We start from the raw sequence: 110,267 nt of genomic DNA, 5'->3' as shown, positions 1-110,267 counted from the left end.
CCAGCGTCGCGGTCGAGGAATTGCCCTGCAGGTCGATCTGCAGCGTGGAGCCGATGAAGAGGTCGCAGGCGTAGTGGCCCGCGGCCTGGCAGAAGGCGCGGTTGCTGCGCAGGCTGCCGTCGGCGCCGGTGAAGAACACGTCGGAGCGGGCACGGATGTAGTCCTCCATGCCCAGCTCGGAGCCGAACGAGTGCACGGACTGCACCCAGCCCGCCTCGATGGCCGGGATGAGCGCCGGGTGCGGGTTCAACGCCCAGTGCTGGCAGATCTTGCCCTTGAGGCCAAGCTGCTCGCCGTAGGTCGGCAGCAGCAGCTCGATCGCGGCGGTGTCGAAACCGATGCCGTGGTTGAGCCGCTGCACGCCGTACTCGGCGTAGACGCCCTTGATCGCCATCATGGCCATCAGCACCTGGATCTCGCTGATCTGCGCCGGGTCGCGCGTGAACAGCGGCTCGATGAGGTTGGGCTTGGGCGCCTTGACGACGAAGTCCACCCAGTCGGCCGGGATGTCGATGCGGGGCAGGGCGGTGCCAGCCGGCACGATCTCGTTGACCTGCGCGATGACGAGGCCGCCTGAGAACGCCGTGGCCTCGACGATGGCCGGCGTGTCCTCGGTGTTGGGGCCGGTGTAGAGGTTGCCCTGCGCGTCCGCCGCGTGCGCGGCCACCAGCGCCACCTTCGGCGTCAGGTCGACGAAATAGCGGGCGAACAGTTCCAGGTAGGTGTGGATGGCGCCGATCTCGATGCCGCCGCTGCCCACCAGCTTGGCCAGCCGTGCGCCCTGCGGGCCGCTGAAGCTGAAGTCCAGCCGCTTGGCGATGCCGGTCTCGAACACGTCCAGGTGCTCGGGCAGCGCCAGCACGGACTGCACCATGTGCAGGTCGCGCACGCGCTGCGCGTCCACCTCGGTCAGCGACCGCGCGAGGAAGTCGGCCTGCTTCTGGTTGTTGCCTTCCAGGCAGACGCGGTCGCCGGGTTGCAGCACGGCTTCCAGCAGCGCGACGGTGGCGTCGGTGGCCACGTGCCGGCCGTTGAGCCGGCCGCCAAGGGCCTCGGCCGCGCGGGCCAGGCGCTCGCGGCGTTGGCGGTCGCGCAGGTTCCAGGCGGGAGCGTTCATCGTCGGCTCCTTCAATGTGCCGCGTTGACGGCGCCCATCACCACGTCGGGCAGGCCCGTCGCGATGCCGGGAAAGATGCAGATCAGCAGCACCGCCAGCAGCATCAGCACGACGAATGGCAGCACCCCCCAGATGATGTCGCTGAGCGGGATGTCGGGCGCGATGTTCTTGATGACGAAGATGTTCAGCCCCACCGGCGGGTGGATGAGGCCGGTCTCCATGACGATGGTCATCAGCACGCCGAACCAGATCAGGTCGAAGCCGGCGGCCTTCAGCGGCGGCAGGATGATGGGCGCGGTCATCAGGATGATGCTGACCGGCGGCAGGAAGAAGCCCAGACCGATGACCATCAGCAGCACCGAGGCCAGCAGCACCCATTTGGACAGCTGCATGCCGACGATCCACGCCGCCGCCGCCTGGCTGATGTGCAGATAGCTCATCACGTAGGAGAACAGCAGCGACATGCCGATGATGAACATCAGCATCGTCGACTCCTTCAGCGTCGACGTGAGGATGGGCGCCACGTCCTTCGGGCGCCACACGCCGTAGATCGTCGCGATCAGCAGCAGCGCCAGCAGCGCGCCCAGGCCGGCCGTCTCCGACGGCGTCGCGAAGCCGCCGTACAGCGCCACCATGACGCCGATCAGCAGCAGCACGAAGGGCACGACGCGCGGCAGCATCTCGAACTTCTGGCGGCTGGTGAAGGTCTCCTGCGCCAGCAGCGCGGAGGCCGCGCCGGTGCGCTTGAACTCGGCCTCGGCCAGCGCATGCTCCTTGCGGTAGCGCATGGCGGCGTAGACGGCAAACAGCACGACCAGCAGCACGCCGGGGAAGATGCCCGCCAGGAAGAGCCGCCCCAGCGACTGCTCGGCCGCCACCGCGTACAGGATCATCGTGATGGACGGCGGCAGCAGGATGCCCAGCGTGCCGCCGGCCGCGATGATGCCGGCCGCGAAGCCGGGCGAGTAGCCGCGTTTGCGCATTTCCGGGATGCCGGCGCTGCCGATGGCCGAGCAGGTGGCCGGGCTGGAGCCGGCCATGGCCGCGAACAGCGCGCAGGCGAACACGTTGGCGATGCCCAGACCGCCGGGGATGCGGCCCATCCACACGTGCATGGCCGCGTAGAGGTCCTGCCCGGCGCGGGACTTGCCGATGGCCGCGCCCTTCAGGATGAACAGCGGGATGGAGAGCAGCGTGATGCTGGCCATCTCCTCGTAGACGTTCTGCGTGACGGTGTCCAGCGCCGAGGCCGGCATGAAGATGGCCATGAACAGCACCGCGACGCTGCCCAGCGCGAACGCGATGGGCGCGCCCGAGAACATGAACAGCAGCGTGACGACGCCGAACAGCGAGCCCAGTAAAAGCATGCTCATGCTGCTGCTCCTTGCGTGGGTTTGAACAGGCCGTTGATGCGGGCCGTCAGCTGGATGAGCAACTGCAGGCTCAGCAGCGTCATGCCCGCGGCCATCAGGCCGTAGGGAATCCACAGCGGCGGCGCCCAGGAGGACGATGTCGTCTGGCCCTCGGCCCAGGCCTCGTGGAACAGCGTCCACGACTTCCACGCGAAGAACGCGCAGAAGGCCGTGCACATCAGGTCGACGAGCGCCAGGCGCAGCTTGTTGACCGAGCGCGGCAGCAGTCCGGCCATGGCTTCGATGCCGACGTGGCCGCGCAGCTGCTGCACGAACGCGCCGCACATGAACGTGGCGCCGACGAGGCAGAACACGGCGGCTTCGTCCTGCCAGTCCGTCGACGCCTTCATGACGTAGCGCGAGATGACGCTGTACGTCAGCACGCAGGAAGCGACCAGCAGCGCCAGCATGCCCAGGCCCACCATCGCCTGGTTGACGAGGTGCAGCAGCCGGGCGACGGGCTGCAGCAGCGCCGGCGTGTCGGGGTCGATGCCGGCCACCGCCGGCTTCAGCTCAAAACCGTGGCTCATGGCGGCCTCAGAGCAGCTTTTGCGCGGCCTTGAGGATGGCGGCGCAGGACTCGTTCTTCTCGCCGAAGTCCTTCCACGCGGTGTCGCGCGCGATGGCCTGCCACTTCTTCAGCGTGGGCTCGTCCATGTCGTACACCTTGGCGCCGGCCTTGGCGTAGATGGCAGCGGCGGCCTGGTCGTCGGCCTTGGCGGCATCGCGGGCGAAGACTTCCATCTCCGCGCCGACGGCCATGATGACGTCCTGCTGCGCCTTGGGCAGCTTGCTGAACACCTCCTTGGAGATCATCAGCGGCTCGAACATGAACCAGTAGGTGCGCTGGCGGCCCGAGGTGAGGTGCTTGGCGATCTCTTCGAGCTTGAACGAGATGAAGCTGGTGGAGGACGTCATCGCCGCGTCCATCGCGCCGGTCTGCATGGCGGCGTAGATCTCGTTGGACGGCAGCGTGATGACGGACGCGCCGGCGTTCTTCAGCATCATGTCCATCTCGCGGCTGCCGCCGCGCACCTTCAGGCCCTTGGCGTCGTCCGGCGTCACCAGCGGCCGTGCGCGGCTGGCCACGCCGCCGGCCTGCCAGACCCAGCTGACGATCATCACGCCCTTGTCGTCCAGCACCTTGCTCAGCAGCTTGCCGACCTCGGCCGTCTTCCACGCCGCACCCTGCTCGTAGCTGGGGACGAGGGCTGGCATCAGGCCGGCGTTCGTCTCGGCCACCTCGCCGCCGGCGTAGGACAGCGGCACCAGGCTCATGTCCAGCGCGCCCTTGCGCATGGCGGAGAACTGCGCGTTGGTCTTCATCAGCGACGAGCCCGGGTAGACCGAAGCCTTCAGCGCGCCGCCGGTGCGCTTCTCCACCTCGGCCGCGAACCTGCGGCACAGCCGGTCGCGGAAGTCGCCTTCGGTCAGCGAGCCGCTGGGGAACTGGTGCGAGATCTTCAGGCCGCCGGTCTGGGCGAAGGCGGTGGGCCAGGCGGTGGCGGCGGCGGTGGCGGCCAGCCAGTGGCGTCGGGTCAGGGTCATCGATGTCTCCAGAGTCCGCCATGAGTGGCGGTATGCGGCCGCAGTGTGTGAGCGGCCCTCCGGGCTATCAATCAACCTCGCGGGGCGATGTTTACGCCGGGCGCAACGGTCCGGGGTTAACCCTGTTCACGCGCGCGTCCAGGGTGGCAACCTGCGTGGGCCGCGTCCCACCCCAATCCGAGGAGAAATCACCTTGCACAGCAACACGCTCCAGCCGGCCTTCCTGAGCTCGCTGATGACCGCCGGCGCCAACCTCGAACTCTCGTACAACGACCTGGCCTCCCATGCCAACGACCGCATGACCGCCGCGCTGGCGCTGGCGAAGCACGCGAGGGAGACGCAGCGCCAGCTGCGCTTCATCGCGATCAGCGCCAGCACGTCGGGCATCAAGCACCTGGCCGAAGAGGGCGCTGGTTTCGTCACCTTCTCGCTCGTCTACTGACCGCGCGGGGCGCGGCCTCCAGGCCCTGCTGGCCCGCCGCTCAACGGCTCAGGCGTGGGGCTGGCCCAGGCGCCGCCGGCGTGATGTCCAGGCCAGCCCCGCCAGCCCTGCCAGCATCAGGGCCCAGTGGGCGGGCTCAGGCACGGCCGTCACGCTCAAGCTGCCGTCGATGCCCAGCCTTGAGAGATCCAGCTTGCCCCTGTCGTAGCCACTGACCGTGATTTGCGCGGCCGACAGCGAGCCGGAGAAGGACGCAAAGTCGAACAGCGTCAGCAGGCTGCCTGGCGCCGGCACATAGCCATTGCCGAAAATGAGGTTCAGCGTGCCGTTGAACGTCAGCTTGTTGATGTGCAGCAGCTGGTCGTACTGCGTGCCGGGCGTGGCGCCGAACACCTCGATGTCCAGCACCGAACCGCTGCCGAAGCCGACGTCACCGCCGCCAAAGTCGATGGCCGCCGGGCTGTTGCCCGGGCTGTACCCGGCCTTGAACAACACGTTGCCGGCGTAGCTGCCTGCGCCGCTCACGTCGTTCAGGAAGCTCAGCGTCCCCGCACTGCCGAGCACACGGCCGTTGTTCGTGAAGTGGCCGGCGATGCTGCTGTCACCATTGAAATTGACCGTGTTGCCGTTGGTCGTGCCGTCGCTCGTGCCGAGCCAGGCACCCTGGCCCAGGTTGAGCGTGCCCAGGGCGCCGACGTTCAAGGCCTGCGTGGTCACGCGGCCGGAATCCAGCACGCTCAGGCTGGCGCTGCCGTTCAGGCCCAGATAGAGCACCGCATCGTTGTTCCACTGCGAGCCCGCCCCGGTGACCGTGACGGCGCCCGCCCGCCCCGCGTAGGCGCCCACGACGGCCGACCGACTGCTGGCCACACCACCTTCGCGAACGACCAGCGACCCATTGTTGACATAGAGAACCGAACGGGTGGTCCATCTGGCGCCGGCGCCGGACACCGTGGCCATGCTGCCCGGTCCACCCTCGCGGCCGATGTAGCCGTCCCCATTGCTGACCTCGGCACCCGCCAGCACATTCAGGGTGCCGGTGCCGGCATAGCCCACGCTCAGGTCACCCGCATTGCGCCAGCTCGAACCGGCGCCAGTGAGCGTCACCGTGCCGCTGCTGCCAGTCAGTTGGCCGATGACGCCATAGGTGTTGCTGACCACGCCGCCGCTTCCGACACTCAGCGTGCCGGTGCCCGTTTGGCCGACAAGCAGATCGGACGAATTGCGCCATTGCGAGCCGATGCCGGTAACCGTCACGCGGCCGTTGCTGCCGAGGTTGGCGCCAACAACGCCAGCGGTATTGCTGACCACGCTACCGGCTTCGATGGTCAGGCTGCCGGTGCCCAGCTGGCCAACGGCCAGAGCACCGGTGCTGTTCCACTGCGAGTTGGCGCCCGTGACCTTGACGGTGCCCATGCCGTTGGCGCTCGTGCCGAGCCCACCGCCTTTGCTGGTGACGACCCCGCCGTTGTCGAGGGTCATGGTGCCGACGCCGGCAGCACCGACCACGAGGTTGGCGAGGGCGTTCAACTGCGAGCCGGTGCCGGTGACCTTGACCGTCCCATTGCTGCCGGAGTTCAAGCCAAGCCAGGCGTTGCTGTAGCCCACGACGCTGGCGCCTTCGATGGCCAGGCTGCCCGTGCCCGCGTTGCCGACCGTGACGTCCTTCAAACGGTTGTCGATCGTGACGCGGCCCGCCAGCCGCAGGTCGGCGTCGGCCACGGTCACCAGGCCATTGAACATGAGGCCGGCGCTGCCACCCTGCCACACGCTGGTGCCGGCCACGGTGATGCCCAGGTTGAGCGTCTGGCGGTTGCTGCTGCTGTTGGTGATGGTTGAACCCGCCGCATTCTTCAGGGTGAGGGTGTTGCCGCCCAGCGTGAAGGCGCCTGCCCCGTCGGAAAAGCTGAGGTTGCTGACCGACAGGCCGGCGTAGTCGTTGGTGTTGCTGAGGAACAGGGGAGCGACCGAGAAGACCAGCGAGGCGCCCTCCAGACTGGGCGCCTTGGCACCCCTGGTGCCCCAGTTGGACACGAGAAACGGCGAGTCGGTGTCGGTGCCGATCGAGCCCACCGCGCTCCAGTTGCCGCTGCTGGCAGCACCGGTCCAGGTTCTGGTGACGGCCCTGGCCTGGGGGGCATACGCGGTGGCCAGCGCCGCGGCGATGACCATGCACAGGGGCAGGCGGCGGGTGGCAGACCGGACGGGGGGACGGGTGCGTTTCATGGCGAGGCTCACAACAGGGTTTCCGGCGCTGGGCCGGGCTGTTGACGATGTTCGGTGTGGACGCGAGCCGGCGCATCCGACCATGGACCCGAGACCGGGTCCCGAGACCCGCAAGCAGGGGAGGGGCAGGGCTGTCAGCCGGCATGTCGCCGAGCCGTCTGGGACGGTTCCGTACCCCTTCGGCGTTGTCTTCCGGAGGCCAGCTGAACGAGCGCGGAGCGGCTGCGGGCGCCTCAACCCCGATCCGCGCCGGCCTCCAACTCCGCCGCATGGCTCCGGCATGCCGCCAGCAGCGACAGCAGATTCGGATCACGCTCCCGCGTGCGCAGGAAGCACACGCTGATCTTCTGGCGCATCTGGTAGCGCGGCAGCAGCGGCACGAGGGCCACGTTGCGCGGCAGCACGCTGCGGATGCGGCCCGGCAGCAGCGTGCAGCCGATGCCGCCGCCCACCAGGTTCATCAGCGAGAAGATGTCGTTGGTCTTCATGACGACGTTGGGCTCGAAGCCGGCGACGCGGAAGGCATCGAGGAAGCGGTCGTGCGTCACATAGCCTTCGTTCAGCGACACGAAGCGCTCGTCGGCGCAGGCGCCCAGGTCGACCGCTGCCTGCTGCGCATAGGGCGACCCGGCGGGCGCGGCGAAGAAGATGTCGTCCTCGAACAGCAGCTGCGTCTCGACGTCGCCCGCGCCCTCGGGAATGCCCATCACCGTCGCGTCTACGGCGCCTTCGCGCAGCTTGCGCAGCAGCTCCTGGTTGGAGCCCAGCACCATCTCCGTCTGGATGTCGGGCTTGCGCAGGCGCAGGCCCATGATGATGGCCGGCACGGTCACGCTGGTCAGCGAGTACAGCGAGCCGATGCGGATGCGGTCGGCCGCGTAGCCGGCGATCTCGCGCGTGGCACGGATGCCGTTGGACATCGTCTGCAGCACCTCGCGCGCCACGTCGGCCAGCGCATGCGCCGCGTCGGTGGGCTGCAGGTTGCGGCCCTCCAGCCGGAACAGGCTGCAGCGCGTGCCGGTCTCCAGCGAATGCAGTGCGCGGTGCACGCTGACGGCGCTGATGCCCAGCCGCTCGGCGGCGCGCGCGAGGTTGCCGCTCTCCATGAAGGCCAGCAGGATCTCGAGCTTGCGGAAGGTGATCTCTTCGTCGATGCGGTTGAGCATGGGCGCGCATCGTAGCGAGCGGCCGGGGTGCTCAGGATGCTGTATGAAATTACAGTATCATCCGCCGCTGCAGTTGCCCGGTGGTGCACACCACGGCATTCCAGCCCAGCGGCCTTTCCCGGCCGCTGGGCTTTTTTTATGCCGACGCGCCGCGCAGCGCAGCCAGTTCTTGCCGCAGCGCCGCGTTCTCGGCCTCCAGCTCGGCGACGCGCTGTTGCAGCGACGCCAGCGTGGGCAGCGGCGTGGCAGGCGCGTCGGCATCCGGCGCGTCGCCGTCGGCCTCGGCGCTGGGCTCCGGGCTGGGGGCGGGCTGGCGCCGCTTGGCCTCGCGCACGCGCTTGGCGGCCTGCTTGAGTTCGTCGGCGCCGGCGGCCGCGGCGGCGGCCTGTTCCTCGGCCGGCAGGCTGGCCACGGCGGCGGCCGCGTTGATGGACACGACGCCGGCCTTCACGGCGGCCACCAGCTCGGGCGCGCCCTGCTTCTGGATCTTCTCGATCAGCACGACCTGGCTGCTGGACAGCCGCGCCGCCCGGGCCAGCGCCTCGCGCGTGGCCAGCGCATCCTGCTCGCTCATGGGTGCCGCCGGTGCGGGCGCGGCCTCCACTGCCGCCGGCGCTTCGGCGCTGGGCGGCGGCGCCGAGCGGGCGCGCCGCTCGGCCACGATCTCGCGCTTGCGCAACGCGAGCACGCCGCGCTGGAAGTCCGAGATGCTGCGCCGGCCCAGGTGCTGGTCGATCATCCACAGGTGCACGTCTTCCATGGACGTGAAGCGCGTGTTCTGCACCGTCTGGAACGGCAAGCCGTGCTTGGTGCAGATGCCGTAGCGGTTGTGCCCGTCCACCAGCACGTTGCCCCACAGCACCAGCGCGTCGCGGCAGCCCTCGGCCAGGATGCTGCGCTCCAGCGCGTCGTGCTCCTCGGCCGTCAACGGGTCGATGTAAGCCTTGAGTTCTTCGTTGACGACGATGTCCATGGAGCCACGACCGCAAAAGAAAAAGCCGTTGAGGGCTCAACGGCTTTTTGGGTATCGGTGGTGGAGAGGAGGAGGATCGAACTCCCGACCTCCGCATTGCGAACGCGGCGCTCTCCCAGCTGAGCTACCCCCCCACGCGAGGCGCGCAGTATAGCCCGGGCCGGGGCTGCTATCGTGCATCGCCATGACGCGCCGCAAGACAGAGGCCTGGTTCGAGGCCCAGTACAACAACCGGCAACGGGTGGCCGACAGCGCCGACATCCTCGGGCGCTGGGCCGAGGCGTCGGCTCTCGTGCGCAGCAGTGCGAACTGCCGGCTGGACCTGCGCTACGGCAGCGACCCCGGGCAGACGCTGGATGTCTTCACGCCCGACCCGGCCTTCGCGGGCGGCTTCGCGCCGGTGCTGGTGGTCGTGCACGGCGGCTGGTGGCGGTCGCTGGACAAGTCGGACTACAGCTTCCTGGCCGCCAGCTTCACGGACGAGGGCGCGCTGGTGGTGGTGCCCAACTACGACCTGTGCCCGGCGGTGAGCATCGAGCACATCGCGATGCAGCTGACCGAGGCGGTGGCCTGGGCCTGGCGGCATGCGGCCGAGCATGGCGGCGACCCGAGCCGCATCGTGCTGCTGGGGCACTCGGCCGGCGGGCATCTGGCGACGATGCTGAGCTGCTGCGACTGGAAGCGCGTGGCTCGGGACCTGCCGCGGCGGCTGGTGCAGGGGGCGATGTCGGTGTCGGGCGTGCATGACCTGGCACCGCTGCTGCACGTGCCCTTCCTGCAAGGCGACCTGCGGCTGGACGCGGCCGCCGTGCGCCGCCTGAGCCCGGTCAATTTCCCGGCGCCGGCGACGCCGCAGACGTTGATCGCGCTGGCCGGCGGGCAGGAGAGCGAGGAGTTCCGCCGCCAGAACCGGCTCATTCGCCAGGCCTGGGGCGCCCGCGCGGTGCCGGTGTGCGAGGAGCTGCCGGGCTGCAACCACTTCACGGTGCTGCACGACCTGGCGGACCCGCAGGGGCGGTCCCACCAGCTGCTGCGGCAGCTGTTGGGGCTGCGCTGGTACAGCGGCCTTCTCTGAGCCGCGGTTTACGCGGGCAGCGACACCGCGTCCAGCAGCTCGCTCTCGATCTGCAGCTGCGCCTTGTTGTGCTGCAGCGCCGGGCCGTCGACGAGGAAGGTGTCTTCCACGCGCTCGCCCAGCGTCGAGATCTTGGCCAGCTGCAGGTTGATGCCGTGCCGCGCCAGCACGCGCGCGATGGCGTAGAGCAGGCCGGCGCGGTCGCTGGTGCTGATGGTGAGCAGCCACGCGGTGGCGCGCTCGTCGGGCCGCAGCGAGATGCGCGGCGAGTACGGGAAGCTCTTCACGCGGCGCGACAGCCGGCCGCGCCGCGGCTCGGGCAGCGGGCCGCCGGCCTGCAGCACGGCGGCGAGCTTCTGCTCGACCATGGGCACGAGGTCGCGGTGGTGCACGTCGGCCTCGGGGCGGATGGCCTGGAAGGTGTCCAGCGCGTAGCCCTTGCGCGTGGTGTGCACCTTGGCGTCGAGGATGCTGAAGCCGGCGGTGTCGAAGTAGCCGCAGATGCGGGCGAACAGGTCGGGCTGGTCGGGTGCGTAGACCAGCACCTGCAGGCCTTCGCCGATGGGTGAGGGGCGGGCGCGCACGACGGGCACGGTGGTCTCGACGTGGCGCCACAGCGAGCGTGCATGCCAGGCCAGTTCGGCGCCGTCATGCCGCGCGAAATAGCTGACGGCCAGTGTCTTCCACAGCGGCTCCTCGGTGCCGGGCAGCTGGGAGTGCAGGGCAAGCGCCTGCCGGGCCTCCTGCTTGCGGGTCTCGATCTCGGCGTCGAGGTTGATGGGCGCGCCACCCAAGGCGCGCAGCGTGATGCGGTACAGGTCCTCCAGCAGCTTGCCCTTCCACGCGTTCCACACCTTCGGGCTGGTGCCGCGGATGTCGGCGACGGTCAGCAGGTACAGCGCCGTGAGGTGGCGCGCGTCGCCCACCTTGGCGGCGAAGGCGGCGATGACGTCGGGGTCGGCCAGGTCTTCCTTCTGCGCGACGCGCGACATCGTCAGGTGGTGCTCGACGAGGAACACGCACATCGCCGTGTCCTCGGGGCTCAGGCCGTGCTGGCGGCAGAAGCGCTTCACCTCGACGGCGCCCAGCTCGGAGTGGTCGCCGCCGCGGCCCTTGGCCACGTCGTGGAAGAGGGCGGCGATGTAGAGCAGCTCCGGCGCGTCGAACTGCGCCGCGAGCTGCGAGCAGAACGGGTACTCGTGGACGTGCTCGGGCACGAAGAAGCGCCGCACATTGCGCAGCACCATCAGGATGTGCTGGTCCACCGTGTAGACGTGGAACAGGTCGTGCTGCATCTGGCCCACGATGGCGCGGAACACCCACAGGTAGCGGCCCAGCACCGAGGTCTGGTTCATCAGCCGGAAGGCGTGCGTCTGGCCCTCGTGGTGGCGCAGCATGGCCATGAAGGTGGCACGGTTGACCGGGTCGCGGCGCCAGGCGGCGTCCATCAGGCCGCGTGCGTTGTACAGCGCCCGCAAGGTGCTGGCCGACAGGCCCTTGATGCCGGGCGTCTGCTGGTAGACCAGGAAGGTGCGCAGGATGGCGTGCGGGTCCTGCAGGTAGAGGTCGTCGGTCGCGACCTCCAGCATGCGGCCGCGGTCCAGGAAGTCGATCTGCCCCTCGATGGGGTGCAGCACGCCCGGCTGCGAGTCGTTGATCTGCTCCTCGAGGTTCAGCAGCAGGATCTGGTGCAGCTGCGTGACGGCCTTGGCCGCCCAGTAGTAGCGCCGCATCAGCACCTCGGAGGCGCGCTGCGACGGCGTGCTCTCGAAGCCGAAGCTCTGCGCCACGGCGGTCTGCAGGTCGAACACGAGGCGGTCCTCGCGCCGGCCGGCCACCGCGTGCAGCCGTGCGCGGATCAGGCGCAGCTGGTTCTCGTTGCGCTGCAGCTGGCGGCTCTCGAACGGCGTGATGAGGCCGTGTTGCGCCAGCGCCTTCCACGTCGTGCCGAAGCCGGCGGCACGCGCCACCCAGATCAGCATCTGCAGGTCGCGCAGGCCGCCGGGGCTTTCCTTGCAGTTGGGCTCCAGCGCGTAGGGCGTGTCGTCGAACTTGGTGTGGCGCTGCAGGCTCTCCAGCGTCTTGGCGCGGAAGAAGGCCTTGGGGTCCAGCGCCTGCATGAAGCGCGCGGACATGGCGCGGAACAGGCTGGCGTCGCCGGCCAGCGGGCGGGCCTCCAGCAGCGCGGTCTGGATGGTCACGTCGCCGGCCGACTCCGACAGGCATTCGCCCAGCGTACGCACCGAGGAGCCGATCTCCAGCCCCACGTCCCAGCACGATGTGATGAAGGCCTCGATGGCGGTCTTGGCCGGGCCGGGCTGGTAGGCCTCGACGCCGTCGGGCAGCAGCACCAGCACGTCCACGTCGGAGTGCGGGAACAGCTCGCCGCGGCCGTAGCCGCCGACGGCCGCGAGGCAGGCACCGTCGGGCATGCCGGCCTGCGTCCACAGCGCGCGCAGCGTGTCGTCCACATGCCGGGCCAGGCGGCGCAGCAGCCGCTCCGCGCCGGCCTGGGTGGGACGCTCGGCGAGGAAGCCGTCGATCAGTGCCTGCTTGCCAGACTTGAACTGCTGGCGGAGTTCGGCGAGCGTCGTCACCGGTCAGGCCGTGGCGGCGGCGGCCTGCGTGATGAAGGCCGGCGGCGGCGGGCTGCCGGCCGACAGCGTCATGACCTCGTAGCCGGTCTCGGTGACGAGCAGCGTGTGCTCCCACTGCGCCGACAGCGAGCGGTCCTTGGTGACGATGGTCCAGCCGTCGCCCAGTTCCTTGATTTCGCGGCGGCCCGCGTTGATCATGGGTTCGATCGTGAACATCATGCCCGGCACCAGCTCGTCCAGCGTGCCGGGGCGGCCGTAGTGCAGCACCTGCGGTTCCTCGTGGAAGACGCGGCCGATGCCGTGGCCGCAGAACTCGCGCACGATGGAGAAGCCGGCGTTCTCGGCAAAGGTCTGGATGGCGTGGCCGATGTCGCCCAGCCGCGCGCCGGGCTTGACCTTGGCGATGCCCTTCCACATGGCCTCATAGGTGAAGGCGCACAGCCGCTTGGCCGCGATGGAGCCGTCGCCGACGACGAACATGCGGCTGGTGTCGCCATGCCAGCCGTCCTTGATGACGGTGACGTCGATGTTGACGATGTCGCCGTTCTTCAGCGGCTTGTCGTTCGGGATGCCGTGGCAGACCTGGTGGTTCACCGACGTGCAGATGGACTTGGGGTAGGGGATGTAGCCGGGCGGGCAGTAGTTCAGCGGCGCCGGGATGCCCTGCTGCACGTTGACGATGTAGTCATGCGCGAGCTTGTCCAGCTCGTTGGTCGTGACGCCGGGCTGGACGTGCGCGGTGAGCATGTCCAGGACTTCGGACGCCAGGCGCCCGGCGATGCGCATGCCCTCGACATCGGCAGCGGTCTTGATCGTGATGGCCATGGGGGGATTATCAACAAGCGGGCCGAGCGCCGGGCCGCTCCCAAGCCGGCCCGCACCTGGCGATGCGCTCGCGGCTCGATGCCGCGAGCGTCGCCGTCCCCTCGGGGGACCGATCAGGCTTGCCGGCGTTCAGCCGGCGCAAGACTGGGCGAGGGGCTGTCCGTATGTCAGTCTTTCCAGATGTCCATGCCCATGTAGGCTGTGGCCAGCACGACGATGCCGAACGCGATGCGGTACCAGGCGAACACGGCGAAGCTGTGGCTGGACACGTAGCGGATCAGCCAGCGGATGCACAGCAGCGCGCTGATGAACGCGAACACCAGGCCCACGGCGAACATCGGCAGGTCGGCCCACGCCAGCGCGTCGCGCTGCTTCAGCACCGAGTAGGCGCCGGCGCCCATCAGCGTCGGGATGCCCAGGTAGAAGCTGAACTCGGTGGCCGCCTTGCGCGACAGGCCCAGCACCAGGCCGCCGATGATGGTGGCGCCCGAGCGGCTGGTGCCCGGGATCATCGCCAGGCACTGCAGCAGGCCCACCTTCAGCGCGTCCAGCGGCGTCATGTCGTCCACGGTCTCGACGCGGGCGCGGCGGCTGCCTTGCAGGTCCATGTCGCCGTACAGGCGCTTGTGGCGGGCCTCCACCCACAGGATGATGACGCCGCCGACGATGAAGGCCAGCGCCACTGGCACCGGGTGGAACAGGTGGGCCTTGATGACCTTGCCGAACGCCAGGCCCAGCACGACGGCGGGCAGGAAGGCGATCAGCACGTTGAGCGCGAAACGCTGCGCCTGCGGCTCGCCGGTGATGCCGCGCACCGTGCGGGCCAGCCGCTCGCGATACTCCCACACGACAGCGAACATCGCACCCGTCTGCACGGCGATCTCGAAGACCTTGGCCTTCTCGCCGACGAAGTTCAGCAGCGAGCCGGCGAGGATCAGGTGCCCCGTGGACGAGATCGGCAGGAACTCGGTCAGCCCTTCGACGATGCCCATGATGGCGGCTTTGATCAGCAGGATGACGTCCACGTGGGGCTCCGGAAATACAAGGATTGAAAAAGGCGGCGCAGTGTAGCCAGCCCCTGTTGCAGAACTCGTGCCCGGAACTTGCCGCACGCTGACCCCAGGGCTACATTACTGACCGTCCGGTCATTAACTCAGCTCACTTGGCCACCGTCACCCCCCGCCAACGCCGCAAGGACGCCCGCCCGCAGGAGCTGCTGGACGCGGCGTTGGCCCTGTTCGTCGAGAAGGGCTTCGCCGCCACGCGCAGCGAGGAGATCGCCGCGCGCGCCGGCGTGGCCAAGGGCACGCTGTACCGCTACTACCCGAGCAAGGACGAGCTGTTCAAGGCCATGGTGCGCGACAACCTGTCCGTGCACATCGCCGAGTCGGCCGCGCAGGCGGCGTTGCACACCGGCTCCATCGCCGAGCTGCTGCACCAGATGATGCGGGCCTGGTGGGCCAAGGTGGGCCATGGCAACGCCGGCGTGGTGTGCAAGGTCATGATGGTGGAGGCCCGCCATTTCCCCGAGCTGGCGCGCTTCTATGTGGACGAGGTCATCAAGCCCTCGCAGAACCTCATCGGCGGCCTCATCGAGCGCGGCATCCGCAGCGGCGAGTTCCGCGCCGTGCCGGTGGAGGCGACCGTGCACCTGCTGATCGCGCCCATGCTGCACATGCTGCTGCACGAGCACTCGTTCGGCGAGCACGACATCTGCCACCAGACCATGCGCGCCGAGGAGTTGCTGGACGCGCAGATGGCCTTGCTGCTGCACGGTCTGCTGGCCAGGCCGTCGGGCACCTAGAATTTTGGTTTTTGTCCCGCCGACCCGCGCCCCGGAGAACCAGATGAACCTCGAACAAGCCCGCTTCAACATGATCGAGCAGCAGATCCGCCCCTGGGACGTGCTCGACCCCAGCGTGCTGGAGCTGCTGCATGTCGTGCATCGCGAGGATTACGTGCCCGAGGCCCACCGGGCCCAGGCCTTCGTCGACGTCGAGCTGCCGCTGACCGCCACGCGCCGCATGCTGGCGCCCAAGGTCGAGGCCCGCCTGCTCCAGGAGCTGAAGGTGCAGCGCCACGAGAAGGTGCTGGAGATCGGCGCCGCCACGGGCCACCTGGCCGCGCTGCTGGGCCACAAGGCGCAGCGCGTCGTCTCCGTCGAGGCCGATGCCGGCCTGGCCGCGCAGGCCACCGCCAACCTCAAGCGCACCGGCGTGCTGAACGTCAGCGTGCTGAACCAGGACGGCGCCGCCGGCGTGGCCGCCGAGGAGCCGTTCGACGCCATCCTGCTGTCCGGCTCCGTCGCGGCCGTGCCGCAGGCGCTGCTGAACCAGCTCAAGGTCGGCGGCCGCCTGGCAGCCATCGTCGGCGCCGAGCCCGTCATGCGTGCCGTGCTCATCACGCGCAAGGGCGCCAGCGAATTCAGCACCGTCGAGATGTTCGACACGGTTGCCGGCCGCCTGCCGGGCTTCGCCGAAGCGTCCGCTTTCAGCTTCTGAAGCGCTGAACTTGGATGCCGCCCGTCGCTGCCAGACGCCGCCTGACGCCTTTTCGGGGCAACTCGTCACATGGCTTCAGTCATCGGCGGGCTTTGCGTCTATAACCCCGGCCGCTGCTTAAATCACTGCTCCAGCCAAGGAATCCCATGCCCTTCGTTCCCGCCCAACGCCCGATCCTGCAACCGCTGGCCTTTGCCGTCGGCCTTCTGCTCGCGGGCGCGGCCCAGGCCCAGAGCCTGCAGGAGCTCTATGACGCGGCCCGGGGCTACGACGCGACCTACCTGGCCAGCAAGGCGACCGCCGACGCCGCTGCTGCCCGCGCCGCGCAGGCCGAGGCGCTGACCAGGCCCACGCTGGGCCTGTCGGCCTCGGGCACCGAGGCGCGCACCGAGCCGCCCAGCGGCAACGGCGTCACGGCCCGCACGCTGACGGCCGGTCTGCAGGGCAAGTACGCGGTCTACAACGCCGCCAACGCGCCCACCATCGACAAGGCCCGCCGCGGCTTCGCGGTCGCGCAGGCCGACCTGGAGTCCGCCGAGCAGGACCTCATCGTGCGCCTGGCCACGGCTTACTTCGACGTGCTGGCCGCGAAGGACGCGCTGTCCACCACGCAGGCCAACAAGGCGGCCATCTCGGAGCAACTGGCGTCGGCCAAGCGCAACTTCGAGGTCGGCACGGCCACCATCACCGACACCCGCGAGGCGCAGGCCAAGTACGACCTGGCCGTCGCCCAGGAGCTGGCCGCCGACAACGACCTGCGCGTCAAGCGCGTCACGCTGGACCAGTTCGTCGGCCGCGTGGGCGTGGAGCCCAAGGCCCTGGCCCAGCCGGTGGCGCTGCCGGCGCTGCCCAGCAACGTCGTCGACACCTGGGTGTCCACCGCCGACGACCAGCACCCCGCCGTGCGCAAGGCCCGCCTGGGCCTGGAAGTGGCGCAGCTGGACACGCAGATCGCCCGCGCCGGCGAGCGCCCCACGCTGGACGCCAGCGCCACGCTGGGCGGCCAGAACCTGCACAACAGCCTGAGCGGCCTCGCCGCGCAGTCGTCGGGCGTGGGCACCACGAAGAACGCCAGCATCGGCCTGACGCTGACCTACCCGCTCTACACCGGCGGCCTGACGCAGAACCGCATCAAGGAAACGCTGGTGTTGGAGGACAAGGCCCGCAACGACCTGGACTTCGCGCGCCGCAGCGTCGCCGAGGCCACGCGCCGCGCCTTCTTCGGCGTGCAGTCGCTGAAGGCGCAGGTGGCCGCCTACGAGGCCGCCGAGTCGTCCACCAAGCTGGCGCTGGAAGCCACGCAGCTGGGCTACAAGGTCGGCGTGCGTGTGAACCTGGACGTGCTGAACGCGCAGACGCAGCTTTACTCCACGCAGCGCGACCTGGCCAAGGCGCGCTACGACGTCGTCGTCAACAGCCTCAAGCTGCGCCAGGCCTCGGGCCAGCTGCGCGCCGAGGACCTGAGCGCCGTCAACACGCTGCTGGCCAAGTAAGCCGCCGCGACGCTCACCGGCCACCCCGCTCCGGCGGGGTTTTTCACGCCCGGCCGGCGCCGATCACGTTGAGCGGGATCTTCAGGTAGCTGACGCCGTCGTCCTCGGGCGGCGGCAGCTGGCCGGCGCGGATGTTGACCTGGATGGACGGCAGGATCAGCGTGGGCACGTCCAGCGTCGCGTCGCGCGCCTGGCGCATCTGCACGAACTGCGCCTCGGTGATGCCGTCGCGCACGTGGATGTTGGCCGCGCGCTGCTGCGCCACGGTGCTCTCCCAGGCCGGCGCGCGGCCGGCGGGTGGGTAGTCGTGGCAGACGAACACGCGCGTCTCGGGCGGCAGCGCGAGGATGCGCTGCATGGACGCGTACAGCGCGTGCGCATCGCCGCCGGGGAAGTCGGCGCGGGCCGTGCCGACGTCGGGCATGAACAGCGTGTCGCCGACGAACACCGCGCCGTCCACGACGTAGGCCATGTCGGCCGGCGTGTGACCCGGCACCAGCAGCGCCTGCGCCGGTGTCTCGCCGATGTGGAACACCTCGCCGTCCTGGAACAGGTGATCGAACTGCGTGCCGTCGGGCAGGAAGCCGCGCTCCAGGTTGAACAGCTTCTTGAACGTGGCCTGCACCTGCGTGATGTGCTCGCCGATCGCGATGCGGCCGCCGAGCTGCTGCTGCAGGTAGCGGGCGCTGGACAGGTGGTCGGCGTGAGCGTGGGTCTCCAGGATCCACTGCACGGTGAGGCCGTGCTCCCGCACGTGGGCGATGAGCCGGTCTGCCTGCTGCGTGTTGGTGCGGCCGGACTTGAAGTCGAAGTCCAGCACCGGGTCCACGATGGCGGCGCAGCGGCTGGCGTTGTCGGCGATGACGTAGGAGACGGTCCAGGTCTTGTCGTCGAAGAAGGCCTGGACGGTGGTGCTGGCGGCCATGCGGGCTCCCGGTTGGTTCAATATGTTGACGAATAATATATTTGTTTGCATAATGAAGTCAACCTCACGGAGCCCGCCATGTCCGATCCCGTCATCGACCCTGCCACGTTGCGCCGCGCCGCCGGCCAGGCCGTCGCCGCGCTGAAGGTGCTGGCCAACGAAGACCGCCTGCTGCTGCTGTGCCAGCTGTCGCAGGGCGAGATGGCCGTCGGCGAGCTGGAGGAGGTGCTGGGCATCCGCCAGCCGACGCTGTCGCAGCAACTGGGCGTGCTGCGCGGCGAGGGCGTGGTGGACACGCGCCGCGACGGCAAGCGCATCTTCTACAGCGTGGCCGACCCGCGCCTGCTGCAGGTGCTGGCCGTGCTGTACGACCTCTATTGCCCCAAGGAGTGAGCGATGAACATCGCCTGGCATGACTTCACGCCCGTGGCCTCGCTGGCCGGCGGAGCGCTCATCGGCCTCGCGGCCGCGCTGTTCGTGCTGCTGAACGGCCGCATCGCCGGCATCAGCGGCGTGCTGGGCGGGCTGTTGCGGCCCGTGCGCGGCGACGTGGGCTGGCGGCTCGCGTTCGTGCTGGGGCTGGTGGGCGCGCCGCTCGCGTATGCGCTGTTCACCGCGGTGCCGCTGCCGCGCATTGACGCCGGCTGGCCCGCGCTCGCGGCGGCCGGGCTGCTGGTGGGCGTGGGCACGCGCTACGGCGCCGGCTGCACCAGCGGGCACGGGGTGTGCGGGCTGTCTCGGCTGTCGCCGCGCTCGCTGGCCGCCACGGCCGCCTTCATGGGCGCGGGCTTCGTGACCGTGTTCCTGCTGCGCCACGTCATCGGTTTCTAGAGGAGCCGCCATGTCCATCTTCACGTCGTTGCTGGCCGGCCTGGTGTTCGGCCTGGGCCTGATCCTGTCTGGCATGGCCAGCCCGGCCAAGGTGCTGGGTTTCCTGGACCTCGCCGGCGCCTGGGACCCGTCGCTGGCGCTGGTCATGGCGGGCGCCATCGCGGTGGGGCTGCCGACCTTCGCGCTGGCGCGGCGGCGCGAGGCCACGCTGCTGGGCCTGCCGCTGCGGCTGCCGACGGCCAGCGCCATCGACCGCCGGCTGCTGGGCGGCAGCCTGCTGTTCGGCGCCGGCTGGGGGCTGGCGGGTTTCTGCCCGGGGCCGGCGCTGGTGGCGCTGGGCATGGGCGAGCTGAAGGCGGCGGTGTTCGTCGCCGCGATGCTGGCCGGCATGGGGGTGTTCGAGCTGCTCGAGCGGCGCGGCAAGGCCTGAGCCATGGGCATGGACGGCGGCTGGGCCGGCGTGGCGCTGACGCTGGCGGTGCTGGGCCTGTACGAGGCGGTGCTGGTGCTGCCGCGGCAGCGGCTCGCGCCGGCCCCGGCCCGTCATGCCGGGCTGCGGGAGGACTGGCTGGGCGTCGTCTCGGCGCAGCCGGGCTCGGAGCTGCTGGCCGTGCAGACGCTGCGCAATTCGCTGATGTCGGCGACGCTGCTGGCGTCCACGGCCGCGCTGGCGCTGATGGGCACGGCCACGCTGACGGCGCCGTCGCTGCACGACAGCCTGGGCCGCCCCGGCCCGCGGCTGGTGCTGGAGCTGGTGCTGCTGGCGCTGCTGTCGGCGTCGCTGGTGGCCACGCTGATGGCGGTGCGCTTCTACAACCATGCCGGCTTCGTCGTCGGCATGCCGGTGGCGTCGCCGGCGCGGGTGCGCTGGGCGGACGTCGGCGTGCGCTACGTGCGCCGCGCCGGGGTGCTGTACGGCGTGGGCCTGCGCCAGCTGGTGCTGGTGGTGCCGGTCGTCGCCGCGTTGCTGGCGCCCGCCGCCGGCCCGGTGGCGGCAGCGCTGGTGGTGGCCGTGCTGGTCGCGCTGGACCGCTTCGGCGACGACGCCGCGCCGGGCTGACCGGCGGGTGCCAAACAGGCGCCAAAATCCGCGCCCATGCTGTTCCTGCTTTCGCCCGCCAAATCCCTCGACTACGACACGCCGACGCCGCCCGAACTGGCCGACGTGTTGACCCGCCCGCAGTTCCTGGACGACACCGCGGCACTCATCGACATGCTGCGCACCAAATCCGTGGCCGAGGTGCGCGAGCTGATGGGCCTGTCCGAGCCGCTGGCGCAGCTCAACGTCGATCGCTATGCCGCCTGGCGGCCGCGCTTCACCGACAAGAACAGCAAGCCGGCCGTGCTGGCCTTCAACGGCGACGTCTACGACGGGCTGGACGCGAAGACGCTGTCCGCCGACGACATCGCGTGGGCGCAGCAGCATGTGCGCATGCTGTCGGGCCTGTACGGCATCTTGCGGCCGCTGGACCGCATGCAGCCCTACCGGCTGGAGATGGGCACGCGGCTGGCCACGCCGGCCGGCGCCAGCCTGTACGACTGGTGGGGCGACCGCCTGGCGCTGCACCTGAACAAGCTGGTGGCGGGCGAGAAGGCGCCGGTCATCGTGAACCTGGCCTCGCAGGAGTACTTCCGCGCCGCCGACCGCAAGGTGCTGAAGCCGCGCGTCGTGGACTGCCAGTTCGAGGACTGGAAGAACGGCGACTACAAGATCATCAGCTTCTTTGCCAAGCGGGCCCGCGGCCTGATGGCGCGGTTCGCCATCCAGCAGCGTCTGGAGACGCCCGAGGGTCTCAAGGATTTCAATCTGGACGGCTATCGTTGGGCCCCCGAAGCGTCCACCCCCGAAAGTCTGGTTTTCCGTCGCAAGCCATGAGCCAACAAGTCATCACCCCCGAACTGTGCGAATGGATCGCCGAGCAGTCGCGCGCCGGCCATGCGTCCGAGAGCATCCTGGCCGCCATGCTGGGCAGCGGCTGGGACGAGTCCGTCGCCCGCGACGCGCTGGCGCGCACGCTGGGCCAGCCCGCCGCGCCGGCCGCTGACGGCGCCACGCCGGGCATGCCGGAGCCGGACCTTTCGCGCTTCGCGCCCGTGGTGAACGCCGGCGACCGGCCCGTCAAGATCCTGATGGCGCTGCGCCAGCCGCGCGTCGTCGTGTTCGGCGACCTGCTGTCCGAGGCCGAGTGCGACGGCGTCATCGAGCTGGCGACGAAGCGCCTGGCGCGCTCCGAGACGGTGGCCACCGCGTCCGACGGCAGCGAGGTGAATGCCGCCCGCACCAGCGACGGCATGTTCTTCGAGCGTTGCGAGAGCGACCTGATCCGCCGCATCGAGTCGCGCATCGCGACGCTGCTGCGCTGGCCGCTGGACCACGGCGAAGGCCTGCAGGTGCTGCGCTACCGCCCCGGCGCCGAGTACCAGCCGCACTACGACTATTTCGACCCCGGCCACGTCAGCACGCCCAACATCCTCAAGCGCGGCGGGCAGCGCGTGGGCACGCTGGTCATCTACCTGAACACGCCGGTGGCCGGCGGCTCGACGATCTTCCCGGACATCGGCCTGGACGTCGCGCCCGTGAAGGGCAACGCGGTGTTCTTCAGCTACGACCGGCCGCATCCGTCCACGCAGACGCTGCACGGCGGCTCGCCCGTCATCGAGGGCGAGAAGTGGGTGGCGACCAAGTGGCTGCGCCAGGGCGTCTTCAACTGACGCCCCGGGCGGCCCGGGGCTCAGGCGGTGGCCGCGATCAGCGCCACCAGCCCCGCGGCCACCGCGCCCAGCCCGACGAAGTAGAAGCCGCTGAGCGCCAGGCCGCGCAGCAGCGCGCCCCACCAGCCCAGCCGGTAGACGCGACGCATGGCCACCAGGCCATGGCCGAACACGGCGAACACCATCACGCCTTCCAGCCCGGTGGCCACGGCCAGCAGCAGGGCCAGGAACCACAGGCTGTGGGTGTGCAGCGAGAACACGAAATGTTCGGCGTAGCGCCGGCCGCTGCCGATGAAGGTCAGCAGCAGCAGGGCGGCGAAGACGGGCTGCATCGCCAGCATCGCGTAGGGCGCCAGCGCGCGGGTGCGGGCCTTCCACTGCTCCAGCGTCATGGACTGCGCCTTCTTCACGAGCCGGGTGAACCAGCCGGACGCCCCGGTGCAGTCGTCCGCCTCGGCCACGTCGCAGTCGGTCAGCTTGGTCGTCACCTTCCAGCGTTCGGCGGCACTCGCGCCCTTGGCCATGGCATCTGCCGCGGCTGCCGTTTCCGCTGGCGTGGCGCCGGGCTTCACGCGCAGCGTGACCGGCTTGCCGGGCTCGGCGCTGCCGACGGCGGCCGCGTCGGGCTCGACGACCTGCGTCGGCCCCTGCGGCAGCAGCGCCCAGCCGACGAAGAAGATGAAGCTGGCGCTCAGGTACACGCGCAGCGGCAGCACGTAGCGGCGCCGGGCGCCGTGGAAGTAGGCGTTGGTCAGGTGGCCGGGCAGCGCGATCAGCGCCCACAGCGTGCGCCACAGCGGGCCGTCGAACGCGACGTAGTGGCCCAGGTACTCGGTGAGCATCTCGCGCACCGACGGCGGGTGCAGGTCGGTCTCCTGCCCGCAGTGGCCGCAGTAGACGGGGCGCGGCCTGGCCAGCGTGTAGTGGCAGTTGCGGCAGTAGGGCAGCTCGGGGGCGTGGGCGTGTTTGCTCATGCGGACAGCAGTTTGTGGATCAGGTCGGGCGTGCTGGCGGCCTGGTATTTCTTCATCAGGCGGGCACGGTAGACGTCCACCGTGCGGTGGCTGATGCCCAGGCGCCGGCCGATGAGCTTGCTGGTCAGCCCGTCGATGAGCAGCGCGGCGATCTCGCGCTCGCGCGGCGTCAGCTCGGCGGTCAGGCCGCGGCGGGCGGACAGGTCCTCGAAGCTCCAGATGCCGCGGGCGTGCGGGTCGCGCGGGTCCAGCGCCCGGCCGATGACGTGGCACCAGAACAGGCTGCCGTCGAAGCGCTTCATGACGCGGTCGTCGCCGTAGCGGCCCTGCCGGTCCAGGCTGGCGACGATGCGCTCGCCGGTGCGCTGGTACTCGTCGGGCGAGGGGTAGAGCTGCTCGAAGCTGTGGCCGACCAACTGCTCGCGGCGGGCGCCGAAGATGGCCAGCACGTGCTGGTTGCAGTCGCGCACGATGCGCTGCTCGGACAGGATGAGCCCGATGGGCGCCAGCTCGAAGGCCAGGCGGTAGTCGGGCAGGGCGGCGGCGGGCGGCAAGGGCGGCAAGGGCGGCAAGGGCGGCAAGGGCGTGTCGGGCAGGCGCGGCCGGGAGGGCGGCCCGTGCGTGGGCCGGAAGGATTAGGCGATTCTACGTAACGCCATACGTAGCTCGGCCCGGCTACGCTGTGCGCCTTCTGTGACCCCAGATGGAGACAGCGGCATGAACAAGGTGTACCCGAGCGCTGAAGAAGCGCTTCGCGGCGTCGTGAAGGACGGGCAGTTGCTGGCCGTCGGTGGCTTCGGCCTGTGCGGCATCCCCGAGGCGCTGATTGCGGCGCTGCGCGACAGCGGCGTGAAGGGCCTGACGGTCATCTCCAACAACGCCGGCGTGGACGGCTTCGGCCTGGGCCAGCTGCTGGAGACGCGCCAGATCACCAAGATGATCTCCAGCTACGTCGGCGAGAACAAGGAATTCGAGCGCCAGTACCTGGCCGGAGAACTGGCGCTGGAGTTCACGCCCCAGGGCACGCTGGCCGAGAAGCTGCGTGCCGGTGGCGCCGGCATCCCGGCCTTCTTCACGAAGACGGGCGTGGGCACGGTCGTCGCCGACGGCAAGGAGCTGCGCGAGTTCGATGGCGAGACCTACGTCATGGAGCGGGCGCTGGTGCCCGAGGTGTCGCTGGTGAAGGCCTACAAGGCGGACAAGAGCGGCAACCTCGTGTTCCGCCGCACCGCGCGCAACTTCAACCCAGCCGTGGCGATGGCGGGCAAGCTGACCATCGTCGAGGTGGAACAGCTCGTCGAGACGGGCGAGCTGGACCCGGACGCGGTCCACCTGCCGGGCATCTACGTGCACCGCATCGTCGTGAACGCCAATCCGGAAAAGCGGATTGAAAAGGTGACCCTTTCCCCCAAGAAGGAGGCCTGAGCCATGGCCTGGACGCAAGATCAGATGGCCGCCCGCGCGGCCCAGGAGCTGGAAGACGGCTTCTACGTGAACCTCGGCATCGGCATCCCGACGCTGGTGGCCAACCATGTGCCGGCGCACAAGGAAGTCTGGCTGCAGAGCGAGAACGGCATGCTGGGCATCGGCCCGTTCCCGACCGAAGACCAGGTCGACGCCGACCTCATCAACGCCGGCAAGCAGACCGTCACGACGCTGCCGGGCAGCAGCATCTTCGGCAGCCACGACAGCTTCGCGATGATCCGCGGCGGCAAGATCAACCTGAGCATCCTGGGCGCCATGCAGGTCAGCGGCCAGGGCGACCTGGCCAACTGGATGATCCCCGGCAAGATGGTCAAGGGCATGGGCGGCGCCATGGACCTGGTGGCGGGCGTGAAGCGCGTCATCGTGCTGATGGAGCATGTGGCGCGCAAGAAAGACGGCACCGAGGACCTGAAGATCATCCCGAACTGCACGTTGCCGCTGACCGGCGTGGCCGTGGTGGACCGCATCATCACGGACCTGGGCGTGTTCGACGTCGCGCCCGAGGGGCTCAAGCTCGTCGAGCTGGCCGAAGGCGTGACACGCGAGTTCGCGCAAAGCAAGACGGGCGTACCCCTGATTTGAATTGTGTGATGTGTTTCCGGCGGTAAGACTCACGACGTTTGTCACAAGCGGTGTGTGACAGGCGCGTGGAAGGGGGCGGCGTTGGCGATCATGCGCGCCGTCTTCTTTTGCGCCCGCCATGCCTGACCTGCTTGCCGCCCCGCTCACCGAGCCGCCCACCCCCGGCGACCTGCCGACATCGCTGACCCCCGCGGCCGCCCTGGCCGCGGCCGCGCTGCAGAGCGCCTGCGGCGGCGGAGGCGGCAGTGGCAGTGACGGCAGCCCCGCCACCCCGGCCACCGGCGCGACCGCCGCGCCGCCGCCGCCGCCGCTGCCCACCGATGCCGAGGCGGCCCGTTTCCTCGCGCAGGCCGGCTTTGCCGCCACCAGCGCCGACATCGCCACCGTCAAGGCCAGTGGCTATGCCGCCTGGCTGGATGCGCAGTTCGCGCAGCCGGTGAGTGCGGGGCACTTCGACTGGATGGTGGAGAAGGGCTACGCGGTGGAGGCCAACCGCAACAGCTTCGCGGGGCTGGACAACACGCTGTGGCGCAAGCTGATGTCGGCCCCCGACACGCTGCGCCAGCGCGTCGTGCTGGCGCTGTCGGAGATCTTCGTCGTCTCCATGAACGGCCTGCCGGTGCAGTGGCGCGGCCTGATGGGCGCAGCCTACCTGGACCTGCTGGAGCAGCACGCGTTCGGCAACTACCGCACGCTGCTGGAAGCGGTGACGCTGTCGCCGGCGATGGGCGTGTACCTGAACCTGCGTGGCAACCAGAAGGAAGACACCCGCACCGGCCGCGTGCCCGACGAGAACTACGCCCGCGAGGTGATGCAGCTGTTCAGCATCGGCCTGGTGCAGCTCAACGCCGACGGCACGGCCAAGCCCGGCAACGACGGCAGGCCGCAGGAGACCTACTCGCAGGCGCAGATCACCGAGCTGGCGCGCGTCTTCACCGGCTGGGACTACGACGGCGCCAGCGCCACCGACCCTGCCTACGTGAGGAAGCCGCTGGTCAACACGGCGTCGCGCTTCGCGACGGGCGCCAAGAAGGTGCTGGGCGTGGACATCCCGTCCACCGCCGACGGCCCCACGGCCATGAAGACCGCCATGGACACGCTGGCCAACCACGCCAACGTGGGTCCGTTCATCGGCCGCCAGCTCATCCAGCGGCTGGTGGCCTCGCACCCCAGCCCGGCCTATGTGGGCCGCGTGGCGGCGGTGTGGGCCAACAACGGCGCCGGCGTGCGCGGCGACCTGAAGGCCGTCGTGCGCGCCATCCTGCTGGACCCCGAGGCCCGCAGCGTGCCCACCGGCAATGACGGCGGCAAGCTGCGCGAGCCGGTGTTGCGGCTGCTGCAGTGGGCGCGCAGCTTCGGCGCCGCGTCGCCCACGGGCCTCTGGAACATCGGCGACACCACCAACCCCGCCACGCGGCTGGGCCAGAGCCCGCTGCGCAGCGGCTCGGTGTTCAATTTCTTCCGCCCCGGCTACGTGCCGCCGGGCTCCACGCTGGGCAGCAACGGCGTCACGGCACCCGAGTTCCAGCTCTGCAACGAGAGCACGGCCGCGGGTTATCTCAACTTCCTGCAGACCGCCATCGCCAGCGGCGTGGGCGAGGTCAAGGCCAGCTACACCGCCGAGGTGGCGCTGGCCACCGACCCGCCCGCGCTGGTCGCGAGCCTGGCGCTGCGGCTGGGCGGCGGCGGCATCTCGTCGGCCACGGAGGCCGCCGTCGCGACCGCCATCGCCACCATCGCCGCCACCACCGATGCCGGCAAGCTCAACCGCGTGTACGCAGCCATCCTGATGCTGATGGCCTGCCCCGAGTACCTGGTGCAGAAATGAAACTCAACCGTCTCCCCGAACTGCAGCGCCGCGAGTTCCTGCGCCGCGCCTCCGCCGTCGGCATTGCCGGCACCGCCGCGCCGTGGGCGCTGTCGCTGGCCGGCATCGGCGAGGCCGCCGCGGCCACCGTGCCGGGCGACTACAAGGCGCTGGTGTGCCTGTTCCTGTACGGCGGCAACGACTACGGCAACACGCTGGTGCCCTACGACCAGCCCAGCTATGACGCCTACGCGGCCATCCGCCAGACGCTGGCCACGCCGCGCGACAGCCTGGCCGCCACCGCGCTGCCCGCCGTGGGCGGCCGCCAGATGGCGCTGGCGCCGCAGCTGGGCAAGCTCAAGGGCCTGTGGGACGCCGGCAAGCTGGCCGTGCAGCTCAACGTCGGCACGCTGGTGCAGCCCACCACGCTGGCGCAGTACAAGGCCAAGAGCGTGCCGCTGCCGCCCAAGCTGTTCTCGCACAACGACCAGCAGTCCGTCTGGCAGGCCAGCTCGCCCGAGGGGGCCACGTCCGGCTGGGGCGGCCGGCTGGGCGACCTGTTCATGGGCGGCAACGGCACGTCCACGTTCACCTGCATGAACGTGTCCGGCAACGCCGTCTTCATGGCCGGCCGGCAGGCCGTGCAGTACCAGGTCTCCACGTCGGGCGCGGTGCCCATCAACGGCGTGACGAAATCGCTGTTCGGCTCGGCCGCCTGTTCCACGGCGCTGCGCGCGCTGATCACGGCCGACCGCACGCACTGGATGGAGGCCGAGCTCAACCGCGTCGTCAAGCGCTCGGTGGACGCGCAGGCCACGCTGTCCACCGCGCTGGCCGGCGCGCCGGCGTTCACGACGCCGTTCGACACGAGCAGCCTGTCCACGCAGCTGCAGATGGTGGCCAAGCTCATCGCCGCGCGGCAGGCGCTGGGCGCGACACGGCAGGTGTACTTCGTGTCCATCGGCGGCTTCGACCTGCACGACCTGCTCGTCGCGCAGCACCCGGGGCTGCTGACGCAGATCAGCGACGCGATGGCCAGCTTCTACGCCGCCACCGCCGAGCTGGGCGTGGCCGACAAGGTCACCACCTTCACCGCCAGCGACTTCGGCCGCACGCTGACCAGCAACGGCGACGGCAGCGACCACGGCTGGGGCAGCCACCACTTCGTCATGGGTGGCGCCGTCAAGGGCGGGCGCTTCTACGGCACGCTGCCGTCGGTCAGCGTCAACGGGCCGGACGACGTGGGCCAGGGTCGGCTGCTGCCCACCACGTCGGTGGATCAACTCGCCGCGACGCTGGCGACCTGGATGGGCGTGTCCGCCACCGACCTGCCGCTGGTGCAGCCGCAGATCGGCAACTACAGCCAGCGCGACCTGGGCTACTTCTGACACGGCGCGGGCCGGCTGCCTAAGATGGCCGCATGCCCCCCTTGAAGATCCTCTGCATCGCCGCGCTGCTGGCCGCGGCCGGCGCGACGGCGCAGCCCGTCGAGCAGCCCGAGGCTGCCACCACGCGCACGGCCCCGCCTGCCGGGTTGACCGCACCGGCCCAGCGCTTCGCCGTCACGGCCGCCAACCCGCTGGCCGCGCAGGCAGGCCTGCAGATGCTGCGCGCCGGCGGCTCGGCCGTCGACGCGGCGATTGCCGTGCAGGCTGTGCTGGGGCTGGTCGAGCCGCAGTCCAGCGGCATCGCCGGCGGCGCCTTCCTGCTGCACTGGGATGGCCGCGAGGTGCAGACCTTCGATGGCCGCGAGACGGCGCCGGCCGCAGCCACGCCCGAGCTGTTCCTCAAGCCCGACGGCAAGCCGCTGGCGATGCGCGACGCGATCATGAGCGGCCTGTCCACCGGCGTGCCCGGCGTGCTGGCCATGTTGGCCGACGCGCACAAGTTGCACGGCAAGCTGCCGTGGGCGCGGCTGTTCGAGCCCGCCATCGCGCTGGCCGAGCAGGGCTTCGCGATCAGCCCGCGGCTGTTCGAGCTGGCCTCCAGCGAGGCCGCGCTGCGGCTGGACCCGCAGGCCGGGCCGTATCTGTTCGACGCCGCCGGCAACGCCCGCCCCGTGGGCACCGTGCTGAAGAACCCGGCCTACGCGGCCGTGCTGCGCGGCGTGGCGAAGCAGGGCGCCCGCGGCTTCTACGAGGGCGCCGTGGCGGAGGACATCGTGCGCCGCGTGAAACACCATGCGCGGCCGGGCCTGCTGAGTGCGGCCGACCTGGCCGGCTACCGGCCGCTGCAGCGCCCGCCGCTGTGCAATGACTGGCGGGGTTATCGCGTCTGCGGCTTCGGCCCGCCGACGTCGGGCCACCTGACCCTGATGCAGATCCTGGGCCTGCTCGACACCCAGCCGCAGGCGCGTGCGGCCCGGCGCGTCACGGTGGACTGGATGCACGCCTACGCCGAGTCCGCCAAGCTCGCGTTCGCCGACCGCGCGCAGTTCATCGGCGACCCGGCCTTCGTGCCCGCGCCCGGCGGCGACTGGCAGAACCTGCTCGCGCCGGCCTATCTGAAGGAGCGCGGCGCGTTGATCGGTGAGCGCGCGATGCCGCCGGCCGTGGCCGGGCAGCCCGGCGTCAGGTTGGCGTTCGCGCCGCAGGCCGAGCAGCTGGAGGCCGGCACCAGCCACATCAGCGTCGTCGACGCGCAAGGCCATGCGGTGGCGATGACCACCAGCGTCGAGTCCGCGTTCGGCAACCGCGTCATGAGCGACGGCGGCACGGGGCTGGCCGGCGGCTTCATGCTGAACAACCAGCTGACCGACTTCTCGTTGAACCCGTCGGGCGCCGATGGCAAGCCGGTCGCCAACCGCGTGGAGGCCGGCAAGCGCCCGCGCTCCAGCATGGCGCCCACGCTGGTGTTCGACCGCACGGGCCGGCTCATCATGGTGGCCGGCTCGCCGGGCGGGCCGGTCATCATCCACTACGTCGCCAAGGTGCTGACGGGCGCGCTGGCCTGGGGCCTGCCGGTGCAGCAGGCGGTGGACCTGCCCAACTTCGGCCACTTCAACGGCAGCTCGCTCATCGTGGAGCGCGGCGCGTTGACGGCCGCGCAGCTGGCCGAGCTGCGTGGCCGCGGCCATGCCGTCATCGAGACCGACCTGACCAGCGGCCTGCAGGTGCTGATGCGCGTCAAGGAGGGCTGGGTGGGCGGCGCCGACCCGCGCCGCGAGGGCGTGGTGCTGGGAGACTGATCAGCGCTTGCCCAGCACGACGACGCCCAGCGCCGCCAGGCCGGCGAACAGCAGCCCGCTCCAGACCTCGTAGGGCAGGCCCAGCAGCCGGTAGGCGGCCGCCTCGGCGCAGTTGGCCGTGATCATGAACACCGACGGCCACAGCTCCTCGAGGTTCAGCGCCGTGACGATCTTGTCGGCCAGTCCCAGCGCGCAGCTGGCGCTCTGCGACGCCACCTCGTGCTGGAACACGGCCGCCGTCAGGCCGGCCGCGCACAGCACCAGCACGACAACCAGCGCCGCCTGGCGCAGCCCGCGCCGGGCCTGCACCAACCAGCCCAGCAGCGAGAACGTGCCGATCAGCAGGAAGATGCCGCGCTGCAGCACGCACCAGGGGCAGGGCTTGACGCCGAACTGGTGCTGCGCGACGAGCGCGATACCCACGGCGGCAAAGCTCGCCGCAGCCATGCCCGCCAGCGCGCGCGCCGGCAGCTTGGAAGGCTGGATGAACATCAGTCGGCGATCTCGGCGATCAGCTCGATCTCGACGCAGGCTCCCATCGGGATCTGCGCGACGCCGAACGCGCTGCGCGCGTGCTTGCCGGCGTCGCCCATGACGGCGGCCAGCAGCTCGGAGCAGCCGTTGGTGACGAGGTGCTGCTCGGTGAAATCGGGCGTGCTGTTCACGAGGCTCATGACCTTGACGATGCGCACCACCTTGCCCAGGTCGCCGGTGGCGGCCTGCAGCGTGCCCAGCAGGTCGATGGCGACGGCGCGGGCGGCCCGCTGGCCGGTGGCGGTGTCGACATCCTTGCCCAGCTGGCCCACCCAGGGCTTGCCGTCCTTCTTGGCGATGTGGCCGGACAGGAAGACGAGGTTGCCGGTGCGGACGAACGGAACGTAGGCAGCGGCCGGCACGGCCACGGGCGGCAGCGTGATGCCCAGCTCGGCGAGCTTGGCCTGGATGGCGGCAGAAGAGGTCATGCGGGGAAGCGCGGTGGCGCGGCAGAAAAACGGCGGCATGCTACACCCCGGCTCCTATCCGCAGGGGGCGGGGGCGGGCATTGGCAGCGCAGCGGTGGGGTGTTCGGCAGCTCCTGGTGGCGGGCCTGGCGTGGCTGGCCGGGCTGGCGCTGCTGCATCGCGTCGAGCACCTGCCCGGCGGCCTCGTCATCGCCGCGCTGGGCGGGGCCGGCCTCGTGCTGCTGGCGCTGCACCGCCGGCACGGGCTGCTGCTGGCCGGCGGCGTGGCCGCGCTGGCGTTCGCGCAGGGCGCGTGGCGTGCCGAGGCGCGATTGACGCCCGAGCTTCACCCGGCCTGGGAGGGCCGCGACCTGATGCTGACCGGCCGCGTCGACTCGCTGCCGGTGGCCGTCACGGGCCAGGGCGGCGTGCCGGGCTGGCGTTTCGAGTTCGCCGTCGACGCCGTGGGGCCCACCGGCACGGCGCTGCCGCCCGAGGTGCCGCGGCGGCTCATGCTGCTGGCCTATGACGGCCCGGCGATCACCGCCGGCGAGCGCTGGCGCTTCATGGCGCGGCTCAAGCGGGCGCACGGGCTGGCCAACCCGGGCGGTTTCGACGCCGAGCTGTGGCTGTTCGAGCAGGGGCTGCGCGCCAGCGGGGTAGTGCGCAGCGCCGAGCGCCTGCAAGCCGCGCCGTGGTGGGAAATCGACGTGGCCCGCCAGCGCCTGCGCACCGCCATCCATGCGCACGTGGCCGACCCCGGCCTGGCCGGCGTGCTGGCCGCGCTGAGCCTGGGCGACCAGAACGCCATTGCCCACGCCGACTGGGCGCTGCTGCGCGACACCGGCGTGGCGCACGCGTTCAGCATCAGCGGCCTGCACGTGACGATGTTCGCGTGGCTGGCCGTCGCCGTGGCCGGCGCGCTGTGGCGGCGCAGCGGCCGGCTGTGCCTGCGCGTGGCCGCGCCCACGGCCGCCCGCTGGGCCGGCGTGGCGGCGGCGCTGGGCTATGCGCTGTTCTCCGGCTGGGGCGTGCCGGCGCAGCGCACGGTGCTGATGCTCGCCGCCGTGGCCGCGATGCAGACGCTGGGGCTGCGCTGGCCCTGGCCGGTGGTGCTGCTGGGCGCGGCCGTCGTCGTCACGGCGGTGGACCCGTGGGCCCTGCTGCAGCCCGGCTTCTGGCTGTCCTTCGGCGCCGTGGGGCTGCTGATGGCGGCGGGCGGCGAGCCGGGCCGTGGCTGGCGCGCGCGGTTGAAGGCAGCGCTGCGTACGCAGGCCGTTGCGACGGCCGGCCTGGCGCCGCTGAGCCTGATCTGCTTTGCGCAGCTGTCTGTCGTGGGCCTGCTGGCCAACCTGCTGGCCATTCCCGTCATCAGCTTCCTCATCGCGCCGCTGGCGTTGCTGGGCGGGCTGGCGCCGCCGCTGTGGGCCGTGGCCGCGCTGCTGACGCAGGCGCTGATGGACGGGCTGCGGTGGCTGACGGCGTGGCCCGGTGCCGTGTGGTGGCTGCCGGCCGCGCCGGTGTGGGCGCAAGGGCTGGCGCTGCTGGGTGCGGCGCTCATCGTCATGCGGCTGCCGTGGCGGCTGCGGCTGGCTGGGGTGGCGATGACAGTGCCGCTGCTGTGGCCGGCCGTGCCGCGGCCGGCGGCGGGCGAGTTCGAGCTGCTGGCGTCGGACATCGGCCAGGGCAACGCGGTGCTGGTGCGCACCCGTGGGCACGCGCTGCTGTTCGACGCCGGCCCGGTCTACGCGCCCGGCGCCGACGCCGGCGAGCGCGTGCTGCTGCCGCTGCTGCGCCGCCTGGGCCTGCGCGAGCTGGACGTGCTGATGCTGAGCCACCGCGACATCGACCATGTCGGCGGCGCCGCCGCGCTGTTGCGGGCGCTGCCGGTGCGCGAGCTGCGCAGCTCGCTGGAACCCGGCCACGCGCTGCTGCGCGAGGGCGCTGCCGACGTGCGTTGCGAGGCCGGCCAGGGCTGGGCGTGGGACGGCGTGCGCTTCGATGTGCTGCACCCGCTGCCGTCGCACTACGACGCCGGGCTGAAGCCCAACGACCTGTCCTGCGTGCTGCGCATCAGGTCGGCTGCGGGCCGGCGCGTGCTGCTGCTGGGCGACCTGGAGGCCGACCAGGAGCGCGCGCTCGTGCGCCGTGAACCGGACCTGCGCGCCGAGGTGCTGCTGGTGCCGCACCATGGCAGCAAGACCTCGTCCAGCGCTGAGTTGCTGGCCGCGGTGCGGCCGCAGGTGGCGCTGGTGCAGGCCGGCTACCGCAGCCGCTTCGGCCACCCTGCGCCGGCGGTGCTGGCGCGTTACCAGGCGGCGGGCGTCGCGGTGGTCGACAGCCCGTCGTGCGGCGCCTGGCAGTGGTTCAGCGACGGCGCCGCCGCACGCTGCGAACGGGCGCAGGCGCCGCGCTACTGGCAGGACCGCGTGGCACCGGCCGTGGCCCCGGAGGTGCCGACGGGGCCCGAACCACCCGGGCCGCCGCCGGGCGATGGCGAGTGGAGCCTGCCGCCCGGCTGACGGCGCTCAGCGGGGCGAAGACTCAGGGCGTCGGCGGCCGCGCCGCCTTCACGGCCCGGCCCAGCTCGATGACGGCCAGCGCGTAGTAGGCCGACCAGTTGTAGCGCGTGACCACCCAGAAGTTCTCGGTGCCGAGCACGAGCGTCGGCGTGCTGCCGCCGTTGTGCAGCTCGATGACGGCCAGCGGCCCGGCGTGGCTGCGCGCCGCGTCGGGCAGGCCCGCGCCGGCGGCGGCCAGCTCCGCGGCCGTGAACGTGGGCTTGATGTCCGGCGCCAGCAGGCGGGCGCGTTCCGCCGGGTCGGCAGGCAGTGTGACGTCGGCGTAGTGCGTGGGCTGGCCCGGCTTCCAGCCGAACTCGGCCAGGTAGTGGGCCACGCTGCCGATGGCGTCCACCGGGCTGGCCATCAGGTTGATGTGGCCGTCGCCGTCGAAGTCCACCGCGTACTTGCGCCAGCTGCCGGGCATGAACTGCGGCCAGCCCAACGCGCCGGCGTAGCTGCCTCGCACGTCCTCGGGGGGCAGGCCTTGCTCGCGTGTGAGCCGCAGGAACTCGGCCAGCTCGCTGCGGAAGAAGGCCTGGCGCTCGGCCGCGCGCGGGTGGGCGGCAGGGAAGTCGAACGCCAGCGTGGCCAGCGCGTCCAGCACCTTGAAGCCGCCCATGATGCGGCCGTAGTAGGTCTCCACGCCGAGGATGCCCATGACGACCTCGGCCGGCACGCCGTAGGTGGCCTCGGCGCGGGCCAGCGCGGCTTCGTGCTGGGCCCAGAACGCCAGGCCGGCGTCGATGCGCCGGGGCTCGACGAAGCGGTCGCGGTAGGCCGTCCAGTTCTTGGCCGTCGGCGCCGCGGCGGGCAGGATGAGCTGGCGCACCTTGGGCAGGTTGCTGGCGGCGGCCAGCTGGCGTCGCAGCGCGGCGGCATCCCAGCCCTCGGCGGCGGCGAGTTCGTTGGCGAAGGCGACAAGCGCCGGCCGCGTGCCCAGCGGCTTCGGCGGCGGCTCGCGGCGTGGCTTGGCGGTGGCGGCGGTGGCCAGCAGCAGCGCGGCGGCCAGGCAGGTCAGGGAGCGGAGGCGGTTCACGCGTGCAGCATACGGGGCGGCGCGGTGGCCCGAGGTCAGCTGACCTTGAACTGGAACTCCTGCTCGAAGATCACGTTGCCTTCGCACTCATAGCCTGCCAGCGCCTGCAGCACCAGGCCGCGGAAGTACTCGCCGGCCGCCTCGGGCTTGTCACCCTTGACGGAGATCACGTCGATGTCGGCCGCCTCCACGATGCCGGCATTTGTCGACACGGTGGCGCGCAGCAGGATCTCGCCGGTCCAGACTATGCGCGACAGCTCCGGCTTGCGCATGCGGCTGCAGAACATCTGGGGCAGGCCCAGCGCGCCGCGAGCCGGCCGGGCGTCGTGCTCGCGGTCGGTCGAGATGAACCGCATGTCCTTGGGCGGTCGCATGGGCAGGCTGCGCACGGACTGCTGGGCGGTCTGGTTGAACTCGGACTGCTTGGCGATGGCATGGGCCACCAGCGTCTGCATCAGCGGGCCGGCTTCCAGTTCGGCGCGCAGTTCCAGCGACGTGTTGGGGCAGCGGGTCAGCCAGGCGCGCTTCGCCGCCTCGGGCTGGCGCTCCGCGCCCGCGGCCTCCAGCGACTGCACGATGGCGCCGAGCCCGGCGGCCTGCGTCTTCAGCAGGTGGACCATGCGCAGCAGATAGGGCGGCAGCAGCACGTAACGCTCGCGCGTCAGCGCGCCGGGCTGGCAGGCGGCCAGCGTCAGCGTCGGTGCGAAGTTGGCGATCATCCACGCGGTCTGGCCGGCCTTGTCGGCGGCATTGACCGCCAGCCTGACGCTGGCGTCGGCCAGCAGCGCGTCGACGACGAGCGGGTAGCCGCCGTTGGCCGCCAGCATCAGCGCGGTCTGGCCGCGCGCATCGGGTTCGGTCAGCGACAGGTGGCCGGGTTCGCGCTGGATCAGCGCCGTGATCTGCGCGGCGGCGGCGCGCTCGGCGTCTTCGGGCGTCCTGTCCGGCGTGGCGGCAGCCAGGATCTGGCGGATCTCGACGCCCAGCCGTTCGACGATGTGCCGGGGCGCGCGCGGCGCGTCGTCGGCGTGGGCGGCGGGCGCGAAGGTGGCGAGCGCGGCCAGGGCGGCGATGGCGCCGCGGCGCAGGGCGGCATGTGCGTGGGTTGGCAAGGCAGGCATGGTGATGGCGGTGTCAGCGGACGGCGAAATGAAACTCCCGCTCGAAAACGAAGTCGCCTTCGCACTCGTAGCCGGCCAGCGCGTTCAGCACGACATGGCGGAAGTAGTGGGTCACGGCTTCTTGCCGATCGCCGGTGATGGACAGCCGCTCGACATCGACCGCCTCCACCACGCCGCCGCGCGTGGAGACGATGGCGCGCAGCACGATCTGCCCGTCCCAGTCCAGCTCGTCCTGAAGCTGCGGCTTGGGCAACACCCGGCACAACCCCGGCTCGCGGGCCAGTTGCGACACCAGCTGGAATGTGTCGCGGGTCTGACCCTCCGGAATGAAGCGCATGTCCTTCGGCGGGCGTTGAGCCACCTTCGGCCGTGCCGCGCGGGTGGCCCGGGCGTACTCGTTCTGCCGCGTCACGGCGGCCTTGATGAGCGTCAGGGTCAGCTCGCCCTCGGCGAGCGCGCCGCGAAGGTCGGTGTCGGTGTTGGGGCAGCGCGCCAGCCAGGCCCGCTTCGCTTCACCGGGCCGACGTTGGGCGCCGGCCGCTTCCAGCGCGGCAACGGTGGCGTAGACGGCGGTGAACCCGGTCTTCGCGACGTGGGTCATGCGGCGCAGGTAGGGCGCCATCAGGTTCTGGCGTTCCACCGTCAGGTTGCCGGGCTGGCAGGCGGGCAGCGTGATCGGCAGCGCGAAGCTGGCCAGCATCCAAGCGGTCTCGCCGTCGGCGTCGGCGACGTCCACCGTCAGCCTGACGCTGGGGTCGGACAGCAAGGCCTCGACGATGAGCGCGTAGCCGTGGCCGGCCGCCAGCATCAGCGGCGTGCGCCCGCGCGAGTCGATGGCCGTGAGCGACGGGTGGCCGGGCGTGGTGCGGATGAGCGCCTTGATCTGCTCCGCCGCGTCGCGTTCCGCGGCCTCCGGCGTGCGCTTGAGGTCGGGCGCCTGCAGCAGGTGCCTCACGTCCAGCCCGAGGTTGTCGATGAGTTGGCGCGGCGTGGCGGCGGGCTGGGCCTGGGCGGCGCCCAGCATCAGCGCCAGGCACAGCAGCGTGGCGGTTTGAAGGCGGGGATGAAAGCGCATGGGGAGGATTGGGGGCATGGAACGCATCAGCGGATCTCGAACTGGAATTCCTGCTCGAACACGAAATCGCCTTCGCATTCGTAGCCGGCCAGCGCTCTCAGGGTGACGTCCCGGAAGAAGTTGGTGATGTCGTCGTCCTGCCGCCCATTGATGGCGACTTGATCCACGTCGACGGCTTCTACGACGCCGCCGCGCGTCCAGATGACCGCCTTGAGCCGCAGCATGCCTTTCCAGGCCAGTGGGTTGTCCAGCCGCGGCCTGACCACGCGGGGGCATCCGGGCACCTCGGCGGCGAACTGCGGCACCAGGCGGACCGCGGTGCGGCGTTGTTCGTCCGGCACGAAACGCATGCCGGCGGGCGGGCGCAGCGGCACCTTGCGTGGCGCGTCCCGCGTGGCCCTCACGTACTCGGCCAGGCGCGTCGTGGCGGTGTTGACCAGCGTCGGCATCAGCTCGCCCTCGGCCAGCGCACGGCGCAGGTCGGGCGCGGCATTGGGGCAGCGCGCCAGCCAGGCGCGCTTGGCGTCGTCGGGCCGGGGCTGGACGCCCGCGGCTTCCAGGGTGTCGATGGTGGCCGTGACGGAGGCCGCCTTGGTCTTGGCCAGGTGGGCCAGGCGGCGCAGGTAGGGCAGCATCTGCAGCTGGCGCTCCACCGTCAGGCTGCCCGGCTGGCAGGCCGGCAGCGTCATCGGCAGCGCGAAGCTGGCCAGCATCCATGCGGTCTCGCCGTCGGCGTCGGCGACGTCCATCGACAGCCTGACGCCGGGGTCGCTCAGCAAGGCCTCGACGATGAGCGCGTAGCTCTGGCCGGCCGCGAGCATCAGCGGCGTGCGGCCGCGTGAGTCCGCCTCGGTGAGGGAGAGGTGGCCGGGCGACGTACCGATGAGCGCCTTGATCTGCGCTGCGGCGTCGCGCTCGGCGTCCTCCGGAGAGCGCTTGGCGTCGGGTTTGTGCAGCAGCTGCCGCTGCTCCAGCCCCAGCGCGTCGATGATCTGCCGCGGCGTGCCGGCAGGCTGGGCCTGCACGGCGGTGCCCAGCATCAGGGCCAGTGCCAGCAGCGGCGCGGGGCGCGCGGCGCGTCGGGGTGGCGTCATCGCAGACATCGCGGGCATTGAGGCATCACTGGACGCGGAACACGAACTCTTGCTCAAAGACATGCTCGCCCTCGCACTGGTAGGCCGCCAGCGTGCGGATGAGCAGGCTGCGGAAATGGTCGATGACGATGGCGGGCGTGCCGGCGTCCGCCTGCACGGCGAGATCGACGGCTTCCACGATGCCGCCACGGGTGGCGATGCGGGCCAGCAGGCGCAGGCTGCCGGTCCAGTCGAGCGAGCCCGCCAGCGTGGGCGGCGCCATGCGGGGGCAGGTCATGTCCCCCACCGCCAGCACGCGCCCGGGCGCGGTGATGAACCGCATGTCCGGCGGCGGCCGCTGCGGCAGTGTCGCGAGGCCGCTGCGGTAGGCCTTGTTGAACGCCATCTGGCGTTGCAGCGCGTCGTTGACGAGCGGGCTCAGCAGGTCGCCGCCGCCCAGCGCCTGCCGCAGTTCGGGCGACGCGTTGGGGCAGCGGGCGAGCCAGGCCTGTCGGGCCGCGTCGGGCGCGCGCTCGGCCCCGGCGTCTTCCAGCGCCTGCTGGATGCGGGCGATGGGCGACTTCCTGTCTGCGATCAGCTGGGACATGCGCCTCAGGTAGGGCGTCAGCAGCGCGTGCCGCTCCAGCGTCAGCAGGCCGGGCTGGCAGGCCATCAGCGTCATCGACGGGGCGGTGCTGGCGATCATCCAGGCGGTCTCGCCGGCCGCGTTGCGGGCGTTGATGCGCAGCCGCGCGACGGGGTCGGCCAGCAGCGCCTCGACGACCGCCGCATAGCCGCCGCTGACGGCCAGCATCAGCGGCGTGCGGCCCTGCGCGTCGGTGGCTACCAGTGCGTCGTCGCCGACCGAGCGGCGGGCGAGGGCTGTGATCTGCGCCGCCACCGCCGCCTCGGCGCCTTCGGGCGTCAGGCCGGTGCGGCGGTCTTCCAGTGCCTGGCGGACCTGCACGCCCAGCCGGTCGATGAGCTGCGTGGGCGTGGCGGGCGCCGTGGCCTGGCCCCAGGCCGGCGCAGCGCCCGCCGTGAACAGCAGGGCGAGGGCGGCGAGCGGGCGGGTCAGGCGACGGGACTGGGGCATCGTCAACGGTGGCAGCGGCGTGGCAGGCGCGCAGTGTCACCGAAGTCGTGCCGTTACCCGCCCCGGGTTCTCAGCATGCGCGCGGCGATGCGCAGCTCGGCCCAGTCCGGTGCCGAGGCGTCCGCCGCGTAGCGCGAGCGTTCCAGCTTCTCCAGCCATTGCGCCGCGGGTTCGCCGCGCTGGCCGTGCTGGTGGCGCAGCGCACGCGCCCAGGCGGCGGGGCTTTCGTGCGGCGGCAGCGCCACGCCGGCGCGGGCCAGCAGCGCGGTGATGCGCGCGCGCTGGCGGCTCCAGGCGTCGTGCGGACGGCTGCTCCAGCGCAGCCAGGCCATGGCCGCCAGCGTGAACGCGAGGATGACGCCGGCCAGCGCCTGGCCCAGCCCGGTCCAGTCGGGGCGCTCGAAGCCCAGCTTCTTCAGCAGGTCGAACTGGTTCTGGCGCGAGTAGTTCAGCACCAGTTGCTGCCAGCGGTTGTTCACCGTCTCCCAGCCGTTGCGCAGCGCGCGCCACAGGTCCGGGTTGAGCTGGCCCAGCACGTTGTAGGCGCCCGGCTGCGGCTGCAGGGCCAGGCCTTGCGTGACGCGGTTGGGCGCGACGGCGGCGGTGGGGTCGCTGCGCAGCCAGCCCCGGCCCTCCACCCAGAACTCGGCCCAGGCGTGCGCGTTGGCGTTGCGCACGACGAGGTAGCCGTCCTGCGGCTCGGCGTCCCAGCCCTGGAAGCCGGTGACGATGCGCGCCGGCACGCCCATCGCACGCATCAGCACGACGAAGGCGGATGCGAAGTGCTCGCAGAAGCCCAGCCGGCGGTCCAGCCAGAACTCGTCGATGACGTGCGGCGTTTCCTGGCCGTAGCGGCCGGGGGACAGCGTGTAGGTGAAGTCTTCCTGGCGGACGTGCGCCAGCAGCGCGGCGGCCAGCGCCTCGGCGCGCGGGCCGGGTTCCAGGCCGGCAAAGCGCGGCTGGGCGGCCAGCTCGCGCGCCCAGGCCAGGCTGCGCGGGTTGCCGGCGGGCAGGTCGGTCAACGTGGCCTGCTGCAGGCGGTTGAGCTTGAGGCCGGCGCGCCAGTCCAGCTGGGCCGTGGCGTTCAGCCGCAGCCGCTCGGTGATGGGGCGGGGCGCCACCCACTGCAGCTCGGGCCCGCGGGTCAGCGTCAGGTCGGGCAGCGGCAGCTCGGTGCCGGGGCCGCCGGGCGCCATCTCCAGCAGCGGCAGCACGGGGATGCGCAGCGGCTCCATCGTCACCTCGTAGCGCAGCAGCGGGCCGTCTGCGGCCAGGTCGTCGCGGCTGCGCAGCCAGCCCTGGCTCGCGCGTGCGTCGGGGGCGCGCCAGGTCTTGCCGTCGAAGCGGGTCAGCACCGGGCCGCGGAAGTAACGCTGGTCGGGCGGCGGCGCGGCGCCGTCGAACTTCAGCCGCATCGCGATGCCGTCGTCATTGGCGATCTCACTCATCGCGCCGAAGTCCAGCTGGTTGGACAGCCCGGTCTTGCCGATGCTCTCGGTGGGCACACCCCACAGCGGCGCGATGCGCGGGAACAGCACGAACAGCAGCACCATGACGGGCAGGCCCAGCGCCGTGGTGCCGGCCGCGCGGCGCGCCGCGATGGCGATGCTGGGCACGCCCGTGGGCATCTGCGCCAGCACGACGGCCGCCAGCAGCCCCCACAGCGACAGCAGCGCGCCCGCGGCCGTCAGCAGCGACTGGGAGTACAGGAACTGTGTCAGCACCAGGAAGAAGCCGAGGAAGAACACGACGAAGGCGTCGCGGCGCGCGCGCAGCTCCAGCGTCTTCAGCGCCATCAGCACGGTCAGCAGCGTGATGCCGGCCTCGCGGCCCACCAGCGTGCGGAAGGTCAGCCAGGTCAGCGCCGCATAGAGGGCGGCGATGCCCACCAGCCACCAGCGGCTGGGCAGCGGTCGCTGGCGCCACGCGATCTGTGCGCGCCACAGCAGCACCAGGCCGGTCAGCCCCGTGGCCCACGGGGGCAGGTGGCTGGCGTGCGGCGCCATGACGGCGGTGATGACGCCGAGCAGGAACAGGCTGTCGCGCGTGTCGCGGGGCAGGCGCCCCCACCAGGCCTGGAGGGCGCTCATGCGCCGAACCCCGCCAACAGCTGCAGGCAGGCCACGCGGTGCGTCGCGCCGAGCGACGGCGCCAGCTCGCGGCCGGCAATGCGCAGGCCGTAGGGCTGGTCCAGCCGCTCGGCGGCGAGTACCCAGGCGGCCAGGCGGGACAGCCGGGCTTCGATGTCGCGGCCGGCTGTGTCGCGCCAGTCCAGCCACAGGTCACGGGCCAGCGGCGCCTCGGTCTCGCGCACCCACAGCGGCAGGCCCTGGTCCAGCGCCAGCGCGGACTTGCGCCACAGGATCTGCTTCATCGAGTCGCCGCGGCGGTAGCTGCGCACGCCGGAGAAGTCGGTGCCGCTGGCCGACTGGTGCGTGGATGCCGCCTCGCCCGCGCCGGCCTCGGCCTGGGTGGGGAAGGGCGCCAGCACAGCCTCGGCACGCGGGTACACCCAGACCTGGCTGGCGGGCCGCCAGTAGCTCCAGGCGCGGAAGAACCCCAGCGGGAAGCGCGTGGCGATGACGAGACGCGGCAGCGCGCGCAGGCCGCGCTGCGGGGCCGGCAGGCGCAGCTTCAGCACCGCGTGGCCCAGCGCCGGCACGTCCACCCACGCGGGCTCGGTCAGGCCGGTGTCCAGCTGCGCGCTGACGGCGATGCCGAAGCGGGCCTTGGCCGGGTTGTGCAGCCGCAGCTCCAGCGCGTACTCGTCACCGGCGTGCACACCGTCGGGCGCGCGCAGGTCCATCTGCAGGCCGCGCAGGTTGGCGTGCGTCGTGTGCATGGACGCGAGGCCCGCGCCGGTCAGCGCGAACGTCAGCGCATAGCCCAGGCTCAGCTGCTCGTTGATGGACGCCAGCAGCAGCACGGCCAGCGTGCCGCAGAAGGCCAGGCCGGCCAGCGTCGGCACGATGTAGACATTGCGCTGGGTGGTGATGTGCGTGTCGGCCTGGGGCTGGCGGGCCTGCCACCAGGCTTGCCAGCGGTTGCGCATCGTGCGGGCGAGCATCGCGGGCCAGGAGGTCAGGGCAGGGGGATGGCTTCCACCATCGCCCGCACCTGTTCCCTCGCACCGCGCCCGGCTCCGGCGCGCGGCTGCAGCCGGTGCGCGATGGTCTGCGGCAGGATGGCCTGGATGTCGTCGGGCGACACGTAGTCGCGCCCCTGCAGCAGCGCCCGCGCACGGGAGGCGCGCAGCACGGCCAGGCCGGCGCGCGGCGACAGGCCCTCGACGAACCACTGGCCCGAGCGCGTCGCGGCGATCAGCGCCTGCAGGTAGTCGATCAGCGGTGGCGCCGCATGGATCTGCTGCACGGCGGCCTGCGCCTGGATCAGCTCCTGCGGCGTCATCAGTGCTTTCAGCGTCTTCAGCTGCTCGCGGCTGTCGCCGCCCATCAGCAGCTCGCGCTCGGCGCCGGCGTCGGGGTAGCCCAGCGAGATGCACATCAGGAAGCGGTCCAGCTGCGACTCCGGCAGCGGGAAGGTGCCCAGCTGCTCGCTGGGGTTCTGCGTTGCGATGACGAAGAACGGTTGCGGCAGCGGGTGGCTCACGCCCTCGATGCTGACCTGGTGCTCCTCCATCGCCTCCAGCAGCGCGCTCTGCGTCTTGGGGCCGGCGCGGTTGATCTCGTCGGCCAGCAGCACCTGCGCGAACACCGGGCCGGGGTGGAAGGCGAAGCCATTCTTCTCGCGCTCGTAGACGCTGACGCCCAGCAGATCGCTGGGCAGCAGGTCGGCCGTGAACTGCAGCCGCGAGAACTTCAGCCCCAGCGAGATGGCCAGCGCGTGGGCCAGCGTCGTCTTGCCGACGCCGGGCAGGTCTTCGATGAGCAGGTGGCCGCCGGCCATCAGGCAGGCCAGGGAATCGGCGATCTGCGCGGGTTTGCCCTTGATGACCGTGCTAATCTGGTTTTGCAGGGCCTGCAGTTGGCCTGCCAGTGTTCGTGATGGCGTCGTCATGGACCGGACCATATCAAGAGACAGACGGCCCTTCCATGCCCACCGCCTACTTCAATCCCCCCGAGTGCCGCCGTCACGACATGGGCGACGGCCACCCCGAATGCCCGGCGCGGCTGGCCGCCATCGACGACTGGCTGATCGCCTCGGGCGTGGACCAGGCGCTGGAGCACTTCGATGCTGGCCCCGTCGACCTGAAGGCCGTGGAGCGCGCCCACACGCATGGCTACGTGGCCGAGATCGGCGAGCTGCTGCGCGGCTGTGCCGAGCGCGGCGAGCGCTGCGCGGTGGACCCCGACACCTCCGCCAACGCCCACACCTGGGCGGCGGTGCAGATGGCCGCCGGCGCCGCCGTGCGGGCCACCGACCTCGTCATCGACGGCCGGGCCGACAACGCCTTCTGCGCCGTGCGCCCGCCGGGCCACCACGCCACGCGTGACCAGAGCATGGGCTTTTGCTTCTTCAACAACGTGGCCATCGCGGCGCGGCATGCGCTGGACGAGCGCGGCCTGCAGCGCGTGGCCATCGTGGACTTCGACGTCCACCACGGCAACGGCACCGAGGACATCATCGCGGGCGATGACCGCGTGCTGATGGTCAGCCTGTTCCAGCACCCGCTGTACCCGTACAGCGGCGCCGTGCCCAAGGGCACCAACATGGTCAACGTGCCGCTGCCAGCGTACACGCGCGGCGGCGAGGTGCGCGAGATCGTCGAGGCCATGTGGCTGCCGGCGCTGGAGCGCTTCAAGCCGCAGATGATCTTCATCTCCGCCGGCTTCGACGCACACCGCGAGGACGACCTCGGCCAGCTGGGCCTCGTGGAGGCGGACTACGAGTGGATCACGCTCAAGCTCAAGGACGTGGCTGCGCGCCACGCCAAGGGGCGCATCGTGTCGGTGCTGGAGGGCGGCTACCACCTCGGCGCGCTGGCGCGCAGCGTGGGCGTGCACCTGCGGGTGCTGGCCGATATCTGACCTTCTTTCCCGACCTTCGGGGCCGCGCCGTGCGGCCCGCGTCCTGACATGAATTCAATGCATCAACCGCTGAGCCTGAACGAACTGCAGGCCTTGCTGGGCCGTGTGTTCAGCGCCGACGCGCTGGCCGAATGGCTGCTGCTGCTGGGCTGCCTGGCGGTGGCCGGGCTGTTCAGCTGGGCCGCCTCGCGCGCCGCCACCCGGCGCGAGCACAGCGTGCTGTTCGGCGAGCGCGTCATCGACGGCGCGCTGTTCCCGCTACTGGCGCTGGCGCTGGCCTTCGGCTCGCGCCGGCTCCTGCCGCTGTGGGGGCTGGCGCCGGCGCTGTTCAAGCTGGCGCTGCCGGTGCTGGTGTCGCTGGCGGTCATCCGCGTCATCGCCCGCGTGCTGCGCGCGGCCTGGCCCGGCTCGGCGCCCATCCGTCTCGTGGAGCGCATCGGCTCCTGGCTGATGTGGCTGGGCGCGGTGCTGTGGATCACCGGCCTGCTGCCGGTCATCCTGGACGAGCTGGACGACATCGGCTGGAAGTTTGGCAGCGTCAAGCTGACGCTGCGCAACATGATCGAAGGCGGCCTGACGGCCGCGCTGGTGCTGGTGGCGGCGTTGTGGATCTCGGCGGCCATCGAGTCGCGGCTGCTGCAGCGCGAGTCCATGGACCTGTCCATGCGCAAGATCGCGGCGAACACCATCCGCGCGCTGCTGCTGTTCGTCGGCCTCCTGTTCGCGCTGTCGGCCGCCGGCATCGACCTGACGGCGCTGGGTGTGCTGGGCGGCGCCCTGGGCGTGGGCATCGGCTTCGGCCTGCAGAAGCTGGCGGCCAACTACGTCAGCGGCTTCGTCATCCTGGCCGAGCGGTCGCTGCGCATCGGCGACATGGTGAAGGTGGACGGCTTCGAGGGCCGCGTGACCGACATCAAGACGCGCTACACGGTGATCCGGTCGCTGGGCGGCAAGGAAGCCATCGTGCCCAACGAGATGCTGATCACGCAGCGCGTCGAGAACTCGTCGCTGGCCGACCCGCGGGTGCTGCTGTCCACGACGGTGCAGGTGGACTACGACTGCGACGTCGACGACGTGATGCGCACGCTGGCCGCCGCCATCACCGAGGTGCCGCGCGTGCTGAGCGACCCGGGGCCGTCGGTTCAGCTGAGCCGGTTTGCCGACAGCGGGCTGGAGCTCAGCGTCTTCTTCTGGATCATGGACCCCGAGAACGGCAGCGGCGGCGTGCGCTCGGAAGTGAACCTCGCCATCTGGCGCACGCTGAAGCAGCTGGGCGTGGACATTCCCTACCCGCAGCAGGTGCAGCGGCAGCCCAAGGGGGCTGCGGGTGTGGAGAATGCGCCGGCCAAGCAATAACGAAGACCAGGGAGGTCTGATGAAGCAATGGATCGTGAGTGCCGGGGCGGGTGTTGCCCTGGCGGCAGTGGGTGGCGCGCCGGCGCTGGCGGCCGAGCCGCCTCGCGAGGCGATGGACCTGGCGGCGCGCGTGGAGCTGCATACCGAGCAGCACGTGGTGGCGGAGGACGGCAGCGAGGTCGGCACCTACCGCAGCGTGACGCGCGTGCTGAAGGCGGAAGCGCTGGAGGGGCTGCGTCAGCGCACGATCAGCCATAGCGCGAGCGCGCAGAAGCTGGAGATCATCGACGCCTTCACACGCAAGGCCGACGGCCGCCGCATCAAGGTGCCCAAGAGCAACTACCAGCTCCGCACGGCCTCGGGCAAGCAGGGGGCGGCCGCACTGTTCTCGGACTGGAACCAGACGACGCTGGTGTTCCCCGACGTGCAGGCGGGCGACGCCGTGGAGCTGAGCTACCGCATCGTCACACGCCAGCCGCTGTTCCCCGGCAAGTTCTCGAGCGAGGAGAGCTACAGCCGGCAGTACGCGTTCGACCGCGTCAGCATCAGCTACGACGTGCCTGCCGCCATGGCCCTGAAGCATGAGAGCCGGCAGATGGAATTCAGCCACAAGGTCGTCGGCAAGCGGCAGTTGCTGAGCTGGACGCTGAGCAACCCGAAGCCGGTCATCAGCGACCGCACCGACTACACGGTCTACGACCCGAGTGCCGATCCGGGCTACGCGGTGTCGAGCTTCGACAGCCAGCGCGAGATTGCACAGCGCTACGTCGAGCGCGCGACGCCGAAGGCGGCCGTCACGCCGCGCATCCAGGCGCTGGCGGACCAGATCACGCAGGGCATCACCGAGCCGCGCGCGCAGACGCAGGCGCTGTACGACTGGGTGGCGCGCGAGATCAGCTATGCGGGCAACTGCGTCGGCATCGGCGCCGTCGTGCCGCGTGACCTGCCGGTCGTGCTCGACAACCGCATGGGCGATTGCAAGGACCACGCGACGCTGTTGCAGGCGCTGTTGCAGGCCAAGGGCATTGCCAGCGAGCAGGTGCTGGTCAACGCGGGCTCCATGTTCACGCTTCCTGCGGTGCCAGTCGTCAGCATGGTGAACCACGTCATCAACTACGTGCCGTTGCTGGGCCTTTTTCTCGACTCCACCGACCCCGAAGCGCTGTTCGGCGACCTGCCGCTGATGGTGCAGGACAAGCCGGTGCTGGCCGCCGTGGACGGTGTGCCGGCCCGCACGCCGAAGGAGAACGGCCGCTCCAGCCAGCAGGTGAAGGCGACGTACCGCATCGGCGCCGACGGCAGCTTCCAGGGCGATTTCGCAGTGCAGGCGCAGGGGCGTTTCGGCCAGCAGTTGCGCGTTGGGCTCAAGAGCCTGAGCAAGGACCAGCTGGAGACGGCTGTGAAGCAGCATTTCGAACGCTCCCGCATCCCCGCGGACGGCAAGCTGCTGAAGACGTCGGACCTGCAGCAGCGCACCGACGCGTTCAGCTATGAGGCCAGCTTCAAGACTCAGCCGCTGATCCGTCTCGGCGCCGCCGGCGCGTTTGGCATCGGCCCCATCCTGTTCAGCGCCGCGCCCGTGCCGGCCTTCGCCCAGTACGCCGTGAAGCGGGCCGAAGACCACCCGACGCTGTGCTTCTCGTCGCACAGCGAGGAGGAGTACGAGATCACACTGCCCGACAACATGCAGGTGCTGTCGGTGCCGGAGGGCATCGCCGTCAACAGCGCGCTGGTCAGCTACGAGAGCAGCTACAAGCTCGAAGGCCGCGTGCTGCGCGTGAAGCGCAGCGTCACGGACCGCATGCCGGGCAATGTCTGCACTGCCGAGGTCAACGCGGCCTACCGCGAGGCCATGCAGCCGCTGCTGAACGACCTGCGCCAGCAGGTGCTCTACAAGTAGGTCGCCGGTTCAGAAATCCGCGTCCAGCACGACGCGGTAGCGCGCCTTGCCGCTGCGCAGGTGATCCAGTGCGTCGTTGACGCGGCTCATCGGGAAGCGCTCCACCTGCGGCAGGATCTGGTGCCGCGCCGAGAACTCCAGCATCGTCGCCAGCACCGACGGTGGCGGCGTGGGCGAGGCCGACAGGCCCTTCTGCCAGCTCAGCAGGCCGCCGCTCTTGACGCTCAGCGCGTCGGTCACGACGCCCACCAGGTGCATGCGGCCCTTGGGCGCCAGCGTGCCGATCAGCGCGTCCCAGTTCAGCGCGGCGCCCACTGTGATGAGCAGGAAGTCCAGGCTGCCGGCCGCGGCCTTCAGCTCGGCCTTGTCGACGCTGGACACTGTCTTGTGCGCACCGAGCGCGAGCGCCTCGTCGCGCTTGGACGGCGACGACGTGAACGCCGTCACCTCGCAGCCCCAGGCGCGCGCGAACTTGACGGCCAGGTGGCCCAGCCCGCCGATGCCGACGACGCCGACGCGGTCGGTCGGCTTGATGGCGTGCAGCACGAACGGCAGGAACACCGTGCCGCCGCCGCACATCAACGGGCCGGCGGCGGCCGGGTCCAGCGCGTCGGGCAGCGGGATGGCCCAGGCCCAGTGCGCGCGCAGCCGGTCGGCAAAGCCGCCGTGCCGGCCGATCAGCGTCGGCTGGCGCTTGCCGCACAGGTGCTGCTCGCCGCCGATGCAGAAGCCGCAGTGCATGCAGCTGCCGGTGTGCCAGCCCACGCCGACGCGCTGGCCCAGCTGCCGGCCCTTGGCACGCGGGCCCAGGGCGGTGATGCGGCCGACCACCTCGTGGCCCGGCACGACAGGGTAGCTGGCCGGGAACCACTCGCTGTCGATCATCGCGAGGTCGGAGTGGCAGACACCGCAGTGCTCCACGGTGATCTCGACGTCCTCGTCGCCCAGCGGGCCGGGGTCGAAGTCGAAACGCTGCAGCGGGCCGCCGGCGGTGTGGGCGGCGTAGGCGCGGAAAGAGGACATGGGCGAGCTCCTGGAACGGGCCGACGTCGGCCGTCTCGCCCCCATTGTGGGGCGGCGCCAGGTGCTCGGCCGGTCAGCGTGCGTCGCCGCCGGTCAGGCCCAGCAGGCCTTCGCGCGTCGTGTCGCGCACCTTGGGGCCGATCCAGACCTTCATCATCATCGGGAAGAAGGCCTCGCCCTGGATGGTCTCGCCGATCTTCTGGCCGTTCAGCGTGAACTCGGTGCCGGCCGTGGCGGGCAGGTAGTCGATGACGACCTTGTCGCCCTTGTTGATGCGGGGAATGGTGCTGAATACCGTGCCGAGCTGCGCCGTCGAGATGATGTTGGCGCGGAATTCCTCGGTGCTGACGTTCTGGCGGATGCGGTCCAGCAGCGCGTTGGACAGGTCGCGCGCGCTGACGGTGCGCACCATGTAGAACTGGATGCGCTTGGCGCCCTTGACCGTGGTCGCGGCCTCGGTCGTCTTCTGCTTGCTGGGCAGATAGAAGGCCACGATGGACGAGCGCGTGGACAGGATGCTGGAAGACGCCACGCCGTTGAGCACCAGGTTCTGGCCGCCGACCGTGGCGGTGTCCGGGAAGCTGTAGCCATCCAGTTGCACGTCGGAAGCGGCCGCGATGCCGGCGTGCAGCGCCAGCGCGGACAGGGCCGTGCCGGCCAGCAGCAGGCGGCGGGAGAGGCGGGGGAACGAGTGCGGCATGGTCATCCTTCTTGCTTGGGTGATGCGCGGCGAGCTTGTGGAATGACGAGCGATCGCCGGGTCGTCTCGGGGCGGCAGTGTCTCCCGTCAGGCTGCTTCAGGCATGCGCCCTCGGACGCGAAATCGGAAGTAGTTCAGGGTTTACCCGATTTTGTGAACGGTCGTGCGGAAATGGCAGGCATGCCCGCTGGCAATATGCCGGCCACTGTCGCCCGGGGCCTGCTCCACCGGCGCCGACGCCTGCATTCACCACGAAAGAACCCATGAACAAGCGCATTTCCGCGATGCTGGCCGCCGTGGCCTGCCTGTCTGCCGGCGGGGCCTCGGCCACCGAGAACGGCCAGCTCCGCGCCCTGCTGGGCGCGCCGAGCTACGAGCTGACGACGCCACAGTTTCCGGGCGCCTACGGCCAGATCTGGCTGCAGCACTACAGCGCCAACAAGCTGCGCGGCAACGACGGCAAGGCCCCGGTGACGGACACGACCACGCCGCTGGGCACGCTGCCGGTGCGCGCCGACGGCGAGATCGAGGCCACCGTGCTGGTGCCGCGTTTCACCTACATCACCGAGACGCTGGTGCAGGAAGGTCGCCTGGGCTTCTCCGCCACGCTGCCGCTGGTGCACCAGCGCAATGACGTGACGCTGAGCACCACGCTGCCGGCCGGCCTGCCCGCCGGCACGGTGGCGGCGGTCAACGGCCTGCTGGCCCAGGGCTCGGCCCAGCGCAGCGGCAGCAAGAGCGGCCAGGGCGACCTGGACGTCACCGCTTTCGTCGACTGGCAGGGTGACGACGGCCGCACGGCGCTGGGCGTCAGCGTCGTGGCGCCGACGGGCAGCTATGTCGCCGGCCGCGCGGTCAACCCCGGTGCCGGCAAGTTCTGGACGGTGCGCCCGCTGCTGATCGCCTCGCGCGTGTGGGACAACGGCCTGGAACTGGGCCTGCGCGCCACCTACTCGGTCAACACCCGCAACTCCGACACCCAGGTCCGTTCGGGCCAGTACCTGCATGCCGACTGGGCCGGCATGTACCGCATCGACGACAGCTGGCGCGCCGGCCTGCAGGGCTACGTGGTGCGCCAGTTCACCGGCGACGACGGCCCGGGCGTAGCCAGCCACGGCAACAAGGCCCGTGTTTATTCCATCGGCCCGATGGTGGCCTACCAGTCGGAAAGCGGTGTCTGGGCGCTGGACGTCAAGGTCATGCAGGAATTCGGCGTGCGCAACCGCCCGCAGGGTCAACTGGCCTGGGTGCGCCTGAACCTGCGCCTGGACTGATCGCCAGGGAGGCCGCTCGGGAGAGGGGCCTCCCGGCACTCCCGGCGCGACCCAGCGCCGCCAGTTCCGCCCCCGTGCCTGTCAGGCGGCGCGATGTATCCGGCGGAGGGCGCGGATGCCGTCGAGGGCATGGGCACTCGCGTGAAGGATTGTGGAGCCGTTGCCTACATTGGCTCCACAGTTGGCGCGCAGCATGCGAGCCTTGTCCACGCCAAGGAGGAACTCCGATGAAACGCCTGATGCTCGGCAGCGTGCTGCTCGCTGTGACCGCAGCTTTCGCCCAGCCGCCCGAGGGGCCGCCGCCCCGTGGCGAGCGACGAGGCCCGCCGCCCGAGGCGCTGGCGGCCTGCAAGACGGCCAAGGCCGGGGCCGACTGCAGCTTCACGCAGGGCGAGCGCAGCACCACGGGCAGCTGCTGGGCGCCGGAAGGCAAGCCGCTGGCCTGCCGACCCAAGGACACGCCGCCCCCGCCGGCGGGCGGCGCCTCGGCACCGCCGCCGCGGCGCTGAACAGCGGCGAGCGGCGTTGCCTGATCAGCCGGCCGTGACCGGGATGGCGATGCCCTTGCCGGTGGCGATGCGCTCTTTCCACTCCGCCGGGCCGGTGATGTGGGCACTGGTGCCGGTCGCGTCCACCGCCACGGTGACGGGCATGTCCACCACGTCGAACTCGTAGATGGCTTCCATGCCCAGGTCCTCGAAGCCGACGACCTTGGCGCCCTTGATCGCCTTGCTGACGAGGTAGGCGGAGCCGCCGACAGCCATCAGGTAGGCGCTCTTGTGGTTCTTGATCGACTCGATGGCTACCGGGCCGCGCTCGGCCTTGCCCACCATCGCGATGAGGCCGGTCTTGGCCAGCATCATGTCGGTGAACTTGTCCATGCGGGTCGCCGTCGTCGGGCCGGCCGGGCCCACCACTTCATCGCGGACCGGGTCCACGGGGCCGACGTAGTAGATGACGCGGTTGGTGAAGTCCACGGGCAGTTGCTCGCCCTTGGCCAGCATGTCCTGGATGCGCTTGTGCGCGGCGTCGCGGCCGGTCAGCATCTTGCCGTTTAGCAGCAGCGTGTCGCCGGGCTTCCAGCTGGCCACCTCGGCCGGCGTCAGCGCGTTGAGGTCGACGCGCTTGCTCTTGTTGTAGTCGGGCGCCCAGTTCACGTCGGGCCACAGGTCCAGGCTGGGCGGCTCGATGTAGCTGGGGCCGCTGCCGTCCAGCACGAAGTGCGCGTGGCGGGTGGCCGCGCAGTTCGGGATCATCGCGATGGGCTTGCTGGCGGCGTGCGTCGGGAAGGTCTTGATCTTCACGTCGAGAACCGTCGTCAGGCCACCCAGGCCTTGGGCGCCGATGCCTAAAGCGTTGACCTTCTGGTACAGCTCGATGCGCATCTCTTCGAGCTTGTTGGTCGGTCCGCGCTGCAGCAGCTCGTACATGTCGATGTCTTCCATCAGCGCCTGCTTGGCCAGCAGCGCGGCCTTCTCGGCCGTGCCGCCGACGCCGATGCCCAGCATGCCGGGCGGGCACCAGCCGGCGCCCATCGTCGGCACGGTCTTCAGCACCCAGTCGACGATGTCGTCACTGGGGTTGAGCATGTAGACCTTGCTCTTGTTCTCGCTGCCGCCGCCCTTGGCCGCGACGATGACGTCCACCGTGTTGCCGGGAACGACCTCCATCTGCACGACGGCGGGCGTGTTGTCCTTGGTGTTCTTGCGGGCAAAGATGGGGTCGTCCAGCACCGACGCGCGCAGCTTGTTGTCGGGGTTGAGGTAACCCTGGCGCACGCCTTCGTTGATGGCGTCTTCGATGCTGCCGCTGAAGCCTTCCCAGCGCACGTCCATGCCGATCTTCAGGAACACGTTGACGATGCCGGTGTCCTGGCAGATCGGGCGGCGCCCTTCCGCGCACATGCGGCTGTTGGTCAGGATCTGCGCGATGGCGTCCTTGGCCGCCGGGCTCTGCTCGCTCTCGTAGGCGCGGGCCAGGTGGGCGATGTAGTCGGCCGGGTGGTAGTAGCTGATGTACTGCAGCGCCGCGGCGATGCTGTCGATGAGGTCTTGCTGGCGGATCGTGGTCATGGCGAACCTGAGAGGCGAAAGGGTTGCGCGAATTATCGGCGGCCCTGCCGGCCGCGCGGATTCGCAGGCTGACTATGCTGACCGCTTCGTCCAACGAGAAGCTGACATGAGCACCCGCATCGAACGTGACACCTTCGGCCCCATCGAGGTGCCGGCCGACCGGCTCTGGGGGGCGCAGACGCAGCGCTCGCTGCAGAACTTCGACATTTCCGGCGAGCGCCAGGCGCCCGAGTTGATCCGCGCGCTGGCCCGCGTGAAGCGCGCGTCGGCCGTCGTCAATCAGGCGCTGGGCCTGCAGGACGCGAAGAAGACCGAGGCCATCGTCAAGGCGGCCGACGAGGTCATCGCCGGCCAGCATGCCGACGAGTTCCCGCTCGTCGTCTGGCAGACGGGCTCGGGCACGCAGACCAACATGAACGTCAACGAGGTGCTGGCCAACCGCGCCAGCGAACTGCTGGGCGGCGAGCGCGGGGAAGGGCGCCTGGTGCATCCCAACGACGACGTGAACCGCAGCCAGAGCAGCAACGACGTGTTCCCGACTGCCATGCACGTGGCCGCCGTGCAGGCGCTGACGGAGCGGCTGCTGCCGCCGCTGCGCGCCTTGCGCGAGACGCTGCAGCAGAAGGCCGATGCCTTCGACGGCATCGTCAAGATCGGCCGCACGCATCTGCAGGACGCCACGCCGCTGACGCTGGGGCAGGAGATCTCGGGCTGGGTGGCGCAACTGGCGCACGGCGAGCGCCATGTGCTGGCGGCGCTGCCGCACCTGCACGAACTGGCGCTGGGCGGCACGGCCGTGGGCACGGGGCTGAACGCGCCCAGGGGCTATGCCGAGGCCGTCGCTGCCGAACTGGCACGGCTGACCGGCCACCCCTTCGTCACGGCGCCCAACAAGTTCGAGGCCATGGCCTCGTGCGACGCGCTGGTGCACGCGCACGGCGCGCTGAAGACGCTGGCGGCCAGCATGACGAAGATCGCCAACGACGTGCGCTGGCTGGCCAGCGGCCCGCGCAGCGGCATCGGCGAGATCAGCATCCCGGAGAACGAGCCGGGCTCGTCCATCATGCCGGGCAAGGTCAACCCGACGCAGAGCGAGGCGGTGACGATGCTGGCCGCGCAGGTGATGGGCAACGACGTGGCCATCAACATCGGCGGCGCGTCGGGCAACTTCGAGCTGAACGTGTTCCGCCCGATGGTCATCCACAACTTCCTGCAGAGCGTTCGCCTGCTGGCGGACGGCATGGCCAGCTTCAACACCCACTGCGCCGTGGGCATCACGCCCAACGAGGGGCGCATCGCCGAGCTGGTGGCGCGTTCGCTGATGCTGGTGACGGCGCTGAACACCCACATCGGCTACGACAAGGCCGCGCAGATCGCCAAGAAGGCGCACAAGGACGGCAGCAGCCTGCGCGAAGCCGCGCTGGCGCTGGGCCACGTGACGGCCGAGCAGTTCGACGCCTGGGTGGTGCCGGGGCAGATGGTGGGGCGCTAGAAACGCCGCCTCCCGCCCGGGCTGGCGCTGCTGGACGCGGGCTGGCCCGGTCGGTGCCCCCGAGGGGGCGGTGATGCTTGCCGGACCGACCGGCAGGCACGGCGCCTCAGTGCGCCTTGTCCTCGTGGTGGGCCAGCAGCCGGTCCGTGTAGGCAATGGCCATGGCCGACAGCAGGAAGGCGACGTGGATCAGCGTCTGCCACATCAGCGTCTTCTCGGTGTAGTTGTCGGCGTTGATGAAGGTCTTCAGCAGGTGGATGGAGCTGATGCCGATGATGGCCGTGGCCAGCTTGACCTTGAGCACCGACGCGTTCACGTGGCTCAGCCATTCCGGCTGGTCGGGGTGGCCGCCCAGGTCCATGCGCGACACGAAGGTCTCGTAGCCGCCGACGATGACCATGATCAGCAGGTTGGAGATCATCACCACGTCGATCAGCCCCAGCACCACCAGCATCAGGATGGTCTCGTTGAGCTTGGCGATGGGCTCGTAGCCGATGATGGCGCCGGCGGCGTCCTTGATGGCGGTGCTCTTGTAGCCAATGCTCTTGACCAGCATCTCCAGCGCGCCCTGGTTGCCGAAGGCGGCCTCGATGAGGTGCACCAGCTCGGTCCAGAACTGGAACACGTAGACGGCCTGCGCCAGGATCAGGCCCAGGTACAGCGGCAGCTGCAGCCAGCGGCTGGCAAAGATCAGGCGGGGCAGGGGGCGGAGCTGGGGATCGTTGGGCATGAGGGGGGACCGAGCAGAATTGCCGGAATTCTAGGAGGCGTGAATGACGTCACGCCGTCAGGGCATCGTCAGACGCCCGAAGCACAGTCCGCGCCAATCAACTCAAGGAGACATCGCGATGAGCACGCTGAACACCTACGCGCCCAGCCCCGAGTGGGTGGCCCATGCCCATGTGAAGGGCGAGGCCGGCTATGCGGCGCTGGTGGCGGAGGCCGACAAGGACTACGCCGGCTACTGGGCCCGCCTGGCCCGCGAGCTGCTGAGCTGGCAGACGCCGTTCACGAAGACGCTGAACGACAGCGACGCGCCGTTCTTCAAGTGGTTCGAGGACGGCAAGCTGAACGTCTCCTACAACTGCCTGGACCGCCATGTCGAGGCCGGCAAGGGCGACAAGACGGCGCTGATCTTCGAGGCGGACGACGGCACCGTCACCCGCGTCACCTATGCCGAGCTGCTGGCCAGGACCAGTCAGCTCGCCAACGCGCTGAAGGCGCGCGGCATCCAGAAGGGCGACCGTGTCGTCATCTACATGCCGATGTCGGTCGAAGGCGTCGTGGCCATGCAGGCCTGCGCCCGCATCGGCGCGACGCACTCGGTCGTGTTCGGTGGCTTCTCGGCCCAGAGCCTGCGCGACCGCGTGCAGGACGCCGGCGCCGTGGCGCTGATCTGCGCCGACGAGCAGCAGCGCGGCGGTAAGGCGCTGCCGCTGAAGGCCATCGTCGACGAGGCGCTGGCCGACAACAGCTGCCCGACGCTGAAGGACGTCATCGTCTACCAGCGCACCGGCGGCAAGATCGGCTGGGTGGAGGGCCGCGACCTGTGGCTGCACGAGCTGACGGCCGCGCAGCCGACGACGTGCGCGCCCGAGTGGGTCGAGTCCGAGCATCCGCTGTTCCTGCTCTACACGTCCGGCTCCACCGGCAAGCCCAAGGGCGTGCAGCACAGTACCGGCGGCTACCTGCTGCACGCGGCGTTGACGACCAAGTGGACCTTCGACCTGAAGGACGACGACATCTTCTGGTGCACCGCCGACATCGGCTGGGTCACCGGCCACACCTACATCACCTATGGCCCGCTGGCGCTGGGCGGCACCGAGATCGTCTTCGAGGGCGTGCCCACGTATCCCGACGCCGGCCGCTTCTGGCAGATGATCCAGAAGCACAAGGTCACCATCTTCTACACGGCGCCCACGGCGATTCGCTCGCTGATCAAGGCGGCCGAGAGCAACGAGGCCGTGCATCCGAGGAAGTACGACCTGACGTCCCTGCGCCTGCTGGGCTCGGTGGGCGAGCCCATCAACCCGGCCGCCTGGGAGTGGTACCACCAGCACGTGGGCGGCGGCCGCTGCCCCATCGTCGACACCTTCTGGCAGACCGAGACCGGCGGCCACATGATCACGCCGCTGCCGGGCGTGACGACGCTGGTGCCCGGCTCCTGCACGCTGCCCTTCCCGGGCATCACGACGGCCATCGTCGACGAGACCGGCAACGACGTGCCCAACGGCCAGGGCGGCATCCTCGTCGTCAAGAAGCCGTGGCCCAGCATGATCCGCACGATCTGGGGCGACCCCGAGCGCTTCAAGAAGAGCTACTACCCGGCCGAGCTGAAGGGGTACTACCTGGCCGGCGACGGCGCCATCCGCGACGCCGAGACGGGCTACTTCACGATCACCGGCCGCATCGACGACGTGCTGAACGTGTCGGGCCACCGCATGGGCACGATGGAGATCGAGTCGGCGCTGGTCAGCTGCACGGAGCTGGTGGCCGAGGCTGCGGTGGTGGGCCGCCCTGACGACACGACCGGCGAGGCCATCTGCGCCTTCGTCGTGCTGAAGCGCCCGCGCCCCACCGGCGACGAGGCCAAGGCCATCGCCAAGCAGCTGCGTGACCACGTGGCCAAGGAGATCGGCCCCATCGCCAAGCCCAAGGACATCCGCTTCGGCGACAACCTGCCCAAGACGCGCTCCGGCAAGATCATGCGCCGCCTGCTGCGCTCGGTGGCCAAGGGCGAGTCGGTCACGCAGGACACCTCCACGCTGGAGAACCCGGCGATCCTGGAGCAACTGGGCCAAGCCTACTGACCCAGCAGCGCCCCAGCAAAAAGGCCGCCCGAGGGCGGCCTTTTTTCTTGCCTGCGCGAATCAGCCGCGCCGACGGCGGCGGGCGATGAAGCCCACGAGCCCCATGCCGCCCAGCATCAGCGCGTACGTGCTCGGCTCCGGCACGGCCGCCACGTTGAGCGCCTGGTTCAGGTGGATCTTCAGGAACTCGGTGTTGTCCGAGCCCAGGTCACGGCCGCCGATGCCGGGGTAGTTGTTGTCGTTGGCCACCAGCAGCGTGTGCGCGTCCAGGATCAGCACGCTCTCGATGGTCGTGAATGGGAACGTGAACGCGTTGCTGCCGTCGCCGTTGAGGTCGTGCGGGTCGGCGATGTTCATCAGGTCGACCACTTCGGTCTTGATGACGTTGCCGCTGGCGTCGACGTTGTTCAGGTCGATCTGGAAGATCTTCTTGAACGGCGTGCCGCTGGTGGCCGTGGCGCCGTTGCGCTCGATGATGAGGAACTGGTGGTCGTTGATGGCCGTCATGTCGCCGATGTTGGTGCCGGCGGTGTCGAGCTTGTAGGTCCACTGCTGGCCCGTGTAGGCCTCGGTGGTCACGTCGAAGGCGTTGATGCGCAGCGTCTTGGCCGGGTCGCCGGTGACGGTGCCTTCCAGCAGCGTGTAGAGGCGGTCGCCGTTAGGGTTGATGGCCATGCCCTCGAAGCCGCTGGAGCGGCCCAGCGTGGCCAGCGCGCTGCCGTTGGCAACGGCCTCGTTCTGCGGCGACAGCACGCCCGTCATGCCGATCTCGCGGCGCATCACCTCGCCCTTGGCGTTGGTCTTGACCAGGTAGGGGCCGAACTCGTCACCGAACCACAGGTTGCCGTTCTTGTCCTTGCGCACGGACTCGATGTCCAGGTCGGCGCCGGTCAGCAGGCGGTCGTTGCGGATGCTGCTGTCCACCAGCGGGTTGGCGGCGTTGTTGTAGTAGCGCTTGTAGTCGGCCTGGATCTTCAGCGACAGCAGGTTGTTCGGGTCCGACAGCGTGATGTAGCTGCCCGAGTTGAAGCCGCTCATGCTGGCGCCGCTGTTGTAGTTGGCGGCCGAGACCGTGCCGGTGCCGCCGGTGGCGGTCTTGAAGTTGGGCGTCACGGCGTAGAGGCGCAGCAGCGCGTCGGCCGAGTTCTCCTTCGTGCCGAAGCCGTTGTCGGGCATGAAGTAGTACGTGCCGGCGGTCGGGCCGGCCAGCACGGCGGAGAAGCCCTGCACCGACTGCTTGTTCAGCAGCGGCAGCGTGTTGCCGCCGGCGCTGCTGGCGAACTGGCCGGACGTGGGGCCTTCGGCAAACGTGTTGGCGGGCATCAGCGCCCAGCCTTCCAGCGTGGCGGACGCGGCGTGGGCAGCGTGGGCGGCGGACAGGGCGGCGAGCGTGGCCGCGAGCGAGGCGCGGAGGGCGAATCGGGTCATGGTTTTTGAAGCAATGGGGGCGCAGAACGGCCTGCGCCCCCATTGTTCAAAGCGGCCATGAATCGCCCATGAAGCGCACACGCGCCGGCTGAGCCCTTCGGCTCATGCCGCGCCAACGAAAACAGGCCCCGCAGGGCCTGTCGTCGAGCAGGGCGGGTGGCCTTACTTGATCGTCAGCACCCACTTGGCCAGCGTCTCGGCCTCGGCCGGCGTGACGGCGTTGGCCGGCATGGGCATGGGGCCCCAGACGCCGGAGCCGCCCTTCTGGATCTTCTCGGCGAGCTTCTTGTAGGCGTCTTTTTCCTTGGCGTACTTGGCGGCCACGTCCTTGTACGACGGGCCCACCAGCTTCTTGTCCAGCGCATGGCAGGCCATGCAGTTCTTCTTCTGCGCCAGTTCCTGGTTGGCAAAGGCGGCGGCGGGGGCGATCAGGGCAAGGCCGAGAAGCAGGGCTTTCATGAAAACCTTTCGGTGACGTTGGACTACAGTGACTGCGAAAGATACCTGAAGGAGATGCCGCATGGCGTTCGTGTTGATCGGTGTGCTCTTGATCGTGCTCAAACTTGGCGGCTTTGTGCAGTTCAACAAGGACGAGTTCTACGCCTGGGCCATCGTGCTGTCGCCGTTCCCGCTGGCGGTGCTGTGGTGGTGGTTCGCGGATTCGTCGGGCCTGACGCAGAAGAAGGCGATGGATGCGCTGGACGCCAAGAAGGCCGCCCGCCGCGAGCAGCAGATGGAGGCGCTGGGGCAGTTCCGGCCAGGGGCCAAGAAGAAGCGCTAGCCAGCGTGCCATGCCTGAAGTCACGGCGGGCAAACCCCAGCATCCGCACGCGCTGCCGGCGCGTTGAGCCCGCGCCCCTTTCCGGAGAACCCGATGTCCCCCCGATTGCTTCCCCTCGCGCTGGCCCTGCTGGCGGGCGCCGCCCAGGCCGACCTGCTCAAGGACCCGCAGTGGCAGGCCTGGCTGGATGCCGGCCGCGCCGCCGACCTGGCCCGCGCCGCCCAGGCGCAGATGAAGGCCCACCCGGACGATGACCAGGCCGCCGTCGCGCTGGCGCTGGTGGCCGTGGATGACAACGACGCCGCGCGGCTGGAGGCCGCCATCGCGCCGCTGCAGGCCTGCGCCGACAAGCGCCCGCAGGCCGTCTGCAGCTACGCGCTGGGCCGCGTCTACGGCCAGCAGGCCATGAGTGCCAGCGTCTTCAAGATGCCGGGCCTGGCGAGCAAGACCAAGGACCAGTTCGTCAAGGCCGTGCAGCTGGACCCGCAGCTCTACGAGGCGCGCAGCGCGCTGGCGCAGTTCTATCTGATCGCGCCGGGCTTTGCCGGCGGCAGCGAGGCCAAGGCGCGCGAGCTGGCCAGCGAGGTGCAGGCCCGCCAGCCCGAGCAGGCCCGGCTGCTGCGCTTCCTCGTCGCCGCGCAGGACAAGGACTGGGCCGGCGCCGAGCGCGAGCTGCAGGCCGTCAAGCCGGGCGACGACCGCACGCTGCAGCGCGAGCTGCGCAATGGCTGGATGCGGTTGGGGGCCGAGTTCATCGAGCAGAAGTCCTTCGCGAAGGCCCGCGGCGTCTTCGAACTGGTGCAGCGCGAGCACCCCCAGCACGCCGCCGGCCCCTACGGCCTGGCCCGCGTCGCGCTGGACGGCAACCAGCCCGACGAGGCGCTGCGCCTGCTGGAGCGCTGCCGCACGCTGGAAGGCGCCGACCGCTACCCGCTGGACTACCGCGCCGGCCAGGCGCTGCAGGCCAAGGGCGACAAGGCCGCCGCCCGGGCGGCGCTGGAGCGGGTGCTGCAGAACAAGCGCTCCAGCCCGCGCGTCGTCGAGGACGCGAAGAAGCGCCTGGCCGAGCTGGCCTGACGGCGCCGTCCGGAGCGGCTGGCTATGATGCCGGCCGCTTTCTCTTCGTGCCGAGCTCATGCTGGTTCATCCCCAGTTCGACCCCATCGCCCTCCGTCTCGGCCCGCTGGCCGTGCACTGGTACGGCATCACCTACCTGATCGCCTTCGGGCTGTTCCTGTGGCTGGCCGGCCGGCGTGTGCGCCTGCCGCAGCATGCCGCCGTCGGCTGGACGCGCCAGGACGTCGACGACGTGCTGTTCTACGGCGTGCTGGGCGTCGTGCTGGGCGGGCGGCTGGGTTACTGCTTCTTCTACAAGCCCGACTACTACATCCACCACCTCGCCGAGGTGCTGGAGGTCTGGAAGGGCGGCATGTCTTTCCACGGCGGCCTGCTGGGCGTGCTGTTCGCGCTGTGGATCTTCGGTCGTCGCCGCGGCCGCAGCTTCTTCGAGGTGTCGGACCTGATCGCGCCCTGCGTGCCCACCGGCATCATGGCCGTGCGGCTGGGCAACTTCATCAACGGCGAGTTGTGGGGTCGCCAGGCACCGGCCGACCTGCCGTGGGCCATGATCTTCCCGCAGGCCAATGACGGCGGCATCGCCCGCCATCCGTCGCAGCTGTACCAGGCCGCCGGCGAAGGGCTGCTGCTGTTCGTCATCCTGTGGCTGTACGCGCGCAAGCCGCGGGCGACGGGGCAGATCTCCGGCGTCTTCATGATGGGCTACGGCGCGCTGCGCTTTGCGGCCGAATACTTCCGCGAACCCGACGACTTCCTCGGCTACCGCGCGCTGGGCTGGAGCCAGGGCCAGTGGCTGAGCCTGCCGATGATCCTCGTCGGCATCGCCATCTTCGCGTGGGCGACGAAGCGCAACCAGAGGCCCGCATGAGGCAGATCTTCTTCGACACGGAAACCACCGGCCTGGAGGCCGAGCGGGGCGACCGCATCATCGAGATCGGCTGCGTGGAGATGGTCAACCGGCAGCTGACCGGCAACAACCTGCACCTCTACATCAACCCCGAGCGGGCCAGCCACGAGGACGCGCTGCGCGTGCACGGGCTGACCGAGCAGTTCCTGTCCGACAAGCCCAAGTTCGCCGAGATCGTCGACCAGTTGCTGGCCTTCCTGGCCGGCGCGGAGCTGGTCATCCACAACGCGCCGTTCGACATCGGCTTCGTCAATGCCGAGCTGAAGCGCCTGAAGCGCGGCGTGCTGACCGACCATGTGGCCGGCGTGCGCGACACGCTGCTGATGGCGCGTGACCTGTTCCCCGGCAAGGCCAACTCGCTGGACGCGCTGTGCCGCCGCCTGGAGGTGGACAACACCAAGCGCGTGCTGCACGGCGCGCTGCTGGACGCGGAGCTGCTGGCCGACGTTTACATCCGCCTGACGCGCGGGCAGGACGCGCTGCTGATGGACGACCACGGCGATTCGTCCGGCGGCGGCGATGCGGATGCTCTGGTCGAGGCGGTGGACCTGAGCCGCTTCGAGCTGCCCGTGCTGCTGGCCGACGCCGCCGAGGCGGAAGCCCACGCCAAGATGCTGGTGGATCTGGACAAGGCCGCCGGCGGCTCGTGCAAGTGGCGAGTTCTCGAACCCGCACAAACCGTGGCATAATCGTGGGCTTCCCGAAAGCCGATGCGTTTTCAAGGGCGGTTAGCTCAGCGGTAGAGCACTGCCTTCACACGGCAGGGGTCGCAGGTTCGAACCCTGCACCGCCCACCAGGATTTCCTGGTTCCTTGAAAACGCCGCGCCAGATTTCGGGCGGTTAGCTCAGCGGTAGAGCACTGCCTTCACACGGCAGGGGTCGCAGGTTCGAACCCTGCACCGCCCACCAGAACAAACCCCCTCAGCCTCGCGGCGAGGGGGTTTTTCTTTGGCTGCTGCGCAGTTCAGTAGTGCAGCCAGGCCGCGCCACCCAGCGCCACGCCCACGGCGCCGACGGCCAGCGTTGCCACTTCCATCCAGCGCTGCTTGGTCAGCAGCGTGATGGCGGCCAGTGCGATGGAGATCTGCAGCGCCGTCGTGGCCTGGGCCCAGCGGTGGTGCATGTGCATCTGCTCGCCGCTCTTCTCGTCGAACTCGCGCGACTCATGCTCGAGCTTCTCGGCCTCGACCTTGATGTCGTTCTTTTCCTTTTCGTAGCGCGCAATCTTGTCGCGGTACTTGGCGCGCTGCTCCTCGCTGGGCGTCAGGTCCAGCGCCAGCTCGGCCAGGTTCTGCTTGCTGCTCTTGGCCTGGTAGTAGTTCCACTTGTTGGCCGCCTCGGTCTTGCGGATGGCGGCGTCGTTCTTGTAGAGCGCGGCATTGGCCTGCGTGGCCCCGCCCATGTACGAGAAGAACGCGCCGACGGTGGCGAGGATGGCCGTGATGACGGCCAGCTGGCCGGCCAGGCCTCGGGGTTCGTGCTGGGCCGCGTGCTCCAACTCGTGGTCGTGCGGGCCGTGGACGTGAAAGCCGCCTGAAGACATCTCAGTTCTCTTTGCGAAGGTAGTCGACGAAATCGAAGCGCACACCCGCCGCGCTGGTGCGCGTCTCGCGGGTGGCTTCGGTGAATTGATCGCGCGGCCAGGCGGGGAAATGCCGGTCCGCGTCGGGGAAGGTAGCGTCCACCTCGGTCAGCGCGAGCTTGGCGGCGAGCGGCAGCGCCAGCGCGTAGATCTCGCCGCCGCCGATGACACAGACCTCGGGCTCGGCGCAGGCGGCCAGCGCTGCGTCCAGGCTGGCGAACACCTCGGCGCCGGGCAAATCGGTCGCGCTGCGGCTGACGACGAGGTTGCGCCGGCCGGGCAGCGGGCGGAACTTCGCCGGGATCGAGTCCCAGGTCTTGCGGCCCATGACGACCGGCTTGCCGACGGTCAGCGCCTTGAAGCGCGCCATGTCTTCGGGCAGGTGCCACAGCAGCGCGTTGTCGCGCCCGATGGCGCCGTCGCGTGCCACGGCCGCGACGAGGGTGATCGTGCTCATACGGCGACCGGCGCCTTGATGGCCGGATGCGGGTCGTAGCCGCTCAGTTCGAAGTCCTCAAACTCGTAGTCGAAGATCGACGCCGGGCGGCGCTTGATCGTCATCGTCGGGTAGCCGCGCGGCTCGCGTTCGAGCTGGGTCTGCACCTGCTCCACGTGGTTGTCGTAGATGTGGCAGTCGCCACCGGTCCAGATGAAGTCGCCGAGCGCCAGGTCGCACTGCTGGGCCAGCATCATCGTCAGCAGCGCGTAGCTGGCGATGTTGAACGGCACGCCCAAAAAGATGTCAGCCGAGCGCTGGTAGAGCTGGCAGCTGAGCTTGCCGTCCGCCACGTAGAACTGGAAGAACGCGTGGCAGGGCATCAGGGCCATCTTGGACAGGTCGGCCACGTTCCACGCGCTGACGATGATGCGGCGCGAGTCCGGGTTGGACTTCAGCGTCTTCACGACGTCGGCGATCTGGTCGATGTGGCCGCCGTCCGGCGTGGGCCAGTTGCGCCACTGCACGCCGTAGACCGGGCCCAGGTCGCCGTCCTCGCGCGCCCACTCGTTCCAGATCGTCACGCCGCGGTCCTGCAGCCACTTGACGTTGCTGTCGCCGCGCAGGAACCACAGCAGCTCCAGCACGATGGATTTCAGGTGCACCTTCTTCGTCGTGACCAGCGGGAAGCCGGCGGCGAGGTCGAAGCGCATCTGGTGGCCGAACACGCTGCGCGTGCCGGTGCCGGTGCGGTCGCTCTTGTGCACGCCATGCTCGAACACATGGCGCATGAAATCTTCGTATTGCTGCGGAGGGCGGGGCGTCGTGCTCATGCCCCGCATTGTCTCTGCTACGGCGCCAGCAGCACCTGCAGCACGCGCCGCATCACGGGCGCCATGGCCGGCACGCGCTGCGACATCGCCGGGTCGCGCACGCCCAGTGCGGTCAGCCCGTTGAACAGCGCGCCCAGCATCAGCGCCCGGCCCTGGATCTCCTCGGCAGGCAAAGCCTCGGCGTGTTCGCCCAGGCTTTGCCGGATCAGCTCCTGGGCCTTCTCGTTCACCAGCGCCTGGCTGCGCTGCACGACGGCCGCGAGCTTGGGGTTGCGGCTGGCCTCGGCCAGCACCTCCAGCTGCAGCGCGGCCTCGGCCACCTGGCTGTGCTCGTCGATGGCTTCCTCGGTGCCGGCCAGCATCTGCTCCAGCAGGTCGCCCGCCTGCCGGAACTCGGCGATGCGGGTCAGGATGTCCTCGCAGTCCCGCTCGACGATGGCCGCGATGATGTCGTCCTTGTTCTCGAACAGGTTGTAGATGTGGCCCGGGCTCATGCCCGCCGTCTTGGCAATCTCGGCCATGCTGGCCGCGTGGAAGCCGCGGCGGCGGAAGCAGTCGGCGGCAGCGTCCAGCACCTGCTGGCGGCGGGCCAGCGTGCGGTCGGAGGGAGTGTTGGCGGCAGTCACGACGCGGATTGTGGCGCCGCCGCGGCCGTGCCCTGGCCGCCGCCCAGCGCCTTGTACAGCGTCACGCGGTTGACCTGCTGCGCCAGCCGCGCGTTGATGAGCCCCTGCTCGGCGCCGTACAGCGAGCGCTGCGCGTCCAGCGTGGCCAGGCGGTCGTCCACGCCCTTGGCGAAGCGGGCTTCGGCCAGACGGAGTGCGTCCTGCGTCTGCGCCACCAGCCGCTGTTGCGACGCGACCTGCTGGACTATGGTGGCGCGCTGCGCCAGCGCGTCGGCCACGTCGCGGAACGCGGCCTGGATGGCCTTCTCGTACTGCGCTACGGCAATGTCGCGGTCCACCTGGGCGATGGTCAGGTTGGCCTGGTTGCGGCCGGCGTCGAAGATCGGCAGCGACACCTGCGGCATGAAGGTCCACAGGCCCGAGCCCGAGCGGAAGAGGCCGTCCAGCGCGTTGCTGGCGCTGCCGGCGCTGGCCGTGAGGCTGATGCGCGGGAAGAAGGCCGCCCGCGCCGCGCCGATGTTGGCGTTGGCCGCCTGCAGCGTGCGCTCGGCCTGCAGCACGTCGGGCCGGGCCAGCAGCACGTCGCTGGGCAGGCCGGCGGCCAGCTCGGCGGTCTGCGTGACGGCGGCGTCGGTGCCGGCCACGGGCAGCTGCTCGGGCGTCAGCGGCTGGCCCACCAGCAGGGTCAGCGCGTTGCGGTCCTGCGCGACCTGGGTGGTCAGGCCGGCCAGGTCGGTCTGCGCCGTCTCGGCGGCGATCTCGGCCTGGCGCAGGTCCAGCGTGGAGGCCACGCCGGCCGCCTGCAGCCGCTGCGTGAGGCGCAGCCCATCCTGGCGGGCCAGCAGCGTCTGCTCGGCCAGCCGCAGGCGCTCCTGGTCGGCGGCCAGCGTCAGGTAGGCGCCGGCCACCTCGGCGACGAGGCTGACCTGCGCGCTGCGGCGGGCGTCGTCCGTCGCGAGGTACTGCTGCAGCGCCGCGTCGCTCAGGCTCTTCACGCGGCCGAACAGGTCCAGCTCCCAGGCGCTGACGCCCAGCGTGGCGCTGTACTGGCGGCTGATGCTGCCGCCGGGCGAGCGCGTGGCCGATTGAGCAGCGGCGGCGTTGACGGTGGGCAGCCGGTCGGCCTGCTGCACGCCGTACTGGGCCTGGGCGCGCTGCACGTTCAGCACCGCCACGCGCAGGTCGCGGTTGTTCGCCAGCGCCTGGTCGATGAGGCCTTGCAGCCGCGTGTCGGTGAAGAACTCACGCCAGCCGATGTCGGCGGCCTGGGTGGCGCCGGCGCCGGGCGCCACCGGCCATTGCGCGGCCACCGGGGCGGCGGGGCGCTCGTAGGTCGGCGCCATGCTGGCGCAGCCGGCCAGCGCGAGGCTCGCGGCGAGGATGGTCAGGAACTTGGTCATGTCACACGCCCTCCAGGGCTTGGGGCGCCGCCTGCGGGGCGGGCGCCGGGGAAGTCTTCTTCGGGAACCAGCGTTGGACGGCGATGAAGAACACGGGCACGAAGAACAGTCCCAACACCGTCGCACTCAACATGCCGCCCAGCACGCCGGTGCCGATGGCGTTCTGGCTGCCCGAGCCGGCGCCGGTGGCAATCGCCAGCGGCAGCACGCCCAGGGCGAACGCCAGCGACGTCATCAGGATGGGGCGCAGCCGCAGCCGCACGGCCTCCAGCGTGGCGGCCACGGCGTCCTTGCCGGCCTCCATCTGCTCCTTGGCGAACTCGACGATGAGGATCGCGTTCTTGGCCGACAGGCCGATGGTGGTCAGCAGGCCGACCTGGAAGTACACGTCGTTGGACAGGCCACGGAGCGTTGCGGCCAGCAGCGCGCCGATGACGCCCAGCGGCACCACCAGCATCACCGCGAACGGGATGCTCCAGCTCTCGTACAGCGCGGCCAGGCACAGGAACACGACCAGCAGCGACAGCGCATACAGCATGGGCGCCTGGTCGCCGGTGAGGCGCTCCTGGTAGGACAGGCCCGTCCAGCTCACGCCCACGCCGGGCGGCAGCTGGGCGACGATGGCCTCCACCGACTTCATCGCCGCGCCCGAGCTCTTGCCGGGCGCCGGCTGGCCCAGCACTTCGAGCGCGGGCAGGCCGTTGTAGCGCTCCAGGCGGGGCGAACCCAGCTCCCAGTTCGCCGTGCCGAAGGCCGAGAACGGCACCATCTGGCCCTGCGCGTTGCGCACGCGCCAGTGGTTCAGGTCGTCGGGCTGCATGCGGTAGGCCGCGTCGGCCTGCAGGTAGACCTTCTTCACGCGGCCGCGGTCGATGAAGTCGTTCACGTAGGCGCCGCCCCAGGCGGTGGACAGCAGGCTGTTGATGTCGGCGACCGACAAACCCAGCGCGCCGGCCTTGGCCGTGTCGACGTCCAGGCGCAGCTGCGGCGCGTCGGCCAGGCCGTTGGGGCGCACGGCCACCAGCGTCGGGTCCTTCGCGGCCAGGCCCAGGAACTGGTTGCGCGCGGCGACGAGCGCCTCGCGGCCCACGCCGCCCTGGTCCTGCAGGTAGATGTCGAAGCCGCTGGCGTTGCCCAGCTCCAGCACGGCCGGCGGTGCGAACGCGAAGACGGAGGCATCGCGGAACTGCATGAAGGCGCCCATCGCGCGGCCAGCGATGGCCTGCACCTGCTGGGCGGCGCTCTTGCGCAGGCTCCAGTCCTTGAGCTTCACGAAGCCGATGGCCATGTTCTCGCCACGGCCGGCGAAGCTGAAGCCGGTGACGGCGAACACCGAGTCGACGTTGTCCTTCTCGTTCTGCAGGAAATGGTTCTCCACGCGCTGCACCACGTCCATCGTGCGCGCCTGCGTGGCGCCGGCGGGCAGCTGGATCTGCGAGAACAGGATGCCCTGGTCTTCTTCCGGCAGGAAGGACGTGGGCAGGCGCAGGAACAGCCAGGCCATGCCGGCGACGATGAGACCGTAGACCACCAGGTGGCGGCCCCAGCGGCGGATCATGCGGGCGACGACGCCTTCGTAGCGGTTGGTCGTCGCGTCGAAGCGGCGGTTGAACGCGCCGAAGAAGCCGCGCGTGGCGGGGCCCCCATGTCCAGATGCAGCGGGCTTCAGCAGCGTCGCGCACAGCGCCGGCGTCAGCACCATGGCGACGAGCACCGACAGCACCATGGCCGACACGATGGTGATGGAGAACTGGCGGTAGATGACGCCGGTGGAACCGCCGAAGAAGGCCATCGGCACGAACACGGCCGACAGCACCAGCGCGATGCCCACCAGCGCGCCGCTGATCTGGCCCATGGACTTGCGCGTGGCCTCCTTGGGCGACAGGCCTTCCTCGGTCATCACGCGCTCGACGTTCTCGACCACGACGATGGCGTCGTCCACCAGCAGGCCGATGGCCAGCACCAGGCCGAACATCGTCAGCGTGTTGATGGAGAAACCCGCCGCGGCCATGACGCCGAAGGTGCCCAGCAGCACCACCGGCACCGCGATCGTCGGGATCAGCGTGGCGCGGAAGTTCTGCAGGAACAGGTACATGACGAGGAACACCAGCACGACGGCCTCGATCAGCGTCTTCACCACCTCGTGGATGGAGACCTCGACGAAGGGCGTGCTGTCGTAGGGGATGACGGCCTTCACGCCGGCGGGCATGAAGCCCTCCATGCGCTTGAGCTCCGCTTCCACCGCCTTGGCCGTGGACAGCGCGTTGGCGCCGGTGGCCAGCTTCACGGCCACGCCCGCGGCGGGCTTGCCGTTGTAGCGCGACACGGTGGCGTAGCTCTCCGCGCCCAGCTCCACGCGGGCGACGTCACGCAGGTGCACGGTGGCGCCATCAGCGGCCGTCTTCAGCACGATGTTGCGGAACTGCTCCGGCGTCTGCAGCCGGCTCTGCGCCGTGACGGTGGCGTTGAGCTGCTGGCCCACGTTGGCGGGAGCGGCGCCCAGCTGGCCGGCGGAGACCTGCGCGTTCTGCGCCTGGATGGCGGCGGACACGTCGGCTGGCGTCAGGCCGTGCTGGTTCAGCTGGTTGGGGTTCAGCCAGATCCGCATCGCGTACTGCGCGCCGAACAGCGTCGCCTCGCCCACGCCTTCCACGCGGCTCAGCGGGTCCAGCACGTTGGTGGAGACGTAGTCCGAGAGGTCGGTGCCGGAGAGCTTGCCGTCCTCCGACACGAAGCCCACCACCATCAGGAAGTTGATCGTGGACTTGACCACCTGCACGCCCTGGCGCTGCACTTCCTGCGGCAGCAGCGACGTGGCGGCGGCCAGCTTGTTCTGCACCTGCACCTGCGCGGTGTCTGGGTTGGTGCCGGATTCAAACGTCAGCGTGATGCTGGCGTTGCCCTGCGAGTCCGACGTGGAGGACATGTACGTCAGCCCGTCGATGCCCTTGAGCTTTTGCTCGATGACCTGGGTGACGGTGTCTTCCAGCGTCTTGGCCGACGCGCCGGGGTAGCTCGCGTTGATGGAGACCTGCGGCGGCGCGATGCTGGGGTATTGCGAGACCGGCAGCGTGCGGATGGACAGCGCACCGGCCAGCATGATGACGATGGCCAGCACCCACGCAAAGATGGGGCGGTCGATGAAGAAGCGGGACATGGTGTGGCCTCCTCGATCAGCGGGCCTGGGCCGCCGACGCGGCGATCTGCGCGGTGGCCGGCGCGGCCTGCACCGGCGCCCCCGGGCGCAGGCGCTGCAGGCCGTCGACGATGAGCTGGTCGCCCGCCGCCAGGCCGGCCGTCACCAGCCACTGGCCGTTGATGACGGCGCCGGTCTGCAGCTGGCGCGGCTCGGCCTTGCCGTCCTTGATGACCATGGCCGTCGCGTTGCCCTTGGCGTCGCGCGACACGGCGGCCTGTGGCACCAGCAGGCCCTGGGCCTGCACGCCGCTCTGCACCTGGGCGCGCACGTACATGCCCGGCAGCAGCTGGCGCCTGGGGTTGGGGAACTTCGCGCGCAGCGTGACGCTGCCGCTGGCCGGGTCCACCTGCAGCTCGGAGAACTGCAGCTGGCCGTCCAGCGCATAGGTGGTGCCGTCTTCCAGCAGCAGCTTCACGCGCGCCTGGCCGGCGGCGTCGCGTTGCAGCGTGCCGTCGGCCAGCTGGCGCTGCAGGCGCAGCAGCTCGGCGCTGGTCTGCGTGACGTCCACGTAGATCGGGTCCAGCTGCTGCAGCGTGGCCATCGCGCCGGCCTGGTTGGCCGTGACCAGCGCGCCGGGCGTGACCGCCGAGCGGCCGATGCGGCCGGCGATGGGCGCGCTGACGCGGGTGCGGTCCAGGTCGATCTGTGCCGTGCGCACGGCGGCGGTGGCGGCGGCCACGTCGGCCTGGGCCTGCTGCAGCGCGGCGCGGGCGTCGTCGCGCAGCTGCTTGCTGACGGCGTCGATGCCGGCCAGCTCGTCATAGCGGCCGGCCTTGAGCCGGGCCGTCGTCGCGTTGGCCTCGGCCTTGGCGAGGGCCGCCTTGGCGCTGTCCAGCGCGGCCTGGTAGCTGGCCGGGTCGATCTGGTAGAGCACCTGGCCGGTCTTCACATCGCTGCCCTCGGTGAAGGCGCGGGTCTTGACGATGCCGCTCACCTGCGGGCGCACTTCGGCGGTCTGGTAGGCCACCGTGCGGCCGGCCAGCTCGGCGCTGAGTTCCACGCGCTGGGGTTGCAGCGTCAGCACGCCGACCGGGGCGGCCGGCGCCGCGCCGGGCTTGGCGGCGGCCTGGGACTCGGCCTGCCCGCAGGCGCTGAGCGTGAAGGCGGCGATGACGGCAACCGCCAGCGTCAGCAGCGTGAACGCCGGCATGCCGAGCGAAGCGCGGGAGGGGCGGGAAGGGTGGGACGGGGTCTTGGACATGGCGAACCTCGCAGGTCGGTGGGGTGGCCGGGGAGGGCCGCTTGCCACCGTGCTCCGGGGCGTCGCGGCGCTGTCGGCCGAATTGTTATACTGAATGATCGTTCATTCTATTTTTGGCGTCGGCGAAAGCAAGGGAAATCTGAATGACCGTTCAGTTTTGTGGGGGCATTCGGGCGCCACCGTGACAAGTGCCACGGACCGTGAGCTGGCCGTCGGGCGTCGGGGTCCACGCGGGCAGGGCGGCGCGCCCCGCCGCGTGCGCTCTGCCACCGGAGGCCGCGACTTCATTGCGGTCTATTTGAGAATTATTCTCAAATGCGATCTATTCTCATTTATAGTGAATCAGCGATGCAGCCGCGGCGGCTGCACCGGTCCGACGACTCCTCTTCCACCCACCGCCATGTCCTTCCTCAGGCTCTCAAAACCCGGCCCCTGGCTGACCCCGTTGTTGCTGCTGTGCGGCGTCGCGCAGGCGCATTCGCCCTACCTCAAGCCCAACACCTTCAGCGCCGACGCGCAGCGCAAGCACGTCACGGTGGAGGCGTCCTTCGCCGAAGGCGACCTGCGGCCCGACGTGGCGATGAAGTCCGACGCCTTCCACCTCATCGGCCCGGATGGCCGCAAGCTGCCGCTGACCGCCGCCGCCGTGCTGAAGGACGCCAGCTACCTCGAAGTGCCGCTGGCCGCGGGCAACGGCACCTACCTGGTGTCGTCCGGCGTGCGCAAGGGCCGCCTGGCCAAGGGCGTGCTGCGCCAGGGCCGGGTGCATTTCGCCGAGCGCAAGGACGACGCCCAGCCCGGCGACACGCCCATCGAGGTGCAGAGCCTCACGCGCGCCGACGTCTACGTGACCCGCGGCAAGCCCAGCGCGGTGGACTTCGACACGGAAGGCGTCGAGATCCACCCCGTTACCAAGCCCTACGACCTCTACGCCGGCGAGACCGTCACCGTGCGCGTGCGCGAGAACCGCCAGCCGCTGGCCGGCGAGACGCTGACCGTCATCGCCGACGGCCAGAACTACGCCAGCAAGAAGCAGGCGGAGCAGGACTTCAGCACCAACGCCGCCGGCGAGGTCAGCTTCAAGCCCCAGGCCGCCGGCCTGTACCTGCTGCAGGTGCGCGTGCGCCGCGCATCGCCCGACAACCCCGCGCTGTGGCTCAGCCACACCGCCACGCTCACCGTCGAAGTCCAGCCCCAGCCATGAACACCGTCCCCGCCATGAAGCACGCCCTCCTCACCACCCTGCTGGGCCTGGCCACGCTGCCGGCGCTGGCCGCCTCGCACTCGTCCACCACCTTCATCGCCGAGCAGGACCTCAACGGCGACGGCCGGGTGCTGCTGGAGGAGTTCAGGCTGGGCCGCCAGGTCGAGTTCGCGCGCATCGACTTCAACGCCGACGGCGTGCTGAACGAGGCCGAGTACCTGGGCGAGTTCGAGGGCCGGCTGATGCTGCGCATCGGCAAGATGCCCGACGCCGAGAAGCGCAAGGAAGAACTGCAGCGCCAGATGCGCCAGGCCAAGGTGCGCTTCGGCGTGCTGGACACCGACAAGAACGGCAGCATCAGCCTGGAGGAATTCCAGGCCGCCGGCCTGCGCATGTTCAAGCTGCACGACCGCAACCAGGACAACACCGTCGACGACGCCGACCTGAAGCTCGCCGAGGCCGACGCCAAGGCCGGCAAGACCGGTTTCGTGTCGCCCTGAGTTCGCCGCGGCCGCCGCGCATCTCACCCCACGCAGCCCCCGCCGCGCCGCCCGGCGACCGGCGCGGGCGCCGCGTTGCCCGTTCCTTTTCGGGGCCTCGCCGCCCGAACCCTCCCCAGCCAGCCATCGCGCCCGTGTGAAGCCAGCCAGGACTCAACCCCGCTTCACATGCACAAGAACATCTCCCCGCGCGTCGTTGCGCCCGCATCCCGACCCTCCCTCCGCCAATCCTTCGTCGCGCAGGCCGCACGCCAGGCGCTGCTGACGCTGGCGCTGGCCGGCACCGCCGCCTGGCTGCCGACCGCCGCCCAGGCCCAGCCGGCCGGCACCGCCCACAGCGTGCCGGCCGGCCCGCTGGGCGAGGCGCTGGCCCGCTTTGCCAGCGCCGCCGGCGTGTCGCTGCAGCTGGACGCCGCTCTCGTCGCCGGCCGCAGCAGCGCCGGCCTGCAGGGGCGCTTCGGCGTGCGCCAGGGCTTCGAGCAGCTGCTGGCCGGCGCCGGCCTGGCGGCGTATGAGCAGCGCCCGGGCGTCTGGGTGGTGCGCCCGGCGCCGCGCGAGCTGGGCGAGCTGCCCGTCATCCGCGTGACGGCCGAGGCCGAGCGCCCCGAGGCCGGCAGCCGCACGGTGCTGACGGCGGAGGACGTGGAGCGCCATGGCGGCACCGGCATTGCCGACGTGATCCGCTACCAGCCGCTGGTAGAGGCGCCCGGCACCACGCTGGGCTCCACCCGCGGCGCCAGCCGCTACGACCGCGCCGGCACCACCAACTACAACATCCGCGGCGTCGAGGGCAATCGCGTGGGCCTGGACGTGGACGGCATCGAGATGCCCGACGCCATCAGCCGCGCGCCGCTGACTGCCCGCTCCGAGGACGGCAGCTTCGGCATGGGCCGCGACTTCATCGACCCCGACCTGTACGCGTCGGTGGACATCCAGTCCGGCACCACCACCGCGCAGCGCTCGGCCGGCGGCATCGGCGGCGCGGTGAGCTTCCGCAGCAAGTCGCCGGAAGACTTCGTCAGCGCCGCCAAGCCCTTCCACGCCGGCGCCAAGCTGGGCTACAGCGAGGCCAACGGCACCTGGAGCAAGGGCGCCACGCTGGCCGCCCAGCAGGGCGACGTGGGCCTGCTGCTGGCCTACACCCGCCGCGACGGCCGCCAGACCGACAACCACAGCGACACCGTCGCCGCCTACCCGGAGGACTGGCACGCCGACGCGCTGCTGCTCAAGGGCGTGCTGCGCGTGAACCCGGCGCACCGGCTGGCGCTCGCCGCCGACCTCTACCGCAAGCGCAGCGATTCGTCCTTTGACGCCTGGGACGCCAACGCCACCGCCATCACCGGCAGCTCCGTGCAAGCCGCCGCCACGCGGCGCAACACCGTGTCGCTGGCCCACACCTGGACGCCCGAGCCCGGCGGCCTCGTCGACAGCCTCGACAACCGGCTGTACGTGCAGTCCACCGACATGGACGACGTGACGGACACCGTCACGCGGGCCACCAACGCGCAGGTCCGCGAGGCATCGCGCAACACCACGCGCCAGGTCGGCCTCTCCAGCGTGGCCGAGAAGCGCATCGCCAACCACCGCCTCAAGTTCGGCGTCAACCACTCGCGCACGGACAACGAACACCCGTTCACGTCCACCGAGGCCTTCGGCGCCGGCCAGCCCTTCCCGGACACGCGGACGCTGCGCACCGGCGCCTTCGCCGAGGACAGCATCGACGTCCAGCTCGCCGGCCGCCGCCTGACCGTGGTGCCCGGCCTGCGCGTGGACCGCGTGGACCCCGCCATCCGCAACACCGGCCGTTTCGGCAGCACCCGCATCACCCAGGCCGAGCTGGAGGCCATGTACGGCAACGCGCCCGCCACCACCATCGCCAGCCCCAGCCTGGCCGTGCTGCTGGAGGTGCAGCCCGGCCTGACCGCCTACGTGCAGTGGAAGCGCAGCGGCCGCGCGCCCACCAACAGCGAGATCTTCGGCTACTGGAACAGCGGCGGCGGCAGCTACGCGCTGCTGGGCGACCGCGACCTCAAGGCCGAAACCAGCAATGCCTTCGACATCGGCCTCAAGGGCACGCCCGCCCGGGGCGTCACGCTGGCGGCCTCGGTGTTCCAGACGCGCTACAGCGACTTCATCTCCTACACCCGCTACACGCGCGCCAACAACCCCGAGAAGTTCGTCAACATCCAGCCCAGCCTGTCCATCCTCTACCAGGCCAGCAACCGCGACGAGGCCCGCATCCACGGCGCCGAACTCAGCCTGCGGCTGGAGCACGGCGTCTGGGCACCGGCCGTGCAGGGCCTGTACAGCACCTGGGCGCTGGGCTACAGCCAGGGCAGCGCCAAGTCCAACTACCCCGGCGACAAGGACGTGGACCTCGACACCGTACAGCCGGCCAAGGCCGTGGCCGGCGTCGGTTTCGACGCCTCGCAGCGCGCCTGGGGCCTGCACCTGGCGGGCACGTTCGTGCGCGGCAAGCAGGCGGCGGCCACCACGCGCCAGTCCTTCAGCAACAACCCCGGCGCGCAACTGCCTGACGCCACCACCGTGCTGTACCGCGTGCCCGGCTTCGCGCGGTTCGACCTTGCCGGCCACTGGCGCCTGGCCCCCCAGCTGCGCCTGCAGGCCGCCGTGCTGAACCTGGCCGACAAGCGCTACTGGAGCTACGCCAGCGCCCGCAGCCTGCAGCCCGCCAACGCGCGCGACCGCCAGCAGATCGAGCTGTCCACCGCGCCGGGGCGCACGTTCACGGTGGGCCTGAGCGCCGAGTACTGAGGGCAGGGCGCCCGTGCCGTCGAGGCGCGCGGGCGCCGGTGGCCGCGCGCGCCTCAGAATGCCGCATGAAACTCGCCATCACCGTTCACTTCGACGGCGCCCAGGCGCGCGCCGCCGCCGTCGCCTTCGACGCCTGGGACGCGCCGGAAGCCACGCAGACCTACGTCACGCCCATCGCCCAGGTGGACAAGCCTGCCCGCGGCGAGCCCGATCTGCGCGAACTGCACTGCGTGATGCAGCTGCTGCGCGAGCACGGGCTGGAGCCCGAGCTCATCGTCATCGACGGCTTCGTCCACCTCGACGCCGAGGAAACGCCGGGCCCCGGCCTGCAGCTGTTCCACGCGCTGGCCGGCCGCGTGCCGGTCATCGGCGTGTCCAAGACCAGCCGGCCGGGGCTGCCGGCGCAGTTCGAGGTGATGCGGGAAGAAGAGGCCCGGCCGCTGACCGTGACCAGCGCGGGTGTCGACATCGGCGCCGCCAAGGTGCGCGTGCGCGGCATGCATGGCCGCAAGCGCGTGCCGACGTTGATGAAGCTGGTGGCGCGGCTGGCGAAGGGCGGGGAATGAGCCGGCCCCGCCCTGGCGGGCACCGCCTTTCGGGCCGGGGCCTGGAGGCCCAGACCCGGCCCTGATGCTGTTGCGCCCCCCGGGATCCAGGTGCACAAGGCACCCGTTTGGGTATTGGGTGCCGCCGGCCATGCCGGCCACCATGCGCGCCTCAACAACTCATCCTGAGGGGGCGTCATGCGGTCTTCTGCCAAAACATCCCGCGCGGTCGCCGCGCTGCTGCTGTCAGCACTGCTGGGCGCCGCCGCGCAGGCCGGCGTCGAAACCGAGGCCAGCGTGGGCCTGGGGAACACCTGGGACGCCAACTCGTCGGTGGGCCGGCTGGTCGTGTGGGAGCGGGGCTACCAGCCCGGCGTCGTCGTCTCGACGGGCGCCTACAGCACCAGCTTCAGTGGGCTGGACTCCGCCGGCCGGCCGCAGACGGGCACATTCACCAGTGAGTCCTGGGCCATGTCGGACCATGGCGTGCTCAAGGCCTACTCGACCGCGACGCTGTCCAACGCGATGGTGAATGCCGCCAACCCCGTCTTTGCCGAACCGTTTTACGTCAACCCCGACGGTGTGCCGACCGACTTCTCGAGCGGCGCATCGGCCTATTTCTCCGATTCGATCTCGGGCCTGGGCAACGCCGCCACCATCCGCGTCAAGCTGGGCGTCACGGCGCTGGTGACGGACCCGCAGGCACCCCCGCAGGCGGCCCGCAGCATGTTCAACCTCATGCAGACGACGGGCGCCAGCCGGTACGACTTCGTCAACACCGGACTGACCTACCCGTGGCAACTGCCCAGCGTGGACGTGTTCAGCGACCCCATCCCCGTCGTCAACGGCGTGGCGCAGTTCGGCTTCCTGATGGGCGTCAATGTGTGGTTCGACGCCGGCCACTGGCCTGTGCTGGAGGGCGGCACCTTCACCGGCACCGTGGATGCGTCGCACACGGTGACGCTGGACAGCGTGTACGGCTTCGACGCCGCCGGCCGCCAGGTGTCGATCGCCTCTGCCATCTCGGGCAGCGGCACGGCCTACGCGCTGGCCCCGGCCCAACCAGTGCCCGAGCCGGGCAGCTGGGCGCTGCTGGCCGCCGGCCTGCTGGGGCTGGCCGCCCGGCGCCGCCGCGCGGCACGCGCGAGCGCCTGACGGGGCGCGGCTGCGGCGCCGCTCCGCACGGCCGCCAGCGCGTGCCGACGTTGATGAAGCTGGTGGCGCGGCTGGCGAAGGGCGGCGAGTGAGCCGCCGCGTCAGGCTGCGGCTGCGGCCCGGTCGAAGTGGCGCACGGCCTGGGCGCGTGCGGCGAAGGCGCCGCTGAGCAGGCCCAGCGCGGCGCAGGCCGCGGCGATGAACCACGCCTGGTGCAGCACCTCGGCATGCACGCCGGCCGCGAAGCCGAGGCCGAACTTCGTCATGAAGATGCCCAGCATCAGGCCCATCGGCACCCAGCTGCCGGGCATGCGCACCGCGCCGCCCTCATGAGCCAGGCCACGCGGCGCGACCAGCGGGGCGCCAAACCACACGGTGGCGGCAAAGCCCGCTGCCCAGGCCAACACCGGCACGGCGCCGGCCCCGAAGGTGGCGATGACCCCGAACAACGACAGCGCCAGCATGGCCGCCGCCAGCGTCACCAGCGTGGCCGGCCGCACGAGGCGGCTGCGCGACTGCCGATAGCCCACGGCCAGCAGCACGGCGAGCAGGGCGAAGGGCCAGACGGGGAGGTGGGCGGCAGTGTTCATGGCGGTGGCTCGGGGGTGGCGGTTGCGATGGACCGCACTGTGCCGACGCACCGCGCGACGAGCTCTCCGCTTGCGACGAATCGACAGCAGGCGGGCCGAATGACGGCTGCGGCGCCGCCGGCCGGGCCGGCGCCCGCCCGTCATCAGCGCCAGCCCGCACACCAATCCGGCTTCAGGCAACCCCGACTGGGGGCGCCCGCGTGCCGCCGCTAGTCTGACGCTTCCGTAAAACTGCGAGGTGTCGTCATGCGTGGTGGGTCCTGGATCGCAACGTGGGCGGCCGCGGCCGCATGGGTGGTGCTGGCCCCGGCCGCGCAGGCGCAGACCGCGCTGGCCAACGGCGTGGCTGCCACCGGCCTGTCGGGCGCTGCCAGCAGCACACGCGACTACACGCTGGTGGTGCCCTCGGGGGCCACGCAGCTGAGCTTCAAACTCAGCGGCGGCAGCGGGGACGCCGACCTCTACGTGCGCCGCGGCGCGCAAGCCAGCAGCGGCAGCAACGACTGTGCGTCCACCAGCGGCACCAACACCGAGACCTGCAGCTTCGCCAGCCCCACGGCCGCCACCTATCACGTGCGCGTGCAGGGCTACAGCAGCTACAGCGGCGCCAGCCTGGTTGGCAGCTACACGCCGGCCGGCGGCGGCACGCCCGCCACCGTCGTGCTGCAGCCCGGCGTGCCGGTGACCAACCAGTCCGCCGCCGCCAGTGCCTGGCTGCGCTACCGCCTCGACGTGCCCGCCGGCGCCACCAACCTCGTCGTGCGCACGAGCGGCGGCACGGGCGCGGTGGACCTCTACGTGCGCGCCGGCGCCGAGCCCACGTCCGCCGTGTTCGACTGCCGCCCTCTCGTCAATGGCAACGAGGAGAGCTGCACCTTCGCCCAGCCCCAGGCCGGCGGCTACTACATCGGCCTGTACGGCTACAAGGCCTTCGCCGGCGTCACGCTGACCGCGTCATTCACGCAGCCGCCGTCCGGCGGCGCCACCTGGAGCGGCTTCAACGCCTACTACGCGCAGGCCATCGGCAAGACCGGCACCGCGCTGCGCGTGGCGCTGAACGAGGCCGCGGCCCGCAACCACGCGCGCATGAGCTACTCGGCCGTGTGGGACGCACTGAAGTACACCGACGAAGACCCCGCCAACACGGCCAACGTCATCCTGATCTACACCGGCCGCTCCGAGCCCAAGACGCACAACGCATCGGCCAATTCGAGCGACCAGGACGCGTGGAACCGCGAGCACGTCTGGGCCAAGAGCCATGGCTTCCCCGACGAAGGGCAATGGGCCCACACCGACATCCACCACCTGCGCCCGGCCGACGTGTCCGTCAACAGCACCCGCGGCAACAAGGACTTCGACTGGGGCGGCAGCGCCATCGGCGAGGCGCCCGGCAACCTGACCGACGCCGACAGCTTCGAGCCGCGCGCGGCGGTCAAGGGCGACGTGGCTCGCATGATGTTCTACATGGCCATCCGCTACGAGGGCAACGACAGCACCGGCGTGGGCAACCTGGAGCTGTCCGACACCGTCGGCACCAGCGGCAACCTGTTCGGCAAGCGCTGCACGCTGGTGGCCTGGCACCGCGCAGACCCGGTGGACGCCAACGAACTCCGCCGCCACGCCCGCATCGTCGAGCGGCAGGGCAACCGCAATCCGTTCGTGGACTACCCGGCGTGGGTGGAAGAGCTGTTTGCGGCGGGGTGCCCCTGAGCTGGGGCCGGGCCGCCAGCCACGACAGTGCATCTCGCGGCGGCCACCGGTCGGGTCTGGCGCATCTTGGCCATCCGCAGCCCCCCGTGCGCCGATTCGGCTTCATGCAATCCCGACTGTGGTGGCGCGACTGGCGTCGCTAGCGTGAGGTGTCCATAGGCATCCGCGAAATGGCGTGACGGTGGCGCAAACCGTGTTGGCCAGTCGCGCCGAGTAGTCAACACCCTCTTGTTTTGAGAACCTGACGGAGATATTTCATGCCTGTCGATGACTTCAAGAAGTGCGCGTTCAAGCAATCAGATGTGCTGTCCGTGAGGAATGTGAAGAATACTTCGGCTGAAAAAGGAATATGCCAGGAGTTGTGCTGGAAATGGATGAAGCGGATGCACACCAAGCTCGGAAAATATGGAACGCCGGAGAAAAGAATGGAAGCGCTGTGGAATATGTCCACGGTGGACAAAGCCATCGGTCACCACAACAACCCTGCTTTGATGAAGCACGGCGCCCAAAGTGGCTACGGCATTGAAAAGACAAACTATGCGTGGCAGTGGGGCTATGGCAGGAGCCTGGTGAGCCGTTGGCATCACAAGGGTGGCGGCCTGTTCATCTCATTCAAATATGCCAATAGCGACAATGTCTTGCACTCCATCGCCTTTTACGCCCCGGCGGACACGTCGGCGACAGAGTTGTTCTTCTTTGATTCGAATCAGGGGGAATATCAAATCAGTCCGGGCATGTTCTATAAGTTCCTTCCGGATTATCTGAAGGAAAAATACGGCTCATCGATGAGCGATATAACCGAAACTTTTGTGTACGGTGAGCCCGAGCAGCTCGTGTAGGTCGCAGATAGGCCGGCGAGGGCGCCCGAGAAAAGGCTCGACTGGCGCCGGTCACGGTTTTCAGAGATTCTGTGTGAGCTGCCTGGAATTTCGCGTGAGCGCTGCGAGTTTGGGCGCTCAGTCGTCAGCGACGGGCCAAGCGGACAGAGCGTGGTGCCGGTCGTTGGCCCCTGGCCCCTCAGTCACTCCGCAGGTTTTTCGCGTCGGTTCAGCGTGCCGCGGTCGGGCCGGGTGGATCGCGCGGGGCGGGGCTGGCGAGGCAGGTGTCCACCGCTGCCGCCAGCGCAGTCACGCCCGGCTTGGCGCCCAGGTCTACGTAGTACGGCCCGCCGGCTTTCAGCTGCAGGCGCAATTGCCGCCGGGGCTCGTCGACCCGCGCGCGAAGGCGGAACCCGGAGAGGTTGGACGCCGGGTACTGGCCGGTTTCCAGCACGCCCTGCCCATCGTCCCGCCGGCTGACCGCCATCCAGAAGCCGTTGCGCTCGCGCAGCGACTGCACCGAGGACGCCACGCAGTCCAGCGCCGTCGTGCCGGAGACGGCCGGCGGCAGGGGCACCGTCTTCTCGGCATAGGGCATGCCGCCCAGGGCTTCAAAGACGGCGCAGCTGGTCAGAGCGGGGGCCAGCGGCAGCAGCAGGGCAGCGAGAGGCAGGCGCATGGGGTGGTGTGTTGGGCTGGCGTGGAGACCTGGGAATGCCGATCTGACCAGCCGGCGCAAGCCGGCGATGTCTTCAGTCAGCGACGGACCAAGCCACTTGGGCGTAGTGCCAGACATTGAAGTCAGGCCCTTCAGTCAGCCGGCGCGTGACCCGGCTCAGCGGCAGCAGCACGGCCGGCTTGTCACCGCCCGTCCGTAGACAAAGCTGGCCGTCGTCCGGCCCGGCGGCTCTCAGCGTGTACCAGTCGCCGCCCACCTCCTGACGAAACACCTCGCCCAAATAGGCGCCTGCCATGGCGATCAGCACTTGCGACTGTTCCGACGCCGCGCCGATGCCAGCTTGCGCCATGTGCTCGGCGCATTCGGCAAGCACCTGCTCCAACCCTTCCAGACTGGCACGACTTCCATCCAGTTCGATCCCGAACCCTTCCTTGGCCACGCCAACCATGGAGCGTGCGTGCTCTGCCAATTCATCGCGGTACTCGGCATCCAAAGCTTCGAACTGAAAGGTTTCGTGGGTGGGGCTGGAGTGGACCGAAAGGGACGTGCCGATTGGGTTCACGGAATGAGGCTGAATTTCTTGATTGGGGTTGAACTGGTCAGGTTTGGATTAACGACCTGGTCCTGAATTTCGTGCCTATTTTCGTTGGTCGTGCTCAATGCCTTCATTTAATTTGAATGTTGTTTTATTTTTTTTGAATATTAATGCTATTGAGAATTTCGTCGTGGAAATAAAATGAGACTTCGAGCGTCTTTTCTTGAAGTTCGCCACACCACTTGTAGGCTGCAATGCTGGGGCCGTGTGACTGCGGAATCTGGCTTTGAATTGGACAGGCATCAATATTCTTGATGAAGTCGCCAATTTTGACGAGTGGCCTGGGTAAAGAGGTTTCCCCTGGCCGCACGTCAGGAGGGCTAAGCGATAGTGTGCATGTTTTGAATAATTTCTGAGTTGATCCAAAGTGAGTCAGCCGCAAGCCCAGCAAGCGCTGTAAGCCTACAAATCTAGGCTCGACCTCACTCTTCAAAGTCGCCAATTCTTTCTCATTCTTGGAAAAGTGCTGCTCGATAGATTCCTTGTCGCAAAAGTCTAGGTTGCGGGCCTCTCGAATTATGGAAATTGCACTTTGCAACCTGCAGGCGTCACTAGTGCACTGCGCAGATTGGTCCAACATGTTGCTCTCTGCTTCAATATTAAAAATTGAAAAAAGCAAGATAAAGGGAATGACTTGATGGTTCCGCGGCCAATCTTTGGAGCTACGTATTTTGTTCATTTTTAAGTTTCGCGTAGTTGCCCTACACACGCTGGTAGTTCAATCGGAAGCTCGGGTCAGGACCAAATCTAAACCCCCTCCGCCTCCAACCCAAACTGCATCGCCGCCAACTTCGCATACAGCCCGCCGCGCGCCACCAGCTCGTCGTGGCGGCCAATGTCGACGATGCGGCCGGCCTCCAGCACGACGATGCGGTCGGCCTTCTGGATGGTCGCCAGCCGGTGCGCAATGACCAGCGTCGTGCGGTGCTGCATGGCCGCTTCCAGCGCGGCCTGCACGACGCGTTCGCTTTCGGCGTCCAGCGCGCTGGTCGCCTCGTCCAGCAGCAGCAGCGGCGGGTTCTTCAGCATCGCGCGGGCGATGCTGATGCGCTGGCGCTGGCCGCCGGACAGGCGCACGCCGCGTTCGCCCAGGAAACTGGCATAGCCCTCCGGCAGCGCGCGGATGAAATCGTCGGCGAATGCGGCCTTGGCGGCGGCCATCACTTCCTCGTCGGTCGCGTCGGGCCGGCCGTAGCGGATGTTCTCCATCGCGGTGGTGGAGAAGATGACGCTGTCCTGCGGCACCAGGCCGATGGCGGCGCGCAGGTCGGCCAGGCGCAGCGTCTGCGTGGGCTGGCCGTTCAGGCGGATGACGCCGGCCTGCGGGTCATAAAAGCGCAGCAGCAGCTGGAACAGCGTCGTCTTGCCGGCGCCGCTGGGGCCCACCAGTGCCACGGTTTCGCCGGGCTGGATGGTGAGCTGCACGCCGTCCAGCGCCGCGGTCTGCGGGCGGGAGGGGTAGTGGAACAGCACGTCGCTGAACTCCACGCGCGAGCCGCCGGCCGTGGCGGGCAGCGGTTGCGGTGATACCGGCTCGGCCACGGGGGACTTGGCCTCCATCAGCTCCACCAGCCGCTCGGTGGCGCCGGCCGCGCGCAGCACATCGCCCCACACCTCGGCCAGCACGGCCACGCTGCTGACCAGCAGCGTCACGTACACCACCGTCTGCCCCAGGTGGCCGGCCGAAATCTTGCCGGCGATGACGGCCTGCGTGCCCTGGTACAGCCCCCACAGCATGGCGCCGAACACGGCGGTGATGATGAAGGCGACGAGGAAGCTGCGCACCGTGGTGCGCTTGCGGGCCACGTCGAACGCGGCCTCGCTGGCGTTGGCGAAGCGCTTCGCCTCCGCGCCTTCCTGCGTGTAGCTCTGCACGACGGTGACGGCGTTCAGCACCTCGGCGGCGATGGCCGAGGTGTCGGCCACGCGGTCCTGGCTGGCGCGCGACAGCTTGCGCACGCGGCGGCCGAAGTACAGCGCCGGCGCCACGATGAGCACGAGGATGCCCAGCACCTGGCCCATCACGTAGGGGTTGGTGACGACCAGCATCACCAAAGCGCCTATGCCCATCACCGTGTTGCGCAGGCCCATGGACAGGCTGGAACCCACCACCGTCTGCACCACGGTCGTGTCGGTGGTGATGCGGGACAGCACCTCGCCGGTCTGCGTGGTCTCGAAGAACTCGGGGCTCTGGCGCAGTACGTGGGTGTAGACGGCGTTGCGCAGGTCGGCCGTGACGCGCTCGCCCAGCCAGGTGACCATGTAGAAGCGCGAGGCCGAGAAGATGCCTAGCGCTGCACCGACGGCGAACATCGCCAGGAAGTGCTCGCGCAGCGCCATCAGCCGCTCGCCGGCGTTGGCGGCGCCGAAGCCAGCGTCGATGAGGCCGCGCAGCGCGATGGGGAAGGCCAGCGTCGCCAGCGCGGCGAGCACCAGCGTCAGCAGCGCCAGCGCGATGCGGCCGCGGTAGGGCCTGAGGAAGGGGGCGAGTCCGGACAGCGAACGGGCCTGGCGCGAGGCCGGGCGTTGGGAGGTTTCGGGCATCGGGGCAGTGTAGGGACAGCGTGTGTCCCGGCCAGGTTACTCAGAGATTGGCGGCCAGCAGCCGGCGCAGCACCACGTCCTTCAGGCTGCGGGCGTCGTCCAGCCCCAGCCGCTGCAGGTAGGCGGCGGGCACGGCGCGCTGCGGGCCCAGGCTGGCCAGCGCCAGCTGCAGCAGCTCCAGCGGGTGCTGGCTGGCGTGCTTGAGCTTCTTCAGCGCGCGGACGATGCGCAGCTCGTCGTCGTCCAGGTCGGTGCCGAACGGGAAGTCGGGCAGCGCGCCGGCCTCGCGGGCCGGGGCCAGCAGCGCCTTCAGCGCCTCGGGCGTGTTGTGGCGCGCCGCCTCGGGCAGTTGCCAGTCGGGCGCGAGCTTGCCGTGAGCCTGGGCTTCACGCATCAGGCCTTCCTGGAAGCGCGAGTCGGCGATGCACAACAGCCGCTGCACGCATTCGGCGTCGGTGGCGCCGCGCAGGTCGGCCACGCCGTACTCGGTGACGACGACATCGCGCAGGTGGCGCGGGATGGTGCAGTTGGCGTGGCTCCATACGAGGTTGGACTGCAGGCCGGCCGCGTTGTCGTGTGTGGCACGCAGCGCCAGCACCGAGCGGGCGCCGGCCAGCGCGTGCGCCTGGGCGACGAAGTTGTACTGCCCGCCCACGCCGGAGACGACGCGGCCGTCGGCCAGCGCGTCGGACGAGGCGGCGCCCAGCAGCGTCATCTTCATCGTGGTGTTGATGAAGCGGGCGTCGCGCCGCTGCGCGCGCTTGAGCGCCTCGGGCGCGCCGGGGCTGTCGTACAGCTCGTTGACGAAGGCGATGCGGGTCATCGCGATGTCGGCCAGCTCGCCGTCGCTCATGTCCCGCAGCCGCTGGTAGAAGGCGCGCGGCCCGAGGAAGAAGCCGCCGTGCATCGTGGCGCTGCCGCGCCAGGCTGCACCCAGCATGTCGGCGGGCAGCAGGTTCAGGTCGTTGGCGCAGGTCAGGTCGGCGCAGTGCAGGCGGTCGCCGTCCAGCCGCAGCGCGGGGTGCAGCAGGCCCAGGTGTTGCCAGTGCGCCAGCGCGGCGGGCGTGAGCCGCGTGTCCAGCGCGCCGTCGGCCAGCAGCGCCTGCACGGCGGCCAGGCTGGGGGCGGCGGGCAGTCGGCCGGCGTTGGCCAGGCGCTGCAGCGCGAGGTCGGGGTAGACGCGGCGGCGGATGAGGCCGGCATCCAGCAGCTGCAGCAGGCCGTTGGCGAACATCTCGGAGCAGCCGTACAGCCCCTGCGCGAAGCGGCCCGTGTGCCGGCCGGCCTGCGGCGCGGCGCGGCCCAGCGTGTCGATAAGCGCGCGGAACTCGTCGTTGCGGCGCTCGCGCAGCAGCAGCGCCTGCGCGATGGCGTCGCCCAGCGAGCCGATGCCGATCTGCAGCGTGCCGCCGTCGGGCAGCAGGCTGGCGGCGTGCAGGCCGATGGCGTAGTCGGCCTTGGACACGGCCGGGTTGGGCGGCGCGAACAGCGCATGGTGGCCCTCGGGCACGTCCACGATCAGGTCGAAGAAATCCTCGCCCACCTCGGCGGTGCCGGGCATGAAGGGCAGCTGCTCGTTCAGCACCGCCACCACCAGCAGCGGCTGGCCCAGCGTGCGGCACTGGTCGACGAAGTCGGCCGTCAGGTCGGGGTTGCCCGAGAGGGAATAGCGCTGCCGCCCGCCGGCCTCGCGGCGCACCGCCACGGCCTGGGCCAGCACGTTGGCACCCTGGGCCAGCATGTCGCGCACGGCCAGGCTGTAGTTGCTGCAGATGAAGCCCTGCTGCGCGGCGTCGTTGCCGAGGTAGTCGGCCGTCTTCACGAAGAATTCGCGCAGCTCGATGTGCGCCGGCAGCGCCTGCGCGCGGGCGGCCTTCACGTAGGCGAGGTCGGGGTAGTCGCCGAACACGCGGGCCACCAGCGGCGCGAGGAAGTGGCGCTCCAGGTCGCTGGCGCCCGCCGGTTTTTCCAGCGACAGCGCGGTCAGGATGCGCAGCGGCCGCGACGGGTCAGCGGCCATGCGGTGGTACAGCGCATTGACCAGCGCGTTGGGCTTGCCGATGCCCAGCGGCAGCGCCAGGTGGACGGGGCCGTCCACGCGGGCCAGCAGGGTGTTGACGGCGGTGTCGAGGTCGGTCAGCAGGGCGGGCATGGCCCGAGTCTCGGTGATCGCCCGGCGGCGCGGCTTGACCTGGCGCAGGGCCCGCGTGTCAGAACATCTTCAGACCATCGGCGGCTTGCCGACGTAGCCGGTCAGCTCCAGGTAGCCCCAGCCGATCTCCTGGCCGGCGGCGTCCAGCAGCCGCGCGGCGCCTTCCCAGTAGACGAGGGCGCTGCTGCGGCGGGCGTCCACCTCCTGCGCGTCGAACGCGGCCACCAGCCGCATGTCGCCCGCGGGGCTCTTCAGCCGCCATTCCACCGGCCAGCGGCCGCCGGTGGCGGGGCTGGTCCAGTGCCGCACGGGCGTCATCTCGACGTCGCCGGCCGCGAAGCTGCGGTCGGGCTGGCCCGGCGCGCGCAGGCTGCCGCCGGCCCAGTCGCGCGTGCCGTCCTGTCGGCGCAGCTGGAACAGCGTGAGCGCGCGGCCGTCGTGCAGGTTGATGCCCAGCCAGTCCCAGCCGGCGGTGTCGCCGAGGTAGTTGTCGCTCCACTCGTGGTCCAGCCACGCGCGGCCGGCCAGGCGCTGCGGGCGGCCGTCCAGCACGAGGTCGGCCGTCGTGGTGAGCTGGGGGCGCGAGTAGTAGTGGCTGAACTGCTCGGGGTCGGCGCCCTTGCGCGAGATGCCGGCCTCGCCCTGCAGCAGTGGCGGCGCGGTGGTGGCGAGCTGCAGCGCCATCGTGAAGCCGGGGCCGGTGAACGCGGCGCGGTAGCCCTCGGGCGTGCGGGTGAGCGTCCAGTCGCGCAGCTTCAGGTCGCAGTCGCCCACGCGGGCATGCACGGCGCCGGGCAGCGTGCGCAGCAGCCGCTGCGTGTGGCGCTGCGTCCGTGCGCCCAGGTCTGACAGCGCCACGTGGCCCAGCAGCAGCTGCTTGGCGGCCAGCGGGCTGGGGTGGTCGCTCGGTGCCGGGCCGGGCACGCGGAAGAAGGTGAGCTGGTAGCCGTAGCGCGGTGGCCCGCCGGGCTCGCCCAGCAGGCCGGTCACGTACCACCACTCGATGCTCTGGCGCGGGTGCGCGCCGAAGTCGGCGGGGAAGTTCATCGCCGCGCGCGCCGGCAGGGGCAGGGCGGCCAGCAGCAGGGTGCGTCGCTTCATGAATCCTCCCGCACGGCGCGCACCGCGTCTTGCCCCAGCGCACGTCGGCCGGCCAGCAGCGACGCGCCCACGGCCGCGGCGAACGCGAGGCCCACGAGAGCCGCAAGACGCGTCACAGGCAGGTGCATCTCCATGCTCCAGTGAAAACTCTGCGGGTTGACGACGAACACCAGCACCGCGCTCAGCCCCAGGCCCAGCCCCAGGCCGGCCAGCGCGCCGGCGCCGCCGGTGAGGCTGGCCTCCAGCAGCAGCAGCTTCATCAGCGCGCCGCGCGACAGCCCCAGGTGGCGCAGCAGCCCGAACTCGCGCCGCCGCGCCAGCGCCTGCGCCGACTGGCTGGCGATGACGCCGAACAGCCCCACCGCCAGCGCCACCGCCTGCAGCCACACGGTGATGGCAAAGCTGCGGTCGAAGATCTGCAGCGACAGCGCGCGCAGCTCTCCGGCGGCGGCGGTGTCGATGTCGTCCGGCTGCGCGGCGGCGGCGCGCACCGCGGCGCGGGCGGCGTCGGGCGTCTGGCCGGGCGCCAGCCACAGCGCGAGTTCGGTGATGGCCTCGTCGCCGCTGGCCTGGCGGTAGTCGTCCAGCGCCATCCACAGCGCGCCGTTCTGGCGCGAGTAGTCGCGCCACACGCCCATCACCTGCAGCGGCACGGTGCGGCCGCCGTCCAGCAGCTCCACCGTCAGCACGCGGCCGGGCACCAGGCCCAGCTGGTCGCGCCCGGCCTCGTTGACCCACACCGGCAGCGCGCCGGCCTCGCGCCGGCCCGTCCAGCGTGCCAGCAGCGGCAGGTTGCCGGCGTCCATGCGCCGCGCGGTCAGCGCCACCGGCGCGGCGCCGGGCGCCAGCCGCGCGCGGGTGCTGCGCTGCGGCGCACTGCGGGCCACGGCGGGCAGCTTGTCCACGGCCTGCAGATAGGCGGGCGGCAGCGGCGCGGGCAGGCCGTCGGCACCGCGCAGCGACGAGCGCACGTACAGGTCGGCCGGCAGCGCGTGGTCCAGCCACTGCATCAGCGACTCGCGGAAGCTGCCGATCATCACCGTCATCGCCACCGCCAGCGCCAGCGCCACCAGCACGCCGGCCAGCGAGCGGCGCGCCTCGGTGGCCTGGTCGCGGCTGCGCTCGCGGGCCAGCAGCAGCAGGGTGCCAGCGGGGAGTCTCGCCAGTGCGGCCGTCATGCCGCGCACCAGCGCCGGCACCAGCGCCAGGCCGCCGATCAGCAGGCAGAACATCGCCGCGTACGCGCCCACGGGCGTGTCGCCCCACAGCGGCGGCAGCAGGGCCAGCGCCGCTCCCAGCGCCAGCAGCCCGCCGCCCACCCAGGCCGGCAGCGTGCGACCGGCGGGCAGGCCCAGGCCCTTGAGCACCAGCGCCGGCGCGATGCGGCGCACGGTCAGCGCCGGCGCCAGCGCGGCGACGAGCGCCGCGGCCAGGCCCAGCGCGCCGTAGGCCAGCGCGGGCCACAGCAGCGGCTGGCCCAGCAGCAGGTCGCCCGACGAGTGGCTGGCGCCGTGCAGGCCCAGGTCGCTGCCCAGCAGCGCCAGCGCGCCGGCCGCCAGGCCCACGCCCAGCGCCAGGCCCAGCACGGTGCCGGCCACGCCGATGGCCACGCCTTCCAGCAGGATGAGCCGCCAGCGCATGCGCGCCGACACGCCCAGCACGCCCACCAGCGCCCACTGCGGCAGCCGCTGCGCGGTGGCCAGCGACAGCACCGCGTAGACGAGAAAGCTGCCGGTGAACAGCGCCATCAGCGCCAGCAGGCCGAGGTTGACGCGGTAGGCGCGGGTCAGGTCCGACAGGCGCGCGCCTTCGTCGTCGGGCGGTGTGGCGCGCCAGCGCGGTGGCAGGCTGGCGGCCCAGGTCTTGGCGTCGGTGCCGTCGACTAGCTGGAGGTCGATGCGGTCGAGTGCGCCGAGGCGCCCCAGCACCTGTTGCGCGTCGGCAATGTCCAGCATCGCCAGCGGCTCGTTGCCGGCCGTGATGCGGCCGCCGACGCTGAACTCGACGTCCAGTGGTGTGGTGGTGCCGGGGCGGGCGATGCGCAGCGTCAGCGTGGTCTGGCCGTCGGCGAGGTGGCGGCGGGCGGCGGCGTTCAGGTGCAGCGTGCGGGCCGCCAGCATCGCGGCGGTGCCGCCGCCGTCGTCGACCTGCGGGATGAGGTCCGGCGCGAGGGGCCGCGCGCCGCTGGCGGACGCGAGCAGCGCCAGCGAATCGGCGCCGACGAGGCGGATCAGCAGCGGCCGGCCGTCGCGGCCGGTCTGGCCGGGCCAGACGGCCTGGCCTTCGACCACCGGGTTGGCGGCGGCGACCTCGGGGCGGTTGAGCACGTCCGCGAGGTCGGCATCGGTGAGCGGGCCGTTGGCCGCGCGCAGCACGAGGTCGGGCTGGCCGTTGACGCTGCGGGCGGCTCTGGCGAATTCGGCCAGCGCGGCGCCGTTGAGTAGGTGCACGCCGAAGGCGAGGGCGACGCCCAGCATGACGGCGACGATGGCCAGCAGCACGCGGCCGGGGTGGTCGCGCCAGGCGGGCCAGGTGAAGTGGCGCCAGAGGGACGTCATGGGGTGCGGCCTGCGCGCTGGTGTGGGTTGCCGCGGGAGGCCCAGCCGGGACGTCGCCCCGGCGGGCGACCTTCTTTTTGAGCGACCAAGAAGAAGGCAAAAAGTCGCCCCCGAACCGCCCGGCCCTTTGCTTCGCAGCGGGCTGCCCCGCGGTACTCGGACTTCAAGCCCGCGCGCCGAACTCGCGCCGCTACGCTCTGCTCGGACAGTCGTCGCGAGTCAGTTTTGGAAGTTCGCTGCGCGAACGGGCTTGAAGTCCTGCGCTCCTCGGCGGGCTCCAAGGGGGAGTGAAGAACAGCCGGCGCTAGCCGGCTTGCGGGCTTGGCTGTTGGCTGTTGGGGTTGGCTGTTTTGGGGCTCCCCTTCAAAACCGCTGAGAAGCGCAGGAACCCAGGGCGTGCGCGAAGCGCACTTCAAGAACTGACTCGCGGCGCCTGTTTGAGCAGAGCGTAGCGGCGCGAGTTCGCCGCGGCCCTGGGTTCCGAGCATCGCAAGGCAGCCCGCAGGGCCGGTTTTGCAGGGGCGGTTTCTTTGCCTACTTTCTTGTCCGCACAAGAAAGTAGGTCGCCCGCCGGGGCGAACTCCCGGCATGGGCGGTGGCGTCAAGCCGAAGTCACGAAGCATGCAACCCATCAGCATCCAACCGTAGCCGCCGATCCGCCGCCTGCGCCGCCACCTCCGAGTGCGTCACCAGCAGACACGCCGCGCCGACGTCATGCGTGCAGCGCCGCAGCAGGTCCAGCACCTCCGCCGCATGCCGCGCATCGAGGTTGCCCGTCGGCTCATCCGCCAGCACCAGTCGAGGCCGGTGCACCAGCGCGCGGGCAATCGCCACCCGCTGCAGCTGCCCGCCCGACAACTGCCGCGGCATCCGCGCAGACAACGCACCGAGGTTCACCGCGTCCAGCATCGCCGCCACGCGGCCGTCGTCCCGCTGCCCCAGCAGCCGCAACGGCAACGCGACGTTGTCCGCCACGCTCAGGTGCGGCAGCAGGTGGAAGGCCTGGAAGATAAAACCCAGCGACTGCCGCCGCAGCGCCGAGCGCGCCTCGTCGCCCAGCGGCCGCAGGTCCTGCCCGGCCAGCGTGATCGAGCCGGCATCGGCCTCGTCCAGCCCGGCCAGGCAGTTCAGCAGCGTGGACTTGCCGCTGCCCGATTCGCCCAGCAGCGCGACGATCTCGCCCGCGGCCAGGTCCAGGTCGATGCCGGTGAACACCGGCGTGTCGGCGTAGCTCTTCGCGAGCCCGCGGGCGGAAAGCACCGTCATGCGTTCATCAACCTCTGCAATCCAGCCAGCAGCTCCGGGATGGGCTGCGCGCCATCGCAGGCGATGACGCGCCGCCTGGGCATGCTGCGCAGCCAGGTGACCTGGCGCTTGGCGAGCTGCCGCGTCGCGGCGATGCCGCGGTCGCGCAGGTCGCCCAAGGCAGCGCCGGGCCGCCCCAAGCTGCCTTGACCCCCTCGGGGGGCGGACTGGGCATTGCCCAGTCCTGGGGGCTCCATTTCTTCGTTGGCGTCCAGCGCCTCCCACACCTGGCGATAGCCGACGCAGCGCATGGATGGCAGCGTGAGGCTGAGATCACCGCGTGCGCGCAGGGACTTCACTTCGTCGATGAGGCCTTGCGACAGCATCTGGTCGAACCGCTGCGCCAGCCGCTCGTGCAGCCAGGCGCGGTCGTTGGGCTCCAGCGAGAACAGCGGCCAGTCGACCCCCTCGTCACGCGACGCGGCATGCAGCGCGCTTAAGGGCTGGCCGGTCAGGCGGATGACCTCCAGCGCGCGCTGGATGCGCTGGCTGTCGTTGGGGGCCAGGCGTGCGCCGGTCTCGGGGTCGAGGCGGGCCAGCTCGGCATGCATCGCCGGCCAGCCGCGCTCGGCCGCTTCGGCGTCGATGGCCGCGCGCAGTTCGGCATCGGCCTGCGGCAGCGTCGACAGGCCGTCGAACAGCGCCTTGAAATACAGCATGGTGCCGCCCACCAGCAGCGGCAGCCGGCCGCGTGCGGCGATCTCGCCCGCGAGCCGCTTCGCGTCGCGCACGAACTCGGCGGCCGAATAGCTGTCAGTCGGGTCGAGGATGTCGATCAGGTGATGCGGCACCGCGGCCTGCTCGGCGGCCGTGGGCTTGGCGGTGCCGATGTCCATGCCGCGGTACACCAGCGCCGAGTCGACGCTGATGATCTCGACGGGCAGCACCTCGGCGATCGCCAGCGCCGCCGCGGTCTTGCCGCAGCCGGTCGGGCCGGCCAGGCAGATCGGAGTCAGAATTTCTCCCAGGGCGCCAGGTAGCGCCACTGGCCCACGGGCAGATGCCCCAGCGGGATGCGGCCGATGCGCACGCGCTTCAGGCCCACGACCTTGAGCCCGACCAGCTCGCACATGCGGCGGATCTGGCGCTTCTTGCCCTCGCGCAACACAAAGCGCAGCTGCTGCTCGTTCTGCCAGCTGACCTTGGCGGGCTTGAGCGCCTCGCCGTCCAGCTCCAGGCCGTGGTTCAGCAGCGCGAGCTTGTTGTTGGACAGCGCCGCGTTGGGCAACGTGCCCTCGGGCACGGGGTCGGCGCCCGGCAGGCCAACGTACTCGACGCGCACGAGGTACTCCTTCTCGACGTCGGAGTCGTCGCCGATCAGCACGCGGGCTATGCGGCCGTCCTGCGTCAGCACGAGCAGGCCGGTGGAGTCGATGTCCAGCCGGCCGGCGGGCGCGAGGTTGCGGTGGTGGCCGGCGTTGGGCTTTATGCCCGACGGGTCGTCCTTCCAGCGGTTCTCGGGCTGGAACAGCACGACGGCCGGCTCGTAGCCGTCCTCGGCCTGGCCGGACACGTAGCCGATGGGCTTGTGCAGCAGCACGGTGACCAGCTCGGCCTGCTGCTGGCGCGCGGCGGGGTCGATGTCGATCTGCACGTCGCCGACGACGCGCTGGCCCAGCACGGCCACCTTGCCGTTGACGCGCACCCAGCCGGCGGCGATCCACTCGTCGGCCTCGCGGCGCGACGCGAGCTTGAGCTCGCCCATGCGCTTGGACAGGCGCTCGCCGTCCTCGGCGTCGACCTGGCGCGCCGGGTTCAGGCGCTGCTGCGGGCGCTGCGGCGGCTCGAAGCCGGGCCCGCGGTTGGCCACGCGGCGCTGGTCGATGCGCGGCGGACGGTCGTCGCGCGGGCGGTCGGCTGGGCGTTCGTCGCGGTGCTCGTTGCGGCGCACCGGCTCGCCGCGTTGCGCGCGCTGCGGGCCGTCGGGGTTGAAGCCGCCGGGCCGCGGGCCGGGGCGGCCCGGGCGGTCGTCGCGTGGCCAGTCGCCGCGGTCGCCACGATCACCGCGGTCATCGCGGCGGAAGGGCTCACCGCGCTGCGGCGGGTATTCGGGCCGGAAACCCTCAGGCTTCGGCCGGGCCGGGCGCTCGTCGCGCCGCGGCGCGGGGCGTTCGTTGCGCTGCGCCTGCGCCTTCTGGAACTGCTCCTCGCGCTCGGCGCGGTCGGCCTGCGCCTTGGCCAGCGTCGGGCGGGGTTTGGAGACGCCCTTGCCGCGCAGCGGCCCGCGCTTCTCGCCCTCAGCGTTGCGGGTCTTGGCCGCGGGTTTCTTGTTCTTGAGTGTCAGCGTGGCCATGGTTCAACGTCCGCGGAGGAAAAGGGCGTCCAGCTCTTTCATGTCGAGCTGGCGCCAGGTGGGGCGGCCGTGGTTGCACTGGTCCGCGCGTTCGGTGGCTTCCATGTCGCGCAGCAGCGCGTTCATTTCGTCCAGCGTCAGCTGCCGGTTGGCCCGCACGGCGCCGTGGCAGGCCATCGTCGCCAGGATCTCGTGCTGCGCGCGCTCCAGCACCGAGCTGGCGTCGAACTGCGCCATCTCGGCCAGCAATTCGCGGGTCAGCGCGACGAGGTCGCTGGCCGCCAGCAGCGCCGGCCGCGAGCGCACGGCCAGCGTCCGCGTGGACAGCGGCGACACGTCCAGCCCCAGCTGGCTCAGCGTGTCGGCATGCTGCTCGGCGGCGGCCACTTCCTCGGCCGTCGCGGCGAAGCTGACCGGGATCAGCAGCGGCTGGCTCTCGATGGTGGTGGAGCCCAGCTTGGCCTTGAGGCGCTCGTAGACGACGCGCTCGTGCGCCGCGTGCATGTCGACGATGACCAGGCCCTGCTTGTTCTCGGCCAGGATGTAGACGCCCTGGATCTGCGCGATGGCGCGGCCCAGCGGCCAGTCGTCCTTCTTGGACAGCGCGGGCAGGTCGATCAGCGGCGCGGGGCGGCTGTCGGGCAGCGACGTGGGCACGACCGGCTTGGCCGGCTGCCACAGCGCCTCGGCCTGCACCAGCGACAGCCGCACCTGCTCGGCCGTGGGCGGGACCGGCGGCGAGAAGGCGGGGGCGGTGTAGCTCTGGCGCGGCTCCGACACGTACAGCGTGGCCGGCATCGTCGCCTCGAAGGCCAGCGGCGCCATCGCCGACTCGATGGGCTCGGCCGCCGCCTCGGCGCTGCGCGACTGGGCCAGCGCGTCGATGAAGGCGCGGCGCACCGACTGGTGGATGGCGCGGCCGTCGCGGAAGCGCACCTCGATCTTGGTCGGGTGCACGTTGACGTCCACCAGCTCCGGCGCGATCTCGATGAACAGCACGTAGCTGGGCTGGCGCTGGCCGTGCAGCACGTCTTCGTAGGCCGAGCGGATGGCGTGGCTGATGAGCTTGTCGCGCACGTAGCGGCCGTTGACCCAGACGTACTGCTGGTCGGCCCGCGAGCGGGCGGCCTCGGGCAGGCCGGCGCGGCCGGTCAGCGCCAGCGGCCCGGCGCTGTGGTCGAAGGCGCGGCTGTCCTGCACGAAGTCTTCGCCCAGCACGTCGGCGATGCGCTGCTCGACCGAGCCGGCGCGCCACTGGTCGACGAGCTTGCCCTCGTGCCAGATCGCGAAGCCCACATCCGGCCGCGCCAGCGCGTGGCGGCGCACGGCCTCCACGCAGTGCGCCAGCTCGGTGGCGTCGGTCTTCAGGAACTTGCGGCGTGCGGGTGTGGCGAAGAACAGCTCGCGCACTTCGACGCTGGTGCCGCGCGAGCGGGCGGCGGCGTTGAGCTCGCCGCTGCGCGCGTCCAGCCGGTGGGCGTGGGCGGCGTCGGCGGTGCGGCTGGCGATCGACATCTCGGACACCGACGCGATGGCGGCCAGCGCCTCGCCGCGGAAGCCCATCGTGGCGACGGACTCCAGCTCATGCAGCGACGCAATCTTGCTGGTGGCGTGGCGCTTGAGCGCCAGCGGCAGCTGCGCGACCGGGATGCCGCAGCCGTCGTCCTCGACGACGATGGCCCGCACGCCGCCGGCCATCAGCTTGACCAGCACGTTCTTCGCGCCGGCGTCCAGCGCGTTGTCCACCAGCTCGCGCACCACGGAGGCGGGCCGCTCGACGACCTCGCCGGCGGCGATCTGGCTGATCAGCTCATCGGGCAGTTCGCGGATGGCGCGAGGCGGAGCAACGTCGGGCAGGGGCAAATCCATCCGGCGGATTATCGTTTCCCCCGAGGCGTCACGAAGTCGTCCTGATAATGCCGCGCCATGGACCTGCTTCACTTCCTCCTCGACTTCATCCTCCACGTCGACCAGCACCTGGCCAGCTTCGTCGCCAGCTATGGCGCCTGGGTCTACGCGCTGCTGTTCCTCATCATCTTCGTGGAGACCGGTGTCGTCGTGATGCCGTTCCTGCCGGGCGACTCGCTGCTGTTCGTCGTCGGTGCGATGTGCGGCGTGGGGCTGATGGACCTGTGGCTGTCCATGGGCCTGCTGACGGCGGCTGCCATCCTGGGCAACCAGTGCAACTACACCATCGGGCGGCATTTCGGCCCGCGCGTGTTCCAGTGGGAGAACTCGAAGTTCTTCAACAAGGACGCGTTCGAGAAGGCGCATGCCTTCTATGAGAAGTATGGCGGCTTCACGCTGATCGCGGCGCGTTTCATGCCGTTCCTGCGCACCTTCGCGCCGTTTGTGGCGGGCGTGGCGCAGATGACGCGGCGCAAGTTCACGTTCTACGACGTGACCGGCGGCCTGCTGTGGGTGTGCGGCATCACGCTGATCGGCTACGTGTTCGGCAACGTGCCCTGGGTCAAGAGCAATCTGGACAAGATCATCTGGGCCATGATCCTGATTCCCGGCGTGGTGGTCATCGCCGGCGGCATCAAGAGCAAGTTCAAGCGCCAGCCGGGCTGACTTTCAGGCCGGGCGGGCTTCCGGTCTAGAGTCGCCGGTTTTGCGACTCTGTCGGAGATCCCGATGACCCTGACCCGTCTTGCCCTGGCCCTGGCTTGGATGACCTCCAGCCTGGCGGCCCAGGCGGCCGAGCCGACGCTGATGCTGCGCCAGCCCGCCGTCTCCAAGGACCACCTGGCCTTCGTCTATGCCGGCGACCTGTGGCTGGCTGACCGCAGCGGCGGCAACGCCCGGCGGCTGACGACGCATGCGGCCGCCGAGTTCGCACCGCGCTTCTCGCCGGACGGCCGGCAGATCGCGTTCTCGGCCAGCTACGACGGCAACACGGACGTCTACGTCATCGGCCTGGACGGCGGCCAGCCGAAGCGCCTGACCTGGCACCCGACGCCGGACGTCGTCAGCGGCTGGAGCCCGGATGGCAAGCGCGTGCTGTTCGCCTCGCCGCGCGAGGTGCTGAACAACCGCAGCAACCAGCTCTACGAAGTCAGCATCGACGGCGGCTACGAGAAGCAGGTCATGAAGGCCGTGGCCTACGAGGGCGCCTGGTCGGCGAACGGCAGGCAGCTGGCGTACCGGCCCTACAACGCGGCCTACGCCGGCGTCAGCGGCTGGCGCCAGAGCCGTGGTGGCTCGACGCCGCCGGTCTGGATCATGGACATGGCCAGCCAGACCTGGGAGCAGATCCCGCACGTCAATGCGACGGACTCTGCGCCCGTGTGGGCCGGTGGCGAGGTGGTGTTCATCTCCGACCGCGATGGCGAGACCAAGGGCGCGGCCAACCTGTTCGCGTTCAACCCGGCCACCAAGGCGCTGCGCCAGCTGACCCGCGAGACGCAGTGGGACGTGCGCAGCGTGGACGCCGTCGGCACGACGCTGGTCTACGAGACCGGCGGCCGCATCAAGCAGATCGAGCTGGCCGGTGGCGAACCCCGGGTGCTGGACATCCAGCTCGCCAGCATCGCGCCGCAGGCACGCCCGCAGTGGAAGGATGCCGGCAAGGCGATCACGTCGGCGCAGCTGTCGGCCACGGGCAAGCGCGTCGTCGTCAGCGCCCGCGGCGAGGTGTTCACGGTGCCGGTCAAGGACGGCACGGTGCGCAACCTGACCGAGACGCCCGGCGTGCGCGAGAAGGATGCGCTGTGGAGCGCCGACGGCAAGTGGGTCGCCTACCTCTCCGACGAGCCCGGCATGCGCCATCAGCTGGTGCTGCAGCCGCAGACCGGCCTGGGCGCCAAGGAACGCATCGCCTTGCCCCGTGACGGCTACTTCACGCTGGCCGACTGGTCGCCCGACAGCCAGCAGCTCGTGCTGCAGGACAACCACCTGAACCTCTACCGCCTCAGCCTCGCGGCGGGCCCGCAGCGCGGGCAGCTCGTCAAGATCGCCACCGACGTGCGCCGCCTGGGGGCCGATGGCTACGTCACGTCGTTCTCGCCGGACAGCCGCTGGCTGGCCTTCACGAAATCGGGCGAGAACTACTTCGGCCGCATCGTGCTGCACGAGATCGCGACCGGCAGGAGCCACGTCGTGACGGACGGCCTGGCCCACGCCGGCAACCCGGCGTTCTCGGCCAAGGGGGACCTGCTGTACTTCACCGCGTCCATCAACTCGGGGCCCAGCCAGGTCGGGCTGGATCTGTCCACGCAGGAGCGCCCGCGCCGTGCCGGCCTGTACGCCCTGGTGCTGGCCGCTGACGGCAAGTCGCCGCTGGCACCCAAGGCCGGCGACGAGGAAGGCAAGAAGGACGACGGCGCGAAGGACGCGGCCACGAAGGACGACAAGAAAGCCGACGACAAGAAGGACGCGAAGAAGGACGACAAGGTCGCCAAGCCCGACGCGGTCAAGCCCATCAAGGTGGACCTCGACGGCCTGGCCGACCGCGTCGTCGCGCTGCCGGTGGCCGAGCGCAACTACGGCAACCTGGCGGTCGCGTCCGACGGCGCGTTGTTCTATCTGCAGCGCCAGCAGCCGGGCGCCAGCGTGGAGCCGCCCAACGCCGAGCGCCGCGCGACGGCCGAGCTGTGGCGCTTCGACTTCGAGGAGCGCAAGCCCAAGCTGCTGCGCTCCGGCGTGGCCGACTTCTCGCTGAGCGAGGACCACAAGAAGATGCTGCTGACCGTTGCCGGCGGCAAGCTGGAGGTGGGCGACGCCAACGACAAGGGCGAGAGCAAGCCGCTGGACCTGTCGGGCCTGCGCGCCCGCGTCGACCTGCGCGCCGAGTGGAAGCAGATCTTCGATGAGGCCTGGTGGATGGAGAAGGAGTTCTTCTACGACCCCGCGCTGCATGGGCTGGACTGGCAGGGCATCTACAACCGCTACCTGCCGCAGCTGGCCCATGTGCAGCGCCGCGAAGACCTGAACGACCTGCTGGTGCAGATGATCGGCGAACTGCAGGTGGGCCATAACCGCACCGGCGGCGGCGACGTGCACCAGGAAGCGCCGGTGGCCGTGGGCCTGCTGGGCGCGGACTTCACCGTGGAGCAGGGCCGCTACCGCATCGCCAAGCTCTATGCCGGCGACCGCCTCAACCCCAGCCTGCGCTCGCCGCTGACGGTGGCCGGCCTGGGCGTGAAGGAAGGCGACTACCTGCTGGCCATCAACGGCCATGAGCTGGCCGAGCCCACCAACCTCTACGCGCTGCTGGAGAACACCGTCGGCAAGCAGGTCGTCGTCGCCATCGCGCAGGATGCCAGCGGCAAGGGCCGACGCGAGATCACCGTCGAGCCCATCGCCAACGACAGCCTGCTGCGCCGCTGGGCGTGGATCGAGGGCAACCGCCAAAAGGTGCAGCAGAAGAGTGGCGGCAAGATCGCCTACGTCTACATGCCCGACACCGCGGGTGGCGGCTTCGAGCACTTCAACCGCATGTTCTTCGGCCAGGTCGACAAGCAGGCCCTCATCGTCGACGACCGCAGGAATGGCGGCGGTCAGGCGGCCAACTACGTGACCGAGTTGCTGGCGCGGCCTTACCTGGCCAGCTGGAAGGACCGCGACGGCCTGGTGTTCGACACGCCGGGCGGCGCCATCTACGGCCCCAAGGCGATGCTGATCGACCAGGACGCCGGCTCCGGCGGCGACTTCATGCCCTACGCGTTCAAGCGCGTGGGCCTGGGGCCGCTGATCGGCAAGCGCACCTGGGGCGGCCTGATCGGCATCTCCGTGAACCCGCCGCTGATCGACGGCGCCTTCCTGACGGTGCCGTACTTCCGCTTCTACACGCCGGACGGCGAATGGCGCATCGAGAACGAAGGCACGGCGCCGGACATCGACGTCGAGCTGGACCCCGCCGCCGTCAACCGCGGCGAGGACACGCAGCTGGATGCCGCCATCGCCGACGTGATGAAGCGGCTGGAGAGCTGGAAGCCTATCCAGCGCAAGACGGCGCCGGCGCCGGCCACCCTGGGCAAGTGATGAAGGCCTGGGCGTCCCTGTCCCTGCGGGGGCGCCTGTTTCTGCTTGCGCTGCTGCCGCTGCTCGCGTCGCTGGCACTGATCGCTTTCGCCGTGCGCCAGCAGGAAAGCGAGCTGGCCGCGCGCGAGCATGCCCTCGTGCGCGCCAGCTACATGGATGCGCGCCGCACGGAGCTGAAGCACTACGTGGACCTGGCCGTCAGCACCGTCAAGCCGCTGCTGGGCCAGCCGGGCGGGCAGGAGCGGGCGCTGGCCATCCTGCGCTCGCTGGACTACGGGCCCGACGGCTACTTCTTTGTCTACGCGCTGGACGGCCGCGTGCTGATGCACTCGCGCCAGCCCGAGCTGATCGGTCAGAACCTGTGGGAGCTGCGTGACCCCAAAGGCCGGCCCACCATCCAGCAGCTCATCGGCCAGGCCAAGGCGGGTGGCGGCTATGTGGAGTACCTGTGGCGCAAGCCGTCCAGCAGCCTGCTGGCGCCCAAGCTGGGCTATGTGGTGGCCGTGCCCGAGTGGGGCTGGATGCTGGGCACGGGGCTGTACCTGGACGGCATCGAGGCGACGATGGCCGAGCTGGAGCGCGGCGCGCGCCAGAACATCACGGCGACCATGCTGTGGGTGGGTGCGGTGGCGGTGTTCGGCATCGCGCTGATCAGCGCCGGCGCGCTGGCGCTCAACCTCAGCGAGCACCGCAGCGCCGAGGCCAAGCTGCGCGCGCTGGCCCGCGAGGTGGTGCAGAGCCAGGAGGACGAGCGCGCCAGGCTGGCGCGCGAGCTGCACGACGGCGTCAGCCAGGCGCTGGTGGCGACCAAGCTGCTCATCGAGTCGGCCCAGCACGAGCCGTCTGGCGCGGCGCGGCTGCAGGACCTGGCCTTGAAGCGCCTCAACAGCACGCTGGCCGAGGTGCGCCACCTGTCGCACGCGCTGCGGCCGGCGTTGCTGGACACGCTGGGCCTGCCGGCCGCGCTGCAGCACCTGGCCGGGGAGTTCGATGCGGCCGGCGGCACGCATTTCTCGGCCGTCATCGACGGCGAGGAAGTCGGCCTGCCCGAGTCCGTCAACACGGCGCTGTTCCGCATCGCGCAGGAGGCGCTGAACAACGCGGCCCGCCATGCCCACGCGACGGCGGTCACCGTGACGCTGCGCTTCCAGCGCAATGGCGGCCTGGCGCTGGAAGTGGCGGACGACGGCCAGGGCTTCGACGCCGACGCCGCGCAGGCCGTGGCCGACCGCGGGCTGGGGCTGCGCAGCATGCGCGAGCGGGCCGATGCGCTGGGCGCGCGGCTCAGCCTGATGACCTCGCCGGGCATCGGTGCGCGGCTTGCGGTGAAACTGTCGGCTGCTGACCTTGCCCGCGCCGCCGCATGAACGCCCCCATCCGCATCCTGCTTGTCGACGATCACCCGATGGTGCGCGAAGGTCTGGTGGCGCGGCTGGCGGCGGTGCCGCGTTTCGACGTCGTCGGCGAGGCCGGCACCCGCGACGAGGCGCTGGCGCAGCTGGCGGCGACGGCGCCCGACGTGGTGCTGATGGATGTGGGCCTGAAGGACGTCAACGGCATCACGCTGGGCGCCGAGATGCTGGCCGCGCGGCCCAGCATCAAACTGCTGATGTTCAGCATGTACGACAACCCCGAGTACGTGCAGCGGGCGCTGCAGGCCGGTGCGCGCGGCTATGTGCTGAAGGATGCGCCGGCCACCGAGATCGTGTCGGCCATCGACGCGGTGGCGGCGGGCGGCACTTTCCTGAGTGCGGCCGTGTCGGGCCGGCTGTTCCGCGGCCAGAGCCCGAAGCCGGTGCTGACGCCGCGCGAGAGCGAGATCCTCGCCAAGCTGGGGCAGGGCGCGTCCAGCAAGCAGATTGCGCGGGCCCTGGATCTGTCCGTCCGCACCGTGGAGGCGCACCGGCAGAGCATCAAGCGCAAGCTGGAACTGGACGGGCAGGCGGAGTTGATCCGGTATGCGGTGGAGCATGCCGGGCGGGATCTGACGTGAAGCGGCGCAGCAGCAATGCCCGTCGGAGGCGCACGACGGCACGTCTGATTCGCATCGCTTTGCGCGCCTGGGAGCGCGATGCGGGCTGGGCCGCCATTCACGAGCTCAGAAGACGAGGCGGGCCGGAGGTGCTGGCTCTTGTCCACAAGCTGGCGGGGCACCCCGCCTGGCGGCGCCGCGCGCTGGCCTTGAACATCGCGGCGCAGCTGCGTCGCCGTGACAGTGGATCGGCCTCGGGCGCCGCGGAATACGCCGCCGGCGAAGCTCGGCAATTGCTGCGGGCCGGGCTGCGAGACCTGCGCGATGACGTGGTGATCGCTGCTGCCACCGGGCTGGGTCATCGCATCGACGCCGAGTCTGTCGGCGATCTGGTGCGACTTGCCGCGCATCCCAACCCGGCGGTGAGGTTCGGCGTCACATTCGCGTTGTGCAGCTACCCCCAGCAGGAGGCCGTTGCAGCGCTGTTTGTGCTGGCGCTTGATGCCGACCCTGACGTGCGGGACTGGGCGACCTTTGGCCTGGGCAGCCTGCAGGAGCACGACTCACCGGAACTGCGCGAGTTGCTGTGCCGCAACCTCGGGGACCCGGAGCGCGATGTTCGCGCCGAGGCCGTCATCGGGTTGGCTCGGCGCGGCGACATGAGGGTGATCGACTATCTGGTGGGCAACCTGGGCAGCGAGTGCGGCACTCTTGATCTGGAGGCCGCCGAGTTGCTCGCTGACCCCCGGTTGCTGCCGCCATTGCAGCGGTTGCAGGCTGAATCTCGGAGCAAGCCTGTGATCGACGTTTTCTGGCACGGGCAACTGTTGAACGCCATCAAGGCCTGCAGCCGGGGATTGGTGCCGGGTTGAATCAGCGCCCGCGGCGCGGGCCGTAGTCGTCGCGGCGGTCTTCCCAGCGGTGCTCGTGGTGATCGTGGTGCCAGTGCTCGCGGCGCTCGCCCCAACGGCGGTCATCCCAGCGGCGCTCGTACACCACCCGCGGCGGCGGCACGTAGACCACCTCGCGCTCCACGTAGCGCGGTGCCGGCACGTAGCGCACCGGTGGCGGCGCGTAGTAGACCGGTGCGGGTTCGGCGTAGTAGCGCGGGCCGTCGCTGACCACCACCGCCGCGGGCGGCAGGTTGATGCCGATGGACCAGCTCGTGCCGGCTTGGGCGGTGGTGGCGCCCAGCAGGGCGGCGGTGGTGACGAGACCGGCGGTCAGGGTGCGAAGCATGGCGAACCTCCTCGGACGATGTGCTTGGCGATGGTTGAACAACGCCATCGGCCCGCCGCCGTTGACGCAGGCCGCGTGAGCAGGCGTAAGCGTATGTGAGACCAGGCGCCAGGGTTGACCCTTAGGTGATGCCGCGTGCCCGGCCTGCGTGGCTTGACCGATGCCCCGGTAGCGGGGTTTTTCGAAACTGATGTCACGGTAGCGCCGCCCATTCCGACGTGCGCGCCGCGAACGGAGACAAGCCCTCATGAATCTGCGCCGCCACCTCGCGTGGGCCGGTGTCGCCATCCTCGGCGCTGCATCCCTTGCCACCGTGGCCCTGAGCCGCGGCGAGACGATCAGCGCGCTGTGGGTCGTGGCCGCCGCCCTGTGCACCTACCTCATCGCCTACCGCTACTACAGCCTGTTCATCGCGAACAAGGTGCTGGGGCTGGACGCCAAGCGCCAGACGCCCGCCTGGAAGTACAACGACGGGCTGGACTACGTGCCCACCAACAAGCACGTGCTGTACGGCCACCACTTCGCGGCCATCGCCGGGGCCGGCCCGCTGGTGGGCCCGGTGCTCGCCGCGCAGATGGGCTATCTGCCCGGGCTGCTGTGGATCCTGGCCGGCGTGGTGTTCGCCGGCGCGGTGCAGGACTTCATCGTGCTGTTCATCTCCACGCGCCGTGACGGCCGGTCGCTGGGTGACCTCGTCAAGCAGGAGATGGGCACGGTGCCGGGCCTGATCGCGCTGTTTGGCGCGTTCATGATCATGATCATCATCCTCGCGGTGCTGGCGCTCATCGTCGTGAAGGCGCTGGCCGACTCGCCGTGGGGCACGTTCACCGTGGCAGCGACGATTCCCGTCGCGCTGTTCATGGGCGTGTACCTGCGCTTCATCCGCCCGGGCCGCATCGGCGAGGTGTCGCTCATCGGCTTCGTGCTGCTGATGGCCGCCATCTTCGGCGGCCAGTGGGTCAGCGAGCATCCGACGCTGGCGCATGCGTTCACGTTCACGCCGGTGCAGCTGGTGTGGGCGCTGATCGGCTACGGCTTCGTCGCCGCGTGCATCCCGGTGTGGCTGCTGCTCGCGCCGCGCGACTACCTCAGCACCTTCCTGAAGATCGGCACCATCGTCGCGCTGGCCATCGGCATCATCATCGTGGCGCCGCCGCTGAAGATGCCGGCGCTGACGCAGTTCTCCGCCGGCAACGGCCCGGTGTGGGCCGGCAGCCTGTTCCCGTTTTTGTTCATCACCATCGCCTGCGGCGCGGTGTCGGGCTTCCACGCGCTGATCTCGTCGGGCACCACGCCCAAGCTGCTGGAGAACGAGACCCACGCCCGCTACATCGGCTATGGCGGCATGCTGGCCGAGAGCTTCGTGGCCGTGATGGCGCTGGTGGCCGCCTCGTGCATCGAGCCGGGCGTCTACTTCGCGATGAACAGCCCGGCCGCGGTGGTCGGCAAGGACGCCGCAACGGTCGCGCAGACGCTGTCGACCTGGGGCTTTGTCGTCACGCCCGAGATGCTGACGCAGGCCGCCAGCGATGTCGGCGAGAAGACCATCCTGGCCCGTGCCGGCGGCGCACCCACGCTGGCCGTGGGCATGGCCGAGATCCTGCACCAGGTGATCGGCGGCAAGGCCATGATGGCCTTCTGGTACCACTTCGCCATCCTGTTCGAGGCGCTGTTCATCCTGACCGCCGTGGACGCCGGCACGCGCGCCGGCCGCTTCATGCTGCAGGACTTGCTGGGCAGCTTCGTGCCGTCCATGAAGCGCACCGAATCGTGGGTGGCCAACTTCATCGCCACCGGCCTGTGCGTGGCGACCTGGGGCTACTTCCTGTACCAGGGCGTCGTCGACCCGCTGGGCGGCATCAACACGCTGTGGCCGCTGTTCGGCATCGGCAACCAGATGCTGGCCGCCGTGGCGCTGATGCTGGGCACCGTCGTCATCTTCAAGATGAAGAAGGACCGCTATGCCTGGGTCACGGCCGTGCCGGCCGCCTGGCTGCTGGTCTGCACGATGACCGCCGGCTGGCTGAAGATCTTCTCGGCCGACCCCAAGCTGGGCTTCCTGGCCCATGCCGACAGGTACGCCACGGCGATTGCCGAAGGCAAGGTGCTGGCGCCGGCCAAGACGCTGGACGCGATGTCGCGCGTGGTGTTCAACGACCGGCTGGACGCCGCGCTGTGCGCGCTGTTCATGGGCGTCGTCATCAGCGTGCTGATCTACAGCGTGAAGACCATCCTGGCTGCGCGTGCCACCCACAAGGTCACGGCGCAGGAAACGGCCTTCGTGCCGCTGCCGGCGGGCCAACATGCGTGAGCTGGGCCGTGAGCTGGCGCAGGCCGGCCGCTACCTCACGCAGAGCCTGCGCCTGATGGTGGGCGTGCCGGACTACGGCAGCTACCTGGCCCACCACCAGGCCACGCACCCGGAGCGCGCGCCGATGACGTACGAAGAGTTCTTCCGGGAGCGCCAGGCGGCGCGCTACGCGTCGCGCACCGGCAAGTGCTGTTGAGAGCTACGACCAGCTGACGGCGTCCGCCGCCGTCAGCGCCCGGAACGCCGGGCGGCCGAACAGGTAGCCCTGCATCAGCGTGACGCCCTCGCCGAGGAAGAAGTCCCGCTCGCCCGGCGTCTCCACCCCTTCGGCCACGATCTGGATGCCCAGCTCGGCGCAGATGCGCACCATGCCGCGCGTGATCGCCTGGCGCGACTTGCTGGTGTCCACGCCGCGCACCAGCGCCATGTCCAGCTTGATGATGTCGGGCCGGAAGTCGGCCAGCAGCTCCAGGCCCGCATAGCCGGCGCCGAAGTCGTCGATGGCCGTCAGGAAGCCGCAGCGCTGGTACTCGCGCAGGATGGTGGCCAGCCACGGCCCGTCCTCCACGCGCTCGCCCTCGGTCACCTCGAAGATGATGCGCTCGGTCGGGAAGCCATGCGTGCGCGCCGCCTCCAGCGTCGTGCGGATGCAGACCTCTGGCTTGTAGACCGCATTCGGCAGGAAGTTGATGGACACCCGCTGCGCCAGGCCCAGCTGCGCGGCGGTCTTGATGGCCTTGACGCGGCAGGCCTGGTCGAAACGGTAGCGGTTGGCCTCGTTGACCTGCGACAGCACCGACATCGCCCCCTCGCCCTGCGGCCCGCGCACCAGCGCCTCATGCGCGTAGACGCTGCGGCTGGCCACGTCGACGATGGGCTGGTAGGCGTAGTCGAACTGGAAGCCCAGGCGGTCCGGGTTGCCGCAGCCGCCACAGTCGTCCGGCAACTCGCTGGACAGCGGGATGAAGTCGGACGGTTGCGGCTGGCTGGAGTTCATGTCGGGGGCCTGCGGGAGGGCGTCATTCGGTCATCACCATTTTCGGGCCCGCGCCGCCGTTTCAGCGCGGCAGCAGCAGGCCTTCGTGATGGGCCACATGCGCCAGCGCCGCCTCGAAGCTGGTGCGGCAGCCCGCCGCGACGCGGGCCAGGTGGGCGTGCAGCGCTGCGTCGGCCACGTTGCGGTGCTGGCAGCCGGCGCTGTAGGCCTCGAAGTGCGACAGCTGCACCAGCAGCTCGGCCAGGTGGCGCGGGCATTCGCAGGCGATGGTGGACGACAGGCGGGCGAAGTCGGCCAGCGCGGCGTCGCTCCAGCGGCGCGGCGGCGCGGGGGCGGGCAGCAGGTCTGCGCCGGGCAGGGCGCCGGGGGATGGCGCCCTGAGGTCTTGCAGCCACTGGGCCAGCACGGCGTCGGGCTGAGGCTCGCGCAGCAGCCGGATGCCGGCATCGGCCAGTTCGTCGCAGACCGCGTCGGCGGCGAAGCGATACAGCACCGCCTTGGGCGTGGTGGCGAGCGCCGGAGCCGCCGCGTCGAAGGCGGCGGGCCAGCCGGGGTGCAGCTGCGGCTGCTGCACGAGGACGGCGTCCACGGGTGTGTCCGCCAGTGCCGCGGCGGCCTGGGTGGCGTCGTCGAACGGGCCGAGCAGGTCCAGCGCCGAGCCCAGCCGCTGCAGCAGTGCCGGGCGGCGCAGGCGTTCGCCCAGCGCCGCGCCGATGACGGCCAGGCGCAGCACCGGCACGGGCGGCTGCCCGGCAGTCACGAGCCCGGCGGGTTGCGTGGCCGCCAGCGTGCTCGCATGTGTGGCCGCCACCTGCTGTAGCTGCGCGATGTCCAGCGCCGCCAGCTGGCCGATGGCATGCCCGAGGTCGTTCAGCTGCTTGATGAGCGTGAGCCGGCGCACGTCGTCCGCCGAGTAGAGGCGCTGACCGCTGGGCGAGGTAGCGGCCTGCGTCAGTGCATAGCGCCGCTCCCAGTTGCGCAGCGTCGCCACGGGGATGCCCAGCATGCGCGCGACGGCGCCGCTGCGGTGCTGGCTGGCGGAACGGTTGGAGCGGGCCATGTGATGCCTGAATGAAGCGGTTTTGAATCGGATTATGTGGATTTTCAAGCCGTGCAAATGCATTTGAAGTCGAATTGAATCCGCCCGGCTTACGATGCCGGCATGTTGACGAACGCAATCAGGCGAGTGGCGGTCATCGGCGCCGGCATGGCGGGCGCGGCCTGTGCGCAGGCGCTGGCCCAGGCCGGGCAGGCGGTGCAGGTGTTCGACAAGGCGCGCGGGCCGGGCGGGCGGCTGGCGACGCGGCGCATGGCCTGGGTGGACGGCGCGGGCCAGCCCGTCGAGACGCGACTGGACCACGGCACGCCGGGCCTCACCGCCCACGCCGAGCCGTTCGGTGCGTTTGTCGACCACGGGCTGCAGGCCGGCTGGCTGGCCGAGTGGCGGCCGGTGCTGGCCGAGGGCAGCCTGCCGGCCGCGGAGGGGGCCGTGTTCCACGTGCCGGTGCCCGACAACCCCGAGGTGTGCCGCCGCCTGCTGGCGGGCGTGAGCACCACCTGGTCCTGCGCGATCGACCAGCTGCGGTGGACGCCCGCCGGCTGGCAGCTGGAGGCGGCCGGCCAGCCGCAGGGCCAGCCCGTCGATGCCGTCGTGCTGGCGCTGCCGCCGGCGCAGGCCGCGCCGCTGCTGGGACCGTACCGCAGCGACTGGTCGCGCCATGCGGCGCTGGCACCCATGCAGCCCTGCTGGACGCTGATGGGCGTGGCCGACGACCACGGCTCACCCGCCTGGACGCTGGCCCGGCCCGCCGCCGGCCCGCTGGCCTGGGTGATGCGCAACGATGCACGGCCGGGCCGGCAGCGCGTGCCGGGGCAGGCGCACTGGGTGGCGCATGCCCGCGCCGGCTGGAGCCGCCAGCACCTGGAACAGTCGCCCGAGTGGGTGCAGCAGCAGCTGCAGGGCGCGGTGGCCGAGCTGTTCGGGCAGCCCGTGCACTGGCGGCATGCCACCGTGCACCGCTGGCGCTACGCCACGCCGCAGCCGCGCCTCACGGCACCGGGCGAGTCCTTCTGGTGGGATGGCGCGCAAGGCCTGGGCGTGTGCGGCGACTTCCTGGGCGGCGCGGGCGTGGAGGGCGCCTGGCTGTCGGCGCAGTCGCTGGCGGCCGCGGTGCGGGGCTGGGCGCGCGGCGCGGCGGAGGCCGCATGAGCCCGCGCGAGCGCCAGGGCTTTCGCGGCAACAAGGCCGCGCTGCCCAGCAAGCCCTGCGTGGCCTGTGGCCTGCCCATGAGCTGGCGGCGCCGCTGGGCCAAGACCTGGGCCGAGGTGAAGTACTGCTCCGACGCCTGCCGCCGCCGCGGAGACACGCGTGGCTGAGCTGCGCCACCTCGTCATCGTGCTGGGCGACCAGCTGGACCTGGACGCGTCGGGCTTCGACGGCTTCAGCGCCGCGACCGATGCCGTCTGGATGGCCGAGGTGGCGGAAGAGTCCACCCACGTCTGGAGCAGCCAGCCGCGCACGGCGGTGTTCCTCGCCGCGATGCGCCATTTCGCGCTGGCGCTGCAGGCGGCGGGCCGGCCGCTGCACTACACGCGGCTGGACGACGCGGGCAATGCCGGCTCGCTGGCCGCGCAGCTGGCGGCCGACATCGCGCGGCTGCGGCCCGCCGGCCTCGTGATGACCGCGCCGGGCGACTGGCGCGTGCTGCAGGCCGTTAAGTCGGTAGCCGCGGCGGCGGGCCTGCCGCTGGACACCCGCGAGGACCGGCATTTCTTCGTCACCGTGCGCGAGTTCGCCGCCCATGCCAAGGGCCGCAAGTCGCTGCGCATGGAGTACTTCTACCGCGAGCAGCGCCAACGGCACGGCGTGCTGATGCAGGACGGCCAGCCCGAGGGCGGCCAGTGGAACTTCGATGCCGACAACCGCGAGGCCTTCGGCGCCCAGGGGCCCGGCCTGCTGCCGCCGCGCGCGGGTTTCGAGCCCGATGCGGTCACGCGAGACGCCATCGCATTGGTGCAGCGCCGCTTCGCCAGCCACCCCGGCCGGCTGGACAGCTTCGCCTGGCCGGTCACGCGCGAGCAGTCGCTGCAGTCGCTGCAGGACTTCATCACGCACCGCCTGCCGCTGTTCGGCCGCTACCAGGACGCCATGTGGCCGGGCGACCCGTGGCTGTATCACTCGCACCTGTCCGCCGCGCTTAACCTCAAGCTGCTGAACCCGCGCGAGGTGGTGGCCGCCGCCGAGGCCGCCTGGCGTGCCGGCGATGCGCCGCTGGCCAGCGTGGAGGGCTTCATCCGCCAGATCCTCGGCTGGCGCGAGTACGTGCGCGGCATCTACTGGACGCGCATGCCGGCCTATGCCGACGGCAACGCGCTGGACGCGCACGAGGACCTGCCCGCCTGGTACTGGACCGGCGCCACCGACATGGCCTGCCTGCGCGATGCGCTGGCGCAGACGCTGGCGCATGGCTACGCCAACCACATCCAGCGCCTGATGGTGACGGGCCTGTTCGCGCTGATGCTGGGCGTGCAACCGCAGCAGGTGCATGCCTGGTACCTGGCCGTGTACGTCGACGCGGTCGAGTGGGTAGAGCTGCCCAACACGCTGGGCATGAGCCAGTACGCCGACGGCGGGCTGATGGGCAGCAAGCCTTATGTGGCCACCGGCAAGTACATCCAGCGCATGAGCCCGCATTGCCAGGGCTGCCGCTACGACCCCGCGCAGCGCGCCGGGGACCGCGCGTGCCCGTTCACGACGCTGTACTGGGACTTCCTGATGCGCCACGAGCAGGCACTGGCGCGCAACCCGCGCATGGCGCTGCAGGTGAAGAACGTGGCCCGGTTGAGCGATGCAGACCGGCAGGCAGTGCTGGAGCGCGCCGTCGCCATCCGCCGCGGCGAGGTGGGCCATGGCTGATGCGTTCGACCCCACGCTGGACGCCGCCCGGGCGCGCATTGCCGCGGTGCGGCCGTCGGCCTACGCCCGCACGCGCAACGCGCTGGACGGCGCGGTCACCGGCCTGTCGCCGTACCTCACACATGGCCTGGTGTCGCTGCCCGAGGTGCTGGCCGGCGTGGCGGCCCGCCACCCGATGGATGTACAGCACAAGTTCGTCTACGAGCTGGGCTGGCGGGCGTACTTCCGGCATGTCTGGCAGCAGCGCGGCGACGGCATCCTGGCCTCGCTGCACCCGGGCCCGCTGCCCGACGATGCCTACGCTCGCGCGCTGCCCGAGGACATCCGCCAGGCCTGCACCGGCGTGCCCGTGGTGGACGAGGCCGTGCGCACGCTCTACGCCACCGGCATGCTGCACAACCATGCGCGCATGTGGCTGGCCAGCTACGTGGTGCATGTGCGCCAGGTGCACTGGCGCGCCGGCGCCGACTGGCTCTATGCCCATCTGCTGGACGGCGACCTGGCCAGCAACCACCTCAGCTGGCAGTGGGTGGCCGGCACCGGCAGCAGCAAGCCTTACCTGTTCAATGCCGAGAACGTGGCGCGCTACGCGCCTGCCGGGTGGCACAGCCCGGGCAGCGTCATCGACACGTCCTATGAGGCGCTGGACCGGCTGGCGCGTGAGCGGCGGCCGGGCGCTTCGCAGGGCCGCCGTGTGGCGGACGTCATCGAGCCGGGCTTGAGCTGCGAGCCGCCGGCCGACCTGGGCGCGATCACGCCCGAGCCGGCCCGCGTGGCCGGCGCCGACGTCTGGCTGGTCCACCCCTGGAGCCTGGGCGATCTGCCGACCGCGCTGCCGGCCGGCACGCGGGTCATTGGCCTGTATGTCGCCGACTTCCACCGCGCCTGGCCGTGGAGCGAGCGTCGCTGGCGCTTCGTCGGCCCGCGGCTGGCCGGGCTGGTGGACGAGACCTGGCACGGCGACGCCGCGTCCATCGCCGCTGCGCTGCAGGGCGCGGCGAGCGTGCGCAGCGTGGCCGAGCCGCACCTGGCGCCCTGGCTCGCCCGCTGGGCCGACTGCCTGCCCGCGCCGGTGCTGTTCCCGCCGGTGGAGCGCCGTTGTGATTCCTTCTCGCAGTGGTGGACGCGCGCCACCCGCGGGCTGACCTCGGCCACCGACCTGCTGGCGGTCAACGAGGTGCCCGGCTGGTGAGGTACAAGCGCGGGCCATGCCGCTCCCGCACGACGACGCCCTGCCCGAAGGCTTCCGCCTCCTCCCCGGCCTGCTGACGCCCGAGCGGCGCCAGGCGCTGATTGCCGAACTGGTCGCGCTGCCGCCCGGTGCGGCCGGACAGCGCGAGCTGCTGACGCAGCCCTGGTGCCAGGCGCTGGCGCGGTGGCTGAAGGCGCTGCCGACGCTGCTGCCCCTCCTGCCGGCCGGCGGCGTGGCCGTGCAGTGCACGCTGTTCGAGAA

The 110,267-nt window shown here is 70.5% G+C and carries 97 protein-coding genes, 3 tRNA genes and 2 pseudogenes (2 of these 102 cut by a window edge); 49 read left to right on the top strand and 53 right to left on the bottom strand.

The annotated features are described in order from the left end of the window. The 4 genes in view from mdcA to dctP are tightly spaced (at most 11 nt apart) and all read right to left on the bottom strand, a layout consistent with a single transcriptional unit that may run on beyond the window. Nucleotides 1–1,117 carry the 5' portion of a malonate decarboxylase subunit alpha gene (gene mdcA, locus AC1Q7O_RS17165; protein ID WP_492660912.1) on the bottom strand. Its footprint begins 563 nt before the window's first position, so 1,117 of the gene's 1,680 nt are visible here — the first part of the coding sequence; the start codon lies at nt 1,115–1,117; the stop codon falls past the left edge of the window. A gap of 11 nt (nt 1,118–1,128) precedes the next feature. After that, nucleotides 1,129–2,490, bottom strand: coding sequence for a TRAP transporter large permease (locus tag AC1Q7O_RS17160; RefSeq protein WP_492660913.1), 1,362 nt, complete (start codon nt 2,488–2,490; stop codon nt 1,129–1,131). After that, entirely contained in the window at nt 2,487–3,059 is a 573-nt protein-coding gene (locus tag AC1Q7O_RS17155) for a TRAP transporter small permease (RefSeq protein ID WP_492660914.1), read from the bottom strand. The genes AC1Q7O_RS17160 and AC1Q7O_RS17155 overlap by 4 nt, the downstream gene beginning before the upstream one ends. 7 nt (nt 3,060–3,066) lie before the next feature. Further along, a complete protein-coding gene (dctP, locus tag AC1Q7O_RS17150; protein WP_492660915.1) occupies nt 3,067–4,077 on the bottom strand; it encodes a TRAP transporter substrate-binding protein DctP in 1,011 nt (336 codons plus the stop codon). A 193-nt stretch (nt 4,078–4,270) separates the two neighbouring features. On the opposite strand from dctP, the gene AC1Q7O_RS17145 reads away from it, so the two are divergent. Further along, the gene (locus tag AC1Q7O_RS17145; RefSeq protein WP_492660916.1) at nt 4,271–4,519 is read left to right on the top strand and encodes a hypothetical protein; all 249 of its coding nucleotides are present in this window, start codon (nt 4,271–4,273) and stop codon (nt 4,517–4,519) included. 48 nt (nt 4,520–4,567) lie between these two features. On the opposite strand, the gene AC1Q7O_RS17140 is transcribed toward AC1Q7O_RS17145, so the two are convergent. The 4 genes from AC1Q7O_RS17140 to AC1Q7O_RS17125 form a co-directional block, all read right to left on the bottom strand. Next, complete coding sequence (locus tag AC1Q7O_RS17140) at nt 4,568–6,982, bottom strand: beta strand repeat-containing protein (RefSeq protein ID WP_492662729.1); 2,415 nt, start codon at nt 6,980–6,982, stop codon at nt 4,568–4,570. Continuing rightward, on the bottom strand, nt 6,979–7,911 hold the full coding sequence (locus AC1Q7O_RS17135; RefSeq protein ID WP_492660918.1) for a LysR substrate-binding domain-containing protein: 933 nt from the start codon (nt 7,909–7,911) through the stop codon (nt 6,979–6,981). The genes AC1Q7O_RS17140 and AC1Q7O_RS17135 overlap by 4 nt, the downstream gene beginning before the upstream one ends. A gap of 136 nt (nt 7,912–8,047) precedes the next feature. Continuing rightward, nucleotides 8,048–8,884: a ParB N-terminal domain-containing protein gene (locus AC1Q7O_RS17130; protein ID WP_492660919.1), complete on the bottom strand. Its 837-nt coding sequence runs from the start codon at nt 8,882–8,884 to the stop codon at nt 8,048–8,050. A 58-nt stretch (nt 8,885–8,942) separates the two neighbouring features. Continuing rightward, nucleotides 8,943–9,018, bottom strand: a tRNA-Ala gene (locus tag AC1Q7O_RS17125). Between the two features lie 50 nt (nt 9,019–9,068). Here AC1Q7O_RS17125 and AC1Q7O_RS17120 point away from each other — a divergent pair. Further along, nucleotides 9,069–9,959: an alpha/beta hydrolase gene (locus AC1Q7O_RS17120; RefSeq protein WP_492660920.1), complete on the top strand. Its 891-nt coding sequence runs from the start codon at nt 9,069–9,071 to the stop codon at nt 9,957–9,959. An 8-nt stretch (nt 9,960–9,967) separates the two neighbouring features. Here the strand turns inward: AC1Q7O_RS17120 and AC1Q7O_RS17115 are convergent, their stop codons facing one another. The 3 genes from AC1Q7O_RS17115 to AC1Q7O_RS17105 form a co-directional block, all read right to left on the bottom strand. Then, nucleotides 9,968–12,556: a [protein-PII] uridylyltransferase gene (locus tag AC1Q7O_RS17115; protein WP_492660921.1), complete on the bottom strand. Its 2,589-nt coding sequence runs from the start codon at nt 12,554–12,556 to the stop codon at nt 9,968–9,970. A 3-nt stretch (nt 12,557–12,559) separates the two neighbouring features. Next, nucleotides 12,560–13,381, bottom strand: a complete 822-nt coding sequence (gene map, locus AC1Q7O_RS17110) for a type I methionyl aminopeptidase (protein WP_492660922.1) — start codon at nt 13,379–13,381, stop codon at nt 12,560–12,562. A gap of 167 nt (nt 13,382–13,548) precedes the next feature. Continuing rightward, a complete protein-coding gene (locus AC1Q7O_RS17105) occupies nt 13,549–14,406 on the bottom strand; it encodes an undecaprenyl-diphosphate phosphatase (RefSeq protein ID WP_492660923.1) in 858 nt (285 codons plus the stop codon). A 137-nt stretch (nt 14,407–14,543) separates the two neighbouring features. Between AC1Q7O_RS17105 and AC1Q7O_RS17100 the strand changes: the two genes are divergently transcribed. The 3 genes from AC1Q7O_RS17100 (at nt 14,544) to AC1Q7O_RS17090 (ending at nt 17,375) form a co-directional block, all read left to right on the top strand. Then, complete coding sequence (locus AC1Q7O_RS17100; protein ID WP_492660924.1) at nt 14,544–15,185, top strand: TetR/AcrR family transcriptional regulator; 642 nt, start codon at nt 14,544–14,546, stop codon at nt 15,183–15,185. Between the two features lie 43 nt (nt 15,186–15,228). Continuing rightward, nucleotides 15,229–15,882, top strand: coding sequence for a protein-L-isoaspartate O-methyltransferase family protein (locus AC1Q7O_RS17095; protein ID WP_492660925.1), 654 nt, complete (start codon nt 15,229–15,231; stop codon nt 15,880–15,882). Nucleotides 15,883–16,028: 146 nt separating this feature from the next. Continuing rightward, a complete protein-coding gene (locus AC1Q7O_RS17090; protein ID WP_492660926.1) occupies nt 16,029–17,375 on the top strand; it encodes a TolC family outer membrane protein in 1,347 nt (448 codons plus the stop codon). Nucleotides 17,376–17,418: 43 nt separating this feature from the next. On the opposite strand, the gene AC1Q7O_RS17085 is transcribed toward AC1Q7O_RS17090, so the two are convergent. Beyond that, entirely contained in the window at nt 17,419–18,300 is an 882-nt protein-coding gene (locus AC1Q7O_RS17085) for an MBL fold metallo-hydrolase (RefSeq protein WP_492660927.1), read from the bottom strand. Between the two features lie 78 nt (nt 18,301–18,378). Here AC1Q7O_RS17085 and AC1Q7O_RS17080 point away from each other — a divergent pair, with 78 nt between their 5' ends. From AC1Q7O_RS17080 to AC1Q7O_RS17055, 6 genes are read left to right on the top strand one after another with little or no spacing between them, the layout of a single operon-like run. Beyond that, nucleotides 18,379–18,693 (top strand): metalloregulator ArsR/SmtB family transcription factor, encoded by a 315-nt coding sequence (locus AC1Q7O_RS17080; RefSeq protein WP_492660928.1) that lies wholly within the window; start codon nt 18,379–18,381, stop codon nt 18,691–18,693. Between the two features lie 3 nt (nt 18,694–18,696). Next, the gene (locus AC1Q7O_RS17075; protein ID WP_492660929.1) at nt 18,697–19,131 is read left to right on the top strand and encodes a YeeE/YedE family protein; all 435 of its coding nucleotides are present in this window, start codon (nt 18,697–18,699) and stop codon (nt 19,129–19,131) included. Nucleotides 19,132–19,141: 10 nt separating this feature from the next. Next, a complete protein-coding gene (locus tag AC1Q7O_RS17070; RefSeq protein ID WP_492660930.1) occupies nt 19,142–19,561 on the top strand; it encodes a DUF6691 family protein in 420 nt (139 codons plus the stop codon). A 3-nt stretch (nt 19,562–19,564) separates the two neighbouring features. Then, nucleotides 19,565–20,191: a DUF599 family protein gene (locus tag AC1Q7O_RS17065; RefSeq protein ID WP_492660931.1), complete on the top strand. Its 627-nt coding sequence runs from the start codon at nt 19,565–19,567 to the stop codon at nt 20,189–20,191. A gap of 36 nt (nt 20,192–20,227) precedes the next feature. After that, nucleotides 20,228–21,007 carry a peroxide stress protein YaaA gene (gene yaaA, locus AC1Q7O_RS17060; RefSeq protein WP_492660932.1) on the top strand — a complete coding sequence of 260 codons (780 nt, stop codon included), beginning with the start codon at nt 20,228–20,230 and terminating at the stop codon, nt 21,005–21,007. Continuing rightward, nucleotides 21,004–21,843: a 2OG-Fe(II) oxygenase gene (locus AC1Q7O_RS17055; protein WP_492660933.1), complete on the top strand. Its 840-nt coding sequence runs from the start codon at nt 21,004–21,006 to the stop codon at nt 21,841–21,843. Before yaaA ends, AC1Q7O_RS17055 begins: the two co-directional genes overlap by 4 nt. Nucleotides 21,844–21,863: 20 nt before the next feature. On the opposite strand, the gene AC1Q7O_RS17050 is transcribed toward AC1Q7O_RS17055, so the two are convergent. Together AC1Q7O_RS17050 and AC1Q7O_RS17045 are read right to left on the bottom strand one after the other, a co-directional pair. After that, nucleotides 21,864–22,817, bottom strand: coding sequence for a DUF3667 domain-containing protein (locus AC1Q7O_RS17050; RefSeq protein WP_492660934.1), 954 nt, complete (start codon nt 22,815–22,817; stop codon nt 21,864–21,866). Next, nucleotides 22,814–23,371: a LuxR C-terminal-related transcriptional regulator gene (locus tag AC1Q7O_RS17045; RefSeq protein WP_394513218.1), complete on the bottom strand. Its 558-nt coding sequence runs from the start codon at nt 23,369–23,371 to the stop codon at nt 22,814–22,816. Before AC1Q7O_RS17045 ends, AC1Q7O_RS17050 begins: the two co-directional genes overlap by 4 nt. Nucleotides 23,372–23,534: 163 nt before the next feature. Here AC1Q7O_RS17045 and AC1Q7O_RS17040 point away from each other — a divergent pair, with 163 nt between their 5' ends. The 5 genes from AC1Q7O_RS17040 (at nt 23,535) to AC1Q7O_RS17020 (ending at nt 29,878) form a co-directional block, all read left to right on the top strand. Next, on the top strand, nt 23,535–24,242 hold the full coding sequence (locus tag AC1Q7O_RS17040) for a CoA transferase subunit A (protein WP_492660935.1): 708 nt from the start codon (nt 23,535–23,537) through the stop codon (nt 24,240–24,242). Between the two features lie 3 nt (nt 24,243–24,245). Beyond that, nucleotides 24,246–24,884 carry a 3-oxoacid CoA-transferase subunit B gene (locus tag AC1Q7O_RS17035; RefSeq protein WP_492660936.1) on the top strand — a complete coding sequence of 213 codons (639 nt, stop codon included), beginning with the start codon at nt 24,246–24,248 and terminating at the stop codon, nt 24,882–24,884. A gap of 118 nt (nt 24,885–25,002) precedes the next feature. Further along, nucleotides 25,003–26,712 carry a DUF1800 domain-containing protein gene (locus AC1Q7O_RS17030; RefSeq protein ID WP_492660937.1) on the top strand — a complete coding sequence of 570 codons (1,710 nt, stop codon included), beginning with the start codon at nt 25,003–25,005 and terminating at the stop codon, nt 26,710–26,712. Next, a complete protein-coding gene (locus tag AC1Q7O_RS17025) occupies nt 26,709–28,079 on the top strand; it encodes a DUF1501 domain-containing protein (RefSeq protein WP_492660938.1) in 1,371 nt (456 codons plus the stop codon). The genes AC1Q7O_RS17030 and AC1Q7O_RS17025 overlap by 4 nt, the downstream gene beginning before the upstream one ends. Nucleotides 28,080–28,111: 32 nt before the next feature. After that, nucleotides 28,112–29,878, top strand: coding sequence for a gamma-glutamyltransferase family protein (locus tag AC1Q7O_RS17020; RefSeq protein WP_492660939.1), 1,767 nt, complete (start codon nt 28,112–28,114; stop codon nt 29,876–29,878). Here AC1Q7O_RS17020 and AC1Q7O_RS17015 read toward each other — a convergent pair whose 3' ends face one another. Together AC1Q7O_RS17015 and AC1Q7O_RS17010 are read right to left on the bottom strand one after the other, a co-directional pair. Next, entirely contained in the window at nt 29,879–30,370 is a 492-nt protein-coding gene (locus tag AC1Q7O_RS17015) for a disulfide bond formation protein B (protein WP_492660940.1), read from the bottom strand. Beyond that, nucleotides 30,370–30,840, bottom strand: coding sequence for a RidA family protein (locus AC1Q7O_RS17010; RefSeq protein WP_492660941.1), 471 nt, complete (start codon nt 30,838–30,840; stop codon nt 30,370–30,372). Before AC1Q7O_RS17010 ends, AC1Q7O_RS17015 begins: the two co-directional genes overlap by 1 nt. 116 nt (nt 30,841–30,956) lie before the next feature. Here AC1Q7O_RS17010 and AC1Q7O_RS17005 point away from each other — a divergent pair, with 116 nt between their 5' ends. Continuing rightward, complete coding sequence (locus tag AC1Q7O_RS17005; protein ID WP_492660942.1) at nt 30,957–33,341, top strand: DNA internalization-related competence protein ComEC/Rec2; 2,385 nt, start codon at nt 30,957–30,959, stop codon at nt 33,339–33,341. A 22-nt stretch (nt 33,342–33,363) separates the two neighbouring features. Here AC1Q7O_RS17005 and mltB read toward each other — a convergent pair whose 3' ends face one another. Genes mltB through AC1Q7O_RS16965 form a run of 8 tightly spaced genes read right to left on the bottom strand, consistent with a single transcriptional unit; the run spans nt 33,364 to nt 42,801 of the window. Beyond that, a complete protein-coding gene (gene mltB / locus AC1Q7O_RS17000; protein WP_492660943.1) occupies nt 33,364–34,419 on the bottom strand; it encodes a lytic murein transglycosylase B in 1,056 nt (351 codons plus the stop codon). 35 nt (nt 34,420–34,454) lie between these two features. Then, nucleotides 34,455–35,540 (bottom strand): hypothetical protein, encoded by a 1,086-nt coding sequence (locus tag AC1Q7O_RS16995; RefSeq protein WP_492660944.1) that lies wholly within the window; start codon nt 35,538–35,540, stop codon nt 34,455–34,457. A 13-nt stretch (nt 35,541–35,553) separates the two neighbouring features. Beyond that, nucleotides 35,554–36,615 carry a hypothetical protein gene (locus AC1Q7O_RS16990; RefSeq protein WP_492660945.1) on the bottom strand — a complete coding sequence of 354 codons (1,062 nt, stop codon included), beginning with the start codon at nt 36,613–36,615 and terminating at the stop codon, nt 35,554–35,556. A gap of 26 nt (nt 36,616–36,641) precedes the next feature. Next, nucleotides 36,642–37,709: a hypothetical protein gene (locus AC1Q7O_RS16985; protein ID WP_492660946.1), complete on the bottom strand. Its 1,068-nt coding sequence runs from the start codon at nt 37,707–37,709 to the stop codon at nt 36,642–36,644. A gap of 25 nt (nt 37,710–37,734) precedes the next feature. Further along, nucleotides 37,735–38,784 (bottom strand): hypothetical protein, encoded by a 1,050-nt coding sequence (locus AC1Q7O_RS16980; RefSeq protein ID WP_492660947.1) that lies wholly within the window; start codon nt 38,782–38,784, stop codon nt 37,735–37,737. A 53-nt stretch (nt 38,785–38,837) separates the two neighbouring features. Beyond that, entirely contained in the window at nt 38,838–40,874 is a 2,037-nt protein-coding gene (locus tag AC1Q7O_RS16975) for a transglutaminase TgpA family protein (RefSeq protein WP_492660948.1), read from the bottom strand. Next, a complete protein-coding gene (locus AC1Q7O_RS16970) occupies nt 40,871–41,851 on the bottom strand; it encodes a DUF58 domain-containing protein (protein WP_492660949.1) in 981 nt (326 codons plus the stop codon). Before AC1Q7O_RS16970 ends, AC1Q7O_RS16975 begins: the two co-directional genes overlap by 4 nt. Nucleotides 41,852–41,865: 14 nt before the next feature. After that, on the bottom strand, nt 41,866–42,801 hold the full coding sequence (locus tag AC1Q7O_RS16965; RefSeq protein ID WP_492660950.1) for an AAA family ATPase: 936 nt from the start codon (nt 42,799–42,801) through the stop codon (nt 41,866–41,868). 35 nt (nt 42,802–42,836) lie between these two features. Between AC1Q7O_RS16965 and AC1Q7O_RS16960 the strand changes: the two genes are divergently transcribed. Genes AC1Q7O_RS16960 through AC1Q7O_RS16950 form a run of 3 tightly spaced genes read left to right on the top strand, consistent with a single transcriptional unit; the run spans nt 42,837 to nt 47,028 of the window. Then, nucleotides 42,837–43,772 carry a histone deacetylase family protein gene (locus tag AC1Q7O_RS16960; RefSeq protein WP_492660951.1) on the top strand — a complete coding sequence of 312 codons (936 nt, stop codon included), beginning with the start codon at nt 42,837–42,839 and terminating at the stop codon, nt 43,770–43,772. Nucleotides 43,773–43,829: 57 nt separating this feature from the next. Next, a complete protein-coding gene (locus AC1Q7O_RS16955) occupies nt 43,830–45,128 on the top strand; it encodes a mechanosensitive ion channel family protein (RefSeq protein WP_492660952.1) in 1,299 nt (432 codons plus the stop codon). Nucleotides 45,129–45,147: 19 nt separating this feature from the next. Next, nucleotides 45,148–47,028, top strand: a complete 1,881-nt coding sequence (locus AC1Q7O_RS16950; RefSeq protein WP_492660953.1) for a DUF3857 domain-containing transglutaminase family protein — start codon at nt 45,148–45,150, stop codon at nt 47,026–47,028. 9 nt (nt 47,029–47,037) lie between these two features. On the opposite strand, the gene ahr is transcribed toward AC1Q7O_RS16950, so the two are convergent. Then, nucleotides 47,038–48,051, bottom strand: a complete 1,014-nt coding sequence (gene ahr, locus AC1Q7O_RS16945) for an NADPH-dependent aldehyde reductase Ahr (RefSeq protein ID WP_492660954.1) — start codon at nt 48,049–48,051, stop codon at nt 47,038–47,040. A gap of 73 nt (nt 48,052–48,124) precedes the next feature. Beyond that, nucleotides 48,125–48,751, bottom strand: a complete 627-nt coding sequence (locus AC1Q7O_RS16940) for a chalcone isomerase family protein (protein WP_492660955.1) — start codon at nt 48,749–48,751, stop codon at nt 48,125–48,127. A 263-nt stretch (nt 48,752–49,014) separates the two neighbouring features. Here AC1Q7O_RS16940 and AC1Q7O_RS16935 point away from each other — a divergent pair, with 263 nt between their 5' ends. Continuing rightward, complete coding sequence (locus tag AC1Q7O_RS16935) at nt 49,015–50,025, top strand: SphA family protein (protein ID WP_492660956.1); 1,011 nt, start codon at nt 49,015–49,017, stop codon at nt 50,023–50,025. Between the two features lie 227 nt (nt 50,026–50,252). After that, nucleotides 50,253–50,534, top strand: a complete 282-nt coding sequence (locus AC1Q7O_RS16930; RefSeq protein ID WP_492660957.1) for a hypothetical protein — start codon at nt 50,253–50,255, stop codon at nt 50,532–50,534. Between the two features lie 24 nt (nt 50,535–50,558). On the opposite strand, the gene AC1Q7O_RS16925 is transcribed toward AC1Q7O_RS16930, so the two are convergent. After that, complete coding sequence (locus AC1Q7O_RS16925) at nt 50,559–52,097, bottom strand: fumarate hydratase (protein ID WP_492660958.1); 1,539 nt, start codon at nt 52,095–52,097, stop codon at nt 50,559–50,561. Between the two features lie 106 nt (nt 52,098–52,203). Here AC1Q7O_RS16925 and fumC point away from each other — a divergent pair, with 106 nt between their 5' ends. Continuing rightward, nucleotides 52,204–53,589: a class II fumarate hydratase gene (gene fumC / locus AC1Q7O_RS16920; protein WP_492660959.1), complete on the top strand. Its 1,386-nt coding sequence runs from the start codon at nt 52,204–52,206 to the stop codon at nt 53,587–53,589. Between the two features lie 106 nt (nt 53,590–53,695). Here fumC and AC1Q7O_RS16915 read toward each other — a convergent pair whose 3' ends face one another. Beyond that, complete coding sequence (locus AC1Q7O_RS16915) at nt 53,696–54,319, bottom strand: TIGR00645 family protein (RefSeq protein ID WP_492660960.1); 624 nt, start codon at nt 54,317–54,319, stop codon at nt 53,696–53,698. Nucleotides 54,320–54,437: 118 nt separating this feature from the next. Here AC1Q7O_RS16915 and acs point away from each other — a divergent pair, with 118 nt between their 5' ends. Then, entirely contained in the window at nt 54,438–56,399 is a 1,962-nt protein-coding gene (gene acs, locus AC1Q7O_RS16910) for an acetate--CoA ligase (protein ID WP_492660961.1), read from the top strand. 60 nt (nt 56,400–56,459) lie between these two features. On the opposite strand, the pseudogene AC1Q7O_RS16905 reads toward acs, so the two are convergent. From AC1Q7O_RS16905 to AC1Q7O_RS16895, 3 genes and pseudogenes are all read right to left on the bottom strand, one after another. Further along, nucleotides 56,460–56,558 (bottom strand): annotated as a pseudogene (locus tag AC1Q7O_RS16905) (FxDxF family PEP-CTERM protein); the annotation flags it as partial. A gap of 81 nt (nt 56,559–56,639) precedes the next feature. Further along, nucleotides 56,640–57,722 (bottom strand): annotated as a pseudogene (locus AC1Q7O_RS16900) (esterase-like activity of phytase family protein); the annotation flags it as partial. A 267-nt stretch (nt 57,723–57,989) separates the two neighbouring features. Next, the gene (locus AC1Q7O_RS16895; protein ID WP_394513262.1) at nt 57,990–58,286 is read right to left on the bottom strand and encodes a c-type cytochrome; all 297 of its coding nucleotides are present in this window, start codon (nt 58,284–58,286) and stop codon (nt 57,990–57,992) included. Nucleotides 58,287–58,347: 61 nt separating this feature from the next. On the opposite strand from AC1Q7O_RS16895, the gene AC1Q7O_RS16890 reads away from it, so the two are divergent. From AC1Q7O_RS16890 to AC1Q7O_RS16865, 6 genes are all read left to right on the top strand, one after another. Continuing rightward, nucleotides 58,348–58,608, top strand: coding sequence for a TIGR04438 family Trp-rich protein (locus AC1Q7O_RS16890; protein ID WP_492660962.1), 261 nt, complete (start codon nt 58,348–58,350; stop codon nt 58,606–58,608). 93 nt (nt 58,609–58,701) lie between these two features. Then, nucleotides 58,702–59,685 carry a tetratricopeptide repeat protein gene (locus AC1Q7O_RS16885; protein ID WP_492660963.1) on the top strand — a complete coding sequence of 328 codons (984 nt, stop codon included), beginning with the start codon at nt 58,702–58,704 and terminating at the stop codon, nt 59,683–59,685. 58 nt (nt 59,686–59,743) lie between these two features. Then, entirely contained in the window at nt 59,744–60,553 is an 810-nt protein-coding gene (gene lgt / locus AC1Q7O_RS16880; RefSeq protein ID WP_492660964.1) for a prolipoprotein diacylglyceryl transferase, read from the top strand. After that, complete coding sequence (dnaQ, locus tag AC1Q7O_RS16875) at nt 60,550–61,281, top strand: DNA polymerase III subunit epsilon (protein ID WP_492660965.1); 732 nt, start codon at nt 60,550–60,552, stop codon at nt 61,279–61,281. Before lgt ends, dnaQ begins: the two co-directional genes overlap by 4 nt. A gap of 33 nt (nt 61,282–61,314) precedes the next feature. Further along, nucleotides 61,315–61,389, top strand: a tRNA-Val gene (locus AC1Q7O_RS16870). Nucleotides 61,390–61,427: 38 nt separating this feature from the next. After that, a tRNA-Val gene (locus AC1Q7O_RS16865) sits at nt 61,428–61,502 on the top strand. 55 nt (nt 61,503–61,557) lie between these two features. Here the strand turns inward: AC1Q7O_RS16865 and AC1Q7O_RS16860 are convergent. The 7 genes from AC1Q7O_RS16860 to AC1Q7O_RS16830 are packed head-to-tail and all read right to left on the bottom strand — an operon-like array spanning nt 61,558 to nt 69,870. After that, complete coding sequence (locus tag AC1Q7O_RS16860) at nt 61,558–62,136, bottom strand: DUF4337 domain-containing protein (protein WP_492660966.1); 579 nt, start codon at nt 62,134–62,136, stop codon at nt 61,558–61,560. Between the two features lies 1 nt (nt 62,137). Next, nucleotides 62,138–62,632 carry a dihydrofolate reductase gene (locus AC1Q7O_RS16855; protein ID WP_492660967.1) on the bottom strand — a complete coding sequence of 165 codons (495 nt, stop codon included), beginning with the start codon at nt 62,630–62,632 and terminating at the stop codon, nt 62,138–62,140. Further along, the gene (locus tag AC1Q7O_RS16850) at nt 62,629–63,444 is read right to left on the bottom strand and encodes a thymidylate synthase (protein ID WP_492660968.1); all 816 of its coding nucleotides are present in this window, start codon (nt 63,442–63,444) and stop codon (nt 62,629–62,631) included. Before AC1Q7O_RS16850 ends, AC1Q7O_RS16855 begins: the two co-directional genes overlap by 4 nt. 17 nt (nt 63,445–63,461) lie before the next feature. Continuing rightward, nucleotides 63,462–64,070 (bottom strand): TetR/AcrR family transcriptional regulator, encoded by a 609-nt coding sequence (locus tag AC1Q7O_RS16845; RefSeq protein WP_492660969.1) that lies wholly within the window; start codon nt 64,068–64,070, stop codon nt 63,462–63,464. Continuing rightward, on the bottom strand, nt 64,067–65,470 hold the full coding sequence (locus tag AC1Q7O_RS16840; protein WP_492660970.1) for an efflux transporter outer membrane subunit: 1,404 nt from the start codon (nt 65,468–65,470) through the stop codon (nt 64,067–64,069). Before AC1Q7O_RS16840 ends, AC1Q7O_RS16845 begins: the two co-directional genes overlap by 4 nt. 1 nt (nt 65,471) lies before the next feature. Beyond that, nucleotides 65,472–68,627, bottom strand: coding sequence for an efflux RND transporter permease subunit (locus AC1Q7O_RS16835; RefSeq protein ID WP_492660971.1), 3,156 nt, complete (start codon nt 68,625–68,627; stop codon nt 65,472–65,474). A 16-nt stretch (nt 68,628–68,643) separates the two neighbouring features. Then, nucleotides 68,644–69,870 (bottom strand): efflux RND transporter periplasmic adaptor subunit, encoded by a 1,227-nt coding sequence (locus AC1Q7O_RS16830; protein WP_492660972.1) that lies wholly within the window; start codon nt 69,868–69,870, stop codon nt 68,644–68,646. A 400-nt stretch (nt 69,871–70,270) separates the two neighbouring features. On the opposite strand from AC1Q7O_RS16830, the gene AC1Q7O_RS16825 reads away from it, so the two are divergent. From AC1Q7O_RS16825 to AC1Q7O_RS16805, 5 genes are all read left to right on the top strand, one after another. Beyond that, nucleotides 70,271–71,074, top strand: a complete 804-nt coding sequence (locus AC1Q7O_RS16825) for a DUF4198 domain-containing protein (protein WP_492660973.1) — start codon at nt 70,271–70,273, stop codon at nt 71,072–71,074. A gap of 14 nt (nt 71,075–71,088) precedes the next feature. Then, nucleotides 71,089–71,574, top strand: a complete 486-nt coding sequence (locus AC1Q7O_RS16820; RefSeq protein WP_492660974.1) for an EF-hand domain-containing protein — start codon at nt 71,089–71,091, stop codon at nt 71,572–71,574. Between the two features lie 168 nt (nt 71,575–71,742). Then, nucleotides 71,743–74,349 carry a TonB-dependent receptor gene (locus AC1Q7O_RS16815; RefSeq protein ID WP_492660975.1) on the top strand — a complete coding sequence of 869 codons (2,607 nt, stop codon included), beginning with the start codon at nt 71,743–71,745 and terminating at the stop codon, nt 74,347–74,349. A gap of 65 nt (nt 74,350–74,414) precedes the next feature. Beyond that, entirely contained in the window at nt 74,415–74,915 is a 501-nt protein-coding gene (locus AC1Q7O_RS16810) for an endonuclease V (protein ID WP_492660976.1), read from the top strand. Between the two features lie 177 nt (nt 74,916–75,092). Then, complete coding sequence (locus AC1Q7O_RS16805; RefSeq protein ID WP_492660977.1) at nt 75,093–76,049, top strand: PEP-CTERM sorting domain-containing protein; 957 nt, start codon at nt 75,093–75,095, stop codon at nt 76,047–76,049. A gap of 101 nt (nt 76,050–76,150) precedes the next feature. On the opposite strand, the gene AC1Q7O_RS16800 is transcribed toward AC1Q7O_RS16805, so the two are convergent. Continuing rightward, nucleotides 76,151–76,639, bottom strand: a complete 489-nt coding sequence (locus tag AC1Q7O_RS16800) for a hypothetical protein (RefSeq protein ID WP_492658663.1) — start codon at nt 76,637–76,639, stop codon at nt 76,151–76,153. Nucleotides 76,640–76,885: 246 nt separating this feature from the next. Here AC1Q7O_RS16800 and AC1Q7O_RS16795 point away from each other — a divergent pair, with 246 nt between their 5' ends. Both AC1Q7O_RS16795 and AC1Q7O_RS16790 read left to right on the top strand, forming a co-directional pair. Beyond that, a complete protein-coding gene (locus AC1Q7O_RS16795; protein WP_492658664.1) occupies nt 76,886–78,349 on the top strand; it encodes an endonuclease in 1,464 nt (487 codons plus the stop codon). Between the two features lie 257 nt (nt 78,350–78,606). After that, nucleotides 78,607–79,188: a hypothetical protein gene (locus AC1Q7O_RS16790; protein WP_492658665.1), complete on the top strand. Its 582-nt coding sequence runs from the start codon at nt 78,607–78,609 to the stop codon at nt 79,186–79,188. Nucleotides 79,189–79,396: 208 nt separating this feature from the next. Here the strand turns inward: AC1Q7O_RS16790 and AC1Q7O_RS16785 are convergent, their stop codons facing one another. The 11 genes from AC1Q7O_RS16785 to mutL form a co-directional block, all read right to left on the bottom strand. Then, on the bottom strand, nt 79,397–79,846 hold the full coding sequence (locus AC1Q7O_RS16785; RefSeq protein ID WP_492658666.1) for a hypothetical protein: 450 nt from the start codon (nt 79,844–79,846) through the stop codon (nt 79,397–79,399). Nucleotides 79,847–79,919: 73 nt separating this feature from the next. Next, the gene (locus AC1Q7O_RS16780) at nt 79,920–80,408 is read right to left on the bottom strand and encodes a hypothetical protein (RefSeq protein WP_492658667.1); all 489 of its coding nucleotides are present in this window, start codon (nt 80,406–80,408) and stop codon (nt 79,920–79,922) included. A 124-nt stretch (nt 80,409–80,532) separates the two neighbouring features. Continuing rightward, nucleotides 80,533–81,021: a hypothetical protein gene (locus AC1Q7O_RS16775; protein ID WP_492658668.1), complete on the bottom strand. Its 489-nt coding sequence runs from the start codon at nt 81,019–81,021 to the stop codon at nt 80,533–80,535. A gap of 167 nt (nt 81,022–81,188) precedes the next feature. After that, nucleotides 81,189–82,985: an ABC transporter transmembrane domain-containing protein gene (locus tag AC1Q7O_RS16770; protein WP_492658669.1), complete on the bottom strand. Its 1,797-nt coding sequence runs from the start codon at nt 82,983–82,985 to the stop codon at nt 81,189–81,191. A 40-nt stretch (nt 82,986–83,025) separates the two neighbouring features. Then, nucleotides 83,026–85,137: an acetyl-CoA hydrolase/transferase C-terminal domain-containing protein gene (locus tag AC1Q7O_RS16765; protein ID WP_492658670.1), complete on the bottom strand. Its 2,112-nt coding sequence runs from the start codon at nt 85,135–85,137 to the stop codon at nt 83,026–83,028. 69 nt (nt 85,138–85,206) lie between these two features. Beyond that, nucleotides 85,207–86,238 carry a lipocalin-like domain-containing protein gene (locus AC1Q7O_RS16760; RefSeq protein ID WP_492658671.1) on the bottom strand — a complete coding sequence of 344 codons (1,032 nt, stop codon included), beginning with the start codon at nt 86,236–86,238 and terminating at the stop codon, nt 85,207–85,209. Then, nucleotides 86,235–88,796, bottom strand: a complete 2,562-nt coding sequence (locus AC1Q7O_RS16755) for an ABC transporter permease (protein WP_492658672.1) — start codon at nt 88,794–88,796, stop codon at nt 86,235–86,237. The genes AC1Q7O_RS16760 and AC1Q7O_RS16755 overlap by 4 nt, the downstream gene beginning before the upstream one ends. A 612-nt stretch (nt 88,797–89,408) precedes the next feature. Further along, on the bottom strand, nt 89,409–90,062 hold the full coding sequence (locus AC1Q7O_RS16750) for an ABC transporter ATP-binding protein (RefSeq protein WP_492658673.1): 654 nt from the start codon (nt 90,060–90,062) through the stop codon (nt 89,409–89,411). Then, nucleotides 90,059–91,087, bottom strand: coding sequence for a tRNA (adenosine(37)-N6)-dimethylallyltransferase MiaA (gene miaA / locus AC1Q7O_RS16745; protein WP_492658674.1), 1,029 nt, complete (start codon nt 91,085–91,087; stop codon nt 90,059–90,061). Before miaA ends, AC1Q7O_RS16750 begins: the two co-directional genes overlap by 4 nt. Further along, entirely contained in the window at nt 91,054–92,394 is a 1,341-nt protein-coding gene (locus tag AC1Q7O_RS16740; RefSeq protein WP_492658675.1) for a pseudouridine synthase, read from the bottom strand. Before AC1Q7O_RS16740 ends, miaA begins: the two co-directional genes overlap by 34 nt. A 3-nt stretch (nt 92,395–92,397) precedes the next feature. Beyond that, nucleotides 92,398–94,263: a DNA mismatch repair endonuclease MutL gene (gene mutL / locus AC1Q7O_RS16735; RefSeq protein WP_492658676.1), complete on the bottom strand. Its 1,866-nt coding sequence runs from the start codon at nt 94,261–94,263 to the stop codon at nt 92,398–92,400. A 57-nt stretch (nt 94,264–94,320) separates the two neighbouring features. Here mutL and AC1Q7O_RS16730 point away from each other — a divergent pair, with 57 nt between their 5' ends. From AC1Q7O_RS16730 to AC1Q7O_RS16710, 5 genes are all read left to right on the top strand, one after another. Beyond that, nucleotides 94,321–94,968, top strand: coding sequence for a DedA family protein (locus AC1Q7O_RS16730; RefSeq protein WP_492658677.1), 648 nt, complete (start codon nt 94,321–94,323; stop codon nt 94,966–94,968). A 63-nt stretch (nt 94,969–95,031) separates the two neighbouring features. Continuing rightward, on the top strand, nt 95,032–98,379 hold the full coding sequence (locus AC1Q7O_RS16725) for a S41 family peptidase (protein WP_492658678.1): 3,348 nt from the start codon (nt 95,032–95,034) through the stop codon (nt 98,377–98,379). Continuing rightward, nucleotides 98,379–99,746, top strand: coding sequence for a cache domain-containing protein (locus tag AC1Q7O_RS16720; protein ID WP_492658679.1), 1,368 nt, complete (start codon nt 98,379–98,381; stop codon nt 99,744–99,746). The genes AC1Q7O_RS16725 and AC1Q7O_RS16720 overlap by 1 nt, the downstream gene beginning before the upstream one ends. Continuing rightward, a complete protein-coding gene (locus tag AC1Q7O_RS16715) occupies nt 99,743–100,372 on the top strand; it encodes a response regulator transcription factor (RefSeq protein ID WP_492658680.1) in 630 nt (209 codons plus the stop codon). Before AC1Q7O_RS16720 ends, AC1Q7O_RS16715 begins: the two co-directional genes overlap by 4 nt. After that, nucleotides 100,369–101,223 (top strand): HEAT repeat domain-containing protein, encoded by an 855-nt coding sequence (locus tag AC1Q7O_RS16710; RefSeq protein WP_492658681.1) that lies wholly within the window; start codon nt 100,369–100,371, stop codon nt 101,221–101,223. Before AC1Q7O_RS16715 ends, AC1Q7O_RS16710 begins: the two co-directional genes overlap by 4 nt. A 1-nt stretch (nt 101,224) precedes the next feature. Here AC1Q7O_RS16710 and AC1Q7O_RS16705 read toward each other — a convergent pair whose 3' ends face one another. Next, complete coding sequence (locus AC1Q7O_RS16705) at nt 101,225–101,590, bottom strand: hypothetical protein (RefSeq protein ID WP_492658682.1); 366 nt, start codon at nt 101,588–101,590, stop codon at nt 101,225–101,227. A 247-nt stretch (nt 101,591–101,837) separates the two neighbouring features. Between AC1Q7O_RS16705 and AC1Q7O_RS16700 the strand changes: the two genes are divergently transcribed. Further along, nucleotides 101,838–103,901 carry a carbon starvation CstA family protein gene (locus AC1Q7O_RS16700; RefSeq protein ID WP_492658683.1) on the top strand — a complete coding sequence of 688 codons (2,064 nt, stop codon included), beginning with the start codon at nt 101,838–101,840 and terminating at the stop codon, nt 103,899–103,901. Next, nucleotides 103,894–104,097: a YbdD/YjiX family protein gene (locus AC1Q7O_RS16695; protein ID WP_492658684.1), complete on the top strand. Its 204-nt coding sequence runs from the start codon at nt 103,894–103,896 to the stop codon at nt 104,095–104,097. The genes AC1Q7O_RS16700 and AC1Q7O_RS16695 overlap by 8 nt, the downstream gene beginning before the upstream one ends. A gap of 3 nt (nt 104,098–104,100) precedes the next feature. Here the strand turns inward: AC1Q7O_RS16695 and AC1Q7O_RS16690 are convergent, their stop codons facing one another. Next, on the bottom strand, nt 104,101–104,898 hold the full coding sequence (locus tag AC1Q7O_RS16690; protein ID WP_492658685.1) for an EAL domain-containing protein: 798 nt from the start codon (nt 104,896–104,898) through the stop codon (nt 104,101–104,103). A gap of 61 nt (nt 104,899–104,959) precedes the next feature. After that, complete coding sequence (locus AC1Q7O_RS16685) at nt 104,960–105,958, bottom strand: MerR family transcriptional regulator (RefSeq protein ID WP_492658686.1); 999 nt, start codon at nt 105,956–105,958, stop codon at nt 104,960–104,962. 102 nt (nt 105,959–106,060) lie between these two features. On the opposite strand from AC1Q7O_RS16685, the gene AC1Q7O_RS16680 reads away from it, so the two are divergent. The 5 genes in view from AC1Q7O_RS16680 to AC1Q7O_RS16660 are tightly spaced (at most 16 nt apart) and all read left to right on the top strand, a layout consistent with a single transcriptional unit that may run on beyond the window. Beyond that, nucleotides 106,061–107,107, top strand: coding sequence for an NAD(P)/FAD-dependent oxidoreductase (locus AC1Q7O_RS16680; protein WP_492658687.1), 1,047 nt, complete (start codon nt 106,061–106,063; stop codon nt 107,105–107,107). Continuing rightward, entirely contained in the window at nt 107,104–107,274 is a 171-nt protein-coding gene (locus AC1Q7O_RS16675) for a DUF2256 domain-containing protein (RefSeq protein WP_492658688.1), read from the top strand. The genes AC1Q7O_RS16680 and AC1Q7O_RS16675 overlap by 4 nt, the downstream gene beginning before the upstream one ends. Further along, nucleotides 107,267–108,814: a cryptochrome/photolyase family protein gene (locus AC1Q7O_RS16670; RefSeq protein ID WP_492658689.1), complete on the top strand. Its 1,548-nt coding sequence runs from the start codon at nt 107,267–107,269 to the stop codon at nt 108,812–108,814. Before AC1Q7O_RS16675 ends, AC1Q7O_RS16670 begins: the two co-directional genes overlap by 8 nt. Further along, nucleotides 108,807–110,006 (top strand): FAD-binding domain-containing protein, encoded by a 1,200-nt coding sequence (locus tag AC1Q7O_RS16665; RefSeq protein ID WP_492658690.1) that lies wholly within the window; start codon nt 108,807–108,809, stop codon nt 110,004–110,006. The genes AC1Q7O_RS16670 and AC1Q7O_RS16665 overlap by 8 nt, the downstream gene beginning before the upstream one ends. Before the next feature lie 16 nt (nt 110,007–110,022). Then, nucleotides 110,023–110,267, top strand: partial view of a phytanoyl-CoA dioxygenase family protein gene (locus tag AC1Q7O_RS16660; RefSeq protein WP_492658691.1) — the 5' portion only. The gene runs 439 nt beyond the window's last position; 245 of the gene's 684 nt are visible here — the first part of the coding sequence; its start codon is at nt 110,023–110,025; its stop codon lies beyond the right edge, outside the window.

It is taken from the genome of Roseateles sp. GW823-FHT07B05, assembly GCF_058794515.1.
Note: the sequence above shows the minus strand (reverse complement) of the source record. Positions and strands in the feature narration are given on the sequence as shown.

What these genes read in the sequence shown, in the direction of transcription:
- AC1Q7O_RS17160 (WP_492660913.1), bottom strand. Translation starts at nt 2,490, where the DNA reads ATGAGCATGCTTTTACTGGGCTCGCTGTTCGGCGTCGTCACGCTGCTG.
- AC1Q7O_RS17155 (WP_492660914.1), bottom strand. Translation starts at nt 3,059, where the DNA reads ATGAGCCACGGTTTTGAGCTGAAGCCGGCGGTGGCCGGCATCGACCCC.
- dctP (WP_492660915.1), bottom strand. Translation starts at nt 4,077, where the DNA reads ATGACCCTGACCCGACGCCACTGGCTGGCCGCCACCGCCGCCGCCACC.
- AC1Q7O_RS17135 (WP_492660918.1), bottom strand. Translation starts at nt 7,911, where the DNA reads ATGCTCAACCGCATCGACGAAGAGATCACCTTCCGCAAGCTCGAGATC.
- AC1Q7O_RS17130 (WP_492660919.1), bottom strand. Translation starts at nt 8,884, where the DNA reads ATGGACATCGTCGTCAACGAAGAACTCAAGGCTTACATCGACCCGTTG.
- AC1Q7O_RS17120 (WP_492660920.1), top strand. Translation starts at nt 9,069, where the DNA reads ATGACGCGCCGCAAGACAGAGGCCTGGTTCGAGGCCCAGTACAACAAC.
- map (WP_492660922.1), bottom strand. Translation starts at nt 13,381, where the DNA reads ATGGCCATCACGATCAAGACCGCTGCCGATGTCGAGGGCATGCGCATC.
- AC1Q7O_RS17095 (WP_492660925.1), top strand. Translation starts at nt 15,229, where the DNA reads ATGAACCTCGAACAAGCCCGCTTCAACATGATCGAGCAGCAGATCCGC.
- AC1Q7O_RS17090 (WP_492660926.1), top strand. Translation starts at nt 16,029, where the DNA reads ATGCCCTTCGTTCCCGCCCAACGCCCGATCCTGCAACCGCTGGCCTTT.
- AC1Q7O_RS17085 (WP_492660927.1), bottom strand. Translation starts at nt 18,300, where the DNA reads ATGGCCGCCAGCACCACCGTCCAGGCCTTCTTCGACGACAAGACCTGG.
- AC1Q7O_RS17080 (WP_492660928.1), top strand. Translation starts at nt 18,379, where the DNA reads ATGTCCGATCCCGTCATCGACCCTGCCACGTTGCGCCGCGCCGCCGGC.
- AC1Q7O_RS17075 (WP_492660929.1), top strand. Translation starts at nt 18,697, where the DNA reads ATGAACATCGCCTGGCATGACTTCACGCCCGTGGCCTCGCTGGCCGGC.
- AC1Q7O_RS17070 (WP_492660930.1), top strand. Translation starts at nt 19,142, where the DNA reads ATGTCCATCTTCACGTCGTTGCTGGCCGGCCTGGTGTTCGGCCTGGGC.
- AC1Q7O_RS17065 (WP_492660931.1), top strand. Translation starts at nt 19,565, where the DNA reads ATGGGCATGGACGGCGGCTGGGCCGGCGTGGCGCTGACGCTGGCGGTG.
- yaaA (WP_492660932.1), top strand. Translation starts at nt 20,228, where the DNA reads ATGCTGTTCCTGCTTTCGCCCGCCAAATCCCTCGACTACGACACGCCG.
- AC1Q7O_RS17055 (WP_492660933.1), top strand. Translation starts at nt 21,004, where the DNA reads ATGAGCCAACAAGTCATCACCCCCGAACTGTGCGAATGGATCGCCGAG.
- AC1Q7O_RS17050 (WP_492660934.1), bottom strand. Translation starts at nt 22,817, where the DNA reads ATGAGCAAACACGCCCACGCCCCCGAGCTGCCCTACTGCCGCAACTGC.
- AC1Q7O_RS17040 (WP_492660935.1), top strand. Translation starts at nt 23,535, where the DNA reads ATGAACAAGGTGTACCCGAGCGCTGAAGAAGCGCTTCGCGGCGTCGTG.
- AC1Q7O_RS17035 (WP_492660936.1), top strand. Translation starts at nt 24,246, where the DNA reads ATGGCCTGGACGCAAGATCAGATGGCCGCCCGCGCGGCCCAGGAGCTG.
- AC1Q7O_RS17030 (WP_492660937.1), top strand. Translation starts at nt 25,003, where the DNA reads ATGCCTGACCTGCTTGCCGCCCCGCTCACCGAGCCGCCCACCCCCGGC.
- AC1Q7O_RS17025 (WP_492660938.1), top strand. Translation starts at nt 26,709, where the DNA reads ATGAAACTCAACCGTCTCCCCGAACTGCAGCGCCGCGAGTTCCTGCGC.
- AC1Q7O_RS17020 (WP_492660939.1), top strand. Translation starts at nt 28,112, where the DNA reads ATGCCCCCCTTGAAGATCCTCTGCATCGCCGCGCTGCTGGCCGCGGCC.
- AC1Q7O_RS17015 (WP_492660940.1), bottom strand. Translation starts at nt 30,370, where the DNA reads ATGTTCATCCAGCCTTCCAAGCTGCCGGCGCGCGCGCTGGCGGGCATG.
- AC1Q7O_RS17010 (WP_492660941.1), bottom strand. Translation starts at nt 30,840, where the DNA reads ATGACCTCTTCTGCCGCCATCCAGGCCAAGCTCGCCGAGCTGGGCATC.
- AC1Q7O_RS16995 (WP_492660944.1), bottom strand. Translation starts at nt 35,540, where the DNA reads ATGCCTGCCTTGCCAACCCACGCACATGCCGCCCTGCGCCGCGGCGCC.
- AC1Q7O_RS16990 (WP_492660945.1), bottom strand. Translation starts at nt 36,615, where the DNA reads ATGCGCTTTCATCCCCGCCTTCAAACCGCCACGCTGCTGTGCCTGGCG.
- AC1Q7O_RS16985 (WP_492660946.1), bottom strand. Translation starts at nt 37,709, where the DNA reads ATGACGCCACCCCGACGCGCCGCGCGCCCCGCGCCGCTGCTGGCACTG.
- AC1Q7O_RS16980 (WP_492660947.1), bottom strand. Translation starts at nt 38,784, where the DNA reads ATGCCCCAGTCCCGTCGCCTGACCCGCCCGCTCGCCGCCCTCGCCCTG.
- AC1Q7O_RS16975 (WP_492660948.1), bottom strand. Translation starts at nt 40,874, where the DNA reads ATGAGCGCCCTCCAGGCCTGGTGGGGGCGCCTGCCCCGCGACACGCGC.
- AC1Q7O_RS16970 (WP_492660949.1), bottom strand. Translation starts at nt 41,851, where the DNA reads ATGCTCGCCCGCACGATGCGCAACCGCTGGCAAGCCTGGTGGCAGGCC.
- AC1Q7O_RS16965 (WP_492660950.1), bottom strand. Translation starts at nt 42,801, where the DNA reads ATGACGACGCCATCACGAACACTGGCAGGCCAACTGCAGGCCCTGCAA.
- AC1Q7O_RS16960 (WP_492660951.1), top strand. Translation starts at nt 42,837, where the DNA reads ATGCCCACCGCCTACTTCAATCCCCCCGAGTGCCGCCGTCACGACATG.
- AC1Q7O_RS16955 (WP_492660952.1), top strand. Translation starts at nt 43,830, where the DNA reads ATGCATCAACCGCTGAGCCTGAACGAACTGCAGGCCTTGCTGGGCCGT.
- AC1Q7O_RS16950 (WP_492660953.1), top strand. Translation starts at nt 45,148, where the DNA reads ATGAAGCAATGGATCGTGAGTGCCGGGGCGGGTGTTGCCCTGGCGGCA.
- ahr (WP_492660954.1), bottom strand. Translation starts at nt 48,051, where the DNA reads ATGTCCTCTTTCCGCGCCTACGCCGCCCACACCGCCGGCGGCCCGCTG.
- AC1Q7O_RS16940 (WP_492660955.1), bottom strand. Translation starts at nt 48,751, where the DNA reads ATGCCGCACTCGTTCCCCCGCCTCTCCCGCCGCCTGCTGCTGGCCGGC.
- AC1Q7O_RS16935 (WP_492660956.1), top strand. Translation starts at nt 49,015, where the DNA reads ATGAACAAGCGCATTTCCGCGATGCTGGCCGCCGTGGCCTGCCTGTCT.
- AC1Q7O_RS16930 (WP_492660957.1), top strand. Translation starts at nt 50,253, where the DNA reads ATGAAACGCCTGATGCTCGGCAGCGTGCTGCTCGCTGTGACCGCAGCT.
- AC1Q7O_RS16925 (WP_492660958.1), bottom strand. Translation starts at nt 52,097, where the DNA reads ATGACCACGATCCGCCAGCAAGACCTCATCGACAGCATCGCCGCGGCG.
- fumC (WP_492660959.1), top strand. Translation starts at nt 52,204, where the DNA reads ATGAGCACCCGCATCGAACGTGACACCTTCGGCCCCATCGAGGTGCCG.
- AC1Q7O_RS16915 (WP_492660960.1), bottom strand. Translation starts at nt 54,319, where the DNA reads ATGCCCAACGATCCCCAGCTCCGCCCCCTGCCCCGCCTGATCTTTGCC.
- acs (WP_492660961.1), top strand. Translation starts at nt 54,438, where the DNA reads ATGAGCACGCTGAACACCTACGCGCCCAGCCCCGAGTGGGTGGCCCAT.
- AC1Q7O_RS16895 (WP_394513262.1), bottom strand. Translation starts at nt 58,286, where the DNA reads ATGAAAGCCCTGCTTCTCGGCCTTGCCCTGATCGCCCCCGCCGCCGCC.
- AC1Q7O_RS16890 (WP_492660962.1), top strand. Translation starts at nt 58,348, where the DNA reads ATGGCGTTCGTGTTGATCGGTGTGCTCTTGATCGTGCTCAAACTTGGC.
- AC1Q7O_RS16885 (WP_492660963.1), top strand. Translation starts at nt 58,702, where the DNA reads ATGTCCCCCCGATTGCTTCCCCTCGCGCTGGCCCTGCTGGCGGGCGCC.
- lgt (WP_492660964.1), top strand. Translation starts at nt 59,744, where the DNA reads ATGCTGGTTCATCCCCAGTTCGACCCCATCGCCCTCCGTCTCGGCCCG.
- dnaQ (WP_492660965.1), top strand. Translation starts at nt 60,550, where the DNA reads ATGAGGCAGATCTTCTTCGACACGGAAACCACCGGCCTGGAGGCCGAG.
- AC1Q7O_RS16860 (WP_492660966.1), bottom strand. Translation starts at nt 62,136, where the DNA reads ATGTCTTCAGGCGGCTTTCACGTCCACGGCCCGCACGACCACGAGTTG.
- AC1Q7O_RS16855 (WP_492660967.1), bottom strand. Translation starts at nt 62,632, where the DNA reads ATGAGCACGATCACCCTCGTCGCGGCCGTGGCACGCGACGGCGCCATC.
- AC1Q7O_RS16850 (WP_492660968.1), bottom strand. Translation starts at nt 63,444, where the DNA reads ATGAGCACGACGCCCCGCCCTCCGCAGCAATACGAAGATTTCATGCGC.
- AC1Q7O_RS16840 (WP_492660970.1), bottom strand. Translation starts at nt 65,470, where the DNA reads ATGACCAAGTTCCTGACCATCCTCGCCGCGAGCCTCGCGCTGGCCGGC.
- AC1Q7O_RS16835 (WP_492660971.1), bottom strand. Translation starts at nt 68,627, where the DNA reads ATGTCCCGCTTCTTCATCGACCGCCCCATCTTTGCGTGGGTGCTGGCC.
- AC1Q7O_RS16830 (WP_492660972.1), bottom strand. Translation starts at nt 69,870, where the DNA reads ATGTCCAAGACCCCGTCCCACCCTTCCCGCCCCTCCCGCGCTTCGCTC.
- AC1Q7O_RS16825 (WP_492660973.1), top strand. Translation starts at nt 70,271, where the DNA reads ATGTCCTTCCTCAGGCTCTCAAAACCCGGCCCCTGGCTGACCCCGTTG.
- AC1Q7O_RS16820 (WP_492660974.1), top strand. Translation starts at nt 71,089, where the DNA reads ATGAAGCACGCCCTCCTCACCACCCTGCTGGGCCTGGCCACGCTGCCG.
- AC1Q7O_RS16815 (WP_492660975.1), top strand. Translation starts at nt 71,743, where the DNA reads ATGCACAAGAACATCTCCCCGCGCGTCGTTGCGCCCGCATCCCGACCC.
- AC1Q7O_RS16810 (WP_492660976.1), top strand. Translation starts at nt 74,415, where the DNA reads ATGAAACTCGCCATCACCGTTCACTTCGACGGCGCCCAGGCGCGCGCC.
- AC1Q7O_RS16805 (WP_492660977.1), top strand. Translation starts at nt 75,093, where the DNA reads ATGCGGTCTTCTGCCAAAACATCCCGCGCGGTCGCCGCGCTGCTGCTG.
- AC1Q7O_RS16800 (WP_492658663.1), bottom strand. Translation starts at nt 76,639, where the DNA reads ATGAACACTGCCGCCCACCTCCCCGTCTGGCCCTTCGCCCTGCTCGCC.
- AC1Q7O_RS16795 (WP_492658664.1), top strand. Translation starts at nt 76,886, where the DNA reads ATGCGTGGTGGGTCCTGGATCGCAACGTGGGCGGCCGCGGCCGCATGG.
- AC1Q7O_RS16790 (WP_492658665.1), top strand. Translation starts at nt 78,607, where the DNA reads ATGCCTGTCGATGACTTCAAGAAGTGCGCGTTCAAGCAATCAGATGTG.
- AC1Q7O_RS16785 (WP_492658666.1), bottom strand. Translation starts at nt 79,846, where the DNA reads ATGCGCCTGCCTCTCGCTGCCCTGCTGCTGCCGCTGGCCCCCGCTCTG.
- AC1Q7O_RS16775 (WP_492658668.1), bottom strand. Translation starts at nt 81,021, where the DNA reads ATGTTGGACCAATCTGCGCAGTGCACTAGTGACGCCTGCAGGTTGCAA.
- AC1Q7O_RS16770 (WP_492658669.1), bottom strand. Translation starts at nt 82,985, where the DNA reads ATGCCCGAAACCTCCCAACGCCCGGCCTCGCGCCAGGCCCGTTCGCTG.
- AC1Q7O_RS16765 (WP_492658670.1), bottom strand. Translation starts at nt 85,137, where the DNA reads ATGCCCGCCCTGCTGACCGACCTCGACACCGCCGTCAACACCCTGCTG.
- AC1Q7O_RS16760 (WP_492658671.1), bottom strand. Translation starts at nt 86,238, where the DNA reads ATGAAGCGACGCACCCTGCTGCTGGCCGCCCTGCCCCTGCCGGCGCGC.
- AC1Q7O_RS16755 (WP_492658672.1), bottom strand. Translation starts at nt 88,796, where the DNA reads ATGACGTCCCTCTGGCGCCACTTCACCTGGCCCGCCTGGCGCGACCAC.
- AC1Q7O_RS16750 (WP_492658673.1), bottom strand. Translation starts at nt 90,062, where the DNA reads ATGACGGTGCTTTCCGCCCGCGGGCTCGCGAAGAGCTACGCCGACACG.
- AC1Q7O_RS16740 (WP_492658675.1), bottom strand. Translation starts at nt 92,394, where the DNA reads ATGGCCACGCTGACACTCAAGAACAAGAAACCCGCGGCCAAGACCCGC.
- mutL (WP_492658676.1), bottom strand. Translation starts at nt 94,263, where the DNA reads ATGGATTTGCCCCTGCCCGACGTTGCTCCGCCTCGCGCCATCCGCGAA.
- AC1Q7O_RS16730 (WP_492658677.1), top strand. Translation starts at nt 94,321, where the DNA reads ATGGACCTGCTTCACTTCCTCCTCGACTTCATCCTCCACGTCGACCAG.
- AC1Q7O_RS16725 (WP_492658678.1), top strand. Translation starts at nt 95,032, where the DNA reads ATGACCCTGACCCGTCTTGCCCTGGCCCTGGCTTGGATGACCTCCAGC.
- AC1Q7O_RS16720 (WP_492658679.1), top strand. Translation starts at nt 98,379, where the DNA reads ATGAAGGCCTGGGCGTCCCTGTCCCTGCGGGGGCGCCTGTTTCTGCTT.
- AC1Q7O_RS16715 (WP_492658680.1), top strand. Translation starts at nt 99,743, where the DNA reads ATGAACGCCCCCATCCGCATCCTGCTTGTCGACGATCACCCGATGGTG.
- AC1Q7O_RS16705 (WP_492658682.1), bottom strand. Translation starts at nt 101,590, where the DNA reads ATGCTTCGCACCCTGACCGCCGGTCTCGTCACCACCGCCGCCCTGCTG.
- AC1Q7O_RS16700 (WP_492658683.1), top strand. Translation starts at nt 101,838, where the DNA reads ATGAATCTGCGCCGCCACCTCGCGTGGGCCGGTGTCGCCATCCTCGGC.
- AC1Q7O_RS16695 (WP_492658684.1), top strand. Translation starts at nt 103,894, where the DNA reads ATGCGTGAGCTGGGCCGTGAGCTGGCGCAGGCCGGCCGCTACCTCACG.
- AC1Q7O_RS16690 (WP_492658685.1), bottom strand. Translation starts at nt 104,898, where the DNA reads ATGAACTCCAGCCAGCCGCAACCGTCCGACTTCATCCCGCTGTCCAGC.
- AC1Q7O_RS16685 (WP_492658686.1), bottom strand. Translation starts at nt 105,958, where the DNA reads ATGGCCCGCTCCAACCGTTCCGCCAGCCAGCACCGCAGCGGCGCCGTC.
- AC1Q7O_RS16680 (WP_492658687.1), top strand. Translation starts at nt 106,061, where the DNA reads ATGTTGACGAACGCAATCAGGCGAGTGGCGGTCATCGGCGCCGGCATG.
- AC1Q7O_RS16675 (WP_492658688.1), top strand. Translation starts at nt 107,104, where the DNA reads ATGAGCCCGCGCGAGCGCCAGGGCTTTCGCGGCAACAAGGCCGCGCTG.
- AC1Q7O_RS16665 (WP_492658690.1), top strand. Translation starts at nt 108,807, where the DNA reads ATGGCTGATGCGTTCGACCCCACGCTGGACGCCGCCCGGGCGCGCATT.